Source organism: Streptomyces sp. NPDC111606 (assembly GCF_055656945.1).
Genome location: NZ_JBVKBY010000004.1, coordinates 1 through 115343 on the forward strand (window position 1 = coordinate 1; position 115343 = coordinate 115343).

88 protein-coding genes and 4 pseudogenes (1 of these 92 running past the window's edge) are annotated in these 115343 nt (G+C 69.3%); 39 read left to right on the forward strand and 53 right to left on the reverse strand.

What is annotated here, in order from left to right:
* Positions 1 to 312, forward strand: a 312-nt coding sequence (locus tag ACZ7M7_RS15445; RefSeq protein ID WP_383612302.1) for a DNA-directed RNA polymerase subunit alpha C-terminal domain-containing protein, incomplete at its 5' end; no start/stop codon positions are given.
* Between the two features lie 550 nt (positions 313 to 862).
* Here ACZ7M7_RS15445 and ACZ7M7_RS15450 read toward each other — a convergent pair.
* Entirely contained in the window at positions 863 to 1282 is a 420-nt protein-coding gene (locus tag ACZ7M7_RS15450) for a MarR family winged helix-turn-helix transcriptional regulator (protein WP_472116698.1), read from the reverse strand.
* A gap of 129 nt (positions 1283 to 1411) precedes the next feature.
* On the opposite strand from ACZ7M7_RS15450, the gene ACZ7M7_RS15455 reads away from it, so the two are divergent.
* Entirely contained in the window at positions 1412 to 2395 is a 984-nt protein-coding gene (locus ACZ7M7_RS15455) for an aldo/keto reductase (RefSeq protein WP_472116700.1), read from the forward strand.
* Positions 2396 to 2503: 108 nt separating this feature from the next.
* Here the strand turns inward: ACZ7M7_RS15455 and ACZ7M7_RS15460 are convergent, their stop codons facing one another.
* A complete protein-coding gene (locus ACZ7M7_RS15460) occupies positions 2504 to 2782 on the reverse strand; it encodes a hypothetical protein (protein WP_472116703.1) in 279 nt (92 codons plus the stop codon).
* A gap of 6 nt (positions 2783 to 2788) precedes the next feature.
* Between ACZ7M7_RS15460 and ACZ7M7_RS15465 the strand changes: the two genes are divergently transcribed.
* Complete coding sequence (locus tag ACZ7M7_RS15465) at positions 2789 to 3568, forward strand: MerR family transcriptional regulator (protein WP_472116706.1); 780 nt, start codon at positions 2789 to 2791, stop codon at positions 3566 to 3568.
* A 91-nt stretch (positions 3569 to 3659) separates the two neighbouring features.
* Here ACZ7M7_RS15465 and infA read toward each other — a convergent pair whose 3' ends face one another.
* Together infA and ACZ7M7_RS15475 are read right to left on the reverse strand one after the other, a co-directional pair.
* Positions 3660 to 3884 (reverse strand): translation initiation factor IF-1, encoded by a 225-nt coding sequence (gene infA / locus ACZ7M7_RS15470; protein WP_093909198.1) that lies wholly within the window; start codon positions 3882 to 3884, stop codon positions 3660 to 3662.
* On the reverse strand, positions 3881 to 4672 hold the full coding sequence (locus ACZ7M7_RS15475) for a GNAT family N-acetyltransferase (protein WP_472116709.1): 792 nt from the start codon (positions 4670 to 4672) through the stop codon (positions 3881 to 3883). Before ACZ7M7_RS15475 ends, infA begins: the two co-directional genes overlap by 4 nt.
* Before the next feature lie 252 nt (positions 4673 to 4924).
* Here ACZ7M7_RS15475 and ACZ7M7_RS15480 point away from each other — a divergent pair.
* Positions 4925 to 5512 (forward strand): annotated as a pseudogene (locus tag ACZ7M7_RS15480) (sporulation protein); the annotation flags it as partial.
* Here the strand turns inward: ACZ7M7_RS15480 and ACZ7M7_RS15485 are convergent.
* Positions 5513 to 5995: pseudogene (locus tag ACZ7M7_RS15485) on the reverse strand (DUF7134 domain-containing protein); the annotation flags it as partial.
* Positions 5996 to 6221: 226 nt separating this feature from the next.
* Here ACZ7M7_RS15485 and ACZ7M7_RS15490 point away from each other — a divergent pair.
* The 3 genes from ACZ7M7_RS15490 to ACZ7M7_RS15500 all read left to right on the forward strand — a co-directional run bounded on the left by ACZ7M7_RS15490 (position 6222) and on the right by ACZ7M7_RS15500 (position 9252).
* Positions 6222 to 6593, forward strand: a complete 372-nt coding sequence (locus ACZ7M7_RS15490; RefSeq protein WP_472116712.1) for an ArsR/SmtB family transcription factor — start codon at positions 6222 to 6224, stop codon at positions 6591 to 6593.
* Positions 6590 to 6904, forward strand: coding sequence for a hypothetical protein (locus ACZ7M7_RS15495; RefSeq protein WP_383627914.1), 315 nt, complete (start codon positions 6590 to 6592; stop codon positions 6902 to 6904). The genes ACZ7M7_RS15490 and ACZ7M7_RS15495 overlap by 4 nt, the downstream gene beginning before the upstream one ends.
* Before the next feature lie 215 nt (positions 6905 to 7119).
* Positions 7120 to 9252: an MMPL family transporter gene (locus tag ACZ7M7_RS15500; RefSeq protein WP_472116715.1), complete on the forward strand. Its 2133-nt coding sequence runs from the start codon at positions 7120 to 7122 to the stop codon at positions 9250 to 9252.
* A gap of 30 nt (positions 9253 to 9282) precedes the next feature.
* Here ACZ7M7_RS15500 and ACZ7M7_RS15505 read toward each other — a convergent pair whose 3' ends face one another.
* Positions 9283 to 9483 carry an MbtH family protein gene (locus ACZ7M7_RS15505; RefSeq protein WP_383612263.1) on the reverse strand — a complete coding sequence of 67 codons (201 nt, stop codon included), beginning with the start codon at positions 9481 to 9483 and terminating at the stop codon, positions 9283 to 9285.
* 116 nt (positions 9484 to 9599) lie between these two features.
* Here ACZ7M7_RS15505 and ACZ7M7_RS15510 point away from each other — a divergent pair, with 116 nt between their 5' ends.
* Positions 9600 to 10679, forward strand: a complete 1080-nt coding sequence (locus ACZ7M7_RS15510) for an alpha/beta hydrolase-fold protein (RefSeq protein ID WP_472117977.1) — start codon at positions 9600 to 9602, stop codon at positions 10677 to 10679.
* 9 nt (positions 10680 to 10688) lie between these two features.
* Here the strand turns inward: ACZ7M7_RS15510 and ACZ7M7_RS15515 are convergent, their stop codons facing one another.
* The 8 genes from ACZ7M7_RS15515 to ACZ7M7_RS15550 form a co-directional block, all read right to left on the reverse strand.
* Positions 10689 to 12389, reverse strand: coding sequence for an ABC transporter ATP-binding protein (locus ACZ7M7_RS15515; protein ID WP_472116718.1), 1701 nt, complete (start codon positions 12387 to 12389; stop codon positions 10689 to 10691).
* Positions 12376 to 23349, reverse strand: a complete 10974-nt coding sequence (locus ACZ7M7_RS15520; protein WP_472116721.1) for a non-ribosomal peptide synthetase — start codon at positions 23347 to 23349, stop codon at positions 12376 to 12378. Before ACZ7M7_RS15520 ends, ACZ7M7_RS15515 begins: the two co-directional genes overlap by 14 nt.
* Before the next feature lie 60 nt (positions 23350 to 23409).
* Positions 23410 to 25197, reverse strand: a complete 1788-nt coding sequence (locus ACZ7M7_RS15525) for an ABC transporter ATP-binding protein (RefSeq protein ID WP_472116724.1) — start codon at positions 25195 to 25197, stop codon at positions 23410 to 23412.
* 2 nt (positions 25198 to 25199) lie between these two features.
* A complete protein-coding gene (locus ACZ7M7_RS15530) occupies positions 25200 to 26258 on the reverse strand; it encodes an iron-siderophore ABC transporter substrate-binding protein (protein ID WP_472116727.1) in 1059 nt (352 codons plus the stop codon).
* A 112-nt stretch (positions 26259 to 26370) separates the two neighbouring features.
* Positions 26371 to 27216, reverse strand: coding sequence for an ABC transporter ATP-binding protein (locus ACZ7M7_RS15535; protein ID WP_383627903.1), 846 nt, complete (start codon positions 27214 to 27216; stop codon positions 26371 to 26373).
* A gap of 36 nt (positions 27217 to 27252) precedes the next feature.
* On the reverse strand, positions 27253 to 28299 hold the full coding sequence (locus tag ACZ7M7_RS15540) for a FecCD family ABC transporter permease (RefSeq protein ID WP_383612245.1): 1047 nt from the start codon (positions 28297 to 28299) through the stop codon (positions 27253 to 27255).
* A gap of 74 nt (positions 28300 to 28373) precedes the next feature.
* Positions 28374 to 29432 (reverse strand): FecCD family ABC transporter permease, encoded by a 1059-nt coding sequence (locus tag ACZ7M7_RS15545; RefSeq protein ID WP_470949274.1) that lies wholly within the window; start codon positions 29430 to 29432, stop codon positions 28374 to 28376.
* A 92-nt stretch (positions 29433 to 29524) separates the two neighbouring features.
* On the reverse strand, positions 29525 to 30883 hold the full coding sequence (locus ACZ7M7_RS15550) for a lysine N(6)-hydroxylase/L-ornithine N(5)-oxygenase family protein (RefSeq protein ID WP_472116731.1): 1359 nt from the start codon (positions 30881 to 30883) through the stop codon (positions 29525 to 29527).
* A 249-nt stretch (positions 30884 to 31132) separates the two neighbouring features.
* On the opposite strand from ACZ7M7_RS15550, the gene ACZ7M7_RS15555 reads away from it, so the two are divergent.
* On the forward strand, positions 31133 to 32080 hold the full coding sequence (locus ACZ7M7_RS15555) for a methionyl-tRNA formyltransferase (protein WP_472116734.1): 948 nt from the start codon (positions 31133 to 31135) through the stop codon (positions 32078 to 32080).
* Between the two features lie 129 nt (positions 32081 to 32209).
* Here ACZ7M7_RS15555 and ACZ7M7_RS15560 read toward each other — a convergent pair.
* Positions 32210 to 32707: pseudogene (locus ACZ7M7_RS15560) on the reverse strand (GNAT family N-acetyltransferase); the annotation flags it as partial.
* Between the two features lie 117 nt (positions 32708 to 32824).
* Between ACZ7M7_RS15560 and ACZ7M7_RS15565 the strand changes: the two are divergent.
* The 3 genes from ACZ7M7_RS15565 (at position 32825) to ACZ7M7_RS15575 (ending at position 35441) form a co-directional block, all read left to right on the forward strand.
* The gene (locus ACZ7M7_RS15565) at positions 32825 to 33730 is read left to right on the forward strand and encodes a LysR family transcriptional regulator (protein ID WP_383612233.1); all 906 of its coding nucleotides are present in this window, start codon (positions 32825 to 32827) and stop codon (positions 33728 to 33730) included.
* Positions 33731 to 33813: 83 nt separating this feature from the next.
* Positions 33814 to 34389: a cysteine dioxygenase family protein gene (locus ACZ7M7_RS15570; RefSeq protein WP_383612230.1), complete on the forward strand. Its 576-nt coding sequence runs from the start codon at positions 33814 to 33816 to the stop codon at positions 34387 to 34389.
* Complete coding sequence (locus ACZ7M7_RS15575; RefSeq protein ID WP_472116738.1) at positions 34389 to 35441, forward strand: YeiH family protein; 1053 nt, start codon at positions 34389 to 34391, stop codon at positions 35439 to 35441. The genes ACZ7M7_RS15570 and ACZ7M7_RS15575 overlap by 1 nt, the downstream gene beginning before the upstream one ends.
* Positions 35442 to 35454: 13 nt before the next feature.
* Here the strand turns inward: ACZ7M7_RS15575 and ACZ7M7_RS15580 are convergent, their stop codons facing one another.
* Positions 35455 to 36084 carry a hypothetical protein gene (locus ACZ7M7_RS15580; RefSeq protein WP_383612224.1) on the reverse strand — a complete coding sequence of 210 codons (630 nt, stop codon included), beginning with the start codon at positions 36082 to 36084 and terminating at the stop codon, positions 35455 to 35457.
* Positions 36085 to 36205: 121 nt separating this feature from the next.
* On the opposite strand from ACZ7M7_RS15580, the gene ACZ7M7_RS15585 reads away from it, so the two are divergent.
* Positions 36206 to 36877 (forward strand): alpha/beta hydrolase, encoded by a 672-nt coding sequence (locus ACZ7M7_RS15585; RefSeq protein ID WP_472116741.1) that lies wholly within the window; start codon positions 36206 to 36208, stop codon positions 36875 to 36877.
* Between the two features lie 58 nt (positions 36878 to 36935).
* Here the strand turns inward: ACZ7M7_RS15585 and ACZ7M7_RS15590 are convergent, their stop codons facing one another.
* From ACZ7M7_RS15590 to ACZ7M7_RS15610, 5 genes are all read right to left on the reverse strand, one after another.
* A complete protein-coding gene (locus ACZ7M7_RS15590) occupies positions 36936 to 38399 on the reverse strand; it encodes a glycoside hydrolase family 43 protein (protein WP_472116744.1) in 1464 nt (487 codons plus the stop codon).
* 272 nt (positions 38400 to 38671) lie between these two features.
* Positions 38672 to 38986 carry a DUF3040 domain-containing protein gene (locus tag ACZ7M7_RS15595; RefSeq protein ID WP_472116747.1) on the reverse strand — a complete coding sequence of 105 codons (315 nt, stop codon included), beginning with the start codon at positions 38984 to 38986 and terminating at the stop codon, positions 38672 to 38674.
* Positions 38987 to 39109: 123 nt separating this feature from the next.
* On the reverse strand, positions 39110 to 41359 hold the full coding sequence (gene secD, locus ACZ7M7_RS15600) for a protein translocase subunit SecD (protein WP_472116750.1): 2250 nt from the start codon (positions 41357 to 41359) through the stop codon (positions 39110 to 39112).
* A 591-nt stretch (positions 41360 to 41950) separates the two neighbouring features.
* Positions 41951 to 42616: a response regulator gene (locus ACZ7M7_RS15605; RefSeq protein ID WP_472116753.1), complete on the reverse strand. Its 666-nt coding sequence runs from the start codon at positions 42614 to 42616 to the stop codon at positions 41951 to 41953.
* Complete coding sequence (locus tag ACZ7M7_RS15610; RefSeq protein WP_472116757.1) at positions 42613 to 43566, reverse strand: HAMP domain-containing sensor histidine kinase; 954 nt, start codon at positions 43564 to 43566, stop codon at positions 42613 to 42615. Before ACZ7M7_RS15610 ends, ACZ7M7_RS15605 begins: the two co-directional genes overlap by 4 nt.
* 344 nt (positions 43567 to 43910) lie before the next feature.
* On the opposite strand from ACZ7M7_RS15610, the gene ACZ7M7_RS15615 reads away from it, so the two are divergent.
* From ACZ7M7_RS15615 to ACZ7M7_RS15635, 5 genes are all read left to right on the forward strand, one after another.
* Positions 43911 to 44237: a TraR/DksA C4-type zinc finger protein gene (locus tag ACZ7M7_RS15615; RefSeq protein ID WP_383612210.1), complete on the forward strand. Its 327-nt coding sequence runs from the start codon at positions 43911 to 43913 to the stop codon at positions 44235 to 44237.
* Positions 44238 to 44285: 48 nt separating this feature from the next.
* Entirely contained in the window at positions 44286 to 44660 is a 375-nt protein-coding gene (locus tag ACZ7M7_RS15620; RefSeq protein ID WP_383612207.1) for a TraR/DksA family transcriptional regulator, read from the forward strand.
* Positions 44657 to 45481, forward strand: a complete 825-nt coding sequence (locus tag ACZ7M7_RS15625) for a hypothetical protein (RefSeq protein WP_383627881.1) — start codon at positions 44657 to 44659, stop codon at positions 45479 to 45481. Before ACZ7M7_RS15620 ends, ACZ7M7_RS15625 begins: the two co-directional genes overlap by 4 nt.
* Before the next feature lie 290 nt (positions 45482 to 45771).
* Positions 45772 to 46149: a PadR family transcriptional regulator gene (locus ACZ7M7_RS15630; RefSeq protein ID WP_383612202.1), complete on the forward strand. Its 378-nt coding sequence runs from the start codon at positions 45772 to 45774 to the stop codon at positions 46147 to 46149.
* 14 nt (positions 46150 to 46163) lie between these two features.
* Complete coding sequence (locus ACZ7M7_RS15635; protein WP_472116762.1) at positions 46164 to 46730, forward strand: hypothetical protein; 567 nt, start codon at positions 46164 to 46166, stop codon at positions 46728 to 46730.
* Positions 46731 to 47200: 470 nt separating this feature from the next.
* On the opposite strand, the gene ACZ7M7_RS15640 is transcribed toward ACZ7M7_RS15635, so the two are convergent.
* From ACZ7M7_RS15640 to ACZ7M7_RS15650, 3 genes are all read right to left on the reverse strand, one after another.
* A complete protein-coding gene (locus ACZ7M7_RS15640) occupies positions 47201 to 47986 on the reverse strand; it encodes a TSUP family transporter (RefSeq protein ID WP_472116765.1) in 786 nt (261 codons plus the stop codon).
* Positions 47987 to 48226: 240 nt separating this feature from the next.
* The gene (locus ACZ7M7_RS15645; RefSeq protein WP_472116768.1) at positions 48227 to 48604 is read right to left on the reverse strand and encodes a VOC family protein; all 378 of its coding nucleotides are present in this window, start codon (positions 48602 to 48604) and stop codon (positions 48227 to 48229) included.
* Positions 48601 to 49383 carry an arsenate reductase/protein-tyrosine-phosphatase family protein gene (locus ACZ7M7_RS15650; protein ID WP_472116771.1) on the reverse strand — a complete coding sequence of 261 codons (783 nt, stop codon included), beginning with the start codon at positions 49381 to 49383 and terminating at the stop codon, positions 48601 to 48603. Before ACZ7M7_RS15650 ends, ACZ7M7_RS15645 begins: the two co-directional genes overlap by 4 nt.
* 202 nt (positions 49384 to 49585) lie before the next feature.
* Here ACZ7M7_RS15650 and ACZ7M7_RS15655 point away from each other — a divergent pair, with 202 nt between their 5' ends.
* Positions 49586 to 50197: a TetR/AcrR family transcriptional regulator gene (locus ACZ7M7_RS15655; protein WP_472116774.1), complete on the forward strand. Its 612-nt coding sequence runs from the start codon at positions 49586 to 49588 to the stop codon at positions 50195 to 50197.
* Positions 50194 to 50604 (forward strand): DUF6069 family protein, encoded by a 411-nt coding sequence (locus tag ACZ7M7_RS15660; protein ID WP_472116777.1) that lies wholly within the window; start codon positions 50194 to 50196, stop codon positions 50602 to 50604. The genes ACZ7M7_RS15655 and ACZ7M7_RS15660 overlap by 4 nt, the downstream gene beginning before the upstream one ends.
* A gap of 281 nt (positions 50605 to 50885) precedes the next feature.
* Here ACZ7M7_RS15660 and ACZ7M7_RS15665 read toward each other — a convergent pair whose 3' ends face one another.
* Both ACZ7M7_RS15665 and ACZ7M7_RS15670 read right to left on the reverse strand, forming a co-directional pair.
* Positions 50886 to 52124, reverse strand: a complete 1239-nt coding sequence (locus tag ACZ7M7_RS15665) for a SpoIIE family protein phosphatase (RefSeq protein ID WP_472116780.1) — start codon at positions 52122 to 52124, stop codon at positions 50886 to 50888.
* Between the two features lie 395 nt (positions 52125 to 52519).
* A complete protein-coding gene (locus ACZ7M7_RS15670; protein WP_472116783.1) occupies positions 52520 to 52810 on the reverse strand; it encodes an Atu4866 domain-containing protein in 291 nt (96 codons plus the stop codon).
* 375 nt (positions 52811 to 53185) lie between these two features.
* Here ACZ7M7_RS15670 and ACZ7M7_RS15675 point away from each other — a divergent pair, with 375 nt between their 5' ends.
* The 5 genes from ACZ7M7_RS15675 to ACZ7M7_RS15695 all read left to right on the forward strand — a co-directional run bounded on the left by ACZ7M7_RS15675 (position 53186) and on the right by ACZ7M7_RS15695 (position 59352).
* Complete coding sequence (locus ACZ7M7_RS15675; RefSeq protein ID WP_472116786.1) at positions 53186 to 53941, forward strand: Atu4866 domain-containing protein; 756 nt, start codon at positions 53186 to 53188, stop codon at positions 53939 to 53941.
* 159 nt (positions 53942 to 54100) lie between these two features.
* The gene (locus ACZ7M7_RS15680) at positions 54101 to 55492 is read left to right on the forward strand and encodes an amidohydrolase family protein (RefSeq protein WP_472116789.1); all 1392 of its coding nucleotides are present in this window, start codon (positions 54101 to 54103) and stop codon (positions 55490 to 55492) included.
* 88 nt (positions 55493 to 55580) lie between these two features.
* Positions 55581 to 56453, forward strand: coding sequence for a helix-turn-helix transcriptional regulator (locus ACZ7M7_RS15685; RefSeq protein ID WP_472116792.1), 873 nt, complete (start codon positions 55581 to 55583; stop codon positions 56451 to 56453).
* A 266-nt stretch (positions 56454 to 56719) separates the two neighbouring features.
* Positions 56720 to 57535 carry an SAM-dependent methyltransferase gene (locus ACZ7M7_RS15690; RefSeq protein ID WP_472116795.1) on the forward strand — a complete coding sequence of 272 codons (816 nt, stop codon included), beginning with the start codon at positions 56720 to 56722 and terminating at the stop codon, positions 57533 to 57535.
* Between the two features lie 299 nt (positions 57536 to 57834).
* Positions 57835 to 59352 (forward strand): SpoIIE family protein phosphatase, encoded by a 1518-nt coding sequence (locus tag ACZ7M7_RS15695; RefSeq protein ID WP_472116798.1) that lies wholly within the window; start codon positions 57835 to 57837, stop codon positions 59350 to 59352.
* A 167-nt stretch (positions 59353 to 59519) separates the two neighbouring features.
* On the opposite strand, the gene ACZ7M7_RS15700 is transcribed toward ACZ7M7_RS15695, so the two are convergent.
* The 4 genes from ACZ7M7_RS15700 to ACZ7M7_RS15715 form a co-directional block, all read right to left on the reverse strand.
* Positions 59520 to 60035 (reverse strand): hypothetical protein, encoded by a 516-nt coding sequence (locus ACZ7M7_RS15700; protein ID WP_383612159.1) that lies wholly within the window; start codon positions 60033 to 60035, stop codon positions 59520 to 59522.
* Between the two features lie 195 nt (positions 60036 to 60230).
* Positions 60231 to 61316, reverse strand: coding sequence for a hypothetical protein (locus ACZ7M7_RS15705; protein ID WP_472116801.1), 1086 nt, complete (start codon positions 61314 to 61316; stop codon positions 60231 to 60233).
* 207 nt (positions 61317 to 61523) lie between these two features.
* The gene (locus ACZ7M7_RS15710) at positions 61524 to 62381 is read right to left on the reverse strand and encodes a calcium-binding protein (protein WP_472116804.1); all 858 of its coding nucleotides are present in this window, start codon (positions 62379 to 62381) and stop codon (positions 61524 to 61526) included.
* A gap of 206 nt (positions 62382 to 62587) precedes the next feature.
* A complete protein-coding gene (locus ACZ7M7_RS15715) occupies positions 62588 to 63658 on the reverse strand; it encodes a glycoside hydrolase family 43 protein (protein WP_472116806.1) in 1071 nt (356 codons plus the stop codon).
* 318 nt (positions 63659 to 63976) lie between these two features.
* Here ACZ7M7_RS15715 and ACZ7M7_RS15720 point away from each other — a divergent pair, with 318 nt between their 5' ends.
* Complete coding sequence (locus ACZ7M7_RS15720; protein WP_472116809.1) at positions 63977 to 67252, forward strand: LamG-like jellyroll fold domain-containing protein; 3276 nt, start codon at positions 63977 to 63979, stop codon at positions 67250 to 67252.
* A 66-nt stretch (positions 67253 to 67318) separates the two neighbouring features.
* On the opposite strand, the gene ACZ7M7_RS15725 is transcribed toward ACZ7M7_RS15720, so the two are convergent.
* The 7 genes from ACZ7M7_RS15725 to ACZ7M7_RS15755 form a co-directional block, all read right to left on the reverse strand.
* Positions 67319 to 68821, reverse strand: coding sequence for a glycoside hydrolase family 43 protein (locus tag ACZ7M7_RS15725; protein WP_472116811.1), 1503 nt, complete (start codon positions 68819 to 68821; stop codon positions 67319 to 67321).
* Positions 68822 to 68927: 106 nt separating this feature from the next.
* Positions 68928 to 71288 carry an AbfB domain-containing protein gene (locus tag ACZ7M7_RS15730; RefSeq protein ID WP_472116814.1) on the reverse strand — a complete coding sequence of 787 codons (2361 nt, stop codon included), beginning with the start codon at positions 71286 to 71288 and terminating at the stop codon, positions 68928 to 68930.
* 132 nt (positions 71289 to 71420) lie between these two features.
* Positions 71421 to 72455 carry an ABC transporter permease gene (locus tag ACZ7M7_RS15735; RefSeq protein WP_472116817.1) on the reverse strand — a complete coding sequence of 345 codons (1035 nt, stop codon included), beginning with the start codon at positions 72453 to 72455 and terminating at the stop codon, positions 71421 to 71423.
* Positions 72452 to 73414, reverse strand: a complete 963-nt coding sequence (locus tag ACZ7M7_RS15740) for an ABC transporter permease (protein WP_472116820.1) — start codon at positions 73412 to 73414, stop codon at positions 72452 to 72454. Before ACZ7M7_RS15740 ends, ACZ7M7_RS15735 begins: the two co-directional genes overlap by 4 nt.
* Entirely contained in the window at positions 73407 to 74966 is a 1560-nt protein-coding gene (locus tag ACZ7M7_RS15745) for a sugar ABC transporter ATP-binding protein (RefSeq protein ID WP_472116823.1), read from the reverse strand. The genes ACZ7M7_RS15740 and ACZ7M7_RS15745 overlap by 8 nt, the downstream gene beginning before the upstream one ends.
* 97 nt (positions 74967 to 75063) lie before the next feature.
* Positions 75064 to 76158 carry an ABC transporter substrate-binding protein gene (locus ACZ7M7_RS15750; protein WP_472116826.1) on the reverse strand — a complete coding sequence of 365 codons (1095 nt, stop codon included), beginning with the start codon at positions 76156 to 76158 and terminating at the stop codon, positions 75064 to 75066.
* A 704-nt stretch (positions 76159 to 76862) separates the two neighbouring features.
* Positions 76863 to 77894: a LacI family DNA-binding transcriptional regulator gene (locus ACZ7M7_RS15755; RefSeq protein ID WP_383627840.1), complete on the reverse strand. Its 1032-nt coding sequence runs from the start codon at positions 77892 to 77894 to the stop codon at positions 76863 to 76865.
* 778 nt (positions 77895 to 78672) lie between these two features.
* Between ACZ7M7_RS15755 and ACZ7M7_RS15760 the strand changes: the two genes are divergently transcribed.
* On the forward strand, positions 78673 to 79230 hold the full coding sequence (locus tag ACZ7M7_RS15760) for a DUF3291 domain-containing protein (protein ID WP_472116829.1): 558 nt from the start codon (positions 78673 to 78675) through the stop codon (positions 79228 to 79230).
* A gap of 87 nt (positions 79231 to 79317) precedes the next feature.
* Here ACZ7M7_RS15760 and ACZ7M7_RS15765 read toward each other — a convergent pair whose 3' ends face one another.
* A complete protein-coding gene (locus ACZ7M7_RS15765) occupies positions 79318 to 80490 on the reverse strand; it encodes an epoxide hydrolase family protein (protein WP_472116831.1) in 1173 nt (390 codons plus the stop codon).
* 103 nt (positions 80491 to 80593) lie between these two features.
* Between ACZ7M7_RS15765 and ACZ7M7_RS15770 the strand changes: the two genes are divergently transcribed.
* Together ACZ7M7_RS15770 and uppS are read left to right on the forward strand one after the other, a co-directional pair.
* Positions 80594 to 81169, forward strand: a complete 576-nt coding sequence (locus ACZ7M7_RS15770) for a CGNR zinc finger domain-containing protein (RefSeq protein WP_472116834.1) — start codon at positions 80594 to 80596, stop codon at positions 81167 to 81169.
* A gap of 340 nt (positions 81170 to 81509) precedes the next feature.
* The gene (gene uppS / locus ACZ7M7_RS15775) at positions 81510 to 83279 is read left to right on the forward strand and encodes a polyprenyl diphosphate synthase (RefSeq protein ID WP_472116837.1); all 1770 of its coding nucleotides are present in this window, start codon (positions 81510 to 81512) and stop codon (positions 83277 to 83279) included.
* 33 nt (positions 83280 to 83312) lie between these two features.
* Here uppS and ACZ7M7_RS15780 read toward each other — a convergent pair whose 3' ends face one another.
* Entirely contained in the window at positions 83313 to 83954 is a 642-nt protein-coding gene (locus tag ACZ7M7_RS15780) for a nucleotidyltransferase domain-containing protein (protein ID WP_472117980.1), read from the reverse strand.
* A gap of 54 nt (positions 83955 to 84008) precedes the next feature.
* Entirely contained in the window at positions 84009 to 84728 is a 720-nt protein-coding gene (locus ACZ7M7_RS15785; RefSeq protein ID WP_472116840.1) for a hypothetical protein, read from the reverse strand.
* A gap of 391 nt (positions 84729 to 85119) precedes the next feature.
* Between ACZ7M7_RS15785 and ACZ7M7_RS15790 the strand changes: the two genes are divergently transcribed.
* The 8 genes and pseudogenes from ACZ7M7_RS15790 (at position 85120) to ACZ7M7_RS15825 (ending at position 98725) form a co-directional block, all read left to right on the forward strand.
* Positions 85120 to 87975 carry a carbohydrate-binding protein gene (locus ACZ7M7_RS15790; RefSeq protein ID WP_472116842.1) on the forward strand — a complete coding sequence of 952 codons (2856 nt, stop codon included), beginning with the start codon at positions 85120 to 85122 and terminating at the stop codon, positions 87973 to 87975.
* Positions 87972 to 90122 (forward strand): glycoside hydrolase family 99 protein, encoded by a 2151-nt coding sequence (locus ACZ7M7_RS15795; RefSeq protein ID WP_472116845.1) that lies wholly within the window; start codon positions 87972 to 87974, stop codon positions 90120 to 90122. The genes ACZ7M7_RS15790 and ACZ7M7_RS15795 overlap by 4 nt, the downstream gene beginning before the upstream one ends.
* A 744-nt stretch (positions 90123 to 90866) precedes the next feature.
* Positions 90867 to 92060: pseudogene (locus ACZ7M7_RS15800) on the forward strand (serine hydrolase domain-containing protein).
* 536 nt (positions 92061 to 92596) lie between these two features.
* Entirely contained in the window at positions 92597 to 93400 is an 804-nt protein-coding gene (locus ACZ7M7_RS15805; RefSeq protein WP_472116848.1) for a hypothetical protein, read from the forward strand.
* On the forward strand, positions 93397 to 94416 hold the full coding sequence (locus ACZ7M7_RS15810) for a hypothetical protein (RefSeq protein WP_472116850.1): 1020 nt from the start codon (positions 93397 to 93399) through the stop codon (positions 94414 to 94416). The genes ACZ7M7_RS15805 and ACZ7M7_RS15810 overlap by 4 nt, the downstream gene beginning before the upstream one ends.
* Before the next feature lie 591 nt (positions 94417 to 95007).
* The gene (locus ACZ7M7_RS15815) at positions 95008 to 96348 is read left to right on the forward strand and encodes an MFS transporter (protein WP_470945594.1); all 1341 of its coding nucleotides are present in this window, start codon (positions 95008 to 95010) and stop codon (positions 96346 to 96348) included.
* Positions 96349 to 96546: 198 nt separating this feature from the next.
* Entirely contained in the window at positions 96547 to 98208 is a 1662-nt protein-coding gene (locus tag ACZ7M7_RS15820; protein WP_472116853.1) for an IclR family transcriptional regulator domain-containing protein, read from the forward strand.
* A gap of 184 nt (positions 98209 to 98392) precedes the next feature.
* Positions 98393 to 98725 carry a putative quinol monooxygenase gene (locus ACZ7M7_RS15825; protein WP_383612085.1) on the forward strand — a complete coding sequence of 111 codons (333 nt, stop codon included), beginning with the start codon at positions 98393 to 98395 and terminating at the stop codon, positions 98723 to 98725.
* A 15-nt stretch (positions 98726 to 98740) separates the two neighbouring features.
* On the opposite strand, the gene ACZ7M7_RS15830 is transcribed toward ACZ7M7_RS15825, so the two are convergent.
* From ACZ7M7_RS15830 to ACZ7M7_RS15860, 7 genes are all read right to left on the reverse strand, one after another.
* On the reverse strand, positions 98741 to 99853 hold the full coding sequence (locus ACZ7M7_RS15830; protein WP_472116856.1) for a catalase family protein: 1113 nt from the start codon (positions 99851 to 99853) through the stop codon (positions 98741 to 98743).
* A gap of 153 nt (positions 99854 to 100006) precedes the next feature.
* The gene (locus ACZ7M7_RS15835; protein ID WP_472116858.1) at positions 100007 to 102427 is read right to left on the reverse strand and encodes a SpoIIE family protein phosphatase; all 2421 of its coding nucleotides are present in this window, start codon (positions 102425 to 102427) and stop codon (positions 100007 to 100009) included.
* Positions 102428 to 102806: 379 nt separating this feature from the next.
* Entirely contained in the window at positions 102807 to 104078 is a 1272-nt protein-coding gene (locus ACZ7M7_RS15840; protein WP_472116861.1) for an ABC transporter substrate-binding protein, read from the reverse strand.
* An 11-nt stretch (positions 104079 to 104089) separates the two neighbouring features.
* Positions 104090 to 105199 (reverse strand): branched-chain amino acid ABC transporter permease, encoded by a 1110-nt coding sequence (locus ACZ7M7_RS15845; RefSeq protein ID WP_383612073.1) that lies wholly within the window; start codon positions 105197 to 105199, stop codon positions 104090 to 104092.
* Positions 105196 to 106077: a branched-chain amino acid ABC transporter permease gene (locus ACZ7M7_RS15850; RefSeq protein WP_383612070.1), complete on the reverse strand. Its 882-nt coding sequence runs from the start codon at positions 106075 to 106077 to the stop codon at positions 105196 to 105198. Before ACZ7M7_RS15850 ends, ACZ7M7_RS15845 begins: the two co-directional genes overlap by 4 nt.
* Before the next feature lie 5 nt (positions 106078 to 106082).
* Positions 106083 to 106892 (reverse strand): ABC transporter ATP-binding protein, encoded by an 810-nt coding sequence (locus ACZ7M7_RS15855; RefSeq protein ID WP_451174004.1) that lies wholly within the window; start codon positions 106890 to 106892, stop codon positions 106083 to 106085.
* Positions 106889 to 107647 carry an ABC transporter ATP-binding protein gene (locus tag ACZ7M7_RS15860; protein WP_451174001.1) on the reverse strand — a complete coding sequence of 253 codons (759 nt, stop codon included), beginning with the start codon at positions 107645 to 107647 and terminating at the stop codon, positions 106889 to 106891. The genes ACZ7M7_RS15855 and ACZ7M7_RS15860 overlap by 4 nt, the downstream gene beginning before the upstream one ends.
* Positions 107648 to 107835: 188 nt before the next feature.
* Here ACZ7M7_RS15860 and ACZ7M7_RS15865 point away from each other — a divergent pair, with 188 nt between their 5' ends.
* Both ACZ7M7_RS15865 and ACZ7M7_RS15870 read left to right on the forward strand, forming a co-directional pair.
* Entirely contained in the window at positions 107836 to 109131 is a 1296-nt protein-coding gene (locus ACZ7M7_RS15865) for a PucR family transcriptional regulator (protein WP_451173999.1), read from the forward strand.
* Positions 109128 to 109793, forward strand: coding sequence for a TetR/AcrR family transcriptional regulator (locus ACZ7M7_RS15870; RefSeq protein WP_451173996.1), 666 nt, complete (start codon positions 109128 to 109130; stop codon positions 109791 to 109793). Before ACZ7M7_RS15865 ends, ACZ7M7_RS15870 begins: the two co-directional genes overlap by 4 nt.
* A gap of 165 nt (positions 109794 to 109958) precedes the next feature.
* Here the strand turns inward: ACZ7M7_RS15870 and ACZ7M7_RS15875 are convergent, their stop codons facing one another.
* The 6 genes from ACZ7M7_RS15875 to ACZ7M7_RS15900 all read right to left on the reverse strand — a co-directional run.
* Positions 109959 to 110741: an SDR family oxidoreductase gene (locus tag ACZ7M7_RS15875; protein WP_472116865.1), complete on the reverse strand. Its 783-nt coding sequence runs from the start codon at positions 110739 to 110741 to the stop codon at positions 109959 to 109961.
* A gap of 1 nt (position 110742) precedes the next feature.
* Positions 110743 to 111972, reverse strand: coding sequence for an acyl-CoA dehydrogenase family protein (locus ACZ7M7_RS15880; RefSeq protein ID WP_472116868.1), 1230 nt, complete (start codon positions 111970 to 111972; stop codon positions 110743 to 110745).
* Positions 111959 to 112771, reverse strand: coding sequence for an enoyl-CoA hydratase-related protein (locus ACZ7M7_RS15885; protein WP_472116871.1), 813 nt, complete (start codon positions 112769 to 112771; stop codon positions 111959 to 111961). Before ACZ7M7_RS15885 ends, ACZ7M7_RS15880 begins: the two co-directional genes overlap by 14 nt.
* Positions 112768 to 113586: an SDR family oxidoreductase gene (locus ACZ7M7_RS15890; protein WP_472116874.1), complete on the reverse strand. Its 819-nt coding sequence runs from the start codon at positions 113584 to 113586 to the stop codon at positions 112768 to 112770. Before ACZ7M7_RS15890 ends, ACZ7M7_RS15885 begins: the two co-directional genes overlap by 4 nt.
* Positions 113587 to 113811: 225 nt before the next feature.
* Positions 113812 to 114504, reverse strand: coding sequence for a TetR/AcrR family transcriptional regulator (locus ACZ7M7_RS15895; protein WP_472116877.1), 693 nt, complete (start codon positions 114502 to 114504; stop codon positions 113812 to 113814).
* Between the two features lie 56 nt (positions 114505 to 114560).
* Positions 114561 to 115343: the 3' portion of a class I adenylate-forming enzyme family protein gene (locus ACZ7M7_RS15900; protein ID WP_472116880.1), read on the reverse strand. The gene runs 741 nt beyond the window's last position; the window shows 783 of its 1524 coding nt (coding positions 742-1524); its start codon lies beyond the right edge, outside the window; its stop codon occupies positions 114561 to 114563.

Here is a 115343-nt window from a genome sequence, read left to right on the forward strand (position 1 = left end):
TCCCCGACGGACGCCGCGCTCGCCGCTGATCTGGCGCTGCCGATCGAGGAGCTGGAGCTCACCGTTCGGTCGTACAACTGCCTCAAGCGCGAGGGTGTCCACTCGGTCGGGGAGCTCCTCGCTCGTTCCGAGGCCGACCTGCTCGACATCCGCAACTTCGGTGCGAAGTCGATCGACGAGGTCAAGGCGAAGCTGGCCGGGCTGGGCCTGGCGCTCAAGGACAGCCCGCCCGGATTCGACCCGACCGCCGCTGCCGACGCTTTCGGCGCCGACGACGCGGACGCGGGCTTTGCGGAGACCGAACAGTACTGACCGTGGCGCCAGATCGGTGGGGCCAAGATCTGCAAGACCTTCCCCCACCGACGACCTGGCCCGCACCATCATGTCCATGCCCAGCATGGACACTCATCGCCGACAGCGACCTTCGTCCCGGGGCTGGCCTTCCAGTGTTTGAGGGGCGAGCGCAGGGTGGTGCCCACGCACTGCAGGGGCACCACCTTGGCGGGGTCGAGCGGCTGAGGGACCTTGAGGACTAAGTCCTCGTTGTACAAGTCCTGACCCTTCAGGCACTGCGCGCTCTGACCGCAGGACCCGGACTCGCAGCCCACACCGACCCGGTCGCCGACTCTGCCCCGGACTGGACCAGCGCGACACGCTCACGACGCAGCGAAGATCACATCAGGGCGCGGTGCTGCCGAAGTCCCTGAGAAGGCCCTGGGTGTCGGATTGGCCGGCGGCGCGCAAGAAGCCGCCCCCCAGGCGACCCGGCTGGATGCGTTCAAGCCGCTGATCGACCCGGTGCCGCGGGCAGCCCTGGACGCACCGCGCAACAGCGGCACCCGGTGCGCCGCTGACCTGATCTCTACTCCTCGGTCATCAGCTGCAGCAGGTCGCGCAGGTCGCGGCGCTGGCCTTCGTCAAGGGCGGCGAGCGGGTTGCGGGCGAAGCTCAGACGGCTGCGCAGGTCTTGAGCTGCCGCTTTCCCGGCGTCCGTGGTGGCAAGAAGCTTGATTCGCCGGTCGCTGGGTTCCGACCGGCGTTCAACCAGGCCCCGGTTTTGCAGGCGGTCCACGATGCCGGTGAGGTTGGACGGTTCAGCCCCCAGCCGTTCGGCGACGCGACGCATGGGCAGAGGAGCCTCATCCAGGGCGATCAGTGCCTTCACCTGCTGAGGGGTGAGGCCGTGGTGAGCCGCGGCGGCCTCGTATTCGCGGGCGTAGCGGTCGGTGACCTTCGCGAAAAGGTGGATCACCTCGGAGGTCATGGGGTCGTCTGCCGTCATTGCTCCAGAGTATGAAAAGTCATTCGACGCGACAAGTATTGACCATAATGGTTATGCAGCATAACTTTATGACTGTGCGGCTCCGGCTGTACACCCACCTCCTTCCGCCACAGCAAGGAACCCCCACTCATGAAGCAGCGCACTCTGGGCATCGACGGACCCGCGGTCTCCGCCGTCGGACTCGGCCTGATGGGCATGTCCGAGTTCTACGGAGCCACCGACGACTCCCAGTCCATCGCCACCATCCACCGCGCCCTCGACCTGGGTGTGAACCTCCTGGACACTGCCGACGTCTACGGCGCCGGCCACAACGAAGCCCTGCTGGGCCGTGCCCTGGCGGGCCGACGGCGGGAGGAAGCCGTCGTGGCCACCAAGTTCGGGTCCCGCCTGCACGAGGGCACCTTCACCGTCGACTCCACCCCGCAGTACGCCAAGAAGGCCGTCGATGCCTCCCTCACACGGCTGGGCCTGGCCCACATCGACCTGTACTACCTCCACCGGCGTGATCCCGCCGTTCCGATCGAAGACACCGTCGGCGCCCTGGCCGAACTCGTCGCGGCAGGCAAGATCCGCCACATCGGACTGTCCGAGGTGAACGCGGACACCCTGCGCCGGGCACACGCCGTTCACCCCATCACTGCTCTCCAGAGCGAATACTCCTTGTGGGAACGCGGCCTGGAGACCGAGATCCTCCCGACCACCCGGGAACTCGGGATCACCCTTGTCCCCTACTCACCGGTCGGCCGCGGCTTCCTGACCGGCGCGATCAAGGACACCGCTGCACTCGCCGCAGACGACTACCGCCGCTTCGACCCCCGCTTCCAGGGCGACAACCTGCGCCGCAACCTGCAGCTGGCAGACCAGGTCCGCACCCTCGCGGCAGAGGCCGGCCTCACCCCGACACAACTCGCCCTCGCGTGGCTCCTCCACCAGGGCGACGACATCGTCCCGATTCCCGGCACCAAGCGCATCAGCTATCTGGAGGAGAACACCGCAGCCGCCGACGCCCGTCTCGACGCCGACCACCTCGCCGCCCTGGACGCAGCCCTCCCTCCGGGCGCCGCTGCGGGGCCGCGCTACCCCGACCAGCTCATGGACCGCGTCAACAACTGACTCCTGCCCTCTGATGCGCTCGTGGCAGACGGGCAGGTACGGGGCCACCTGAACCCGCCGCCAAGTGGATGAGCGCGGCCGCAGCGGCCGGTCGGATCCTCAATCCCGTTACCCGTCGGCCGGTGCCTTCAGCAGCCGGTCCAGTTCGTTTCCGGCCTGGTCGTAGCCGGCGTCGGAGATTCGTTGCAGCTCGCGCAGGTCGCCGGCCGAGGTCGCCCGTCGTGTGAGCAGGAATCCGGCGTGCATGGACCCTTCGTCCAACAGCTCGCTCAGCTCTGCGAGGTCGCCGGCTGCGTCGGCGAGGTCGGCCAGGCGGTCCAAAGCGGTTTCGTTGCCCTCGTCGGCCAGCTCGCGCAGAGTCTCCCGATCGATGTTCGTGTTCGCCATGACGCCATGCTGCAACCCTGCCCCAGGGGAAGGGTCAAGTGGGACGATGGCCGGGTGCTCACCATCGGCCAGCTGGCCAGGTACGTCGGAGTGTCGATCAAGACCATCCGCGTCTATCACGACAAGGGGTTGCTCCCTGAGCCTGACCGCGATGCCTCCGGCTACCGGCGGTACGGCGCCAACGACGCCATCGACCTGATCAAGATCCGGACACTCGCCGAGGCCGGCGTTCCCCTGGCGCGTATCCGGGACCTCAGATCAGCGAACGACGAAGAGTTCCAGCAGGCGCTGCGCGAGATCGACGACGAACTCACTGCCCGCATTCGTCGCCTACGGGCAACGCAAGGGCGCCTGCGACGGCTCGCCGCCGGGCGTCTGGCACCGCTGCCGAACGAGGTCGGAGCCCATCTGGAACACCTGGCCCGCTGGGGATTCACCCCACGCTGGGTGGACCTGCAACGCGACCTGTGGATCCTTGTGTTCGCCACCCACCCGGACCGCGCGATCACCCTGTTCCACGACCAAGCCGAGACCCTGGCAGACCCGGCGCTACGGCAGCTCTTCCTGGACTACGACCGCGCGTACGACCTCGATGCCGACGATCCACGCATCGACGACCTCGCCCGCCGGATCGCCGAGGCGACCCGGGAGCGCTACGGACCTGACGAACCGCCCGAGCTGGATGCCACATCCGAGATCCCCGCCCTCATCCAGAGCACGGTCAACGCCTCGTCCCCGGCATGGCAGCGACTCGACACACTCATTCGCGCGCAATGGGATGGGTGACTCGACGTGTACAGACACACAATCTCGGCTGTGGTCGGGAAGCAGCCAGCGCGGGCCACGAACTACAGGGTGAACGTTGCCTGATGCGGTACTAGTTCCGGTACCGGAACACGATCCGGCCGCGCGTCAGGTCGTAGGGCGGGAGCTCCACCAGGACCCGATCCTCCAGCACGATCTTGATGTAGTTCTTGCGGATCTTCCCGCTGATGTGCGCGAGCACCTGGTGGCCGTTCTCGAGCTCCACGGTGAACATGGCGCTGCGCAGGCACTCGACGACCTTGCCCTCGACTTCGATGACGTTCTTGTTCTTCGTCATCGCACCAGCTCCAGGTTGCTGCCCATCGGTCGGGCGCCGATGCCCTCGAACAGCGCCGAGGCTGCTTGGTTGGACTCGTGGACTTCGGTCCAGGCCGCGGCGAACCCGGTGCGGTGCAGCGTCCCCAGTGCGTGGGCCAGGAGCGCCCGCGCGATGCCGCGGCGCTGCTCGCCGGCCCGGACGGCGACCAGCCCGATGCGCGGCCGGTTCACCGTCACCACGCGGATCAGACCCAGGTAGCGGTCCGGCGCCGCGGCCACCGCGTACTTCGACGGGTCGACGATGGTGTCGCCTTCGGGGCGTGGAATCACCTCCGCCGGCATCGACTGCCACCCGACGGTCGCCTCGACTTCGTCACGGATCGCGCGGTCCACGGCCCGCAGCAGACTCTCGTCCGCTTGACCGGCGGGCACGAGCGTCACGCCCGAGGGCGGCAGGACTGCGTCGAGCCCTGTGACCCGCGGGTCGGTCGGCACGACGCACTCCCACTCGCGGCGCCGGATGGTGAACCCGGCCCGCCGCCAGCCGGCCGTCAGCTCGACGTCGGCTTCGTCGACCACCGTGTACAGCGGCGCCGGCAGTTCCGCCAGCATCGCCTCGGCGAGCCGGTCGAAGGTGGCATCGTGCCAGGCGTCGATGCTGACGAACAAGCGTCCGTCGGGCCGGTGCTCCGCATACCCGCGGCCGACCACCAAGTCGTCATCCAGGGCATGCCATTGCCTGTCCGCGACACGCGTGATCATCAGCGCGTTCCCGCTCAGGCCGGTTGTAAAAGGCTTCGTGTTCATCGGAGTCTCCTTCAGGAGTGCCTCGATCTCAGGCGCTCCTGGCGACACCGAACGTCAGCCGCCGGACCGTGACGGGTTGAGGGAGCACCCATGGGTAACTGTGTTCACGGGGCTCACCTCCAAACGACGACTTCACGGTCCACCACGAAGGTAGCAACGGTGCGCCGCCTCGCTCCAATCCTTTTCCATGAGCTCGTGACGCGATCATGATCGCGTTTTCTTGAGGCGTCTTCAGCAGGTGAGGCTGCAAGGGAAGGCCCGGGCACGGAGCTGTACGGGCAGAGCCTGGGCATCGTCTTCGGAATGCGCACGGAGCTGTCGGCGGCCGGCGCGAAGGACAAGGGCGACCTCGACCAGCTGACGGTGGGCCCGCTGCCCGTCCAGGAGGCAATCCTCGAAGCGCTCGGCCAACTCGACTTCGGCTTCAAGCCAGCCGACCTGGAGTACGGCCGTATCGGCAGCACCGGCCAACAGCTGCCCTTCTACCAGGAGATCGAGCTCACCCCGGCACCGCAGTACGCCCATCAGATCAACGAGATCGAGCTGACCTTCCTCGCCGGCCCGGGCGGCATGGAGATCGTCCTGGAGGCAGACAAGCGCGGCGGGCGCCTCTCCGAGGACCACGAAGCGCTCACCCGCTTCACGGTCTCCCACGACAGGGTCGGGCACCAGGACTGGAACGCGATCGTCGACGGCTGGATCCGCCGGCTCGTCGAGCACCGGGCGTCCCACGACTCGCACTCCGCCTACGGCCACGACGGCCACCGTTCCGGCCCCGGCATGGGCACCGCTGTCGCCGCGGGCGCCGCCGGTCTGGCTGTCGGTGCTGTAGGCGGCATGCCGCCGCGTACGCACCACTTCGCCGAGCAGCAGCGGCACCAGCGGCCACAGCATCTCCAGCACGGGGAGCCCCGGGGGGTTCACGACGTCGTTGCCGATCCACAGCGCGACCGCGCCCGAGGTGAGGGAGGCGACGAGGGCGGTCCACAGGGCGCGGCGCCGGTCGCCCTGGACCGCGACCGTGTACAGCGCCACGATCGTCGGCAGGTTCAGCAGCTCGCCGACGTGTCCGTAGAGCGCCCAGCCGGCACAGGCCGCCCCGCTCACCATCGCGACCGGCACCGGCCACCGCCGCCTCCACACCAGCGCGGTGAGGGACACGGCGAGCAGCAGCCAGGTGAACCAGTCCGCCTGGCGGTAGGGCGGTTCGTTCACCGCCGCGTCCGGGCCGGTGAACAGCGCGACCACGGCGACGACCAGCAGATCCGCGGTGCGCTGCGGCAGCGCCCGCAGCCGGGCGGCGAGCTGGTCGAAGGACGTCACCTCTTCACCGTATGAGCGAGGCGGTCGGCGCGCATACGACGACGGGAGTAGCCGCACTCGGACGAGCCGACGGCACGCGCCCAGCCAACCCCGAGCCAACCCTGAGACGTCCCCCATGCCACCCCCATCTGCCCCCGATCCGCCCCCGATATGTGTCAGGAATCTTTGACAGGTACCGGAAGAGGCTGTCAGCCTTTTCTGACAGGTACGACGGAAAGGGGCCGCGATGCCCGAGGTCCCGCCTCCGGCACCGACGGGCGATGAGTTGCTGAAGGTGCTCTCCGCCCTCGCCAATCCGCACCGCATGCGGATCGTCGGGGCGCTGCTGGAGAGCCGGAACTACGTCAGCGCGCTGGCTCGTGAGATCGGGATGAGCCGTCCGCTGCTGCACATGCACCTGCAGCGGCTGGAGGCGGCCGGACTGGTCGTCGGCACGCTCGAACTCGCGGAGGACGGCAAGGCGATGAAGTACTTCGATGTCACGCCGTTCTTCTACCAGTTGACTCCCGGCGTCGTCGCGCGGGGGGCCGCGACGCTCAGCGAGGCCGAGAAAGCCCAGCCGGAGAAGACCGAGGCCGAGAAAGAGGAAGCGAAGTGAATGGGGAACAGGTGACGCTCGCCGACAGCGCCGACACCGTGGGCGCTGTGGTCGGAGCCGTGGGCGCGGCCGGGGTCTTCACCCTGCTGATCGTGATCGTGTGGCAGGCCGCCGCCACTTGGCGGGCCCGGATGCTGGCCGCGCGCGAACAGCAGTACAAGGACCTCGCGGCGAAGTACGCCCAACTCCTGGAGGACACCGTGGAGTTGCAGCGTCGCACCGCCGAGGGACAGCAGCAGACCCTCAACGAGCTGACGCAGACCCGGCTGTCGGTGTCCTCGATGGAGAAGATGATGCGCGAGATCGAATAGCCCTCGGGGCGCACTGAGAGGCGCCGACAAACGCACGTACGGCCGGGAGCGGCAACTCCCGGCCGTACCGAGGAAGAACACACCCCTCGGACACACCCCACCCGTACACCACGGCAGGTCATCACACCTGCAAGCGCCGTGGTGCGGGCCCCGTGCGCCCTGGTACCGGTCGTCAAGCGGACCGGTGGCGCGCTCCCTACCCAAGGAGACTACTCATGCGTGCGCTGCTTCAGCGCGTCGCCCGCGCGCCCGGCGGACGCCGGGGCTGGGGGCAACCCCTCCGGGCGATGCTGGTCCTGGCGGCCTGGCTGATCCTGGTCGTCGCCCTCGGCCCGCTGGCCGGCAAGCTCGGCGATGTCGAGGAATCCGGGCCCAACGCCTTCCTGCCGCGTGGTGCCGAGTCCGCGCAGGTCAACACGGAGCTGGAGAAGTTCCGTACGGACACGGTGATGCCGGCCGTCGTCGTCTACACCGGCGGCAAGGGCACGGAGGCTGCTGCGGCGGCCGATCGGGATGCCCTCTCGCGCTTTGTCCCCACCGGCCGGGCGGTCTCGCAGCCGATCCCGTCCGAGGACGGCGAGGCCGTGATGACGATCGTGCCGCTGGACAGCGAGGACGACATCACGGAGAAGGTCGACGAACTACGTGACGTGGCCGGCGCCAACGCCCCGCCCGGCGTGGCGGTAGCCGTCGGCGGTCCCGCCGGCTCCCTCACCGACTCGGTGGCGGTCTTCGACGACCTCGACACGACGCTGCTGCTGGCCACCGGCCTGGTGGTGGCCGTCCTCCTGCTGCTCACCTACCGCAGCCCGGTCCTGTGGCTGCTGCCCCTCGTGTCAGTGGGCTTCGCGGCCGTCCTCACCCAGGTCACCACCTACCTGCTGGCGAAGCACGCGAGCCTCCCGGTCGACCCGCAGAGCTCAGGCGTGCTCATGGTCCTGGTCTTCGGCGTGGGCACCGACTACGCCCTGCTCCTCATCGCCCGCTACCGCGAGGAACTGCACCGCCACGAGGACCGGTACGAGGCGATGCGGATCGCACTGCGCCGCTCCGGCCCGGCGCTCCTGGCCTCCGCCGCCACCATCGCCGTCGGCCTGTCCTGCCTGGCGTTCGCCGACATCAACTCCTCCCGCTCACTGGGCCTGGTGGGCGCGGTCGGTGTCGTCTGCGGCTTCCTCGCCATGGTCACCGTGCTTCCGGCACTGCTCGTCATCACGGGCCGCTGGGTGTTCTGGCCCTTCGTCCCGCGCCACGGCACGCCCGTCCGGAACCCGCGCACCGTCTGGTCCCGGGTCGGGGCCGCCGTCGCCCTGCGCCCCCGCTGGTCATGGCTGATGTCGGTCGCCGTCACCGGCGTGCTCGCACTGAGCGCGGTGGGCATCAACATGGGCCTGACACAGGCGGAGATGTTCCAGGACAAGCCCGAGTCGGTCGTGGCACAGGAGAAGATCTCGGCACACTACCCCTCGGGCGCCTCCGACCCGGCGGACATCGTCACCCGCACCGACCGCACCGCCGAGGTCAGGGCGGCGGCGGCCTCGGTGGCCGGCGTGGCCCGCGTCGAGAGCGACACCGACCGCACGCCGGACGGCGAACTCACCACGCTGTCGGTGGTCTTGAAGGACGCCCCGGACAGCCAGGCCGCCAAGGACACGATCGACGCCCTGCGCGACGCGGTACACCCGATGAACGCGCTCGTCGGGGGTACGACGGCGGAGGCCCTCGACACCCAGCGGGCCGCCGACCGAGACCTGACGACGGTCGTTCCGATCGTGCTCCTCGTCGTCCTGGGCGTCCTGATCCTCCTGCTGCGAGCCCTGGTCGCCCCGCTCCTGCTCCTGGCCACAGTCGTGCTGTCGTACTTCGCGGCCCTCGGCGCCTCGAACCTCCTCTTCGAGCACGTCCTGGGCTTCGCGGGCGTCGACTGGTCGATCCCGCTGATGGGCTTCGTCTTCCTTGTGGCCCTCGGCATCGACTACAACATCTTCCTCATGCACCGCGTGAAGGAGGAAACCGGGAAGCTGGGCCACGAGCGCGGCGTCCTGGAGGGCCTGACCAGCACCGGAGGCGTCATCACCTCGGCCGGCATTGTGCTGGCCGCGACCTTCGCGATCTTCGCCGGCCTGCCGCTGGTGACGATGGCCCAGATGGGTGTCCTCGTCGGCATCGGCGTCCTCCTGGACACCTTCCTCGTCCGGACCGTCCTGGTGCCGGCCCTCGCCCTCGACCTGGGCCGCTGGTTCTGGTGGCCGGGCAGCCTCTTCCGCACTCTGCCGCGCACCGGACGAGACGCGACCGGAGGTGCTGCCTCTTCCACGACACCGGACGCGGCCCACGAGGCGGTGTGAGCCCCCGCCCCCGACCTTCTGTACTCGGTGCTACGCCGAGAGGGACCGGGGGCGCAGGTCGGTCCAGTGGGCCTCGATGTACTCCAGGCACGCCTCTCGGGTGTTCTCCTGGAAGACGATCGTCCATCCCCCGGGCACATCGGCGAAGGACGGCCAAAGAGAGTGCTGGCCCTCGTCGTTCACAAGGACCAGGAAACGGCCTTCGCTGTCGTCGAAGGGGTTGGTGCTCATGGCGAGTTGCCTCCTCGGAACGTCAACATTAGGTTAGCCTGGCCTAATTGACAGGAGCTTAGCCGTCGCCGCTTCCCTCTCACAAGGAGACGTTCGTGCGCCTCGTCACGGCCGACATGGAGAACGCGTTCGCCGAGTTCGGACTGCCCGGCAAACCCGGCACCGACGCGTTCTGGGCAGCGGTGGGGGCACCCCCGTCGGTACCTGCCGACGGCGGCGGTTGGGTGACCCTGTTCCTGTGGCGCGGGTCTGAGGCGAGCATCGGCTTCGAGAGCTGGTCGGGGCCGGTCCCCCTGCGCCGGTGGGGCGAAACGGACTGCTGGTACGCCGAGGTGAGGATGCCCGCGCGGCTGCGGGTGACCTACCAGTTGCTCGCGGGCGACTCGGCGTACGCCGACCCGTTCAACCCGGTGGGCGCGGGCGGTGACCGGTCCATCGCCGCGACCCCGGACGCCCCCGGCCAGCCGCACTGGCCCGTCGTCGGCGCCGACGACGTCCTGCCCCTCCCCCGCACCCGGATCCGCTGGGCCGGCGAAGGGCTCGGCGGGCGGCGCACCGTACGCGTCCATCCGGCGGGCGGCGGTGGACCGGTGGTCCTGCTGCTCGACGGAGACGACTGGCTGTATCTGCATCCGGCCATGACGGCGTTCGACTCGGCCGTCGCCAGTGGCGAGATACCCCCGGTCACCCTCGTGTTCCTGCCTGCCAAGGACAGGGCTGCCGAGTTCGCGTGCAGGCCCGAACTGTGGGAGGCGGTTCGGGACGAACTGCTGCCGCTGGTGGCGGAGTCCGGCGTACCCGCCGACCCGGACCGGCTGGTGGTCGCCGGGCAGAGCCTCGGCGGACTGAGCGCGATGTACGCGGCGCTGGAGTTCCCGGACCTGGTGTCCCGCGTCGCCTGCCAGTCGGGGTCGTTCTGGTGGACTCCCGACGCCATGGGCCTACCGGACCCGCTGGGCGGCCCGGTCGGCGGCGCCATCGCCGCGCGTCTGCGGGAGCGCCCCGAACTGTCCGGTCTGCGGGTTGCGTTCGACGTCGGGGAACACGAGACACGGATGCTGCCCCACTGCGAACTGACCGAGTCCCTGACGGAACAGGCCGGTGCGACCGTACGGGTCTCGCGATCGGCCTCCGGCCACGACCGAGCGGGCTGGCGACACGCCCTGCTCAGGGATGTCGCCTGGGCCCTTGGTTAGCCGGTCGGGTCACCGGGCCACAGCCCGGCAGTAGTCCGCGTCGGTGGACAGCAGGTTCCGATGCGTGTCCTCAGCCGTGATGACCCCGTCGTCGAGTACGAGGACACGGTCGGCGGCGTCCAGGAGTGCCGGGCTGCTGGTGATCACGACCGTGGTGCGGCCCCGGCGCAGCTTCGCGACGTTGCGCGCGACGAGCTGTTCGGTGACCGCGTCTACGGCGGTCGTCGGGTCGTGCAACACGAGGACGTCGGTGTCGGCGGCCAACGCCCGGGCCAGGGACAGCCGTTGCCTTTGCCCGCCCGAGAGGTTCGCGCCGCGGTCGCGGACGCCGTAGTCGAGTCCGTCGCGGTGGAGTGCGACGACGTCCGTCAGCATGGACGCCTCGACGGCCTCGGGGACCGACCGGCTGGTGCCGGACGGGTCGATGTTGGTGCGGAGCGTGCCCGCGAAGATCTCACCGTCGTACGGGTTCACCAGCAGGTGCGCGCGGACCGCCTCGATCGACAGGTCCGCGAGCTCCTGTCCGCTGACCCGCACCGCACCTTCGTACGCCTCGGGCGGGACATTGACCGCCAAGACCGAAGCGAGATCGGCCGCCGCGCGCGGCTGGTAGGCGGCGATCGCCACGAACTCCCCGGCGGACACCTGGAACTTCAGGTCGCGCAATGTCCCGTATCGGACGCAGTCGAGCTCCAGGTCCCCGCCCGCGGCCGGGCGTTCGGGCCCCGGCGTCGTGACCGGCGGCGCGGTCAGGACCAGCGCCATCCGCTCGGCCGAGGCACGCGCGATCATCACGTACTTCGGCATCTCCGAGAAGAGCCTGAGCGGTTCCATGATGAACTGCGCCAGCCCCACCGCCATGACGAGTTCCCCGATGTTGATCTGCCCGTCGAAGGCCAGCCAGCCCGCCGTCAGGGTCACGGCGCCGGCGAGGACCGCGTTCAGGGCCAGCGCCGTGCCCGCGTACGCGCCGTTCACCTTGGCGACGGTGATCGCCTGGAGTTTCGCCTCGGTGCTGACCTTCCGGTAGGACCGGAACGCCGCGTGGTTGCCGCCGAAGCCGTGCAGCGGACGCAGGCCGGTGATCAGGTCGGCGACCTTGGCACCCGCCCGCGCCACCCGGGCCTGCTGTTCCTGGGTGCTGGAGCCGATCCGCCTGGACAGCACGCTCAGGATCGACATGATCGCGACGGTGCCCACGATCACCAGCAGACCGAGCCGGAGGTCGGCCAGGCCCAGCGCGACCGCCGCGACGGCCACCGCGACCAGCGAACTGATCAGCAGCGGCACCACCTCGATGATGTCGGCGGTCTGGTCGGCGTCCTCGGTGGCGATGGTCAGTACCTCGCCGGACTTGAGGTCGACGTCCCTGGCCACCGGCTGGAGTCCGCAGGCCGCGACCCTCACCCGCCAGCGGTGCGCCTCGGTCGTGTTGGCCTTCTGCAGGACGCGCATCCCGAACCGCCACGACAGCGACACGGTCGTGATGATCACGGCCAGCGCGACGATCGACAGGCCCAGCGAGCCGAGGCTCCGGTCCTGCATCGTGTGCTCGACGATCAGGCCGAGCGCGATCGGGAAGGCCGTCTCGCCCGCCTGGTACAGGCCCATGAGGACGGTGCCCCAGACCATGGCGCCGAGGTTGCGGCGCAGAGCGGTCCGGAGGATGTCGGACCCCGCGCGGGGTCGCTGCGTGTCAGGAGTTGTCATCGAGGTGGCGGGCAATCGCTTCCGGGGTTCGCAGGGTGAACAGGTCTCGGATCGTGATCACTGGACCGTACTCGCGGCGGAGCAGTCCGTTGAGTCGTACCGCCAGCATGGAGTGTCCTCCCAGGGACACGAAGTCGCTCACCGCGCTCACCTCGTCATCGTCCAGGTCCAGTGCCTCGGCGAAGAACTCGCACACCACGGTCTCGGTCTCGGTCTCGGGACCGCGCTCCCCCGCCGTGGTCAGCGCGCCGAGCGGCTTGGCCTCCGGCAACGCCTTCGTGTCAGCCTTCCCGTTCACCGTGAGCGGGATGCTGTCGACCTGGGCGTAGTGCGTCGGGCGCAGGAAGTCCGGCAGTCCGGCGCCCACCTCGGCGGCCACCGCCGCAAGGTCCGCGCCGTCCAGCACGAGGTAGGCCGCCAGCCGGTACGCGCCGTCGACCTGCGGGTCGGGCTGGGCGACCGCCGCGACGAACCGGACCGCCGGGTGCGCAGCGAAGACGGCCTCGACCTCGCCGAGTTCGACCCGGTGCCCCCGGATCTTGACCTGCTGGTCGGTGCGGCCCAGGTACGTCAGGTTGCCGTCCGGCCGCCGGAGCACGAGGTCCCCGGTGCGGTACATGCGCTCGCCGGGTGCGCCGAAGGGGCACGCTACGAAGCGGTGCGCGGTCTGGGCGGGCTGCCCGAGGTAGCCCCGCGCGATGCCGATGCCCGAGACGTACAGCTCGCCGGGGACGCCGTCCGGCAGCGGCCTCAGCCACGGGTCCAGCACGTACACGTCGGTGTTGTCGATGGCCACGCCGACCACCGGGTCCTCGCACTCGAAGGTGCCGACGCCCAGGGTGTTGATGGTGTACTCGGTCGGTCCGTACAGGTTGTAGCCGACCGTCCCCTCGGTCTCGGCGAGCCGCTGCCACAGCGTCGGCGTGACCGCCTCACCACCGAGGAGCACCAGCGGCGGACGCCGATCGGGGCTGTCCAACAGGCCCTCGGCGACGAGCTGCTGAGCGTAGGTCGGCGTCACGTTGATGACGTCGATGCCGTGCTCCAGGCAGTACTCGACCAGGCGGGGCGCGTCGCGGCGCAACTCCTCGTCGCAGATGTGCACTTCATGTCCGTCGGCGAGCCACAGCAGTTCCTCCCACGACATGTCGAACGCGAAAGACACGGTGTGCGCTATCCGGAAGATCCGATGCCCGTGCTCGGCCAGTACCGGTTCGAAGATCCGGCGCTGATGGTTGATCAGCATGTTGGTGAGCCCTGCGTACTCGGTCACCACGCCCTTGGGCTTCCCGGTCGAGCCGGAGGTGTAGATGGTGTACGCGGGGTGCCGCAGCCGGTCGGGGTCGTCCGGCGCGAACGTCACGAACGGCTCGGCAGCCGGTAGGGGACGGTCCAGCTCGAGCAGCTCGCCCGTCAGGCGGGGAGATACGGCACTCACCGTGAGGATCACGTCCGGGCGGGCGTCCTCGACGATCGCCGCGATCCGCTCGTCCGGGTGGTCCAGCTCCAGCGGCACGTAGGCGGCGCCGACGCGCAGGACTGCGAACAGTGCGACGATCCAGTCGAGGGAGCGCGGGATCGCGAGCCCCACGGTCGTCTCGGGGCCGATGCCACGCGCTGCGAGCACACCCGCCACCGCGCGGCTGCGGTCCCGCAGTTCGGCGAAGGTCATGCTCGAGCCGTGGGCTACCAGAGCCACCCGCTGCGGATCACGGTCCGCCGCCTGGTCGAACCGGTCGACCACGGTGTCCGTGCCTACGTCCGTACGCTCGCCCGGCGTCGGCCGCGGCCCCAGCCCTCGCAGCGCCCCGACCGGTCCGGTCGCCCGGGCCAGGTCTTCGAGTACGTGCAGGTAGTCGTCGAGGAGACGCCGGGCGCTCTCGTCGTCCTCGTCGCGGTACTCCAGCTTGACCGTGAGCCGGTCGCCAGGGGTCACGACCCAGGTGTACGGATAGTGGGTGGAGTCATCCGCCTTCACCGAGGTGATGCCGTGCCGGGCGTTCATCTCCGCGAACGCGTCCATGTCCAGGAAGTTCTGGAGCACGAACAGGTTGTCGAACAGCGTGTCGTGCCCGCTGGCCCGCTGGATCTCGCCGAGCCCCATGTGCTCGTGCTCCATCGCCTCGACCCTGGCCGTCTGTACGGCCGACAGGTACTCCCGGACCGTCTCGTCGGGCCTCGCCCGCGTCCACATCGGCACGGTGTTGAGCAGCACGCCGACGATGTCGGACAGCCCCTCGCCCTCCCGGCCGGAGACGGTCACGCCGAACACGGCGTCACCGCGGCCCGTGCGGCCGCCGAGCAGCAGCCCGAACCCGCCGGTCAGCACCGAGTTCAAGGTGACGCCGTGCACCCTGGCGGCCTCCCGAAGCAGCTCCGACTGCTCGGCGGACAGCGTGTGCACGAGCGCGCGCGGCAGGTCGTCCGAGAGGGTAGGCGTCGGTCCGGCGAGCAGTGTCGGGCCGGGGAGGCCGGCCAGCTGATCCGACCAGAAGCGTTCCGATACGGCGGCGTCCTTGGCGTCGAGCGCCCGTGCGTGATCCTCGAAGCTCGGCGTGGCCGGGGTCGGTACCGGCAACTCGCCCGCGAGGACGGCCTGATAGGCGTCGAACAGGTCCCTGAGGACGATCTCGCGGGACCATCCGTCCCACAGCAGCAGGTGGTAGCTCAGCAGCAGGCCGTCGCGGTCGTCGGGGAGCCGTACCACGGTCATCCGGATCAGCGGCGGCTCGCCGGGGTCGAATCCCGTGTCGCGGTCACGGACGCGTAGTGCGTCGACCTCCGCCTCTGTGGACAGGGCGATCGTACGGACCTCGACGCTGCGGCCCGCCGCGAGCGTCTGGACGGGGTTGCCGTCGTCGTCGGTGGTGAAGCCTGCGCCGACGACCGGGTGCCGGGCGATCACGTACGCCATAGCCTTGGCCAGTGCGTCGGTGTCCAGACGCCGGTCGAAGGTGAACCAGCTCTGCGCGACGTAGTGTCCGGCCGAGCCCGCCATCTGGGCCTGGAAGAACAGGCCGCGCTGGAGCGGGGTGACGGGCGCGGTGCGCTCGGCCGTCGCGGAGGCGTGCACGATGCGTTCCAGCGCGCTGTGCCAGTGCTCCGTGATCTCGTCGGGGATGCCCTCGGCGAGGGTGAAGGCCGCGTGCAGGCTGCCGGTGGCCTCGTCGAGCCATGCGTTGACCTCGACGGCGTACGGGCTGCCCTGGTCACCACCGGTGATCTGCAGCGCCTGAGACTCGCTGCCCCGGCCCAGGTAGTTGAACAGTACCTGTGGGTGGGCGGTGAGCAGCGGGGGCGTCTGCGGGTTGAGGTACCGGAGCTGCCCGTAGGCGACATGTGCGCGTTCGTCCGGCTGGCGGTCGGCGAGCTCGCGGGCCGCCGCGACGGGGTCGGTGTGCGCGGTGAGCCGTACGGGCGCGATGGAGGTGAACCAGCCGACGGTGCGGGTGTAGTCGTGGTGGTCGAGGGCCGGGACCCGGCCGTGTCGCTCCAATTCGATCGCGAGGTCGGTGGGCGTCGGCTGGATGCGGGTCAGTGCGGTGCGCAGGGCTCCGCACAGCAACTCGGTGATACCGGTTCCGAGTGCGGCGGGTGCGGTACGGGTGACGCGGTCGCTCACGTCGGGCGGGAGGACGACCGTTGTCTCGCGCAGCCCGTCGACGGCGGGCAGCAACGCGGGCGCCTGGAGCGTGGTGGCCCAGTGCCCGAGGTCGTCGATCGCGTGGGCCGAGTGAAGCGTCAGGGCTTCGGCGTACTCGGCGTAGGACGTGGTGGGCGGCGCCAGGGGCTCCCCGCGCAGGGCCGTGGCCAGGTCGTCCAGGAGGACCAGCCAGGACACCGAGTCGACGGCGAGATGGTGCACGGTGACCACCAGGGTCCGGGTCGACTCCAGCCACGCGAACGCGATGACCTCCCCGGACTCGGGGTCGAGGCGCTCGGCGGCCTCGTTCGCCGCCGTCGTGGCATCGGGCGTGTCCGGCCGTACGACGGTGACGTCGTGGTGGGGTTCGGTGCGCAGGTCCCAGACCCCGTGCTCGACTCGCAGACGGAGCCGGAGGGCCGGGTGCGCGGCGACGACGGCCATCGCCGCGCGCTCGGCGTCGGCGAAGCCGGTGCCCTCCGGGGCCAGAAGTGTCCTGGCCTGGGCGAACCGGGCGAGAGATCCGCCCAGTTCGCGCTGGCGCAGGATGATCGGCGTCGCCATGAGGGGACCGTCCTCGCGACGGGCCTCGGTGGGAGCGGCGGCCTGCGGTGTGCTCGTGGCGAGGTGCTCGGCGAGCGCGCGGGGGGTCCTGAGCAGGAAGACGTCGCGGGGCGCGATCGTCAGGCCGAGCGCCCTGGCCCGGTTGATGACGGTGATGGCGACGATGCTGTCGCCGCCGGCCCTGAAGAAGTCGGTGTCGGCGTCCACCGCGGTGCCGGGCAGGGTTTCGGTGAAGATGCCGACGATTGCTGCGAGCCCGAAGTCACTGCCTCGTCCGTCGGGGGGCGCGGGGCTGTATCGATCAGCGGCTCCGCCGCGGGGCGCGACCAGTCCGGGCGTGGCCGCAGACAACGGCGCTGCGGTGGTGGCACTGTCTTGGGAGCGCATCTCCAATGCCTTGCGGTCGAGCTTCCCGTTGACCGTCAACGGCAGCGCGTCGACCGGCAACACCCGACCGGGCACCATGTGCACCGGCAGCTTCCTGGACAGCAACTCGGTGAAGTCACCCGGTACGCCACCCACGACGTGCGCGACCAGGTGGTCGCCGCTGTCCGCCACGGTGACGGCCACGTCGACCACGCCGGCGAGTTCCCTGACCGCCGACTCCACCTCTCCCAACTCGACTCGGAATCCCTTGAGTTGGACCTGATCGTCGGCGCGTCCGGCGAACTCCAGCTCGCCGTCGAGCGTACGGCGGGCGAGGTCGCCGGTGTGGTACATGCGGGAGCCGTCCCCCGCGAACGGGTTCGCCACGAACCGGCCCGCGGTGAGCCCCGGCCTGCCCAGATAGCCGAGCGACACCTGGTCGCCGGCGACATAGATGGCACCCACCCGCCCCGGCGGCACCGGCCTGAGCCGGTCATCGAGCAGGTAGGTGACCAGGCCGGGAATCGGGCCGCCGATCGGACTGACGTCGTCGCCGAGCTCGAAGTCCTCGTCGGTCAGCACCCGGTGGGTGACGTGGACGGTGGTCTCGGTGATCCCGTACATGTTGACCAGCTCGGGCGAGCCCGTGCCGTGCCGTTCGATCCAGCCGCGCAGTCGCCCGAGCTGCAGCGCCTCGCCGCCGAAGATGATCCGACGCAGGGCGGGCAGCGACTCGTCGGCATGCCGGTCGGCCTCGATGAACTGGTAGAACGCCGACGGAGTCTGGTTGAGGACGGTCACCCCGCGGTCGCGGACCAGCCGGTGGAAGTCGACCGGGGAACGGGTCAGCCCGTACTCCGGCACCAGCAGCTCACCGCCGTACGCGAGAGCGCCCCACAACTCCCAGACCGCGAAGTCGAAGGAGAAGGAGTGGAACTGGACCCATACGTCGTGCGGGCCGAAGTCCATGTCGGGCTGGGTGTTGGCGAGGAGCGTGACCACGCTGGAGTGCGGGACGACGACGCCCTTGGGCCGGCCGGTCGATCCGGAGGTGTAGATCACGTAGGCGGGGTCGTGCCGGCTCACCTCGGGCTCAGCCGCGCGCCCCGTCGGCAGCTCGTCTCCCAGCACGAGCACCTGGGCCTGCGCACCCGCCCTGGCCAGCAGCTTGGTGAAGCGGTCCCGCTGTTCGCGGTCCACGAGGACGACCTGCGGGGCGGCGTCGGCCAGGATGTACTCCAGCCGTTCGTCCGGGTACGCCAGGTCCAGCGGGACGTACGCGCCGCCCGCGCTCACGATGGCGACCAGCGCGACGACCTGCTCGACGGAACGCGGGACGGCGACGGCGACCCGCTTGCCCGGCCCGACGCCCGCCGCGCGCAGGGCCGAGGCCAACTGGTCCTTCGCCGCGGCCAGTTCGCCATACGTCAAGGACCGGGTACCACCGTCGAGACCGCACTGCGTGACCGCGACGGCCGCCGGGTCACGGTGCGCGGCGGCGTCGAAGAGTCCTCCCAGGGTCGTCGGAGTGATCCCCGCGGGAAGCCGGTCGTTCTCGGGGGCCAGGTCGCCGACAAGGGAGTCCGGGCGGGTGAGCAGGCCGGTGAGTGTCGCGGAGAACGTGTGCAGGATCGCCTGGGCGGTCGCCTTCCGCAGGAGCTCACCGTCGTAGATCAGGTTGAAGATCGGACGGCCGTCGACGGTTCGCTCCACCACCAGCGTCAGGGGGTAGTGCGGAGCGCCCTCGTTCACGATGTCGGCGATGATCAGCGAGTCGCCGGGCCGCCGCAAAGCATCCACGTCGGTGGCCACGTCGAACACCACCAGGGTGTCGAACAGGGAGCCGGAGCGAGCCTGCCGGCCGATCCTCGCCAGTGACACGTGCTGGTGCGGCAGTACCGCGCTCTGATGCTCCCGCACCGAGGCGAGAAGGTCGCCCGCCGTGGTCGTACCGGCCCAACCGGCGCGCACGGGAATCGTGTTGATGAACAGACCCACCATGTCCGCGATGCCGGGCACATCGGCGTCCCGCCCGGACACCGTCGAACCGAACACCACGTCCGTGCTGTGCAGGATGCCGCCCAACGTCACCGCCCAGGCGCTGTGCACGGCGACGCTCAGCGGCACGCCGGCCGAGCGGGCGGCGGCGTCGATGTCGTCCTCCGGCTCCACGGCGATGTCGGTGAAGCGGTCGGACGGCGTGTGCCCCTCGGCGACCAGCGAGGGGCCGGGCAGCTCGGCGAGTTGCTCGCGCCAGACGCGGTCGCTCTCGTCGGCGTCCTGTCCGGCGAGCCAGCCGACGTAGTCGGGGAAGCCGCCGACCGGGTGGACGGTGCCCGGCGCGTGGTACTCGGCCAGCAGCGCGCGGAGCATCGGCGGTACCGACCAGCCGTCGGCGATGATGTGGTGCACGGTCTGCACCAGGACGGTGCGGCCGGAGCCGGCGCGTATGAGGGTGTACCGCATCAGCGGGCCGGTGGCCAGGTCGAACCCGGCGCGGCGATCCCGCTCGGCGTACTCGCGTATCTCGGCGTCGGTGATGCCCGGGCGGTCCAGCGTGGTGAAGGGCGCCTCCACACCGCTCTCCAGCACGGAGACGACACGGCCGTCGGCCAGTGCCACGAACCGCGCCGCCAGGTTCGGGTACAGCGTGAGCAAGCGGGTTGCCGCCGCCGCGAACCGGTCGGCGTCCACGTCGCCGTCGAGCGTCAGGAGTTGCTGCTCGACATAGGCGCCCGCGGAGTCGTCATCGAAGACGGAGTGGAAGTACAGGCCCTCCTGCAGCGGGGTCAGCGGCAGGACGTCCCGCAGTGCCGGGCTGTCCAGGTCGTCGACATCGGCCTGGATGAGCGGGACCAGGGCGAAGTCGCTGGGCGAATGGCCGCCCTGTTCGAGCGCGGCCAGAGCCGTCAGGGCCACCCGGAAGTACTCGCCCAGGGTCGCGATGTCCTCGTCGGTGAACAGGCCGTCGGGCCAGGAGATGCTGGTGACCAGTTCGTACTCGCCGGTGGAAGCGGGTGCGGGCTCGGCGATGGCGTTGAACTCCAGGGGACGCGGCAGGCGCATCCTCGGGTCTCGCTTCTCCCCCAACTGTCCTGTGGTGCCCGCGAGTTGCCAGTCGCCCGAGGCGCCGGCGTCGAAGCGGCCCAGGTAGTTGAAGAGCACCTGCGGTGCGGGGGCGTCGAACTCGGTGTGGGTCAGGTAGCGCAGCGCGCCGTACGAGACCCCGTGCTCCGGCACCTCGGCGAGGTTCTCCTTGACCGCCTTGAGCGCGGCGGCCAGGTACTCGGGCGCCGTGAAGTCGGCCGCCGCACCGGGGTCCACGAGCACCGGGAACAGCGTGGTGAACCAGCCCACGGTCCGCGACAACTCGGGCTCGAAGCCGGCGGAGCCCGCCACGAACTGTCCCTCGCGGCCGTGGCCTTCGAGTTCGATGTGCGCGAAGGTCTGCGACTGCCCGAGGTCGCGGCGCCATCGGGCGAGGGCGACGGCGAGCGCGGTCAGCAGGACGTCGTTGACGCCCGCGTGGAACTTCGCGGGGATCTCGCCCAGCAGCCGGGCCGTGACGTCGGGGCCGACCGAGACGGTACGTATTCGCTCGCGTGCGACGGTGTCGGCCGCGGACAGCGCCCGCCTGCTCACCGGCCCGTCCTCTCCTGGCAGGGTACGCCGGTAGTAGGAGCTGTCCGCGTCGAACGCGGCGCGTTCCAGCATCTGCGTCCAACGCCGGAACGACGTGCCCACCGGGGGCAGCTCGATCGGCGTACCCGCCGCGAACTGCCGCCAGGCGGTGGCCAGGTCCTCCATCAGGACTCGCCAGGACACGCCGTCGATCACCACGTGGTGGGCGACCAGGACCAGTTGTCGTGCCATGCGGCGCCAGACGGCCCGCAGCATCACCCCGCCCACCGGGTCCAGCCCGGCGGTGGCGAGCGCGACGCACTCGTCGAGGGGCCGGTCGCTCTCCTGCCACCCGGCGACGGCCTCGTCGGCCTCCGGAATGTCGAAGCTCCAGCGCTCACCGCGCACCAGCTTGGCCCGCAGCATGTCGTGGCGCCGGACCAGGGCGGTGAGAATCTCGTCGAGAGCGTCGACGGTCAGGTCCGCCGGGGTGTTGAGCACCACCGACTGCACGAAGCCATCGATCGCGTCCGTGGTCCGGCCGAGCCACTGCACGATGGGCGAGCCCACGACGGAGCCGGTCGCGACATCACGGCGGTCCACCGTGGAGGTGTCCTCACGGCTCGCCACCGCCGCCAGCGCCCCTACGGTGCTGTTGGTGAAGATCTGCCGTGCCGTGACGTAGAGCCCGGCATCGCGCAGCGCGCTCAGCAGCGAGATCGCCAGGATGCTGTCCCCGCCGAGCTGGAAGAAGTCCTGGTCGACGCCCACCTCCTCGAGCCGCAGCACTGTCGCGACCGCAGCGCACACGGCGCGCTCGTTCTCGGTCGTGGGCTGCGTCAGCGAGCCCGTTCCCACCGTCGGCTCCGGCAATGCGTTCCGGTCGAGCTTGCCGTTCGCGGTGAGCGGGAACTCCGTCATGACGACGATGTGGGCGGGCACCATGTACTCGACCATGTGCTCGGTGGCCCACGCCTTGACCTCGTCGGCTCGCAGGTCCTCGCTCCCGGCGGCCGGGATGACGTATCCCACGAGGTAGGTGCCGCCCGCGGTGTTCTTCTTCGCGACGACGCAGGTGTGCCGTACACCGGGGTGCTCCGCGAGACCGACCTCCACGTCCTCGATCTCCAGCCGCATACCGCGGATCTTGATCTGGTTGTCGGCACGGCCGAGGAAGTCCAGCGACCCGTCCGGGGCGAACCGCGCGAGGTCACCGGTGCGGTACAGCCGGGAGCCGTCGCCGGCGAACGGGTTGGCGACGAAACGGGACGCCGTGAGGCCCGGGGCGCCCACGTACCCACGCCCCAGGAGGAATCCGCCCACATAGAGTTCGCCGCCGACGCCGACCGGGACCGGGCGCAACTCGTCGTCCAGTACGTACAGCTGGGTGTTCGGGTTGGCCTTGCCTATCGACGTCGACAGGCGTTCCGCCGCGCCCCGGTAGATGACGTGCGAGACGCCGATCGTCGTCTCCGCCGGGCCGTAGCCGTGGTACATGGGGATGTCGAGCTTGGTGCGGAACCGCTCGTACAGCTCCGGGGTCAGCACCTCGCCGCCGCACCATACGTGCCGCAGGCTGTCCAGGCGGTCGGAGTCGCCCGCGATCTCCAGCAGCACGTCCAGCATGGACGACACCAGGTACGTGAAGGTGACGCGCTGCTCGGCGATCACGCTCAGCAGATGGTGCGGGTCGCGTTCGCCGCCGGGCCGCAGAACCACCAGCCGGGCGCCGCTCACCAGGGGCAGGAAGATCTCGTTGATGGAGATGTCGAAGGACAACGGCGCCTTGAACAGCGACGCGTCGTCGTGGCCGAAGCCCAGGATCTCGTTGACCTGCCACAGCAGACGCTCGCTGATCGCCTCGTGCCGGATCATCGCGCCCTTGGGCCGCCCGGTCGACCCGGAGGTGAAGATCACGTATGCCAGCGCGGCTCCGAGGACGGCGACCTCGGGTCCCTCGGTGGGACAGGAGCTGAACCTCCAGTCGCCCAAGTCGAGGGCCACGGCCTCCGGTTCGTCCGGGTCGTGCTCCCCCGAGTCGTTGAGTTGCACCACGACCCGGGCGTCCTGGATGACGACGGCCCGGCGCTGGGCGGGCCACTGCGGATCGAGGGGTACGAAGGCGCAGCCCGCCTGGAGGACGCCGAGCAGTCCGATCACCATGTCGGCGGAGCGGCCCAGCGAGATGCCGACGACCTGTTCGGCGCCGAGTCCTCGATCGATCAGGTGGTGGGCCAACTGCCCGGAGAGCTCGGCTGCCTCCCGGTAAGTCAGTGAGCGGTGTTCGTCGACGATGGCGACCGCTTCCGGCCGGGTCCGCGCCTGCTCGCGGAACATCTCCACGATGGTCGGGCGGACCCGCTCGGCCCGGGTGTCGTTCCACTCGGCCAGGGCTGCGAGCCTCGCCGCCACACTGGACGGGCCGATGGTCCCGAGGGGCCGGTCCGGGAATTCGGCCAGGTCGTCCAGCGCGAGCTGTGCCTCGGCGAGTGCTACGTCGTCCGGGACGGCGATGCTCCGACCGTCCGCGCCGACCTCCCAACCTCCCGGCCCGTCCCCTCCGTTGTCGACCCATCCGAGGACTTCGGTGAAGAGCGTGCCGGGGGTGAGGTCGATACCTTCGGGGCCGAGGCCCGTCGCCCAGTACGACAGCCCGATGGCGCACGCCTCGGCAATGGTCCGGTCGGATTGGTCGCCGATTCGCCGGCATACGGCGGCCAGTTGCTCCGGGGACAGCAGGACGTGACGAGCGCTCGGTTCCATCATCGAAGACTCCGCGTTCCTTCCACCGTACGAAAGTCGGCCCAACTCACATCAGGGGGTTGCTCAACTGCCCTCGCGCCAGGCCCGCCACAGTCGTGCGTACCGGCCGCCCAGAGCCACCAGTTCCTCGTGCGTGCCCTGCTCGACCACGCGTCCCGCGTCCAGCACCGCGATACGGTCCGCGGCCATCGCCTGGGTCAGCCGGTGCGCCACGAACAGCGTGGTCCGGCCCGAACACGCGGCCAGCACCGCCCGCTCCAGCTCCGCGGCGCCTTCGCTGCCCGCCTCGGCCGTCGACTCGTCGAGCACCACGACGGGCGAGCGGCCCAACACGAGTCGGGCCAGGGCGATCTGGGCTTCCTTGGTGACGTCAAGACGCTCGCCACCCTCCCCGACCAGGGTGTTCAGCCCGTCGGGCAGCGCGTCGACCCATCCGTGGGCGCCGACCGTGCGCAAGGCGTCCGTCAGCTCGGTGTCGGTCGCGTCCGGTGCGGCCAGCCGCAGGTCGTCGGCGAGCGGGCCGGAGAAGACGTGCGTCTCCTGCGTCAGGATGCTCACCAAGGCGCGCGCCGCTGCCTCGTCCAGACCGGCCAGGTCGGTCGACCCGACGCGCACCGACCCGGACTGCGGGGTGCCGATGCCCGCGATCAGCGCGGCCAGCGTCGTCTTGCCCGCGCCCGTCGCCCCCACCAGGGCGAGCGAACCGCCGGCCGGGATCGTCAGGCTGACATCCCGCAGAACCGGCTCCTCGGCGTCGGGGTAGCGGAACGTCAGCCCCTCCACCGTCACCGGGTACGACCCGGCGCCGGCCGCCGCAACTGCCGTGTCACCCACCAGCCGGTCCTCCGTGGGCTCCTCCAGCACCCCGACCAGGCGGGTCAGGCTCGCGCCCGACTTCTGTGCCTCGTCGAAGGTGAACATGATGGCGCCGAGCGGGACGAACAGCCGATGGAACAGCAGCGGGGCCGCCGACACCTCGCCCAGGGTGGCGGCATCGGTCTCCAACAAGGCGTATCCGACCAGGAGGATCAGGGTGAGCCCGATGAACTCGGCGCGGTTCTCCCGGCCGACGAACCGGCCGAAGAACCGGAACACCTCGATACCGAGATTGCGCACCCGCCACGACTCGCTGGTGACCTTCTCGCGGAAGGCGTCCTCCAAGCGGTACGCGCGGACCGTGTCGATCCCGTTCAGACCGCTGATCAACGCCTGCGCGCGGTCGGCCTGGGCAATCCGCTGCTGCTGGTAGAGCGGGGCGGACCGGGGCAGATACCAGCGCAGGGCCAGCACGTAGGCGGGCAGCGCGCCGGCGCCGGCCAGGCCGAGCCGCCAGTCCAGTCCGAACATGCCCACCGTGGCGATGACGACCAGCACACCCGCCGAGAACACAGTGGGGATGGCCGTACGGATGCCCTTGGAGATGACGGCCACGTCGTCACCGACCCGGGAGAGTACGTCTCCCCGGCCGACCTGCTCGATCCGGGCGCTCGGCATCCCGAGGACGGCCCGGACGGCGCCCTCGCGCAACCGCGCGAGCAGATCCGCCCCCAGCCGCCCGACCAGGTAGGTCGACACCGCGGTGGCCGCCGCGCCGAGCAGTGCGGCGGCCACCATCAACGCCCCGATCGTGACCAGGATCGAACGCTCTTCGCCCTCGACCACCCCGTCGACCACGCGGCCGAGCAGGAGCACAGGGAGCACCTGGAGCGCCGCCCCGGCCACCGTGGTGAGCACGGTGGCGACCGAAAGCCAGGGCACTTCGCGGCAGTGCGCCGCTACCCATCGGGTGGCCTCGCGTCCGGTCGCCGTGCGCAGTGTTGCCGGGGCGACGCGCGTGTCGGTGATGCTCACACCTAGCCGGCCGACTTGACGAGCTCGTCGATCGCGTACGGCATGGAGAGCAGGGTGCCCTGGGAGATGGCCGCCCCGACTGCCGGGCCCTCACTGTCCAGCAGGTAGGACACCTTGCCGTTCTTGACCGCGTCCAGGTTGGTGAACAGCTTGAACTTCTTCAGCGCCTCCGTGTCCGCCTTGTCGTTGATCACGAAGATGCGGTCGACGTCGACCAGGTCGATGCGCTCGGGCGAGAGCTTGGTGTAGAAGCTGCCGTCCGCGACCTTGTCGATCTCGGTCTGGTACTTGAAGCCGATGCCCGACACCAGCCGTCCGCGTACGTCGGTGGAGGTGAACGGTGCCACCGAGTTCTCGTACCAGGACAGTGCGACGGCGGTCTCCTTCCCGAACTCGGGGTGCGCCTTCTTGGCCGCGTCGAGCTGGTCCTGCACGTCCGCGATCATCTTCTCGCCCTCGTCGGCCTTGCCGAGGGCCTTGGAGATCTGCAGCGCGTTGTCCTGCCAGGGCGCGCTGAACGGCTCCTTCTCGGTCTTGGTACGACCGACGGTGGGAGCGATCTTGGAGAGCTTGTCGTAGGCGGCCTGGTCGACCTCGGAGTAGACCGCGATGATCAGGTCGGGGCGCAGGGCGGCGATCTTCTCGTAGTTGGGGCCGGAGTCACCGTTCTTCATGATGACCTCGGGCTTGGTGTCGCCCCACTTGTCCTTCACCCAGGGCCACTGGGTGTTGATGTCGGGGCTCTGGCCTGCCGGGTTCGGGTACTGGTCGGTCATGCCGACCGGCTTGATGCCGAATGCCAGGACGGTCTGGTCGTCCGTGTAGCCGACGGTGACGACCCGCTCGGGAGACTTGGTGACCTTCGTGGATCCGAATGCATGCTCCACGGTGACCGGGAATACGCCGGCGGCTGCAGTCGAGTTGTTGTCGCTCGCATTGTCCGCCGAGTCGGACGAGTCGGAACCACACCCCGCGAGGAGGCCGACGCCGAGAGTCGCCGCGGACAGTACGGCTGCCAGCCGCCGCCAGGGCTTCATACGCGTCGTTCTGGTGAGGAGCATCCGCATTCCCCTTGCTTTCGTGCTTTCCACTGCACCCCCGTCTAAGGGCAGGCAAACCCTAGCGTGAGCAGATGAGGTAAGCCTAGCCTAACTTCTCCAACTTTATCTGGATCTAAGGGAGTTGGACGTGTGTGCGACCGATCGGCACGATGAGCGGCCTGTCGCCCGCCGGGTCCTCGATCACCAGGGCGCGCAGACCGAACGCCTCGTGCAGCAGCTCGGCGGTGATCACGTCGCGTGGGTGCCCCTGCGCCAGAATCGAACCGTCCCTCATCACAATGAGGTTGTCGCTGTAGCGGGTGGCCAGGTTGAGGTCGTGCAGCACCATGACCACGGTGCAACCCGACTCGTGCAGATCGTCCACAAGGTCGAGCACGTCGATCGCGTGCGCCAGGTCGAGGTAGGTGGTCGGCTCGTCGAGCAGCAGCAGGTCGGTTCCCTGTGCCAACGTCATGGAGATCCAGACACGTTGACGCTGACCGCCGGACAGCGAGTCGACGGGGCGGTCGCCCAGGTCGGCCACCCCGGTCATGGCCAGCGCGCGCTCCACGACGTCGGCGTCGTCCGACGACCACTGCCGCAGCCAGCTCTGGTGCGGATGGCGGCCCCTGGCGACCAGGTCGGCCACCGTCAGCCCCTCCGGCGCGACCGGCGCCTGCGGCAGCAGGCCGAGCTTCTTCGCCACGTCCCTGGTCCTGAGCCGGGCGATGTCGTCGCCGTCCAGCACGACCGTCCCATGGGTCGGCTTGAGCAACCGCGACAACGTCCGCAACAGGGTCGACTTCCCACAGCCGTTGGGCCCGATGATCGTGGTGACGACGCCGGACGGGATCGCCACGTCGAGATCCTCGATGACCGTCCGGGCGCCGTACCCGACCGTGATGCCCTTGGCTGCCAGCCGTGCGTCGTCGACGACTTCGGTCCCGGTCTTGGTTGTTGTCTGCTGAGCGCCCACCATGCCCCCTCCGTTCACGCTTCCTGACCTTTGCTCCGGCTATCTGAGGTTGGCCCGCACCAGCAGATAGACAAGGAAGGGGCCGCCGATCGCGGCGGTGACCACGCCGACCGGGAGGCTGATCGGCAGCGCCGTGCGCGCGACCAGGTCCGCGCCGATGAGCAGCAGGGCGCCCGTCACGCCGGACGCCACCATCGGCGGCGTCGGGCACCTCGCCAGTCGCATGGCCACCTGCGGCGCCACCAGCGCGACGAACGGGACCGGGCCCGCCGCGCTCACCGCCACGCCGGCCAGCAGGACCGCGCACAGCAGGAGGACCGCCCGCACCCTCGTGTACCGGACGCCCAGGCCCGCGGCGACGTCGTCCCCGAGATGCAGCGGCTTGAACTGGAAGGACACACAGGCCACGACGACCATGAGGACGAGTGTGCCCCAGATCGCCACCCGCACCTCGTCCCACGACCGGTCGTCCAGCGAGCCGACCAGCCACGCCTGGGCCCGGGCCACGTCTCTGATGTCGGCCGAGACCAGCAGCCAGGTCGTGATCGCCTCCATCACGGCGCTCACCGAGATGCCGATGAGGATGAGCCGGAAGCCGTCGATCCCGCGCCGCCACGCCAGGAAGTACACGAGTAGACCCGTGCCGAGCCCGCCCGCGAGCGCCGCCGCGGACAGGCCCACGGAGTCGACGATCGCCGCGGCGGTCCCGCCCGACACCGTCACCAGGAAGACGGCGACCGCGCTGGCGCCCCCGGTGATCCCCAGGATGTCCGGGCTGGCCAGCGGATTGCGTGCGATGGACTGCGTGATCGCCCCGGACACGCCAAGCGCGATCCCGACGACGAGGCCGGCCAGGGCACGCGGCATCCGCAGGTCCATGATGACGAACTCGTCGACCTGCTCACCCCGGCCGAGAAGCGTGGCGATCACCTGGTCCAGCCCGATGGGGAAGTCCCCAACCCCGATGGACAGGCAGAACACCAGGAAGGTCGCCGCGGCGAGCAGCAGCGTGACGAGGACGATCCAGGGGCGCCAGACGAACGACACGCTTCCGAGACGCACGCCAGGCGTCACCGCAGGCTTCATGGCTGTCCGGTTCGGCTGCACGTCTGCCCCGCTCGGCTTCAAGTCCGGCCCGTTCGCCCTCAAGTCCTTCCCGTTCATGCGTTCTTGAACTTTCCACGCCACACCAGAACCGCGAAGAACGGGGCGCCGAGCAGAGCGACGAGGACACCCGCGTCCAGCTCGCTCGGCCGCACCACCAAGCGGCCCACGATGTCACAGACGAGGAGGATCACGGCTCCGAGCAGACCGGCGTACGGCACCAGCCAGCGGTAGTCCGGCCCGGTCAGATAGCGGGCCACATGGGCCACCATGAGCCCCAGGAACGCGATGGGGCCGCACGCGGCCGTCGCCGCGCCGGCCAGCAGGGTGATGGCCGTGATGCCGATGGTCCGACTCAGCGCGATGTTCACGCCCAGCCCTCGCGCCACGTCGTCCCCCAGGTTGAGCAGGTTGATGGCGGGCAACGTGGTCAGCGCCAGCACCAGCCCGACCACGATGAATCCGGTGACCGGCCAGATGACGTCGAAGCCGACACCGGCCACGGAGCCCGCGTTCCAGAATCGCAGCGCGTTCAGCGACTCCTTGTCGGCCAGCGCGACCGCGGTGGTCATCGCCATGAGGAACACCGCGACCCCTTGCCCGGCCAGCGCGAGCGTCAACGGGTTGCCCGCCCCCCTGCCGATGCTCGCCAGCCCGAACACGACGACACCGGCGGCCGCGGCACCCAGGAAGGCGAACCAGACGTACTGGAAGGGATCATTGAACCCGAACAGGGCGATCACCGACACCACGGCGAACGAGGCGCCGGTGTTCACCCCCAGCAGGCCCGTGTCGGCGATCGGGTTGCGTGTGTATCCCTGGATCAACGCCCCGCCGACGCCCAGGGCGATGCCCGCGACGATCGCGAGCACCGTCCGGGGCACCCGCACGGTCTGCACGATGAGCCTGATCTCGGTGAGCCGCTGGTCGGAGTCCGGCGCCGCGAACAGTCCGTGCCACACCTCGGCAGGACTCAACGCGCGCGCACCGACGGCCAACGACGCCAACCCCGCGATCACGAGGATCAGCAGCAGCGTGCCCAAGCCCACAACCCGTCGCCGACGGGCCGGTGTTGTGCCCCTGAGCGCGGGGCGCTCGACTGCAGTCGTGCCCATTCGACGTACGTTATCCCTTTGGTTCAGGAAGGATCACACCCACAACATGCCCTACATTCGGCCCTGTTGGGGGCTTACGGCAAGTGGGCGTACTAGCGTGCGGCGGTGCTGCCGGTTCCGTCGGCGACCGTCCGGGCCTCGTCGGCTGCTGACTTGAGGCTCCGGTCGAGGAGGGACTCCAGGATCTCGCCGACTCTGATGGCGGTGTTCGACAGCAGCGCCGACGTGATGCCGTGGGTGTGCTCCGTGCCGCCCTGCAGATAGATGCCGCAGCGCAGGTCGGGGTCGGTTGCGATGCGGTAGTCGCGCTCGACGCGGACGCGGCCCTCGTCGTCGCGGAGGCAGCGATCGGCGACCTCGCCGAGGAGGCCGATGGGGTCGGCGGGACTGTAGCCGGTGGCGAAGACCACGACGTCCGCGTCGAGGGGCGTCTCGTCGCCGGTGACGAGGGACGTCACCGTGGCACGGACCTTGGCCGGCGTCTCCTTGACGTCGGTGAGCCTGGAGACGTTGAGGAAGCGGAGCCGCTCGGTGCCGAGGACCTTCTCCTGGTACATCTGCCGGTACAGGTCGTCGATCAGGTCGATGTCCACCACGGAGTAGTTGGTGTTGCCGTGGTAGTCCATCAGCCGGCGTTTGACGTTCTCCGGTGCGGCGAAGTACTCGTCGACCGCCGCCGGGTCGAAGATGCGGTTGGCGAAGCTGCTGTCGTCGGCCGGGCTGTAGCCGTAGCGGGAGAAGACCGCGCAGATCTCGGCCTCGGGGAAGCGGCGGTGCAGGTAGGCGACGTTCTCGGCGGCACTCTGCCCGGCGCCCACGACGACGAACCGGGAAGGCGAGGCGCCTTCCAACTCATCGACTTTCGCCAGTAATTCGGAGTTGTGCCAGACGCGTTCGCCGCGCTCCATGCCCTCCGGCATGAGGGGACGCAGGCCGGTACCGATGACGAGGTTGCGGGCCCGATGGACCAGAAGCCCCTCCCCCGAACGGACCGTCACTTCCAGGTACTCCACGGTTCCGTCACGGACGACTGGCGCGACGCCGACGACCTCATGACCGTAGGAGACCATGTCCTCGACCTTGGCCGCCGCCCACTCGAAGTAGTCGTGGAACTCCACCCGCAGCGGGAACAGGTTCTTGTGGTTGATGAAGTCGACCAGCCGCCCCTTGCTCTTCAGGTAGCAGAGGAAGCTGTAGTCGCTGGCCGGGTTCCGGAGCGTCACCAGGTCCTTGAGGAAGGACACTTGCATGGTCGCGTCGTCGATGAGCATGCCGCGGTGCCAGCCGAAGGAAGGCTGCTGTTCGAAGAAGTGAGCGGTGATCACCTCTTGCCCTGCGGCTTGTGCGTTGTGCTCGCCGAGGGCGATCGCCATGGCGACATTGGACGGTCCGAAGCCGATGCCAATGAGGTCGTGAACCGGTGTTGCGTCACCAGGAAGAACCTGTGACATGTCTCTCCCATCGTGCGGGGCAGTCGCCTGTCAGGCGTGGGGGAAGTACGAAAAGCGGGCACGCTGACGGAGCGGCAAACTGGGAACTTAGGTGAGCCTAAGCTAATCCTGTGAAGCTGTCGATAGGGACGAGGTGAGTATCGGAAGCTTCGACATCGCCTCAAGTGACGTGCCGCATAGGCCCGTTGTGCACTAAGGCAAGCCTTGCTTTACTGACCTTGGTCAGTCCCTGTCTCAAGGAGGAAGCCCATGCGGGTCGTCATGTTCGGCTACCAGACCTGGGGGCATCGCACCCTTCAAGCCCTCCTGGACTCCGAACACGACGTGGTCCTGGTCGTGACGCACCCCAAGAGTGAGCACGCGTACGAGAAGATCTGGAGCGACTCCGTCGCCGACCTCGCAGAGGAGCACGGCGTCCCGGTGGTGATCCGCAACCGCCCGGACGACGACGAGCTGTTCGAGCGCCTCAAGGAGGCCGACGCAGACATCATCGTGGCCAACAACTGGCGGACGTGGATCCCTCCGCGCATCTTCGACCTCCCGCGCAACGGCACCCTGAACGTGCACGACTCGCTGCTGCCGAAGTACGCCGGCTTCTCCCCGCTGATCTGGGCCCTGATCAACGGCGAACCCGAAGTGGGCGTCACCGCACACATGATGAACGACGAACTCGACGCCGGCGACATCGTCCGGCAGGAGGCGGTGCCGGTCGGACCGACGGACACCGCCACCGATCTCTTCCACAAGACCGTGGACCTCATCGCCCCGGTCACGATCGGCGCGCTCGACCTCATCGCCGCCGGGCAGACGGAGTTCACCAAGCAGGACCGGTCCCAGGCCAGCTTCTTCCACAAGCGGTCCATCGAGGACAGCCGAATCGACTGGACCTGGCCGGCGGCGGACCTCCAGCGCCTGATCCGCGCCCAGTCCGAGCCGTACCCGAGCACCTTCACCTTCCACAAGGGCAAGCGACTTGAGGTGCTCGCCGCCGTGGTCTCCGAGGGCCGCTACGGCGGCACGCCCGGCCGCATTTTCTACCGCGAGGGCGACGGCGTGGTGATCGTCACCGGAGCCGACGCCCGCACCGGCCGCAACCAAGGCCTGGCCATCACACGCGTACGCACCGAAGACGGCCGGGAGTTGGGCGCGACCGAGTACTTCACCTCCATGGGCGGGTACCTCACCGGTCACCCCTGAGCACCTGCGTAACGGCACTGCGCCACCCGTTCAGCCTTCAGGTCCCCATAGCGCGCCTGTGCCGACGAAACCACCGCCGCGCGGATCCCAGTCCGCGCGGCGGCGATCGTCCGCCTCGGCACGCTGACGCTAGCCTGAGAGCGTGTAACGGAACATGTGCAGGGTCCAGGACGGCTCGGCGGTCGGCTTCGTCGCGTACTCCACGGCCCCCATGGCTGCGTAGAACGGAGCGGCGTTCGGATCCGAACCGATGATGAACTCGGATCGCCCGAGCTCGCGCGCAGTCCGGATCGCATGCTGCCAGAGAAGCTTGCCGTAACCCTTGCCGATCACGTCGGCGTCAACGAAGAGCTTGTCCAGGAGCAGGTCACCGTCCTCCTCGGTGAAACCGTAGAAGCCGAGACTCCTGCCGTCCTCCTCCAGGACGAAGACCGGGTGGTCCCGGACATAGGCATCCGGAATCGCCCGAGCATCACCCGCCCAGTCAAAGTAGCCCGGTGGGTACCCCCAGTGAGTCGACGATCGCTCCTGGAGTTCTTCCAGCTCGCGAGCCTCGTCAGGTTCGGCGCGTCGGATCCGCCAGCCACCGTTGGTAGACACGGCACGGACCACCCTTCTCGATCGCTTCCTGCTCGATCGCTACCTGAAGCCGTCGTTCCGACCAGATCACGCTTCCACGCCGGCGAGCCACACCCGGAGACGAGGGCAGCAGCGCCGCGCCCTCGCATTCCCTATGATGCAGCGGTGTTCGATTCCCGGTATGTGCGTACCTTTCACGAAGTGGTGAGGACCGGCTCGTACTCGGCTGCTGCCCGCGCTCTCGGCTACACCCAGCCGGCGATCACCCAGCAGATGAAGGCTCTTGAACGGGACGTCGGCATGCCGCTGTTCGTCCGGGTGGGCCGCGGGATACGACTCACCGAGGCGGGCGAGACGCTGTCACGGCACGCCGGCGACATACTCGGTTCATTGTCGGCGGCGCAGGAGCAGATGAACGCCCTCACCCGGCTGCACGCAGGACAGGTCCGTGTCTGCGCCTTCCCCAGCGCCAACTCCACGCTCCTGCCGGAGGCTCTGGCCCGTCTCGCGGCTGCCCACCCGGGCATCCGCATCGATCTACTGGAGAACGAGCCGCCGGAATCCCTTCGCCGCCTGGCGCGGGGCGAGTGCGACATCGCCCTGGCGTTCACCTACCCGGGACTGCACGAGCACGTCCCGGACGATCTGGTCGAGACCCCGCTCCTGGAAGACCAGCTGACCGTACTGCTGCCCAGCCGGCACCGGCTCGCCCGGCGCAGGTTCGTCAAGCTCACCGACCTGGAAGGGGAACGCTGGATAGCCGGATGTCCACGCTGCCGGGCCAACCTGCTGCACGAGTGCGAGGAGGCGGGCTTCGTACCCGACATCGCCTTCACCACGGACGACAACATGGCGGTGCAGAGCCTGGTGGCGGAAGGGCTCGGCGTGGCCATGGTTCCCGCGCTGGTGCTGACCTTCATGCACCGCGCCAAGGTGGCCGGAAGGCCGCTCCAGCCCGCTTCCCGGCGCAAGGTCTCGGCCTACGTCCTGCGGGAGCACCTGCGCATCCCCGCCACGGCGCTGGTTCTCCAAGAACTGAAGGCAGTGGCCGCGAGCAAGACGGGCTGTTGACCGCTCAATTCATAAGCGCTCCTTGGGAGATGCGAAGAAACTGTCGTTGGACGTGATGGCAGGCGCGGTCGGACGCTCTGCGTATGACTTCTGCGTCGACCGCTCCGGGTGCCTTCACCGCGGCCCGCACCACCGACCGTCTCGAAGCCCTGCTCGCCGGGTTACGAGAAGACGTCGGTCGAGGCCTTCCGCCCGACCTGACCGCTCACCTCGTCGGTGAACGCCTCGCACCCCACCTGGGCGCATCCGACCTGCTCACCGAGGAGCAGCGGCAGAGCGATCCGACCCGGTACCGGCAGCACCTGCTGCACGCGGAGCACGACGGGAGCTTCTCCGTCGTCGCGCTCGTCTGGCTGCCCGGCCAGGGAACCTCCGTCCACGACCACGTGTCCTGGTGCACCACGGGGGTGCACCAGGGCCAGGAACGCGAGCGGCGCTACCGGCTCCTCCCGGGAGCGGACGGCGCCGCAAGGCTCGTCGCCACCGCCGACGTGGTGAACATGGAGGGCGAGTTCTGCGGCTTCGCCCCTCCCGGGGACATCCACCGGGTCTGGAACGCCGGCCCCTCCACGGCGATCTCGCTGCACGTCTACGGCGCGGACATCTCCCGCCTGGGCAGCAGCGTCCGCCGGGTCTACCAACTGCCTGCCGACTGCTGATGGCTCTGCTCAGGGAACGTCCTGCGCAACGGAACCGGGTGCGTGAAGCGCCCGCCCTGTACCCGGGACTCATCCTCGCGGCATGCGGCCTCGCCTTCGCCCTCGCCCTCCACCGGCTGCTTCCCGCCGTGCCGATGCTCACCGTCGCCGTGGTGCTCGGAGTCCTTGCCGCGCACCTGCCCCGGCTGCGAAAGGTGGTACGGGGATCCGCCCGCCCCGGACTGGCCTACGCGGGACGGCGGTTGATGCGTGTCGGCATCGTCCTCCTCGGGCTGCAGCTCGGCCTCGACGACGTGGGCCGTCTCGGCTGGGCCACGGTCGCCATGACGCTGGCTGTCGTCATGGCCACGCTGTCCGGCACCTGGTGGCTGGCGCGGCGTCTGGGACTGCCGAGGGACCAGCCCCTGCTCATCGCCGCGGGATACGCGATCTGCGGCGCCTCCGCAATCGGCGCGGTGGGCGAGGCCAGGGGCAGCGACGAACGAGACGCGGCCACCTCGGTGGCCCTGGTCACCCTCTGCGGGACGCTCGCCATCGCCGTACTGCCACTGCTCCAGGGGCCCTTGGGCCTGGGCGACGCCGAGTTCGGGCGCTGGGTCGGCGCGAGCGTGCACGATGTCGGCCAGGTCGTCGCCACGGCGCAGACAGCCGGTGACGCAGCCCTCGGCGAGGCAGTGCTGGTGAAGCTGGTGCGGGTGGCGCTGCTCGCACCGCTCGTCGCCGCCGTCGCGCTCTCCACGCGGCGCCCGAGCCGTGACGTGGTCGGGTCGGGCAAGCCGGGCCGCAAAAGGGCACCGCTGATACCGCTCTTCGTCGTCGGCTTCCTCGCGGCGGTGACTCTGCGCAGCACCGGACTGCTGCCGGCCGAACTCCTGGAGGCCGCTCACACCGGGCAGGAACTCCTGCTTGCCGCAGCCCTGTTCGGACTCGGCAGCGCGGTCGACCTCCCCTCGCTCACACGCACCGGCGCACGAACGGCGCTGCTGGGTCTCTCGGCCTGGCTGGTCGTGGCAGGCCTCTCGTACGCCGGGGTGCTGCTGGTCGCGCGGTGACGCCAGGCCGCCACTACTCCGGGAGGTTGACGGAGAACACCGGACCCTCAGCATTCGGATCCTCCGACCCGTTGTAGCTGACGGTCCCGCCCTCGTCGCCGACGTCGAGGATGAGATGTCCGGTGACGGACTGACCGGGCTTGTACCACGAGTCGACACTCCGCCCGTCGCCGATGCCCTCCAGCGTGGAGGCGCCCTGAGCGGCCGTGTCGGTGTCCTCCCACTCCATCCTGCCGTACGTCATGAACTTCGCCGGAGCGTCGCCCACGTTCTTCAAAGTCAGCGTCAGCTTGACGTACTGACCGTTCTCCGGCTCCTTCGCCATGTCCACCTGCTCAGCAGTCACGTACTCCGCACTGACGACCTTGACGGACATGGTCGACGTCACCTTGTAGTCCTCACCGGACTCGTCCGTCTCGCCGGTGGCGAACTCGCCCGTCTCCCCGACCTCCAGAACGGGGCCGGAACCGGATGAGGACGCAGACTCCGACGCCTCGACGGCCGCTTCTTCGGCCGGTGCCTCGCCCGCCGGCTCCTGGCTTGCGACCGAATCCCCCGAGTCGCTCTCCGACGAACACCCCGCCAACAGAACGGCGGACAGCAGCACTGCCGGCACACAGGCACGGCGAATGTAGGCGCGCATCGCGCATCCCCCCGTGAATCGGTGGCCTCCCCTGGCCACACGGAGCGTCAAGCGTAGCTTTGGAATCGGCCCCTGTGCGAACCCTCTAGGCTGCAGCGAACGCGGCACTTCAGGAGGATGGATGGGCGGCAACGAACGCACGTCCGCGGCCACGCGCAAGAGCGCAGCCGCGCTGCTGGCACGACGCCGCCCTCCCTCGGTTCGCGCAGCCGTGTTGTTCCTGCACGGCGGCAAGGCGCACAGTCGGGCCACGTCGCGCAGGTGGTATCCCTCGCCGGTCCGGATGAGACCCTTCGTGCGGGCTGTCGCCGCGGCTGTGCCGGATGACGATGTCCTGCTGGCAGAGGTGCGCTACAGAGTGTGCGGCTGGAACGGTCACGACGCTGATCCTGTCCGCGACACCCGGCAGGCGCTCAGGGAACTGACCGCGCTGGCCGAAGACGTACCGGTCATCCTGGTCGGCCACTCCATGGGAGGCCGTGCGGCGTTCCGCGCGGCCGACGACCCGCGAGTACGGGCGGTCCTCGCGCTGGCGCCCTGGTGTCCGGAAGGGGAGCCGGTGGCCCACCTGCACGGCAAGGACGTGATCGTGCTCCACGGTGACCGCGACCGAGTCACCGATCCGCGCGCGTCGGCGTCGTTCGTGAGCCGCGCGCGTGCGGCCGGCGCACGGGCCGAGCTGAAGATCATGGCCGGAGGGGGCCACGCCATGCTCCGTCGGAGCGGCCACTGGCACCGCACCGCCGCGTCGACCGTGGCCGGCCTGCTGGCCGACGGAAACGCGACCCGATGACCCGGTCGCGTCCCACCCGCCCGCAGACGGCCCGTTCGTCTCCCCGGTACGTGGACTGTCAGTCGGTGTAGACCTCGGCGCGGTCCACGCTCACGAACGCCGCCGCGGAGGAGGAATTACGTTCCCCGGTGACGCGGACCTGCAATGTGTGCGCGCCGTACGGCAGGCGTGGACTGAGGTACTGAACTGTCTCACCGGTGCGGATCGCTCCGTAGAAGTCGACGCGTTGTTCGGCACCGCCGTCGATGCGGATGGCCGCGATTCCGTTGCCTGTGTCCTTCACGGACAGCAGCGCGATCCTGGTGCCGGTGAAAGTGAACGTCGCGGTGTTGCCGGCCCGATCACTCCAGTGATCGTCGCTCCAGAAGCACTGCGCCGCGCAGCCCGTGCCCGAGTTCCAGGCACCCTGGTAAGTCACTGTGCCGCTGCCACTGGAACGGCCGTCATCGTTGATCCAGTAATTGCCCGACCCGGGGTCGCCGGCGGGCAGGTCCTGTGTGGCGCCCAGGGCGAGCGGGGAGCCGAGGTCCGGGCTGCCGTCGGCACGCCAGCCGATCTTCTGGGCCCGGGTCGTGCGGTTGGTGTAGGTGAAGTCCGACGTGGTCTTCGCGTGGTAGATGATCCAGTCCTCCGTTCCGTCGGGAGAACGGAAGAAGGAGTGGTGACCGGGACCGAACACGCCCCTGGCGTCGTTGCGCGAGAAGACGGGCCCGCTGTGCTGGGTCCAGTTGCCGGGCACCAGAGGGTCGGCGCCATTCGGCAGGGACATCATCCACACCTGGTAGTCGGGCTTGCCGGTGTCGCACGCCGAGTACGTCATCCAGGTGCGACCGTTGCGATACAGGAACTCGGGGCCCTCACGGACCTCGGGGCATCCTCCGGCCCCGTCAAGGGCAATGGCGTTGCCGGAGACGGTGTACGGGTTCGACATCGGCGCGATGTTCAGGCCGTTGTGCTGGTAGGCGTTGATGCCGCTGTAGGCGAGGTAGAGCTTGCCGTTGTGCTGGAGGATCCCCGGGTCGATGGCGAAGTCGTTGGTGTGGTTGGGCGGGGTGAGCTTCGCCTTGAAGTGATACGGCCCCGCCGGGTCGTCGGCCTGCGATTCAAGGACGTACAACCGGTGGTGGTCGTCCACTCCGTCATCGGCCGTGTAGTACATGTACCAGCGGTTGTTGAAGCGGTAGAACTCGGCTGCCCAGATGTGCTGGTTGCGTGAGGCGTCGCTGTCTTTCCACACCGTGATCGGGTCGCCCGCGAGCAATGTGCTCAGCGAGGAGGAACGCCACATCTTGATGCTGTCGCCCTGAGTGGTGGTGAGGTGGTAGGCCCCGTTCGCGTACGTCATGAACGGGTCGGGTCCTGTGTTGAGTGGATTGCGGAAGGTTCCCGCTGCCGCGGCTACCGGCGCCCCGTCCGCCGTACGGTCCGTGGCAGTGGCAGTGGCGGCCTGCGGTACCCAGATCAGGCTGACGAGCAGGGCTAAAAGGGCGGTCACCAAGGGGGTGACAGGACGAGCGCGCATCGGCGACTCCCCACATCTCTCGAAGTGGCTTGGCTTGCGGACAGCGCAACATGAGCTGGCGGCTGTCTATGGCACCACGGTCGTTACATCGATGTAAAGAGCGGTGCGGCCAGAGGTAACGGCTCGTCAGCCGACATACCGCACAGATGGCTTGCGATGACGAGAAAGACTCGGCCGGCGCCCGGGCGGTCAAAGGGGACCGGGGACCGCCCGGACACCGGCCGAGTCGATTGCGCACCGGGACCAGTCCTCTGTTTTGTGGTGCCGGGCCGTCATCGAGTGTGGTCGCTTTCGTGACGGGCCGACGTGGGGGAGAACAGGCCGGGGCGATCCGGGCCATGAGGCGGCACGAGTAGATATGTCGCCATGCCGGCCGTGACCAGGCCCGCCGCGAGGAGCAGACCCTGCGGCAGCGTCACGCCCGTGATCAGCATCGCCACGGAGAGCGTCAGCAGGGCCCAGGCCCGGCCTCGTCGTCGCCGGTCCTCGCGCGGCTGAAGCCCGCTTCTCGGACTGCGGGCGGCATGAGGGCCGCTTGGCCGCGTACGGGTTTCGTCGTGCAGAGGGTCGGTACCGGGGTGGGGCATGACTCCCTCCTTGCGGGAACCGGCAGGTTGGGCTCTACACCACCGTCACACGCAGCCGCGCGGCTTCACCATCGGGCGCAGTACCCATTTCGGAGGGGGCGTACGGACCCCACCGTGCGCAGGTCATGGGTTACGGCCTCGGTGGCCTGCGCGTTTGTGGAGTTCGATGGCGAGGGGTGTGGCGGTGAACATGGAGGAGTAGGTGCCTACGGCGAGGCCGATGAGCAGGGCGAGGGCGAAGTCGGTGAGGGAGTCGCCGCCGAGGACGGCCAGGGCTGTGAGGATGAAGGCGGCTCCCATGCCCGTGTTGATGGTGCGGGGCAGGGTCTGCAGGAGAGCGCGGTTGGCGATGGCTGCGAAGGGTGCCTTGTGGTCGCGTCGGCTCAGGTCCCTGATGCGGTCGAATACGACGACGGAGTCGTTGACCGAGTAACCGATGACGGTGAGCAGCGCGGCGAGGAAGACTCCGTCGATGGGTTTTCCCAGCCAGGCGAAGATGCCGGTGAGGATCACCACGTCGTGGGCGAGGGCAGCCACCGCAGAGGTGCCGAACAGCCAGCGGAAACGTGCCGCGAGGTACAGCAGTTGAGCGCCCAGCGCGACTGCGAGAGCGATCAGAGCACCCTGGCGCAGTTCCTTGCCGAGGCTGGGGCCGATGGCTTCGTCGCGGAGCTTGTCGACGTCACCGGCGAGGGCGCCGATGGTTTGGGTGACGGTGGCCGCTTGCGCGTTCGTCAACTGGTCGGTGCGGACGGTGAGCTGGGTGTCGCCGGATGTCTGGACGACGGCGCGGGGGAACCCGGCGTCGGCCAGGACGGTGCGGGCGCGGTCGGGGTCGACGGGGCTCGCGGTGGTGTATTCGATGAGGCGGCCTCCGGTGAATTCAATGCCGAAGTCAAGGCCGCGTGCGGCGATTCCGGAGGCGGCCAGGACCAGGACGGTGGCGGAGGCGGCCAGCCAGCGCCGGGGGCTGCGCATCAGATGGGGGTTGGTGCGGGTGAGGCGGTCGCGGACCGCACCGGTGTGGGCGATGCCGGTGAGGCGTGGGCGGCGGCGCAGCCAACGCCGGGAGGCGGCGTACTCGGCAAGGGCGCGGGTGATGACCAGGGCGCTGAACATGGAGGCGAGGACGCCGATGCCCAGGGTGACACCGAAGCCGCGCACGGGCCCGGAAGCGAGGAAGAACAGCAGGCCGGCGGCGATGAGGGTGGTGACGTTGGAGTCGGCGATCGCGCTGAAGGCGCCGCGGAATCCCGCGGTCAGGGATGAGCGCGGGCTGGGCCGGTTGCGGGAGGCGTACTCTTCGCGGGCGCGTTCGAAGACGAGGACGTTGGCGTCGACGGCCATGCCGATGGCCAGAACGAACCCGGCGAGACCCGGCAGGGTGAGGGTGGCACCCAGGGCGGCCAGGGCGGCGTAGGAGATCAGGCCGTAGCAGGCCAGCGCCATGGTGGCCAGAGCTCCCATGAGCCGGTAGATCACGATGATGAACAGCGCGGTCAGCGTGGTGCCCGCGGCGGCGGCCCAGGCGCTGGCGGTGATGGCCTGCGCGCCCAGGGTGGGGCCGACGGTGCGCTGTTCGACCGTTTCGACGGGTACGGGCAGAGCACCGCCGTTGATGAGCAGGGCCAGTTCCTTGGCCTCGTCGTCGGTGAAGGATCCGGTGATCTGGGTGGTGCCGCCGCTGATGCCGGAGCCGCATCCGACCGAGGGGTCGACCTGCGGCGAGGAGATGATCTTGTTGTCCAGGACGATGGCGACCCGGCGGGATGGATCCCCTGCAGGGTGGCAGGCGGCCTGGCCGGTCAGGCGGGCCCAGCCGTCGCTGCCGGAACCCTCGAAGTCGACGGCGACCTGCCATCCGGCAGCGCTCTGCTGGTCGAACCGGGCGGCTGCCTCCTTGACGTCCTTGCCGGTCAGCGAGGCTGCTTCAAGACGCAGCAATTGGCCGGACTCGTCGGCCAGAACTTGCTGGCGGGGCCGTTTGGGCAGCGGTTCGGCGGTGTCGTCGGCATTGGTGGCCGTGCCGACGACGCGGTGGAAGGTGAGCTGGGCGGTGCGGCCGAGCAGGTCCGCGGCCTCGGCCGGGTCCTGTACGCCGGGCAGTTCGACGACGATCCGGTTGTCGCCGGAGCGGGCGAGGGTGGGTTCGGCGACGCCGAGCGCGTCGATGCGGCCGCGCAGCACCTCCAGGGTTCGTTCGGTGGCTTCGCTGTCGGCGTCAGCGGTGTCGGTGGGGCGGGTCTCCAGCACGATCTGTGAGCCACCGCGCAGATCGAGTCCGAGGTGGACAGGGACGGTGAGGGCGACGTACAGCGACAGGGCGAGAGCAGCGAGGGCGAGCAGCCCTCGGATGCGTAGGGCGCGGGTCAAAGTGGGCCTCCGGCAGGCGCACCACGGCCAGGACAGTGGCAGCGGTGACGAGGAAGTTGGGAGAGGTTCAGGTGCCTGAGGCCGGAGGTGGTGCCCGCCCTTGGTGACGGCTTGTCAGGTGCGGAGATGCCGGCCGGTTCGCCGTCGGCAGGGACGTGTGTGCGGACCGCGGCGGGCTGTAAGCCCTGCAGTACGAGGCGCGGGTGGTGGTGACCGGCGGTGCAAGACGCTCGTCGGGGATGTCGCGATGGCCTCGGACCAGCGCGTTGCAGACAGCGAAGTGCCCATCGTCTGCGTAGGGTTCGCCCGCGGCGTGTGCAGCTCCATGAGTCAGGGCCGTGCTGTCGGTGAAGTCAGGGGTGCCCTGCGCCGGCGGGCTGACCACCGCAGCGAGGAGGGCCAGGAGGACAGCGATCACCGCGGCTGGGCCGAGGCCGCCCGCGCGGGGGACGGCTTGCAAGGACCGTGCCATGCGCCGCCCCCTTCTTGGTTTGGTGATCCCTCGGTGAACGCGGGGCTGTCGGGTACCTCAAGGTCCCGGCTGGGGAGTGGCAGCCGGAACCTTGAGGCAGTTCAGAAGAGCGAACCGCGTCAGGGCTCGATGAGGCCGGCGCGGATGGCATAGCGGGTGAGTTCCAGACGGTCCCGCAGGCCTAGCTTGTGCAGCAGGTTCGCCCTGTGCCGGTGGACGGTCTTGATGCTGATGAAGAGCATCTCGGCGATCTCCTTCGACGAGTGGCCCTCGGCAACGAGCTTGAGCACTTCCTCTTCCCGGGGCGTCAGCACCTGGTCGGGAGCTTCCTCGCCCTGGCGGACGCGGTCGAGGTAGTTGCGGACGAGGGCGGTGACCGCACCCGGGTAGAGGAAGGGCTCGTCACGCGTGGCCGCCCGGCAGGCGGCGACCAGGTCGCGGTCGGCCACGGACTTCAGCACGTATCCGCTGGCGCCTGCCTTGAGCGCCTGGAAGAAGTACTGCTCGTTGTCGTGCATGGTCAGCATCAGCACGCGCAGGTCCGGCTTCAGCGCGATCAGTTCGCGGGCGGCCTGCAGGCCGGTCATCCGGGGCATGGCGATGTCCAGCACGGCCAGGTCGACCTCGTGGGTGCGGGCCAATGCGATCGCCTCGGCGCCGTCGCCGGCCTCGGCGACGACCTGAAGGTCCGGCTCCTGATCCAGGATGAGCCGCACTCCGCGCCGCACCAGCGCGTGGTCGTCGGCGAGGAGAATCCGGATCACGGGCGTGTCGGTTGGGGTCATGGCTGCTTCCTGGGAACGGGCACGGTCAGCCGGACCTGCGTGCCGGCCGCCGGCTGGGAGGTGACATCCAGCGTGGCCCCGATGAGCAGAGCCCGCTCGCGCATCCCGCGGAGCCCCGCGCCCTCCCGTGAGACTCCTGTCCCTCGGCCGTCGTCCGCAACGGCCAGCACCACCGTGCCGTCGGTGTGGCTCAGGCTCACCTCCACCCGGTCGGCCTCGGCGTGGCGGGCCACGTTCGTCAGGGCCTCCTGAGCGACGCGGTACAGCACCAGTTCGGTTTCCTGATCCAGTTCGGGCAGGCCGACATCGAAGTGGCGCACCACGCGCAGCCCGGTGTGGGTGGCGAACTCGGTGGTCAGCGAGGTGAGGGCGCTGACCAGGCCGAGATCATCCAGTACGCCCGGCCGCAGCCTGCGCACCAGGCGGCGGACCTCGCCCAGGCTCTCCCGGGTGATCTCCTGAGCCTGCTGGAGCTCACCGCGCAAGGGCTCATCAGCGTCGTCCGCTGCCCGTTTCAGCGTCAGCAGGACCGCGGTCATGCTCTGGCCGACCTCGTCGTGGAGTTCCTGGGCGATGCGGCGCCGCTCGGCCTCCTGCGCGAGCAGTGCGCGGGCGCTGCTCGCGGCCCGCTCATGCTCAAGCCTCTCCAGCATGGCGTTGAAGGTGCGGATCAGCTCGGCGGTCTCACCGCGGCCGTGCTCCGGCAGCCGCTGCCCGGGGCGCAGAAGGTCGACGGTGGTCATCAACCGGGTGAGCCGGTCCAGGGGGGCGAGCCCGATGCGCAGCAGGGCCGCGTTGGCGATCAGCATGACAGCCAGGCCGGCTACGAGGATGATCGCCTCGGTCAGCAGCACCGGTACGGAAACCGTGACCGGAGCCCACAGCAGCAGCGCGGTCGCGCCTCCCAGCACCACGGCGTTGAGAGCGAAGATCCGCCAAAACAGGGACACCGGGATGACGCCTTCCTTTTCGTGACACGGCTCTGTCCGTCTTGTCGGTCACCGCGTTCCCCGAGCTTGAGCTGCGGCCACTGCTCCGACCGGCCTGCTGCCAGCCTGCCCCGCCCAGCTGGATCCGTCGATGGGCTCCAATGCCCATTTCCGCACCCCGGCGTGCATACGGCGCGGTGGGGCCGGTCTCTGCCGCAGATGGGTATCGCGCCCGATGGGTTTCACGCGGCGTATCGGCCACGGTGGGGGCATGACCACCAACCGTGATCCCCCGACACCTCGGCTCCCCCAACCGCTTGAGTACGCCATCCGCGCCATCCGCCTTTTCGAGGTAAGGACCCACCATGTCGCTCGATACGCCCCGCACCGCAACCCGTCCCGAGCGTCTGACGGCGCACGAGGCCCGCCAACGCCTGGAGCACGAACGAGGCTCCCGGCTGACGCAGCTACAGGCCATGGACGAGGCCGGGCCTGACGCGACGGAGCAGCTGATGGCCGTACAGAAGGACACGATTGAACGGGTCCTCAAGGAGATCGAGGCTGCCTTTGCCCGTGTCGACGACGGCAGCTACGGAATCTGCCTGGGCTGCTCCGCACCCGTCCCGGTCGAGCGCCTGGAGATCCTGCCCTACACACGGTTCTGCGTCTCCTGCCAGCGCAATGCCGCCTGACCCAACCGCCCACCCAGTCTCCGTCTCCCGCCCTGCCCGAGGGGTGAAGTGGTGAACCAGCAGATCATCAGCGGCCGCGACACGACCCTGTCGGTCGAGGACCTTGCCGCGCTGCGCGAGAACCTGCACGAGCAGCGTCTGTTCCGCCAGGAACAGCTCCAGCAACTGACAGTCCCCGCCACGAGCCGCACCGAGGCGCTGCTCGACCGGCGGGCCGCTTCTCAGCTCGAAGTGCACGTCAAGCTCGCCGCCTCCGCCCGCATGGTGCTCGCCGACGTGGAAGCGGCCCTGACGCGGATGGATCAGGGCAGCTACGGCACCTGCCACCTGTGCCGCAGGCCCATTGCCCCCGAGCGTCTGATGATCGTGCCGCAGGCCCGCTACTGCGCCCGCTGCCAGCAAGTCAGAGAGGCCGGACGATGACGACATCAGCCCGACCCCGTGCCGCGACCGGCCCGAACCGCGCCTGGCCCTTGTACCGACAGCGTTCCGGCATCGCCCTCGACCTCGGAAGTGCCCGAACGCGCGCCTGGGTGTCCGGCCGCCGAACAGTCCTCGACGTGCCCACGGTGACATTGCCCGGCGACGGCACGATCCACCCTGTCCTGCGCGGCACCATCGTCGACACCCCCGCCACCGCCCGGATGCTCGACCGCTTGCTCGGCCACCTCCTGCCTCGCTTCGGCAGTCGCCTGATCGTCCTGACCACGCCCGTCCTGGGTGGAGTCACCTTCCGGAAGGAGGCCCGCACCGCACTGGAGCCCCTAAGGCCACACACCGTGCTGACCGTCCCCTCCGCGCGAGCCGTGGCCACGGCCGCCGGTGCCGATCTGACCCGGCCGCTGCTCGTGGTGGACATCGGCGCCGACATCACCGAGGTCGTCCTGCTGGCCGACGGCACCGTGACCGATGCCCGCCACGCCGTCCTGGGCACCAGCGACCTGGACAGCCTCACCCCGCCCACGCAGATTGCCGACGCGGTCACCGCGATGGTGACCACCATGCTGGAGGAGGACCACACCGCGCAGACGCTCGACGCCCTGCAGCGAGGTGTACTCCTGGCCGGCGGAGGCGCGCTGCGCCCCGACATCACCTACCCCCTCACCGCGCGGCTGCACGCCCCCATCAAGCCCGTCGCCGCCCCGCACACCGCCGCCGTCCGCGGCGCAGCAAGACTCCTCGAGGCCGCGCACACCCACCCGTCGACGACCGGAACCACCGAACTCCCCGGGTTCTCGCACTGACTTCGGGCTACGGCTGTCGCCCTCGCCGGCTGGATCCTCGCCACCACCGTCGCGGCCGGACTCGCACGCTGGCCCGGAGATAAGTCGACAGGACACATCGGGCGAGCTCCGGGTCGGTGCAGGCCGTGCGGCCGCGGACGTGGCCGAGCGGCCCGGCCAAGCTGCCCGGCCGGGCGACCTGTTGTGGACCAAGAGGCCGCCGTCCGCGTTCGCACCTGCGCGTTCGGAGTCATTGCCATGCACTGCAAGTATCTTGCGACGCATGGCAATGCCTGACTATCTTGTACCGCATGACAAAGGGGCGGCCCGCCAACGGTGACCAGCGTCGTAGTCAGATGCTGCGCGGAGTGCTCGATCTGTGCCTGCTGTCACTGATCGCCGAACGGCCGCGCTACGGCTTTGAGTTCGTGACGGCACTCGCCGACAGCGGGCTCGATCTCGTGAGCGAGGGCAGCATCTATCCGTTGCTCGCCCGGATGGAGCGCGAGGGACTCATCTCCTCGTACAGCGCCCCGTCGGCCAGCGGTGGCGCCCCACGTAAGTACTACCGCCTGACCGAAGCGGGACGTACCGAACTGACCAGCGGCCGGGCCGTGTGGCACGCCTTCAGCGGGCGTGTGGGGCGGATCCTGACCGACAACGAACCCACGGGGGGAAGCGCACCATGACGGATCAGCGCACCATGACGAACCAACAGGTACTCGCGGTCTGCCGCAGCAACTGGGAGTACCGGGGCATCGACGACGGATCCGTCCGGGAGATGCTCGACGAGCTCTCCGCTCATCTGGAGGACGCGGTGGCCGCAGGCCGCAGGCCCCAGGATGTCGTGGGCGACGACGTCAAGGAGTTCGCCGCGTCCTGGGCGCGGGCCCGCGCTCCGCTCCCCCGCCGGCTGCTGCGCACGGCCGCGATGGTCTGCTTCGTGATCGGCTGCCTGCTGCTGGCCACGTGTCTGGTCCGGTGGACCACCGAACGGGTCGTGAGCGTTGACGAGATCGCCTTCTGGGCCGTCGTCGCATCGGTCACCGTCGCCTGGGAACTGCGGCGCGGCCGCCTGGGGCTCGGTAAGAGTCTGGCGGTCGCCCTTGTCGCCGGCTTGGGCGCAGTGCTGCTCTCCCAGTGGCTGGTCGGCGACAGGGCGCTGTTCACATTGCCACTGTGGGTGGCTCCGGCACTCCTCCTTCCCGGACTGCCGTACGCCGTCGCCGATGCGCGGAGCAAGAAGAGCAACGCGCCCGGCGTCGACTAGGAGCCGCCCGTCCGATCAGGCGACTGTCCGGCTGTTGTGTCGTTGTCCCAGACATGGCCGCAAGGTGACTTGACGCGACCTGCCCGGTGGGTCCGGGCCATGGAAAACGATCCTGAACGCCACCGGCCGTGGTCGGCCGACGCAGCAGGTGCCATCGACTGGGATATCGCGGTGAACTCCACCATGGTGCCTGCGCATCAGGTGCGCGGCCGATGGGCAGCGCCCGACTGGACGGTGGCGAGGGCGACGGGCACGGGGGGTGTGGGCGTCCTGGCCGGTGACGTACGGGCCGCCAGGGACCGGCGGTGTCGGCGCAGTCGTCCGGTGGAAGGCATGACGGGTGAGTTGAAGCCTGCCCGAACGATGCTGGCCATGCCTGTGCCTGCGCCCGCTATGCCCCGGGGGATGGGCTGGCGAGCCGAAGTTATGGGCAGGGTTTCTCGCCGTCGTAGTTCCCTACTGGCGTGGGCTCAGTTGAGGGTCTGGGCGGCGTACAGGGCGCCGAGGGCTGTGGCGAGGGTGCCGAGTAGAAGCCGTAGGGCTCGTTCAGGCAGTCGGGGTTGGAGGCGGGCCCCGAGGTTACCGCCGATCAGTCCGCCGATGCCGCAGGCGAGGCCCAGCCACCAGTCGGGGGCGACCTCTCCGGAGCTCACGAGTGACAGCAGCGCGTAAGCGGCGGCGCCGACAAGCGAGGTGGCGAAGGTAGCGGCGAGCGCAGCCGGGGCGACGCGTGCGACGGGCAGACCGCTCCCGACGAGGATCGGGCCGAGCAGCGAACCGCCGCCGATGCCATAGATGCCCCCGAGCACGCCGACCGCCAGTGCGAGACCGGTGAGCGTGCGAGGCGCCAACTCTCCGGCGGAGGGCGGCCGGTGATGTGCCGGGGCGAGGGCGCGTAGGCACAGCCACAGACCCAGCGGCAGCAGCAGGGTAGCGATCAGGAGCCGGAAAACCTCCGGGCCCGGCAGGGCGAAGACGCGGATGGCAGCGCCGAGGACGACGCCGGGCAGTGAGCCCAGCACCAAGCGCCGGGCGAGGTCGCCGTGCAGGGCGCCGTCGCGGCGAAAGCGCCACAGGGCACCGGGCCCGGCGACGACGTTGAACAGCAGGTTGGTCGCGCTGACGGCCGGGTTGGGCACGCCGAAGACGCTCAGCTGGATGGGCAGGAGGAACACCGCGCCGGACACGCCGACCGGGGCGGTTACGGTCGCGATCAGCAGGCCGGCGACCAGCCCTCCCAGCACTGTCCAGTCCACCGTCGCCCCCGGCCCTTCGATCGCCTGCCAAGTATTGGCGCCCGAATGGGAAGCGAGACGGCTTGCAACAAGATGTTCATGATCAGCCGAGTGTTGCCGGGCGGGACGAGCAACGCTCGGATGCAGCTGCCGTCCCGGACGCGACGCTGCAAATGATCGGCCGCCCGGGTGCTGAGCAGTTTCGATGCCCGTCGGCCTGCGGGTGGAATCCAGATTGCGGCGAGTGTGAACGCCCTCTTCTCAGTGGGCGGGTTCAAACAGTTCGATCAGGTTGCCGGCGGGGTCGGTGAGCAGGATCTGGCGCCCGCCTGGGCCCGAAACCACATCGCTGCGGAAGGTGAGTCCGGCGCTACGCAGCCGGTCGACCTCGGTGTCGAGGTCGTCGACGATCAGGTGGATGCGATTGCCCCCAGCCCCGAGGTCGCCGGGGGTGGCGCGGGCACCCGAAGTGGTCGGGCCGGACAGCAGCAGCCGTAGCGGACCGCGAATCACGTCGGCGAAGGCGGGGGCGGGGTGGCTGCGGAGGGTGAAGCCCAGGTGGTTGGTGTAGAAGTCGATGGCCGCCTGGACGTCGTCGACGAGGTAGCGGACGCTGGCGAACTGGTCGGGGGTGGTCACGGCTGAACCTCCTGTGGCGTGGGGATGAGCAGCGGCAGCAGATAGCGGATGCGCGTGTCGATCTCTGCTGCTGTGCGAACGAACGCGGGGTAGCCGACCGGGCCGGGGCCACTGGCTGCGGCGGGGTCGGGGATGCTCCAGTGGACCAGCCGTGACTGGTCGCCGAAGTCGGGGCAGACCTCGCGGACCTTGTCGCACAGGCTGATCACGTAGTCGAAGCGCCGGCCGAGCAGGGTGTCCAGGTGCCGCGGACGCTGCCCTGAGATGTCGATTTCGTGCCGCTCACGCAGGACCTGTACGGCGTCGTTATGGATCCGGGTTTTGGGGTGGCTGCCGGCGCTGGTCACCTCCACCTGACCGTCGGTGCGGTGGCGCAGCAGCGCCTCGGCGATCGGTGAGCGAGCACTGTTGCCCGTACAGGCGAACAGGACGGCGGGTCGTCTCGGCGGTGGCTGCGAGAGTCGTGGCGGTGGGGTCGGGGCGAAGCCCAGCGCCGGGTGCAGGGCGGTGCCGGCGCCGGCGAGCGCGTGTGCGCATTGCTGCAGGTCCAGGTGGTAATAGCTGTCGCGGGCGTCGAAGCTGCTGCGGCGGGCGGTGACCAGCCCGCCGCCGCGCAGCAGCCGCAGATGATACGAGACCAGGTTCTGCGGCTGGCCGACCCGCTCCACCAGTTCACGAACCCGGTAGTCGCCCCCGGCCAGCTCGGTCAGCAGCTTCCACCGCAGCGGGTGGGCGGCCAGCTGCACGAACGCCGGGGCGGCAGGTTCCGAGGGCCTCATGCCACCAAAATACATCAATCCCAATTGATGTACCCGACTGTCGGGCGCCTCACCGCTCACTGCCCGAAGACGGAGGCACGCTGCAACGCCGTAGTTGTGGCGTGATGAGGCGCCATCAACAAGCAGCCGAGTGCAGGAGAGGCGATCGGAGTGAGTGCTCACTCATTGACGGAGTGAGCACTCACTCCGTACGCTCGCAGTCATGACGGCACATAAGGAGAACCCAACCACCCGCCGCCGCGCCCCCGCCATGTCGCCGGAGCAGCGCCGCGAAATGATCATCCAGTCCGCGATCCCGCTGATCGCCGAGTACGGCGCCGCGGTGACGACCGCGAAGATCGCCCGCGCCGCGGGCATCGGCGAGGGCACGATCTTCCGGGTCTTCGCCGACAAGGACGAGCTGCTGCAGGCCTGCGTGGCCGAGGCGCTCTCCCCCGAGCACGCGGTCCGCGAACTCGACGCGATCGACCTGTTCCAGCCGCTGCCCGACCGGCTCGCGGAGGCGGCCGAGGCGCTGCAGGCGCACATGTCCAGGATGGGCGCGATCCTCGGCTCGCTGGGGCATCGCGGCGGCAAGCACCCCGGCACGGTGCGCGGCGCGGGCCGCGACGAGTCGACGACCCGTATCCGCGCGGCCCTCGCGGAGCTGCTGGAGCCCGAGAAGGCCGCCCTGCGTCGGCCGCCGGAGCAGATCGCGGCTCTGTTCTTCGGGCTGCTCTTCACCCAGCCGCGTACGGAGGACGAGCCGGACCTGACCCCGCAGGAGCTGGTGGAGGTCTTCCTGCACGGGGCGCTCTCGGGGGGCGCCAAGTGAGCGCGCGGAGAAGGCGCCTGGGGGCTACGGCCTTGGCCGTCCTGGCCCCCGTCCTGGTGTGGCTGGTCGCGGACCCCCTGCTGGGGCACCGGCTGCGGATCTCCGACGGCGAGCAGACGCTCGACATCGGCGCCGTGCCCATTGCGGTCGTCGCGCTGCTCGCGTCACTCTCCGGCTGGGGACTGCTGGCCGCCCTGGAACGGTTCGGGGCGCGGCGCGCCCGCGCCATCTGGACCGGGGTGGCCGGCGCCGTACTGGCCGTGTCCTTCTTGCCGTTCATCGGCGACGGTCTGGACGGCGGTACCCGGGCCTCCCTCGCCCTGATGCACCTGGCGGTGGCGGCGGTGCTGATCCCGGGGCTGGGCGGCACGCCATCCGGTGCGGGAGCCGGTGCCGCCAGGGGGTGACCTCCAGCACCAAAGCCGGAGGGGCCAGGACGAGCAACGGCTACTGTTCGGCGGGCAGTTCACGGCGCAGACATCATTCGTGCTGTCCAACTGCTCAGCCACATCGTGCAGACCCTGCCTTCCACACGTTCCTCCGGTGGCGCGACGCCAACACCCGCCACCCGGGACGTCCTGGTTGCCGAACGTCGTGAACGCGCCCGCTCCGCAGTGAGAATCGAATCGCCTACGGTTTTCTGCCTCCGACGCGCCCGCGCTGCAACACCGTCAGCTCAAGCACAGAGTCATAGGCGGATGACGATGAGGGCGATGTCGTCGGGAGCACCCTTTGCAACGCCGAGGCGGGTCAGCAGTTCGTCGGCGAGCTCGTCAGGGGTGAGGGAACTGACCTGGGCCAGGGCCGTCGTCAGGCGGGTCAGGCTGGCGTCGATGTCCTCGTCGCGGCGCTCGATGAGGCCGTCCGTGTACAGCACGAGGGTGTCCCCCACGTTGTAGGCCAGGCCGGCCTGGGGGCGGGGGACATGGTGCTCACGGGCGCCGAGCGGTGGATCGGTGGCTTGGTCCAGGAGTTCGCAGGTGTCGTCGGAGTGCAGCAGGACGGGTGGCGGGTGCCCGGCGTTGCTGTAGATGATGAGCCTGCTGCGGGTGTCGATCAGTACCTTGACCGCGGTTGCCGCCGTCGCGCCGTCCAGGGAGCGGGCGTACAGACCGAGGACTTCCAGGGCCTGGGCGGGGCTGGGAGTGGTGCGGATGACCGCGCTCAGGGCGCTGCGGAGCATCCCCATGACGGCGGCGGCGTGCAGGCCGTGGCCGACAACGTCTCCGACCGCGGCGGAGTAGCGGTCGGGTGGCAGGTCGACGACGTCGTACCAGTCGCCGCACACGTTCAGTGAGGTGCTCGCCGGCAGGTAGCGGACCGCGATGTTTTCGGTGTGGTGGTCCAGGTCGGGGGCGGAGAGCATGGCTTCCTGCAAGGTGACCGCGACCTGCCGTTCGCGGGCGTGGGCCTGGCGCAGTTCCTCATTCAGGTGGTGCAGTTCGCGGGCCCGAGCGAACAGCTCGGCCGCCATGCCCTTCTCCCGTTCGGTGAAGCCCGCAGTGAGCGCGCGTGCCCGGCGTGACCGGACGAAGACGGTCACGTCTTCTGCCCGTTGAACGATCCACTTCACCCTGCCGTCGGACCCGGCAATCGGGGTGTGGATCTCCGACCACCAGCGCTCTTCGAATTCGCCCGGATGCTGGAGGGCGGGGATGTCGTACCGCTGGAGCACCAAGGTCTCCGGTTTCCCGGTCTCGAGGACCCGGCGCAGTGATGCCTTCAGGTTCAGCTGCGCTTCCTTGGGGGCATGGGGGTTTTCCGGCAGGGCGTCGAAGAAGTACTTCCCGACCAGCTCGCTCCGTGACCGCCCGGTGGCCTGCAGGTAAGCCTGATTGACGTAGCGGATCACCAGGTCCGTGTCCAGCACCAGGTACGGGCTTGGTGTGGCGTCGAAAAACGCCGTGAACTCAATCTCCGATGTCATCCGGCGATCTCCCAAGGCTGCGAGCGCGACCGCCTGCATCTCCAATCTACGAGCGAATCGGCAGCCGGGCCCCCGGCTCAAGACGTCAGCGCACGGGCCGCGACTGCGCCCAATGCCCGGCTCACCTGCCAGAGCTCTGTTCGGGGCCGTCCGGGCCCACTCGCGCAGGAATCGGAACAGTCGCGCCGAACGGTCGGCCGCGATGCACACAGAGTCGCCGCAGTCGGACGCGCAAGCCTCCAGCGTTGTGTCGGACAGCCATCCGGACGGCTCGCCCGCCCGGGAAAAGCCCCCGCAGTCACGAACGCAAGGGAACGAGCCGGTTGCCGACGGTGACCTCGGCTGATCGCGCGACGAGGTCGAAACCAGTACGGCTCCCTGCACGTGGATCTTCGCTACGGTCGAGCTTTCCGCCGAGTGTGCTCGTCGCCCTCGCGATAGAGCACCAGGTGCTCGTGGAAGAGAACGCCGTCACGGACGTCGCCGGTGGCGGTGAAGCCGGTGTCGTCGACGTAATCGATGTGGTTGCCGATGACGGTGTAGCTGCCGGTATAGGCGCTGCGCCGGTTTCCGCGGGCTTCGTCGTAGCGGCCGTCGGGCAGGAGTTCCTGGCGGATGAAGCCGTCCGCGGTCACCCACATGCCGACGTAGGGGTGCGGGTCGGGGGACGTGTCGTTGCTGGTCACGGCTCTACGATCGCCACCGCGGCCGGGGGCAACCAGGCCGCGGTCTCCCCAGGGGAGGGCTTCCTGGGAGTCGCGCACCCAGCATCCCGAACGACGGGGCCCACGGTGCCGTGCGGCGCCGGCGCGACCCGGTTCCAGGCCCCTTTGGCGTGGACGGCGGGACGGATCGTGGGTGTCCGACACCTAGGGACAGGGCGGCCTGGTTCCGGCGCCACCGCGCGACGAACCTGGTGGTCAGGCGGCCACTGCGGCCGCCGGACTCTCACCTCGGACCTGCACCGGCGCCTCGGACTTGCACCGGCGCCTCGGACTTGCACCGACGCTCATGTCGCGCGGCGGGGAAACCGGTGAGGCGATCCCGCTGAGGAGCATGCAATGACCAGCACCGACACCAGCACCGTGCGCTGGAACCCCGAGGCCCTCGAGGAGATCCTGTCGAATGACAAGGGGCGTCCCGTCCTCTTCACCAACGCCCGCATCCTGACGATGGACCCGCTGATCGGGACCATGAGCAGCGCCGACCTCCTGTTCGTCGGCGCCCTGCTCGTGGGGGTCGGCCCAGGCATCATCACCGCGGCGGCGGACGACAACGCCATCGTCGTCGACTGCACCGGCCTGACCATCGCCCCCGCTGTCGTGGACACCGTCGCGCTGGTCGGCGGGCGCGGCCACCGCTCCGAGTACGTCGCGACGCTGACCCCGGGCAACAACCCCGAGTTCCTGGTGGTGCCCGACTCGCTCGCCGCCGACGTGCCGGGCGCGGTGGCCACCCTCATGACCCGGCCCGAGCAGGTCCGCGCACTCGTCGCAGCCGGCCGGCCGGTCCTGTGGTCCGGCACCGACGTTCCGGGGCGGTCCACCGCCCCCGAGGCGGGCATCCCGGCTGCCGCGAACCTGACCGACAGCCCGCGCCTCGGCATCTGGATCGACAGGAACGACTTCCTGCACCAAGAGCTCACCGCCGACGGCCGCTACGACGAGACCCGGGGCGGGCGCCCGCACTCCTACCAGGGCCGGTACTGGATCGACGGCAACCGCATCGACTACCTGGACGACCTCGGCTTCTGGGCCTACGGCGAGTTCCAGGGCGACGAACTGCACCACGCGGGCTACGTCATGAAGCTCGGCTGACCCTCCCGGTCGGCGCGCCTCACTTCCCGCCTGGCGTTCGAGACTTCTCGCCTGGCGTTCGAGCATCTCAGTCTCCCCCTGAAAGCTCCCCTCCCCACCCCCCTCCAGCGCACGGCCCATCCTCACGGCTCTGTCCGCCGTACCGAAAGAAGACCTCTCATGAACGTCAACGACACCACCAGCGCCGCCGTCCTCGAAGAACTCCGGCGTCGGCCGGCCGACCGGCGGCGCATCCTGTTCACCGGCGCGACCATCGTCACCATGGACCCCGACCTCGGCGTCATCAACGGCGGCGACCTCCTCGTCGAGGGCGACACGATCACCGCCGTCGGCCGTCACCTCGACGCGGACGGTGCCGTGGTCGTCGACGCCACCGGCACGATCCTCTCCCCCGGATTCGTCGACACCCACCGGCACGCCTGGCAGGCCCAGTTGCGCCGGATCATGCCGGACGTCGACGACCTCGGCGGCTACGTCATGTCCACCCTGGCCGGATACGCCACCGTCTACCGGCCCCGGGACATGTACATCGGTACCCGGCTGGCCGCCCTGACCGCGATCGACAGCGGCATCACGACGATGCTCGACTTCTCCCACAACTCCCGCACCGGCGAACACTCCGACGCCGCCATCGAAGCCCTCGTCGACACCGGCATCCGCGGCGTACACGCCTCCATGGGACCGCACTTCGGCGAGTGGGACCGGCAGTGGCCCGGCGACCTGACCCGCCTCAAGGACCAGTACTTCAGCAGCACCGACCAGTTGCTCACGCTGCGCCTGGCGACGCTGGCCACCGACGAGATCGCCAGCCCGGTTCTCGCCTACGGTCCCGAACTCGCCCGTGTCGCCGCGAAGTTGGACATCGGTGTGAGCGTGGACGCCGTCTTCGGCACGTCCTCCTCCGAGGCGGTCCTGCGTTGGGCCAAGGACGGCATCCTCAGCCCCGACGTCACCCTCATCCACTCGACTGGACTGACCTCCGAGGCATGGAAGACCATGGGAGGGACCGGTACCACCGTGGCCCTCGCCCCCACCTCCGACGCACAGATCGGCCTCGAGACCGCGATACCGGCCGTCGACGAGGCCCTCGCCGTCGGCATCCGCCCCGGACTGAGCATCGACGTCGAAGTCGCCCTGGCCAGCGACATGTTCACGCAGATGCGGACCCTGCACGCCATCCAGCGGATGCGCGCGGTCCACGCCGCCTACGGCACCGACAGTCATCCCTTGCGCATCACCACCCACGACGTCCTGGACTTCGCCACCCTCCAGGGCGCCCACACCAACGGCCTGGCCGGCGTCACCGGCTCACTCACTCCGGGCAAGAAGGCCGACCTGCTGGTCATCCATGCCGAGGACCTCAACAACATGCCGCTCAACGACCCGATCGGCACGATCGTGCTGGGCTCCGACGCCCGCAACATCAGCGCCGTTCTCATCAACGGCGAGCCCCGCAAGTGGGACGGACACGTCCTCGACGTCGACCTGAACGCCCTGCGCAGCGAGGTGCACGCCTCACGCGCATACGTACTGAACACCCCGGCCGCCTGAACATCCCCGCCGCCCCGGCATTTCCCATCATCATCGTTCTACGGCGACTGCTTGTTCTGGTCGGCCGCAAAACGCCTAGTCTTGCCACATGAGCAGTGGGACGCCTTTGGGTGCTTTCCTCAGAGCCCGCCGAGAAGCCCTCAAGCCACACGATGTCGGTCTTCCCGAACACGGCCGACGCCGGGTGCCGGGACTACGCAGAGAGGAAGTCGCGTTCCTCGCCGGGGTCAGCTCCGATTACTACATCAGGCTGGAACAGGGGCGCGAGAACAGCCCGTCGCCGCAGGTCCTCGATGCCGTGGCACGGGCCCTGAAACTGGGCGCGGAAGCCACCGACCATCTCAACCGCCTCTGCCTCACCGCCTCACAGCGCCCGCGCGACTGGGGTAATACAGATGTCAGCCAGCAGTTGTTGCAGCTGATGGACGGATGGGAGCACACTCCGGCCTTCGTCGTCAGCCCGGCCCTCGACGTCATGGCGGGCAGCTCCCTCGCCACAGCCCTCCACAGCGGGTTCGAGAAGTTCGACAACCTCGCCCGCATGATGTTCGTCGACCCGGCAGGACGCGAGTTCTACCAGGAATGGGAGCGAGCCGCGCACTCCTGCGTCGCCGAAATCAGGGCCGCGTACGGACACGACCCCGAATCGGTCCGCATCGCCGAAGTCGTAGCGGAACTGTCCGCCCAGAGCGTGGAGTTCGCCGAAATCTGGCGGATGCACGACGTGAAGGGCAAGTCCCAGGAGGGCAAGCATCTCAAACACCCCCAGGTCGGAGACTTGCACATCAAGTTCGCGGCTTTCACCGTCAACGGGGCCTCGCACCAGCAACTGGTGGTCTATCAAGCTGAACCGGCCAGCCCGACCGCGGCCGCCTTCGAGACGCTGAGGGCCATGACCACACAGCCGGAGCAGGCCCAGGCAGGGGTGCCCGCTGCGAGTCTCGCCGCCACTGAGCAGTAGCGGCATACAGGAGCAGGTGAGCTCGGTGGCGGCTGGGCCTGCCGCCACCAGGTAGAACGCGGCCTGTTCAGCGGCAGCGTCGTACCGGGCGGGGAGCGGGCGGGCGTCCGCACTGAGGATTCCCTCTCGGGGAGAAGCGGTTCGGCGGCATCACGGCCGCTGCCGAAACACCCGGGAAAGTGTGAACTGCTGCAGATGCACGGGGCGTTCGGACGTAGGTTGTGCCGTGAAACATCCATGTTGCGGTTCAAGAACGGACACGACTAATGACCGACCCTGTGACGACGCCGGAACCGACGAACCACCAGAACATCGATACTTCGGTGCCGCACTCCGCCCGCATCTGGAACTACTGGCTCGGCGGCAAGGACAACTACCCCGTCGACGAGGAAGCAGGCGATGCGTACACCGCAGTCTTCCCCGGCATCGTCACCATCGCCCGCTCCAGCCGGGCCTTCCTGCGCCGTAACATTTCGTATCTGGTCTCCGAGGCGGGCATCCGGCAGTTCCTGGACATAGGCACCGGTCTTCCAACCGCCCAGAACACCCACGAGGTCGCCCAACAACTGGCCCCCGAGGCCCGGATCGTCTACGTCGACAATGATCCGATGGTGCTTGCCCACGCTCGCGCCCTGCTCTACTCCACCCAGGAGGGTGCGACCGCCTACATCGACGCCAACGTGACGGACCCGGACCGCATCCTGGCCGCCGCCTCCGAGACACTGGACTTCGGCCGCCCCACCGCGCTCATCCTCAGCAACATCCTGGGCCATGTCGCCGACTACGACCAGGCCCGCTCCATCGTCACCCGGCTGATGAGTGCCCTGCCCTCGGGCAGCTACCTCTCCATCAACGACGGGTCCCGCGGCATCGACCCGGTCTTCGAGCAGGCCCAGGACGCCTACAACGACAGCGGCGCCGTTCCTTACAATCTGCGCACGGTCGACGAGATCACCACGTTCTTCGACGGCTTGGACCTCATCGCACCTGGTGTCGTCTCGGTGACGCAGTGGCGACCCGAGCCCGGCTTGCCCACCGCGGAGGTCGTTGCCGAACACGGCGGACTCGCCCGGAAGGCGTAGGAGTGAATGACCTGCAGCTCAGAGCTGGGCCCCGCAGCTCCGAGAAGGTCGTACACGTTGGCATGCCTCTGCCCACGTAGACCGGCCGTCCGCCGATCATGCCTGCCTGCCCGCTGGCGAACTGCAGCCCCGCCGACGAGCCCGGCGAGATGCCGTCCAGCCGGCTCACGCTCCTCGCCGACGCTGGTGTGCACGCGTCGGCTGTGGAGGAGGACGATGGGATTGCCGGGTACTGGCGCCAACACCTGTCAGCCTGGCAGGGCGGCAGCCTGATCTGCGGCGGGAAGGAGCCTGAAGGTATGGGCGCGACCGAACCCTTCCGCGACGATCCCGGCACGGCGGGTGTGGTTGCGTCCAGGCCGGGCGGCCTGCTGGATGTGCTGAACGTGGCCGCGGTCCTCCTCAACGCCGAGGGCCGGATCGATCTCTGGAGCCCGCAGGCCGAGATCCTCTTCGGTTACAGCGCCGAGGAGGCACTGGGCCAGTACGCGGGCCGGCTACTGATCGACGAAGAGCACCTCGAGACGGTGCTGGCGCTGTTCGCCCGGGTCATGCAGGGCGGCGAGGCCTGGGCCGGGGTCTTTCCCGTCCGGCACAAGGACGGCAGCACGCGCATGGTGGAGTTCCGCAACATGCGGTTGCAGGACGACCACCGCGAGTACTGGGCGCTGGGCCTGGCCACGGATCAGGCGACGCTACGGCAGGTGGAGCGGAACCTGGCCCTGTCCGCCCAGCTGGTGTCCCAGTCACCGATCGGGCTCGGCATGCTGGACACCGATCTTCGGTATATCTCGGTCAACCCCGCCGAGGAACGGATGAACGGCGTGCCGGCCGCCGAGCACATCGGCCGCCACGTCCACGAGGTGGTGCCCTACCTGGACAAGTCCTTCGAAGGCGCCATGCGGGAAGTCCTCGCGTCCGGGACACCGATTGTTGACCAGTACATCGTCGGCCGCACGGCGGCCGACCCGGACAACGATCACGCCTGGTCGATCTCGTTCTACCGGCTCGAATCCCCCAACGGGAAAGTGCTGGGCGTGGCCACCTCCAGCGTCGATGTCACCGACCGGCACCACGCCGTGGAAGAACAGCGACGTACCGCCCTCACCCTCCAACGCAGCCTGCTGCCCCACCCCCCTCGACAACGACCCGGTGTCGATGTCGCCTTCCGCTATCTCCCCGCCCAGGCCACCATCGAGATCGGCGGCGACTGGTTCGACGTCATCCCCCTGAACGGCGACAAGACCGCCCTCGTCGTCGGCGACGTCATGGGCAGCGGCGTCACAGCCGCTGCCGCCATGGGGCAGCTACGTACCGCCACCAGAACGCTGGCCGACCTCGATCTACCCCCCGATGAGGTCCTCCACCACCTCGACCACATCACGGACGACCTCGAGACCATCGCGACCTGCGTCTACGCCGTCTTCGATCCGCACACCGCGCAGTGCCACGTCTCCCTTGCCGGACACCTGCCGCCCGTGCTCCTCCGCCCGGACGCCACACGTGAGCTGCTCGACCTACCCACCGGAGCGCCCTTGGGCGGCTGCGGCATCTCCTTCGACTCCACCACGATCAGATTCGGGCCCGGGAATCAGCTCGTCCTGTACACCGACGGCCTCATCGAGACCCGCGACCAGCCGATCGACGCACGCCTGGACGCCCTCCTCAACGTCCTCGACGACCCCAACCGCTCCATCGACGCCACCTGCGACCTCCTCCTGCACACCCTGCGTGACGATGACGACCACGACGACGTAGCCCTGCTCATCGCCAGGGCAGGGCCCAGCCCAGCAGGCGAGGCCCGAGGCAAGACATGAAGATGCAGAGACCCTGCGAGAACGCCGTCCTTCGGCATGTGGTGCTCCTCGACGGGCAATGGCTCTAGCTTCATCAAACGCGACGAACAGACCTGCGAGCACTTCCGGCAGCCCCAGGAAGGCTGCCGGAAGAGCAGAGACGAATCGGTGCCGTGCAGGCGCATGCTTCAGCAGCCGCCGCAGTTGTAGTAGAGGACGTCCCAGTGGTTGCCCTCGTCGGCGTAGATGTTGCCCGAGCCGGAACGCCACTGGGGAGCCCCGTCGCCGCGCGGGCCGATGTAGGTGAAGGTGTTCTTGATGTAGTTCCCGAGACAGGCGTACTTGCCGTAGTCGAGCTTGTAGCCGTTCCAGTGCGAGTACGTGCCGGAGGCGTGTCCGGTCTCGGTGCCGCCCGTGATGTTCAGGGCACAGCCGCTGGCACGCTTGAGCGTCTGCGCGCCTTGGGCGGTGGCGAGGTTGAGCTGCTCGAAGGACGTACAGGTGGGGTTGTTGCGGTTGGAGCAGTTCCCGGACGACGACCAGGTGATGCCGACCTGCTGGAACATCGAGGTCGCGGTGGCGTGACTGATCTTGGTGTCGGCGAAGGCATCACCGGCGGTACCGATGACGACGGCACTGGGGGCGATGACGAGCGCGAGAGCGGTCAGGACCGAGCGGAGCTTCAAGGCCTGGGTGACCTTCATGCGGGGACCTTCCTGCGGTGGGCCACGGTTCCTGTGGGGCGGCTGTGCAGGTGGTACAGGAAGAATGGTGCCCGCGGTCTACGCGCGTTGGCCAGAGGACAAAGCGGAACACGTGGCCTCGTGCCACCCACGCCCCGGCCAGGTGAAGCGACACCCCCACGACGTCCCTTTACTCGGCGAGCCTCGCCATCCGCGCTACTCGTGGCGCCGCCAATCACGGCCCCCGTCACGAGAGATCCACAGCCCTTCGCCCTTCACCAGGCTGTACGTCGCTGTCGTCGCGTCCGCGATGCCGTAGAACGTCTTGCCGTGGACGGTGAGCGACGTGAACGTGGTCGGCGTCTTCAGTTCGTGGAAGGCGCTGTTGGTGTGGTCGGCGGCGAGCCAGTAGCGGCCGCCTTCCTCGCCGATGAGCAGTCGCCCGTCGTCAAGAACCTCCAGGACCAACGACTCCGGGCCCCGCTTCAGGACAGTCCACGCAACGCCGGCGTCGAGGACCGTCCGCCAGTGCTCGCCGCTGTCCGTCGTCACCAGCAGACCGCTCACGCTCTCGTCCCGGGTGAGGGACAGCGCCGCGGTGCCACCGCGCGCGACGAGGACGCCACCCGCGTACGGCTTCGGGACCGCCGTGGAGCCCAAGTTGCGGCCGTCGAGCTGCCACCGGATGCGATCGGGGTCCTCGGCCAGTGACTGGTCCAGGCTCCAGATCGTGCCCCGCTCGTCGACGGCGAGACGGACGGCGTCTTCCGGCACTCCGGCCGGGGGCGCCACGGTGCGCGTGGCGGGGCGGTGGATGAGGGTCGGCTCCAGTTCGGCGAGCAGGACGTCGCCGGGGCGGGTGCGCAACGGGGTCTCGGTGATGACGACTTCCTGCCGCTTGCCGCGTACATCGAGGGCGTAGGCTCCTTGGGCTCCTTCACCCGGCGGCACCCGCACGAAGCCGCCGGTCACTCCCTTGTACGCGGCTCGTGTCGCCTCCGCGTCGGCGTGTTCCGCGTGCTGAGCGACCGTAGCGCCGTCCGGGTCGATGATGCGCCAGGCGGACGCAGCCGGCCCTTCGTCGTCCTCGACATTGCCGGCGTAGTAGGTGAGAAGCAGCGAGCCCTCGCCCGCGCGGACCACTCCGGTGGGTGCGCCGGCCATCTCGATGACGTCGGCGGGGCGCGGGTGAGGGTCCTCGATGACGCGCTGGTACTTCGCCTCACGGTCCCCCGAGGACGCGTCGTCAGGTCTCCCCGGTCCGCAGGCGGTCAGCGCCAGCGCCGCACTGACCGCGCACACGAGCCCGACCGTCTGCCTACCGGGTTTCCTCAGCCACGACATTTGCACACCCCCACATCCCGGAGCAGCGACCTCAGCGGGAACCATACGACGCATCGACACCTGGTCAGCGCAGCAAGGTGACGACGGGACGTCGTAGGTGCGGGGTCGTGGCCAACTGATGCCGGATGGACGCGTCACCCGGCCTGCGAGCCGCGGTGTGTCGGATCAGGGGCGTACATCGACGTAGTCACCGGTGGCCTTGGCCGGGCCGGTCGTGGTCGTGCCGGTGAAGTTCCAACGCCAGTAGCCGTCCTTGACCGCCTTGACCGTGGTGCGCAGTGTGCCGGTGCTGCTGGTCTTTACCGCGGCCACCGTGGTGTAGGTACTGCTGTCCTTCGGGCGGAATTGCAGGTGCACGGTCCGGCCCGTGTATCCCGCATACCGATAGGTGTCCCAATTGGCCCGCACGAGCTTGCCGGTGACGGTGATACGAGCGCCCTTCGTCACCGGCTCGGGTGACGCGTTGACCGTGAGCTGCGCGGCACGCTTGAGGCTGAACGACCCCACGCGCGGGGCGAAGACGGATGCTCCGTCGTTGGCGTCGGCCAAGGCGTCGACCGACCATGTTCCCGCGTTGGCGTTGGCCAGGTCCACCGGATCGTCGCTGCCTGGAGCCGGGTGGGCGTTGACGGTGAACACCGTCGTGCAGGCCGTCGCGCTCTCGCAGAACGCGTCGGTGGTGTAGAAGCCGCCGTGCGGTCCTTTCAGATCCACGTCTACGAAGGACAGGCCGGAGTCGTCCGATCCGCCGACCGTGACCGGGAAAGCCACGTCGTGCGTGATACCCACGATGACGTCCCGTCCGGAGTTGACTGTGGCACTGCTGACCACGGGTTCGCCGGCCGCCGCATCGGCCGGGGCGCCAACACCGGCCAGCAGAACGACGGCAGCCCCCAGCACGACGCCTCGGCTCGCCCCGCGACCGACGGGCCTGCCCTGCGGGGCACTTGCGCCGGCGGTGGGCGCTGCGATGTCGTCCCCGCCGCTCGGTCTGTCGCCGAGCGGTGCGGCGTAGCGGCTCATGAACCCTCCCACGGGTGACAGGCCCTGCCGCCAACCACCGGAAGGGGAACGGCGGTTGGCAGAGGGCTCCAGTGACGGAAGTCCGTCACTCCCCTACGACTGCCGAACCGGCCGGATCGTTGCCCCCGGAGGTGGAGGGACCTTGTGCGACCTGGAGGGACGGTACGGCCATCGGCACGGAGGCTCTGGGCATGAGCCGGCTTCGCCTACTCGAAGAACTTGAGGCTCCAGCCGGTGTTCGTGTTCGCACCGGGGACGTTGGCGCGGCTGTAGGTGGTGTTGCCCCACCAGCAGAACGTGCCGGTGTACCAGTACCGGTTCTCCCACGCGTACGGCGTCCCCTTCGGGACCGCGTGGAACATCAGGGGGAATCTCGGGCCGGCGGGTGGGCTCGTGCCGATGTCGCCGTCGAGCAGGACGAAGCTGTGGTGGCCGGGGCCGTTGACGTTCAGGGTCGGGTCCCAGCCGGGCATCATCGTGGCGCGGTTGGAGCCGAAGAGACAGCCGTTGGACTTGTACCAGTCCCACACGTACGTCGGGTCGCCCCCGGCGCGCAGTCGCAGGTCGGCCAGGCAGTACTGCTCGCTCCAGCTGCCGTTGGCGGAGTACACGATGTGCGGTTGACCGTTGGGGTCCTTGATGGCCTCGGGAGCCTCGTTGATGAACGGGTCGCCGACCACCCGCTCCCAGCTCTCCCGAGGCTGGGAGATGATGTGGCGCGCGCCCGTCGGAGTGGTGGGGCTGCTCATGCGGGCGATGTAGAGGTTCTGCTCGACGTTGGTGTCGCCGGCCCAACCGGACCACACGAACCAGCGCTGCCCATTGAAGGTGAACAGCGTTCCGTCGATGGCCCACTTGCCATCCGGCAGGGCCAGTTCGGTCTCGGCCGAGTATCCGCTGTCCGGGGCGGCTGAGCTGATGACGTACATGCGGTGGGCCGGTCCGCGGCCCGCCGTGAAGTAGATGTAGTAGCGGCCGCCGTCCCGCACGATCTCTGGAGCCCAGACCTCACCGAGGTTGCGGGCGTCGGTCCAGACCTGCCGGGCGGGCGCCGTCGCCAGGGCGTCCGTCGACGGGGCCTGCCGCACCACAATGCCGCCACCGGCCGACTGCACCGAGACGTAGGTGCCACCGACCCGGAGCACGCTCGGGTCCGCAGCCCGCAGACTCGTCTGGCCTGCCTGCGCCGGATCGGCAGACGTCAGGGACAGCACGGCAGCGAGAACGCCGGACAGCAGCAGGGCCACGGCGCCGGTGATGCGACGAGGAAGTTTCATGGTCACCTCGGCGTCTCGCTTTCCATCGATGGAACAGCTCTCCAGCAGCATCGTTACGAGTCGCGGGCATGTCAATGCCACAGAGGGCCGAGTGCAGCAAGTCGCCTGCCGCAGAAGCCTGGTGAGCGTGACCGACAGAGTGGTGCGCGAGGTCTGGACAGCAGTCGAGGGCCGTGTTGTCATTTCGGCTGTCGCAGGATTTCCAACGTTGAAAGAGCCGCCCGACCGCGTCCGTAACAGCCTTCCGTCCTTCAGGTGCGGCCTGGTCTTTCCACATGACCGGCCCCGGTCCGCGGCCTCTGTGCGAGGAAAGGTTCGATGACAAGACAACACATCCGCCCACGGATCAGACTGTGGGCGCTGCTGGCTACGGCCGCTCTCGTTGTGCCCCCGAGCGGTCTGGCCGCCACCGCGTCGGCAGTTGAGCCGACCGGCAGCGCCTCAGTGGTCGCCACCGAAGCAGCCGACGTCGAGGTGCACGGCCTGAAGGGCGAGTACTTCAGCATGTCGGCCCCCGGCGCACGGGACTTCGCCGAACTCGGTGGCACGCTGCTCGACCCGCAAGTCAACTTCTCGGGCCTGACCAGCACCTTCCAGGAGCTCACCGGCAAGACGGAGCACACGACCGCCCGTTGGACGGGCCAGATCGAGGCGCCCGCCACCGGCGACTACACCTTCTACGCCATCGGCGACAACGGCTTCCGCCTCTACATCGACGGCGAGCCGGTCATCGACCACTGGGAGCCGGACTGGGACAAGGAGCAGACCAGCTCCGCGATCCGGCTCACCGCGGGCGAGAAGCACGACTTCCGCCTGGAGATGTTCCAGGACCTCGGCGGCTCCAACATGTTCCTGCGCTGGGCCGGCCCGGGCCTGTCCAAGCAGCTCGTGCCGATGTCGGCGTTCACTCCGCCCGAGGGCTTCGAGGTCTACCCGGTGGAGCTGTCCGTGGCCGCGGACGGACGCCGTCTGCGGGCCCGGTTCGAGGGCAGGGTCGGTGATCTCCGCGCGGTCAAGGACCACTTGAAGGTCGAGGCCGACACCACGGCCATGCCTTTGAAGTCGGTCACCGTCGCTCCTGGGGACCGCAACTCCCTGCTGGTGACGCTCGCCGAACCCATCCAGAAGAACCAGCAGGTGCGGGTCACCTACGACGGCGCCGGCGGCCTTACGTCCGGCGGTGAGACCGTGCCGAAGGTCATCCGCTACGCCGACAACGCCTCCACCCACCGGCTCACCACCAAGTGGGGCGACAAGGTCGACGAGAAGAAGCCGCTGCCGGAGTACCCGCGTCCGCAGCAGGTGCGCTCCAAGTGGAAGAACCTCAACGGTCCTTGGCAGTTCAGCGGTGCCGAGGCGGGCGAGCAGCCGGTGTTCGGCAAGGACCTCGACGAGAAGATCGTCGTGCCGTACCCGGTGGAGTCGCAGCTCTCCGGGCTGGAGCGGCACGAGGACCACATGTTCTACCGCAAGCTGGTGAACGTCCCCAAGGACTGGAAGGTCGGCAAGGACGGCAAGGGCAACCGGCTGAAGCTCAACTTCGGCGCCGTGGACTACCAGGCCCGCGTCTTCGTCAACGGCACGAAGGTCGCCGAACACACCGGCGGCTACGACGCCTTCAGCGCCGACGTCACGGACGCGCTGAAGGGCACCGGGCCGCAGGAGGTCGTGGTCGCGGTCACCGACACCGGGGGCGCCGACCAGCCGATGGGCAAGCAGTCCACCAACCCGGGCGGCATCTTCTACACCCAGTCGTCGGGCATCTGGCAGACCGTCTGGATGGAGCCGGTCGCGGGCGCCGCGATCGATAACGTTGTCTCGACACCCGACATCGACACGAGCAGCCTCGCGGTGACGGTGGAGTCGGGCAAGGCGTCCGCCGGGGCCCGGGTCGAGGCGGTAGCGCGCGACAAGCGCGGCAAGGTCGTCGGCAAGGTCAGCGGGCCGGCCAACAAGCAACTGCGGCTGCCGGTGGCGAACCAGCACCTGTGGAGCCCGGACGACCCCTACCTCTACGACCTCGACGTCAAGCTCACCGACGGCAGGTCGAGCGACCAGGTCGGCAGCTACTTCGGCATGCGCGAGATAGGCATCGAGAAGGTCGGCGGCTTCCAGAAGCTGGTTCTCAACGGCAAGCCGGTCTTCTCCCTCGCCACTCTCGACCAGGGCTTCTGGCCCGACGGCCTGTACACCGCGCCCAGCGACGAGGCCCTCGCGTTCGATCTGAAGGCCCACAAGGAACTCGGCTTCAACGCCGTGCGCAAGCACATCAAGGTGGAGCCCGCGCGCTGGTTCTACCACGCCGACCGGCTCGGCCTGCTGGTCTGGCAGGACTTCGTCTCCGGGAACATCACCAACGAGACCGGGCGTCGCGCCTTCGTCGACCAGGGCCGGGACATGATGCGGGAGCACCACAACGCGCCCTCCGTGATCGGCTGGATCGTCTTCAACGAGGGCTGGGGCGAGTGGGACCGCACCGAGACCGGCAAGATCGCCGAGGCCGTGAAGGAAGCCGACCCCTCCCGTGTCGTCAACGCCCACAGTGGTGTCAACTGCTGTAATTCCAAGGGTGATTCGGGCAAGGGCGAGATCATCGACCACCACGACTACAACAACGAGGACCCGCCGTTCCCCGACGAAAAGCGGGCCGCGATGGACGGTGAGCACGGTGGCTTCACCCTGCGCACCCCCGGGCACATGTGGCCGGGCGCCCCGACGGTGATCTACAGCGGTGTCGCCGACAAGGAGGCGCTGACCCGCAAGTACGTCGAGAACACCGAGAAGTTCTATCTCGACCAGGCCGGCGCCGAGCTGTCCGGTTCGGTCTACACCCAGATCTCCGACCTGGAGAACGAGCTCAACGGCCTGTACACATACGACCGTCGGGAGATCAAGGTCGACCCGGTCAGGGTCCGCGAGGTCAACCGCGCGGTCATCGCCGCCGGTGCCGCCGCGGGCGAACGGCAGACGCTCAAGGGCGGCGGGTCCTGGGCCCTCGACGAGGGCAGCGGGAACACGGCGAAGGACTCCGGTCCGAACGCCAAGGGCCTGACGCTCAGCGAGGGCACCACCTGGACGCCCGGTGTCAGCGGCAGCGCGCTGAAGTTCGACGGTCAGGGCCAGTACGCCGAGACCGCCGGGCCTGTGCTCGACACCACCGGAAGCTACTCCGTGTCCGCGTGGGTCCGGCTGGACGAGCTCCCCGGCAACTACGCCACCGCGGTCAGCCAGGACACCCGGCGTCAGGCCAGCCCGTTCTACCTCCAGTACGGGCAGGGCGCGTTCGCCTTCAGCACACCGGGCGAGAGCCGTGCCCGCCTGGTCACCACCGCGGAGAAGGGCCGCTGGTACCACCTGGTCGGCGTCCGCGACAGCGCCGACAACACGATCAAGCTGTACGTCGACGGAAAGCCGGCGGCGAGCGCCACCGGCGGAGCGGCCTACCCCAGCACCGGTTCCCTGGCCGTCGGCCGCGCCCAGTGGGGCGGCAACGACACCGACTTCTGGAACGGCGCGGTCGACGAGGTCCACGCCTACGACAAGGCGCTCACCGCCGAGGAGGTGAGCGCGCTCCACACGGACGAGAAGCCGTAGCGGAAGCGGGCGACGAAAGGGCCCCGGCGGGACACCACTCCCCCGCCGGGGCCCGTTCGCGTCAGGTCACCGCGCGGGTGAGACCGCCACGTTGTCGAAGGAGGCCGCGGTGCCGAAGACGCGGACGCCGGTGGCGCCGCTGCCGTACGTGCTGTCGGTGACGGAGATCTTCGGCGTCGTCATGTCGTCGACGTACACCTTGATCGAGGCGCCGACGGCAGTGACCCGCAGCCGGTGCGTGGAACCCGGGGCGATCGCCAACTCGTGGCTCCCGAGCGGCGTCCAGCCGCCGTCAGCCCGGCCGAGCACCACCTTGCCGCCGGCGCCGATGCCCGCGTAGTACCCGGAGTAGCTGTCCGGGCCGACCCCCGGCCCGGTCACTCTGAAGGTCACTCCGGCGTCGCCACCGCGCCCCTGAGGCATCACGTCGGCGTCGTAGGTGAGGTCGGCGAAGTTCGTGTCGAGAAGTGCCTTGCCGCCGGCGGATGAGCCCGTCCGGTACCGGCCGCCACCGGCCGACCAGGTACCGCCGTAGGTTTTCCAGCCCAGCGCGTTGCCGTCGGCGAAGTTGTCCCGCACCCGCATCTCGACGCGGCGGATGGTCCCGTCGGTGTTGAAGTGCAGCCGGTCGTATGCGAGTTGACGGTGGTTGCCGTCGGTCTCGCCGAGCGGACGGCGGTGGTAGACGATGTACCAGATGTCGGTGCCCGGTACGTTGACGACCGAGTTGTGGCCGGAGCCGCGGGCGACGGCGGGATCCTGGGCGAGGACCTTGTCGATCTTCCGGAAGGGACCGGTGGGTGACTCGGACATGGCGTACGAGACCGAGTAGTCCGGGCCGGTCCAGCCTCCCTCGGACCACATGAAGTAGTACTTGCCGTTCCGTTTGAACATGAAGGAGCCTTCGGTGTAGTTCTCCGGGGTGATCTCCTTGTAGGTGGTGTTGTCGTCGAAGGTGCCGAGGCTCGTCATGTCCGGGTTGAGCTTGACGACGTTGGCGTGGTGCCAGCCGCCGTAGTACATGTACGCCTGGCCGTCGTCGTCGATGAAGACGTCCTGGTCGATGGGCTGAGCACCGTTGTGGAACCGGGAGATGAGCGGTTTGCCGAGGGCGTCCTTGTAGGGGCCCTCGGGACGGTCGGCGACGGCCACGCCGATGCCGCCGAGCTGGGAGTCGTTCTGGATGTCGTTGGCGGCGAAGTAGAGGTAGTACTTGCCGTTGCGCTCCACCGGTGCCGGCGCCCACAGCGCGTACTCGGCCCAGGAGATGTCCGGCGTGGACAGCACCTTCGGGTGTTTGGTCCAGTGGACGAGGTCGGTGGAGGAGAAGGCGTCCAGGTAGGTCTGTTCGGCGTAGACCTTCGAGGTCGTGGGGAAGACCCAGTACCGGTCGCCGTACCGGACGGTGTCGGGGTCGGCGTACCAGCCGTCGACGAAGGGGTTGCCGGACTCGGCGGTGGTGTGGTCGGGTGCGGCGGCGGCCGGGGTCGGCGACAGCGCGACCAGCAGGCCGCCTGCCAGCAGCACGGCGCAGGTCTTGGCCGGCAGGCCGGTCGTTCGAAGGGTCATGGGGGGCTCCAGGTGAGGCCGGAGGGAGACGATCGGGGTACGGCCGGGGCGGCGGCGCATCCCATGACGCGCCGCCGCCCGTACGGCTCCGTTCACCGCGCCCCGGTCACGGGGCCCACGGGGACTCGACGGCCCACGTGGTGTCCGCCGTGAAGAGGGCGGGGTTGTCCCAGGCGTGGGTGCCGCCCGGGGTGCCGAGCCACAACTCGGCGTTGTAGTGGCGCAGGTACTGCTCCGGGTAGTTGTAGGCGGACAGGCGCACGCCCCCGTTCGCGCCCGGGACGGGGCAGAAGGTTGCGTCGGCCCGGAACAGATCGCCGCTGCCGGACTCCTTGTACACGCGGTACTCGCGGTGGCGCAGGTACTCACCGGGGTAGTTGCGCGACTCGAAGCTGTAGCAGGAGCCGTTGGCGAGGCCGGGGGTGATCTTCCAGGTGGCGTCGTTCTTCAGCAGGGCGTCGCTGCCGCTGCCCACGACCTCCGTGAAGGCCGCTCCGTCCTTGTGGCGCACGTACCGGTCGGTGTGGCCGGGTGTCGTCACGCGCAGGGACTTGTACTGGTTGGCGGGCAGGGTGCTGGGGGCCGTCGATCCGCGGGAGGCGTCGATGAGGGCGCGGTTGGCGGCGCGCACCCGGGCTTCGTCGACCTTGACCACCTGACGGTCGTAGGTGAGCAGGCCGTTGGCCTCGTTCTCCACGTCGGTGATCTCTGTGTAGACCGAGGCGGACAGGCCGCGGGGCATGCGTACCTCGCGGATGGCGTCGATGAGGCCCACGAAGCGGTTGTTGAGGTGGGCGAGGTCGGGCTGGTCCTCGTAGCTGAAGCCGCCGCCGGGGTACCACTCGTGGCCGGCGACCTTGAAGCCGAGTCCGCCGAATTCGCCGAGGACGGCGGCGCGGGTGGCGCTGGGCACGGTGGTGCCGGGGCCCACATAGACGTGGTGGTCGACGACGTCGCCGTTGCCGCCGTCGACGGCGCCGCAGCAGTTGACACCGCTCATGTTGTCGACGAGGCGGGAGGGGTCGTAGGCCTTGACCTCGTCGGCGATGCGGGCCTGGTCGTACTGACCCCAGCCCTCGTTCTGGTTGACCCACATGACCAGGGACGGTGAGCTGCGGTGCTGGTCGATGATGCGGTCGTACTCGGCCTCCCACTGGGTGCGGGCGGCGGCGTCGGGGGTGTGTTCCATGGACGGCATGTCCTGCCAGACCAGCAGTCCGAGCCGGTCGGCCCAGTAGAACCAGCGCTGCGGCTCGACCTTGATGTGCTTGCGGACCATGTTGAAGCCGAGGTCCTTGTGCTTCTGGAGGTCGTGGCGCAGGGCGGCGTCGGTGGGCGCGGTGTAGATGCCGTCAGGCCAGTAGCCCTGGTCGAGGGTGCCGGTCTGGAAGACGAACCTGCCGTTGAGGACGGGGCGCAGAACGCCGTCGACCCGGGCGATGCCGATGGAGCGCATGCCGGTGTAGCTTCCGACGGAGTCGACGGCCGTGGTTCCGGAGAGCAGGTCGGCCTTCACGTCGTAGAGGAAGGGGTCCTCGGGCGTCCACAGGCGCGGGTTCGGGACTGGCACGGTGAATTCGGTGCCGACCGGGCCGGTGACGGTGCCGACCGTGGTGCCGCCGGTGGAGACGGTGACGCGGGCCTGATGGCCGTTTGTTCCGGCGCCTCGGACGGTGACCTTGAGGCGGTTGTTCGCCAGGTCCGGCACCATGTCTAGGCGGGTGATGCGCGCGGGGGCCGTGGGTTCGAGCCAGACGGTCTGCCAGATGCCGGAGGCGGCGGTGTAGAAGATGCCGCCGCCGGGGTGTGGGGCGACGTCGCGGATCCGCTGCTTGCCCACCGCCTGGCCGCCCGTCTCGGTGGGGTCCCAGACGGAGACGACGATCGTGTTGGTGCCGCCGTTGAGGAGGTCGGTGACGTCGTAGGAGAAGGCGTCGAAGCCGCCACTGTGGGTGGCGCCGGCCTGGCGGCCGTTGACCCAGACGGTCGTACGCCAGTCGCTGGCTCCGAAGTTGAGCTGGACGCGGCGGCCGTTCCAGTTCGACGGGACGGTGAAGGTGCGCTTGTACCAGAGCTTGTCGCTCTGGGTGATCCTGCGCTGGATTCCGGAGAGGGCGGACTCGGCGGCGAACGGGACCCGGATCTGCTCGGTGAAGGAGGCCGGCTGGCCGGCGTCCGCCGAGGTGACGGCGAAGTCCCAGATGCCGTTGAGATTGGCCCAGTCGGGGCGGGTCAGCTGGGGGCGGGGGTATTCGGGGAGCGGGATGTCGGTGGGGACCTGGTTCGTCCACGGGGTGGTCATGGGTGAGGGCTTGGGGGTCCAGGCCCTCGGTGCGGCGCCGGCGCTGCCGGCGGCTGTGAGGACCGTGCCGCCGAGCAGGGCCAACGCGGCGAGCGCGGTGGTGGCCCGTCGTCCTCTGCGTCTCAGCCAGGGGAACGGTGAACGGCGTACGGATACTCGACGCATCGTGGCTCCTTGATGAGTGGGGTGGGAGACGTGCGTGTGCGAGAAGCGGCCGCGCGGTGGCCGGGGTCGGCCGCCTGGAACCGGACGCGGCAGCCGGGGCGGAAGAGGGGCCCGACTGCCGCGTCCGGGGCTTTACATGAGCTGCCGTCTGCGGCCCAGCCAGGTCTGGGCGATGACGACGACGGCGAGGAAGGCGCCGCTGACGACCTGTTGGTAGGAGGAGTCCAGGGAGCCGATCTGGTTGATGACGTTCTGGATGACCTTCAGCAACAGGACACCGACCAGGGAACCGCTGACGTAGCCGAGGCCGCCGGTCAGGAGGGTCCCGCCGATCACCACGGCGGAGATGGCCTCCAATTCCATGCCGTTGCCGAGGATGGTGACCCCGGAGGCGAGCCAGGCGGCGTTGAGCGCGCCGGCCAGACCGGCGAGGAGGCCCGACAGGGTGTAGACGAGGATCTTGGTGCGTGCCACGGGGGCGCCCATCAGGGCCGCCGCGTCCTCGTTGCCGCCGACCGCGTACACGTGCTGTCCGAAGCGGGTGCGGCGCAGCACGACGGCGCCCGCGCCGAACAGGGCCAGGGTGATCCACACCGGGTTGCCGAGGCCCAGGGTGGTGCCCTGGCCCAGTTCGGCGAGGAACGAGCCCTTGCCGATCAGGAAGGTGTCCGCGCCCTCGTCGGTGATGGCGAGCAGCAGGCCGCGCGCGCCGAGCATGGCGGCGAGCGTGACGATGAACGGGGCGAGGCGGGAGCGGGCGACCAGCAGACCGTTGACGACACCGATCAGCCCGCACACCGTCAGCGGCAGCAGCAGGGCCACCAGGGTGCCGTGGCGTGAGCCCCAGGCCGCCAGGACGCCGCCGAGGGCGAACAGCGAGCCGACGGACAGATCGATGCCCCCGGTGATGATCACGAAGGTCATGCCGAGGGCGACGATCGCCAGGAAGGCCGAACTGGTCGCCATGTTGCCGATGTTGTCGCCGGTGGCGAAGGCGTCGAAGGAGAACGACGCCACCAGGGAGACGAGCACCAGCACGGCCAGCGCGCCGTGCTGCTGGATCAGGGCGCTCAGCCGTTCGGAGCGGGCGGAGCCGACCGGTTCGGTCTCCCCCGTCGGCTCGTTGCTCGCGGTGGTCACGGGCGCGTCCGCTTTCGTGACGGTCATCGCTTCCCCCGTCCCCGTGCCGCGTAGACCGCGGCGACGATCACTATGGCCTGGGCGATCTGGGTCCAGGAGGGCGGCAGATCGTGCTTGATGAGGGTGGCGGTGAGCAGTTGGATGAGGACGGCTCCGGCCACGGTGCCGGCGATGTTGACCCGGCCGCCGGTCAGTGGGGTGCCGCCGACGACGACCGCCGTGATCGCCGAGAGCTCCATCAGGTTGCCGAGCGAGGTCGGGTCGCTGGCCTGGAGGCGGGCGGTCGCCAGCACGCCTGCCACGGCGGCGAGCAGCGCGCACACGACGTACACGATGATCAGTACGCGACGCACCGGCAGACCGGCGAGCTGCGCGGCGGGCCGGCTGTCGCCGATGGCGAGGAGTTGGCGTCCGAAGGTGGTGCGGCGCACCACGAAGGCCACCAGCAGGGCGAGGACGGCGGCGATCAGGATCAGGTAGGGGATGCCGAGGATGTCGCCGGAACCCAGGGAGGCCAGGGAGGGGTTGCGCAGGTCCTCCAGCTGGGGCAGCAGCACCAGGGCGAGGCCCCGGCCGCCGACCATGAGCGCCAGGGTCGCCACGATGGGCTGTACGCCGACGAGCGCGACCAGCGCGCCGTTGGCCAGCCCGACCCCGGCGGCGAACAGCGCGACCACGAGCAGCGCGGGCAGGAGTCCGTAGCCGAGGTAGAGCGCGGTGACGGAGGCCGCCAGCGCCATCACGGCACCGACCGACAGGTCGACGCCCTCCGTGCCGATGACCAGGGCCATGCCGAGGGCGACGATGATGACCGGGGCGACCTGGACGGCCTGGGTGCGGAAGTTCTCCGCGGAGAGGAAGTGCGGGGTGATGACGGTGTTGACGACGAGCAGCGCCGCCACGCCGGCGTAGACGCCGTAGGTCTGGAGCCACTGGAGTACGCGGGCCTTGTCCAGGGGGGCGGTGCGGAGGGTGGCCTCAGCCATCGGTCGCCACCTCCTTGGCCAGGTGCTCCACCGCGGCGTCACCGGCGATGGTGCGCATCAGCTTGTCCTCGGTGACGTCATCCCCGGTCAGTTCGCCGACGACGGCACCGTCCTTCAGTACGACCACGCGGTCGGACCCTTCGATCAGTTCCTCCAGGTCGGAGGAGATGAGCAGAACGCCCAGGCCGTCGGCGGCCAGTTCGTCCACGAGTTTCTGCACCTCGGCCTTGGCGCCGACGTCGATGCCGCGCGTGGGCTCGTCGAGCAGCAGCACCTTGGGGTTCATGGCGAGCCAGCGGGCGAGCAGTACCTTCTGCTGGTTGCCGCCGGACAGCTCGCCGACCTTCTGGTGTGGTGAAGAGGCCTTGATGCGCAGCCGCTTGATGAACGTGTCGACGACGCTGTCGACGCGGGCCTCGGAGACGAGACCGAAGCGGGACAGGCGGGGCAGGACGGCGAGGGCGATGTTCTCCCGGACCGACAGTCCGGGGACGATGCCCTCGCTCTTGCGGTCCTCGGGCAGCAGGCTGACGCCCGCCCGGATTGCGGCCGGCGCCGAACCGCCGCGCAGCGGGACACCGGCCACCGTGACCCGGCCCGAACGGACGGGCAGGGCACCGGAGATGGCTTTCGCGGTCTCGGTGCGTCCGGAGCCGAGCAGTCCTCCCAGACCGACGACCTCGCCGGGCCGGATACTCAGGGACACTCCGTGCAGTTTGTGCGGCACCGTCAGTTCCGCGGCGTCGAGCACCGGTTCGGTGTCGGCGGCCTGGTGGTCGCCGGCGAACTTGGTGAGGCCTTCCTCGCGGACCTCGCCCAGGTCGCGGCCGAGCATCGTGGACACCAGGGCGAGGCGGTCGAGGTCGGCCAGCCGGCCGTGGTGGACGCGTCGGCCGTCGCGGAGCACGGTGACCGTGCTGCACACCGCGTAGAGCTCGTCCAGACGGTGGCTGACGTAGACGACGGCGATGCCCTCGTCGCGCAGCCGCCGAATGACCGAGAACAGGGTCTCGACCTCGCGCGGTTCGAGGGACGAGGTCGGCTCGTCCATGATGACGATGCGGGCGTCGGTGGCCACTGCGCGAGCCAGGGCCACCATCTGCTGGGCGCCGACCCCGAGGGTGCGCAGCGGCCGGCGGACGTCCACGCGGACGCCGTAGCCGCGCAGGATCTCCTCGGCCTCCCGGTTCATGCGTGCGATGTCCAGTACGCCGAAGCGGTTGCGCGGTTCGCGGCCGAGGAAGAGGTTGCGGGCCACGCTGAGCAGCGGGATCAGGTTGACCTCTTGGTAGATGGTCGAGATGCCCGCCTTCTGAGCCTCCAGAGGGGTGGCGAAGGAAACCTTGCGGCCCTGGAAGGTGATCTCGCCGGCGTCGGGGCGGTACACGCCGGTGAGGAGCTTGATGAGGGTCGACTTGCCGGCGCCGTTCTCGCCGATCAGGGCGTGGACCTCGCCGGCGTGCAGGGTGAGGTCCACGTCGTCCAGGGCCCGGACGCCGGGGAAGGTCTTGCTCAGTCCGCGGACGGCGAGGACTTCGGCGGGGGGTGCCACCTGTGCCTCCAGGAAGAAAAGGGGTGGAGAAGGTCGTGAAGGAGGTTGTGCGGGACAGGCGTTGGGGCCCGGACGACGAGCCCGGGCCCCTGCTGGATCAGTACGCCTTGGCGATCTCCGTCTTCGCGTTGTCCGCGTCGTAGGCGCTGTCCTGGATGATGACGTCCTGCGGGACTTCCTCGCCCTTGGTGAAGCTGTCCAGGGTCTGGAACGCCAGCGGGCCGAAGCGGGGGTTGGACTCGATGACGCCGCTGATCCAGCCGTCCACGATGCCCTGGACGGCGTTGCGGGTGCCGTCGACGGTCACGATCTTGACGTCGCCGGCCTTCTTGCCGGCGCCCTTGAGCGCGGCCACCGCGCCGAGGCCCATCTCGTCGTTCTCGGCGTAGATGCCCTTGATGCCGGGCTTCGACTGGATGAGCTGCTCGGTGACCTGCTGGCCCTTCTCGCGGGCGAAGTCACCGGTCTGCTCGAACACGACCTTCAACTCCGGTGCCTTCTCGGCGATCCGGTCCTTGAAGCCCTTGGTGCGCTCGGTGGTGACGTTGTTCCCGGCCGAACCGAGGAGGATGGCGACTTCGCCCTCGCCGCCGGTGGCCTCGATCATCTGGTCGGCGGCCCGCTTGCCCTGCTCGACGAAGTCCGAGGCGATGAAGGAGACATAGTCCTTGCAGGCGGTGGCGTTGATCTTCCGGTCGATGGTGACGATGGGGACCTTCTTGGCGGCGGCGGCCTGGAGGACCGGGTCCCAGCCGTCGGAGTTGAGCGGGGCGATCACCAGCAGATCGGCGCCCTTGGCGAGCAGGTCCTGGACGTCGCTGATCTGCTTGGAGAACTGTGACTGGGCGTTGGCGGTGAGCAACTTGACGCCCCGCTTCTTCGCCTCGTCCTTGATGGACTGGGTCTCGGCGATGCGGAACGGGTTGGCCTCCTTCTCCGACTGGGAGAAGCCCACGGTCGCGTTCTTCAGATCCAGCTTCTCGGCGCCGTAGGCGTCGATGGCGCAGGACTTGCTGCCCGGCTTCGGCGTGACGACCTTCTGTTCGGCGCCCGCGGCCGCCGGGGACTCGGTGCCCTTCGACGCGTCGTCCTCCGACTTCGCGCAAGCACCGGCGGTCAAGGCCACCGCGGCGGCCAGGGCCACGACCCCGGGGCGGGCAAGGAGACGAGGGCGGTGAGTGGTGCGCTGCATGGTGACCCCGATCCGGGCGACGCTGAAAGGGAACTGGGGAGCTGACGCATGAGCAGAAACGGCACATCTCCCCCGGCGGGCAACGTTGTCGGGCCCGCTGCATGAGGTTTTTACATCGTTGGAAGGAGGCTGTAAACCCCCTGTGCGCACACCTGTGTGCATCGTGAGGATGGGGGGGCACGTGGGAAGCGCTTGCCGGACGGGCGTCCTCGCAGCTGGCATCAACTCCCGTACGGCCTCGGGACGTAGGGCGGCCAGGCTCTTTGCCACTGCAGGCAGGGATGTGACGCCCGCGGGACCGGCCGCCGGTGCGCCGAAGGATCACGAGCCTCTGAACGGCGGTGCCGACACCGGCGTATCGCCAGGGCCGTCGGCCTCGATGGGGTGCTGCACAGGGACCCCGCGGTGTGCTGGGCCGACACGGCGGAAGCGCGGGCGAACCGGCGAAAAGTGGGGGGCGCCCGAACTCGCGTGACGCGGCATGGGAACTCCCATGACGGCGGCACGGCCGATCGGGGCGCGGGCCGGGGCGTCGGCCCGAACTCGCCTGACGCGGCACGGGAACCCCATGACGGCGGCACGGCCGATCGGGGCGCGGGCCGGGGCGTCGCAGATGGCGGCGGTCGGCCCCACACTGTCAGGACCCCACCACCTTTTCGGTCGACCAACTGACGGGGTTCGCTACGTACTTGACTACGGGCGAGTCAGGCTTGGGGCCCGTCCTTCGCCGCCCCGCGTCCGACGGTGCTCTCCCGCTCGACCAGGCGGTAGTCCGCCCAGACGCGGCGGGGTTCGGGAGCGTCACCGCCCAGGTGGGCGAGCACCGACTCCACGGCAAGTCGGCCGATGGCCTCCTTGTCGGGCGACACCGAGGTGAGCGTCACCGCACCGAAGTGCCCCTCGACGACGTCGTCGAAGCCGACGACCGCGATGTCCTCGGGGACGCGCAGTCCGCGTTCATGCAGGACGCGCATCGCGCCGATGGCCATCGGGTCGTTGTACGCGAAAATCGCGTCGGGACGCCGGCCGGAGTCGAGGATGCGGGTCATGGCCGCCGCGCCGTCCGCGTGGCCCCAGCCGTCGGTGGCGGCGACAAGCCCGTCGTCGGCGGGTAGTCCAGCTGCGGTGAGTTCCTCGCGCCAGCCGCGTACGCGCAGTTGTGCGGGCTCGCTGCGGCCGCGCCGGTCGCCGATGAACGCCACCTCCCGGCGTCCGAGGCCGACCAGGTGCCGGACGGCGGCCCGGGCCGCGGCGACGTTGTCGATGGCGATGTGGTCGTACGGCAGGTCGTAGTCACGCTCGCCGAGCAGCACCAGCGGGACGTTCTCCGCTCGGTCGCGCAGGTCTTCGGTCTCCAACTCGATGGGGCTGAGGATGAGTCCGTCGATGACGCGTGCGCGGAAGCCCTGGCTGACCAGGAGTTCTTGTTCACGGCGTCCCCCGGTGTGGTCCAGGAGAACGATGTAGTCGTGGGCGGCGGCGGCATCGATGACGGCGGCGGCGAGTTCGGCGAAGTAGGGGTTGCCGAGTTCGGGAAGGGCGAGGGCGATCATGCCCGTGCGGCCTTTGCGCAGGTGCCGGGCGGCCAGATTGGGCCGGTAGCCGAGCGCGTCGATGGACCGTTGGACGCGTTCGCGCATGGCGGGGGTGACGTGCTGGTAGTTGTTCACCACGTTGGAGACGGTCTTGATGGAGACCCCCGCGTGGGCGGCGACGTCCTTGAGGCTGACCCGCACGGCATTCCCTTTCGAAGCGGCCCGACTCGGGTGGTCGGTGCGGGTACGGTGTGGTCACCGTGAGCCTGGCGCCGAGTCCCAGTGCTTGACTTTTACAACGTTATACATCCGACCTCTTCGCGCTGACAAGGCGTTGGACGAGCGCCCCCTGTGAGCACCGTACCTGCGCGTTCGGCGGGCCGAATCCCGGTCTGGAGGCGCTTGTCCTAGTGGTCGGCGCCGAAAACTCTTCAGGGTTGTTCACGCTGCCGGTGCGACAGAAGATTTCTCGTGGTGATCGGCGGTGTGCCGGTCGAGCCTGGCCGGCAGATCGTCCAGGTCGGAGGTGGTCTACCGCCACTGGAACGCCTGTGCCGTGGCGTTGTAGCAGTCTTCGAAGGCTCGGAGCCCGCCCCCGACCTCGGCGAGGTCGGTGAAGCCGTTGGGCGAGAGGGCCTTGCGCTGGACGGCAGAGGAGTAGATCTCGACTTGGTGAGCCAGGAGGCGTGCACGGGGGTGTGGATCATGACCTGCCGCAGCCTGCCCCGCCCGTCACCCCCAGCCCCCGAAATGACCGGTGCAAGAGGCCACTTGGACAGGGAAAACGCAACTTCGACATGGCCCGCACAGGCAGCTACCTTCACCTGGTCCTCGGCGATCGCCCATGGTCGCGCAGGAGTTCCCTCAGGCTGAGCCACCCGCGACGGGATGAGTTGGTCATGCCCCACGAACCCCCGCCCCCCGTGCGTAAGCCACCGAACCGGGTCCACCCCCGGCAGCCCCAACCAGGGAGAGACGCATGCCCCATCTTGCTCTGTACACGTTCGGCGTCCTGAAGTCACCTCTCGCCGATCCCGCACCCCTCACGCGCGAGTTCTACGACATTGGTGAGGCCGTCTACCGGAAGATCAGCCAGCACCCCGGATACCTCGCGCGTGCGGAACCGGCAGATGGTGACCGGGGCATGCTCTTCGAGGCGGACTGGGGTGCATGGGGAGAGTTCGCCGTACCGACCTGGTACGGCAAGGGCCGTACGGTGGAAACCACCGCCCTGGCCGCGACACTCTCACTCTGGACCGACCTGCGCCCCGCCCTCGACGCCGTCTACACCGGTCTGCACCGTGAGGCGCTGAACAGGCGTTACGACTGGTTCGAGAGGACAGGACACCCGAACTACGTGTGCTGGTGGGTCTCCGACGGCGCGATACCCACCTGGCAGAACGGGGTTTCCAGGCTGGAGCACCTCCACGACCACGGCTCCGAACCGCACGCTTTCACCTTTCACCACTCATTCGCCCCGGACGGAACTCCGACCAGGCTCAAAGGCAGCGGGGCGACGAGCGACCAGGTTCGCTGACAAGGAAGTTTCCTACGCTGCCCATCCAAAAGACAACGCCTTGAGCCGGATCAGGCGGTGATCGAGTGCCGGGTCGCCGAGATGCGTTCATCGATTAGCGGCCAACACTGCCGCCAAGCCGTCTTGCAGATCTTTGACGAAATACTCGGGAACCTCCAGCGACGGGAAATGCCCTCCGCTCTCGGGCGACCCCCATCGGACGATTTGCCGGTACCGCTCCTGCGCCCAGGGGCGCGGACACTTCTCGACGTCGCCGGGATACATAGTGATTGCTGACGGGACGTCGACCCGAAGTTCAGGGTCCAGCGAGTTGTGGCTTTCGTAGTAAATGCGGGCCGCTGACGCGCCGGTCCGCGTCAGCCAATACAGGGTGACGTCGTCAAGAACCCTGTCTATGGAAATCGTCTCGAACGGGCTGTCCTGGGTGTCTGACCACTCGGCGAACTTGTCAAGGATCCAGGCAAGCAGCCCGACCGGGGAGTCGACGAGCGAGTAGCCGATGGTCTGCGGTCGGGTCGCCTGCTGCTTCGCGTACGCCGCGCGGTGGCGCCAGAAATCGCGGGTCTCCTCGGTCCACTTGCGCTCTACCGCCGTCAGCCCGTCCGTTGTCAACCCGGGCGGTCCCTCCGCGAACGTTGTGTGGATGCCGAGAACCTGTGCCGGGAACCTGCCGCCGAGAACCGTGGTGATATTTCCTCCCCAGTCGCCGCCGTGGGCTGTGAACTGGCTGTATCCGAGCCTTCCCATCAGTTCCACCCATGCGGCCGCGATCTTTTCAGTTCCCCACCCGGTGGTGGCCGGCTTGTCGCTGTAACCAAAGCCCGGCAGCGATGGGACCACGACGTGAAACGCCGGCGCGTCTGCATCTTTCGGATCTGCCAGCTCGTCCACTACATCGATGAACCGAGCAATGCTGTCCGGCCAGCCGTGCGTCATGATCAGAGGAGTGGCATCTGCGCGCGCGGATCGGCGGTGCAGGAAGTGGATTCCCAGATCATCAATGGTCGTGCGGAACTGGCCGATCCGGTTGAGGCGCGCTTCGAACGACCGCCAGTTGTACCCGGTGCGCCAGTAGTTCACGACATCGACGAGGTCGGCGAGCGGAACGCCCTGATCCCATCGGCGAGGGCCGGGCGCGGCGCGATGGACCGTCTCGGCCTCCGGCAGTCGCGCCGCGGCCAGTCGCGCGCGCAGATCGTCGAGGTCGGCGTCAGTTGCGTGGGCTTCAAATGCTTGCACGTCGCTGGTTGGACGGGGCATGAGACCTCCTGGCCGTCGCGGAACCGGCCGCGATCTGTCGCGAACCGTCTAAGCCGGTTCTAGCAGTCCTCCGAGCCACGCCGCAACCGGCTAAGGTGGTTCCATGCGTGCTGGATTCCCTGACTTCCGCCTAGGTACTGTGCTGGCGACCAGTTTCACGGGGACCCTGTCGGAGCGTTATGGCGACGCTGTGGAGCGCATTCCCGTGCCGCAGCGACTCATCGACTGGCTGGCAGTGAACGGTCTCGCCGTGGACTCCTGCACCGCTGCCCAGCTCGACCTCGCCCGAGAACTGAGGGAGTCGATTCACGCCGCCGCGACAGCGGCCGCGATCCAGGACATTCTCCCTGCGTCCGCGGTCCAAGTCATCAATGACTGCAGCACTCAGGGTCGGGCCGCAGCGATCCTGACGCCCGAGGGTGAGCGCCGATGGCGGCTCAGCTCCGCTTCCTGCGTGGAAGATGCCCTCAGCGTGATCGCCGCCGACGCCGTCAGCATCATCGCAGGCGAACGAGACGGCAAATTGGCCTTGTGTGCATCACCAACCTGCCAAGCCGCCTTCTTCGACACCAGCCAAAGCCGCACGCGCAAATGGTGCGACATGAACACGTGCGGGAATCGCCAGAAGAAAGCGCGCTTCAATGCCAACCGGCGCAAGAACCCCAGATCAGCGAACTGATCGTTACCTCGGTACATCCAAGTGGGCCCCACGCCTGCGAGTACGTCTACGTTTCAGTTGGCGTCGTTTGCCGCTGCCGCACCCATGAGGATGCCGGCCTTCCACCGGCGGACCCGCAGTGCCCTGGCGGGGGCCGCCGGTGGACGCGCCTCAGTACCGGCACCGCGTCACCCACTCCGCACGGCGGATCTTTGACCTGCCGAAACGGCCTGTCGCCCCCGCGGAACCTCGCAGGAGTGCTTTCGTTGTGCGCGGTATGTCCCCCACCAACCCCGCATCAGCGGAACACCCAACCACCGCCGCGCGGCCCGTGTATCGCTCCCTGTCGCGGCGGGCGGTGATGAGTCATGATCCATCGCTGCAGGCGGCCTATCGGCTGTGCCGGCGACAGACCAAGGACCAGGACCCGGCACAGTACGCGCTGATCCAGCTGGTCCCCGCGGCCCTGCGCCCGGCGTGCTGGGCGCTGTGGGCAGCAGCCAACGCCATCGACGACTTGGCCGACGACCGAACGGCCACCGCCGTTGAGCGGGCCGCCCTGGTCGAGGAGTGGATCACCGCACTGGACCACGAACTGCACGACGGAACAAGCACGGACCCGATCCGTCACGCCCTGGTGGACACCGCCCTGCGCTGGCGCCTGGACCTGACCCGGCTGCGCGGGGCGATGCTCCTGGTCCGCGACGACGCCCACGGCCGGCACTTTCCCGACTGGCCTGCGTGGCGAGCCTGGGCACGTGACAACTTGCTGCCGTGGTTCGACCTCCTCCGTGACCTGTTCGACCGGGCCGGCGTGCCCGTGGCCCTGCGCATGGACAACCAGGAGGTCTACGAGGAGTTCCTGGACGGCCTGCGGCTCACCGACACCCTCACCGACCTGTCCGCCGACCTCGCCCAGCACGACCTCCTCCTGCCCGACGAAGTTCTCGACCAACACCCCGGTGCCGCGGACGATCTGATGCGCCGGCGCTGGAGCCCCGCTGTCGCCGAGATGATCAGCCACCTGACCGGCCTGGCCCACCAATGGGTGAACCAGCCCTTGCTCACCCGTGGAATGCACCCCGCTCCCGCCACCATCTGCCACACGATGGCCGGCCTGCTGCGCGCCCAGCTCGACGCCGTCACCAGCGCCGGCCCCACCGTCCTGCACACCCCGCCCCGGCCCTCGCTCCTCACCAGCGCCCGCATCCTCGCCCCCGCCCAGGCCCGCGCAGCCCTGGCCTGGAGCCTGACCCCGGTGACCGTGCCACCCCCGAACGGTGCCGTGCAGCGAAGACCGCCCGGCCCTCACCGAGGTGTCCCACGATCAACATTCCGAACCCCGCCATCGCACGGCAGCGGCGAGCGGCCCACTCAGATCCCGGCCGGGCAGATGCCCACCCACGTTGCCGTGATCATGGACGGCAACGGCCGCTGGGCCCAGCAACGCGGTCTCCCCCGGCACGAAGGCCATCGCGCCGGCGCCACCGCCGTACGCGAGACGGTCTACGGCGCCCTGGAAATCGGCCTGCGCCACCTGACCCTCTACGCCCTCTCCACCGAGAACTGGAAACGCGACGCAGACGAGATCCACGCGATCCTCGACCTCCTCCACAGCGAGGTGAGCGCCGACCCGTTCCAGGACCTCGACGTCCGCCTGCGCTGGCACGGCGGCGCCGACCGCCTGCCGACCGACCTGGTCGATCTCCTGCGGCTTCGCGAGCGCACCACCCGCACCCGCACCGCTCTGACCCTGACCATGTGCATCAACTACGGCGGCCGCGACGAAATCACCCGTACCGCCGCCGCGCTGGCCCGCTCGACAGCCAGGGGTCAGCTCGACCCCGACCTCATCAGCGAGAAGGACTTCGCACAGCACCTGCCCCACCCCGACATGCCCGACGTCGACCTGCTCTGGCGCACCGGCAACGAACAGCGCACGTCCAACTTCCTGCCCTGGCACACCACCTACGCCGAGCTCTACTTCACTCCGAACCTTTGGCCCGACACCGACCGGCGCGATCTGTGGCACGCCGTCACGGAATACAGCCGCCGCCAGCGCCGCCACGGCGCAACACCGCACCAGCCCGAGCGTGCCTCCCACGCCGACGACGACCCGCGCGACGGCTAGTGGCGAGGTGCCCGGCCCAGGCCAGGGCCTGCGTCACCGTTGTGCCAGTTTCTCCAGCCAGGGATGTCCGGGGTGCACGCGGGTCAGCCATCCGGTGAGACGGTCGCGCCGCGCCTGGCTCAGCAGCGGCAGGGCTCCGTCGAAGTCCGCCTGATCATTAGGTCGTGAAGCCTTCGCTTTGAACAACAGCACCAGTTCCGGCACCAGATAGGGGATGCCTTCCGCAGTCCGTTCGATGACCGCGTCGTACGGCAGCCGCAGGCTCTCGTCCCTGCGGCAGATCCATGTCCCGCCGTCGTGCGGTTCGCGGAAGACGTCGAACAGGAACTGACCGCTCGCCGGATCCCGCAGCCAGGTCTGGTGCGTGGCCGCGAGCACCTCAGGTCCTGCACTCGCCCAGACCCGTCCCGAGCCCACCGCGTCAAACACGTACTCGGGGAAGCGGTCCCGAATCTCCGTGAACCCCGCCGAGGGCACCGCGATCTCCAGATCACCGTGCGGCCGAGACTGCCGTCCGCGGAACATATCCAGCGCCCATCCTGCGGCGACACACCAGGGCGCCCTGACCCCGGCCAACCGCTCCGCGACCTGTTCCGGCCGCCAGGCATCCTCCCACCTTGCGGCAAGTTCGTCCGCATGAAGGACAGCCCCGCCCGGCGGCACAGAGTCGGTCATCGGTACAACGTACTGCGTCAACCGGTAGTGCACAGAAGGGCGCCTCAGGCTCGGCTAGACCAGCACACCGAGCTCCTCGTGCCCGATCCCCGGCGCGCTGAGCGCGAGCCACCCGTGCCCGCACACCCGGGTTCCGGCGCCGATCTCCGCAGGGTCGACGGAGAGCGCACCGCAGGCCTCCGCGGCTCCTGCGGTCCCCTCGACGTCGGGCTCGTCCCCGTCGAAATCCTCGCCATCGGCGCCTGGTTCCTCCCAGGGCAAGGGCGCGCCGATCCACTCCGGATCACTCTCGGCCGCGTACCGCCGACGGATCAGTCCCTGCTCGGCAACCACCCAGACGTCCGAGCCGCCGGCGCCGTCCATGAAGAACATCTGGGCCCGGCCGCAACGCGCGCTGAGGCGTTCCACGGTCCCCATCCAGTCGTCCCAGTCCACCCCCACGACGCTGTCGAGATTCCCGAACACGAGCCGCCACCCGTCCAGTTCGGGGGTGATGAACACGGGCATCGCTCCGCGCCTGTGCCGCATGTCCTCCACGTCGGCGCCTTCCGACAAGGTGCAGGGGAAGCGGTCATGCAGCCCCAACACCTCGAAGACACCCTCGTATGCGTCCGCAGGCACTGCGTACCACCAGCCCCGGGGATCGACCGGTGACGCCTCTTCGCCCGCACCGGCCAGGTCGGCACGCCGCTCGAGGACCCGCTTGTCGCGAGCGTTGAGGCGGTCCATGAGTCCGGTGTCGAGGAGGGCGCGCAGGCGGGTGTCGTGGGTCATGGGGCGAGCCTAAAGGAGCAGTTCCGAGGCGCTCAGAGCGGTCACAGAGCTGATGCGCCATCTTCAAGAGCATCGCCACGCTCCCCTTGGCCACGCCCCTCGGGCGCGCCGGCATCCGCCGAACCGGCACCCTGGCGCCGGAGCCCACCGAGAGCGGCGAATCAGTTCCACTCAGCATTTTGACAGGGCCTTGACATATTCAGCGTCGGCCATCAGCATGCAAAATGCAATCAGAGTGCCGCAATTCCCTTTGCCTACAGCGCAATTCGCGTACAGCGCTCACACGCGGTGGTCCGACAGGTCCGTAGTCGTGCCCCGCACCACCATGCGGCAAGCGCGGCCGGCGCGCGCCTTGCCTGACATCTCTCACCGTCAGGAAGGACAACCCCCCATGCTTTGGCGCCCTCGCGCGGGGCTGAGAACGCTCACCGCGCTCGCGCTCCTCCTGGCCGGCGTCGCCACGGCGGCTCCCACGGCCAGCACCGCCTCCGCCGCCCCGGCGGATCTTCCGCCCGGCGACTACCAACAGGTTCAACTCGCCACCGGCGCCGCCGAGATGGGCGAACCCATGTCGCTGGCCGTACTGCCCGACCGGTCGGCCCTGCACACCGCCCGCGACGGCACGATCCGCCTCACGGACGCCGCGGGCAACACGAAGCAGGCCGGGAAGCTGGACGTCTACACGCACGACGAGGAGGGGCTGCAAGGGATCGCCGCCGATCCTGCCTTCGCCTCCAACCGGTACGTGTATGTCTACTACTCCCCCAAGCTGAACACCCCGGCGGGCGATGCCCCCACGACCGGTACGGCCGCCGACTTCGAGCCCTGGAAGGGCCACCTCAACCTGTCGCGGTTCACGCTGCGCACCGACGGCACCCTGGACATGGCCAGTGAGAAGGTCGTCCTGGAAGTGCCCAACGACCGCGGCCAGTGCTGTCACGTCGGCGGCGACATCGACTTCGACGCAGCCGGGAACCTCTATCTGACGACCGGCGACGACACCAACCCGTTCGACTCGTCCGGGTACGCGCCGATCGACGAACGCACCAACCGCAACCCCCAGTTCGACGCCCAGCGCAGCTCCGGCAACACCAACGACCTGCGGGGCAAGGTGCTGAGGATCAAGCCGACCGCAGCCGGCGGGTTCACCATCCCCTCGGGCAACCTCTTCGCACCGGGCACCACCGGCACCAGACCCGAGATCTACGCCATGGGCTTCCGCAACCCGTTCCGGATGTCCGTCGACCGTCCCACCGGCACCGTCTACCTCGGCGACTACGGCCCCGACGCCGGCGGCACCGACCCCAACCGGGGACCGGGCGGCCAGGTCGAGTTCAACCGCATCACCTCGCCCGGCAACTACGGCTGGCCGTACTGCACCGGCACCAACACCACCGGCGAGACGTACAACGAGTACACCTTCCCGAGCGGCCCCTCCGCCGCCAAGTACAACTGCGCGGGCGGGCCCGCCAACAACTCCTTCCGCAACACCGGGCAGGCCCAGCTGCCCCCTGCCAGGCCGAGCTGGATCAAGTACGGCCTGGACGGCTCACCGCCCGAGTTCGGCGGCGGCTCGGAGTCCCCGATGGGCGGCGAGGTCTACCGCTACGACCCCAACTCGACCTCCACCGTGAAGTTCCCGCAGTCCCTCGACGGCCGCTATTTCGCCGCCGAGTACGGGCGTCAGTGGATCAAGGCCATCGAGGTCAAGAGCGACGGGTCCTACGGCACGATCGAAGACGTCCCCTGGAACGGCACCCAGGTGATGGACACCGACTTCGGCCCCGACGGCGCGCTGTACGTCCTGGACTACGGCACCGGCAGCAACAACTCGGCCCTGTACCGCATCGAGTACATCGCGGGCAGCAACCGCAACCCGGTCGCCCGGGCGTCCGCCGACCGCACCTCCGGCGCCCTGCCGCTGACCGTGCGGTTCTCCTCCCAGGGCAGCTCCGACCCCGAGGGCGGGACGCTGACGTACTCCTGGAACTTCGGCGACGGCACCACGTCCACGCAGGCCAACCCCAGCCACACGTACACCGGCGCGGGCACCTATCGGCCCACGCTCACCGTCCGTGACCCGGAGGGCCTGACCGGCACCGCGAGTCTGGTGGTCACCGCGGGCAACACCGCGCCGACCGTGACGCTGCAACAGCCCCTGGACGGGCAGCCGTTCGCCTTCGGCGACACCGTGCCGTTCAAGGTGCAGGTCAGCGACCCCGAGGACGGCTCCGTCGACTGCTCCAAGGTGAAGGTCACCTATCTTCTCGGCCATGACAGCCACACCCACGCCATCACCTCCACCAACGGTTGCGAGGGCAACCTCACCGTGCCCGCGGACGGCGAACACGACAGCGCCGCCAATCTGTACGGTGTCTTCGACGCCGAGTACACCGACGCCGGCGGCCTGACCACGCACTCCGTGCGCACCCTGCAACCGCGTCATCGGCAGGGCGAGCACTTCGGCGCCCAGTCCGGCATCCAGATCGCCAATCACGCCACGGCCGAGGGCGGCAGGACGGTCGGCTTCACCGATGACGGCGACTGGATCTCGTTCAAGCCGTACGTCCTCGCAGGCGCCACGAAGTTCACCGCCCGGGTGGCATCCGGCGGCGCGGGCGGCACTCTGCAGGTGCGTGCCGGTTCCGCCACCGGAACGCTGCTCGGCACCGCGTCCGTGCCGGTGACCGGCGGTTGGGACACCTTCACCGACGTGACCGCCAACCTGTCCGGCGCGCCCGCCGGCACCACCGAGCTGTTCCTGGTGTTCCGCGGTCCCACCGGGCAGGGCAATCTGTTCGACGTCGACGCCTTCACCCTCGGCTCCGGTACCACCACGACGACGCCGTGGGAGGCGGAGTCGTACAGTTCGGCCTCCGGTGTGCAGTCGGCCGCGCACGGTCCGGCCAGCGGTGGTCTGACGCTGGGGTACATCGACAACGGCGACTGGGCCGGGTACGCCTCCGTGTCCACCGCCGGCGCGGCCTCCGTCTCCGCCCGCGTCTCCTCGGCCGGGGCCGGCGGCACCCTCCAGTTCCGCTCCGGCTCGCAGACCGGTCCGCTGCTGGGCTCCGTGACCGTGCCGGTCACCGGCAGCTGGGACACCTTCACCACCGTCGGCACCACACTCAACGGCGCTGGATCGGGCCCGCTGTTCCTCACCTTCACCGGCGGCTCCGGGTCCCTGTTCGACGTCGACACCTTCACGCTCAACTCGTCCGCCTCCGCGGCGCGAAAGGGGCGATGACCATGACCATCCTGATGCGGCGGCTGCGCCGCGGCACCGCGGCCCTCGCGCTGGGCCTGCTCGGCGCCCTGATCACCCCGGCCGGCACCGCGCACGCGGCCGCCTTCGAGGTCCTGGTGTTCTCCAAGACGGCCGGCTTCCGGCACGACGCGATCCCGGCCGGCATCGAGGCCCTGCGCACGCTCGGCGGGCAGAACGACTTCACCGTCACGGCCACCGAGGACGCCGGGGCGTTCACCGCGTTGAATCTCGCGAGCTACGAGGCCGTGGTGTTCCTCAATACGACCGGCGATGTCCTCAACTCCGCGCAGCAGAACGCCTTGCAGTCCTACGTCGACTCCGGCGGCGGCTACGTCGGCGTGCACGCGGCGGCCGACACCGAGTACGACTGGCCCTACTACGGACAGCTCGTCGGCGCCCGGTTCCAGAGCCACCCGGCGATCCAGCAGGCCACGATCCGCAACGAGGACCGGACCCACCCGGCCACCGCCCACCTGGGCGCGACCTGGACCCGCACCGACGAGTGGTACAACTACCGCGCCAACCCCCGCCCCAACGTGCGCGTCCTCCAGACACTGGACGAAAGCACCTACAGCGGCGGCTCGATGGGCGCCGACCACCCCATCACCTGGTGCCACAGCCAGGGCACGGGCCGATCCTTCTACACCGGGCTCGGCCACACCATCGAGTCCTACGCCGACCCCGCCTTCCGTTCACTGTTGCTGGGCGGGGTGCGGTACGCCGCCGGGCAGGCGACGGCCAACTGCTCGGCGCCGGCCGGCAACGGACCGATCGAGGCCGAGTCGTACAGCTCCGGCTCCGGTGTGCAGGTGGCCGCGCACGCCCCGGCCAGCGGCGGACAGACGCTCGGCTACATCGAGAACGGGGACTGGGCGGGCTACTCCCACGTCACCACCGCGGGGGCGAAGACCTTCACGGCGAAGGTGTCCTCGGCGGGCACGGGCGGCACCATCGAGATCCGGTCCGGCTCTGCCGGCGGCACCCTGCTCGGTTCGGTCACGGTACCGGTCACGGGAGGCTGGGAAACCTTCACGACCGTCACCACGAACCTGGCCGGTTCCGCGTCCGGCCCGGTCTTCCTGCGCTTCACCGGAGGCGGCGGAGCCCTGTTCGACATCGACACCTTCATCCTCGGCGCCGAACCCACCGCCGGGACCCTGTCCCACGACGTCCACCTGTTCTACTACCCCTGGTACGGGAGCCCGGCGGTGAACGGCGGCTGGCGGCACTGGCAGCAGGGTGGGCACACCCCACCCGACGGCGTCGGCGCCGACCTCTACCCGGCACTCGGCCCGTACGACTCCGGTGACTTCGACGGCGCAGTCGACCAGCACATGAAGTGGGTCGCCCGGTCGGGCGCCGGCGTGATAGTCCTCAGCTGGTGGGGCCGGGGCAGCTACGAGGACCGGCTCGCGCGCGGCGTACTCGACGCGGCCCAGGAGCAGGGCATCCAGGTGGCCTGGCACCTGGAGCCGTACTCGGGCCGCACCGGGGCGTCGACGGCCGCCGACATCGAGTACATCAACAGCACGTACGGCAGCCACCCCGCCTTCCACCGCTCGGCGGACCACGGAGGAAAGGGCGCGTTCTACGTCTTCCAGAGCCTCGACATCACCGACTGGACGGCACTGGACCAGGTCACCGACACGAGCATCGTCCTCGCCCAGACCACGGACACCACCAAGATCGCGCACTTCTCCGGTATGTACACCTACGACGGCATCGCGGGCGCCACGGCTCCCGGTTGGAAGCAGGCCGGCGACTACGCCCGCGCCCAAGGCATGATCTGGGCCCCGTCCGTCGCGCCGGGCTACATCGACGACCGGGCGGTGCCGGGCAACGCAACCCCCACCGTGGCGCGCGCCGATGGCGCGGCCTATGACCGGCAGTGGTCCAACGCCCTGGATCCGGCGATCGGCGGGTCGCCGACCTGGGTGTCGGTCACCTCCTTCAACGAGTGGCACGAAGGGAGCTCCATCGAGCCGGCCGACTCCACCCCGCCGGCCGGCCACGGCTACCAGACGTACAGCGGCGCATACGGGCAGACGGGAGAGGCGGCACAGACGGCGTACCTGGATCGCACCGCCTACTGGGTCGGCCGCTTCCAGGGGGCGGCCGCCGACTGAGGCCGCACCGGCGAGATGCCCGGTCGCAGCCGTCGGCTCGACCGGGCATTCGGTGCATGGCCCGGCCACTTCGCTCGCTCTCCACCTCCAACTCGATGCCGGTGGAACGGGACCCGAGTACTCCCCTCGGGTCGTTATCGGCTGCCACCATGAGCGGATGGGGAGACGGGGGTGGAGTGCCGCCTTGTATGCGGCCGGTGCCATCGGCTTGGGGCTGGTCGTACTGCTGCTCACAGCGGTTCTGCTGGCCAAAGAGACCAGGACGGGCAGTACCCGATGCCGGTGGTGTGGCGTCTGACGTCGCGGGACGACGGCCACGGCCAGAGGTTCCTGGCTGGTGCATCGACCTCTGACGAGGCACGGCGGCAGGCAGCCGAACTCGCCGACACTTTCCTTGGGTTGCCCCAGCGGGGGCTGGTTGTCAGTCCGCTGCGCAACAAGGAGTGACAGCCCGGTCGCCGCGTCCATCTCCGGGGAGACTCAGGGCAGGCCCTGAGGTCGGTGGGTGTGATCCCCGATGCCCGGTGCTGTGCGGCGCGGGTTGACTGGTGAGCAGGGAAGGCGGGGCGTGCGACGGCATGGCCTGCCGCGTTCAAAAGCGCCGAGCGTTGACGGACAGGGGGAACACGAGTGGCAGACAGCACGTGGTTATCGAAGTTGTCGAAAAGGAGCGTCCCTGAAGGGCCCGGCTCGGAAGGGTACGGTCCCGAACGCGGTCCGGATCGCCGCTCCGCGCGGCGTCGATTGGCCGTACTCGTGCTGGCGGGGGCACTCGTGGCCGGCGCCGGCAGCCCTGCCGTGGCCGGGCCGGGTTCCGCCGACCGACCATCCGGTGCCCGTAAGGCACATGCCCCAACACAGGCGGCGCTGGACGCGATCACGGCGGCGGGGACACCCGGCGCGCTCGCCCAGGTCACCGATGCCCGGGGGCGGTGATTCGGGGAGTCGGGTGAGGCGGACGTCGAAACGGGAGAGCCGCGCCGGCCGGTCGACCGGTTCCGGGTCGGCAGTCTCACCAAGACCTTCACTGCCACGGTGCTGCTGCGGCTCGACGCCGAGGGGGCCCTCTCGCTCGACGACAGCGTCGAGCACTGGCTGCCGGGGGTGGTCCGAGGCAACGGCAACGACGGCCGGACCATCACGGTCCGCCACCTTCTCAACCACACCAGCGGCATCTTCAACTACAACCGCGACGCCGGCTTTCTCGCCAAGTTCACCGGTAAGCCGTTCCTCACCCACCGGTACGACGGGGTCACCCCCGAAGAGCTCGTGGGGATCGGCCTCTCCCACGCCCCCGTGTTCCCTCCGGGCGAGGGCTGGGAGTACTCCGACACCAATTACATCCTGGCCGGCATGGTCATCGAGCAGGCGACTGGAAACAGTTACGCCTCCCAGGTCCAGCAGCAGATCATCAAGCCGCTGAAACTCCGCGCCACCACTGTGCCCGGCACGTCGGCGCGTGTACCCGGCCCGCACGCCCGCCACTATTCCAAGCTCTACGAGGACGACCCGGACGCGGCCATCCACGACGTCACCGAATTCAACCCGTCGGTGGCCGGAGCGGCGGGCCAGATCATCTCGACGACCTCCGACCTCAACCGGTTCTTCGGAGCGCTGTTGCGAGGAGAACTGCTTCCCGCCGAGCAGATGGAGGAGATGCTGACGGGCGTCCCCATCGATGGCGAGGAGGAACCACCCGGGCGACCGAGCACGGGCGAGACAGCGATAGCCACCGCCACGTACGGTCTCGGCATCCGCTCCGACAGGCTGTCCTGCGGAGTGACCGTCTGGGGCCACGGCGGCCAGGTCCCCGGCTCCCTGTCCCGGGCGGCTGCGACCCGCGACGGTGAGCACGTGCTCACGGTGAACAGGAACGGTGACTGGGGGGAAGAGGCCTTGGAGCACGCGGTGCTGGAAGCGGAGTTCTGCGACGGCTGAGGTTGAAGGGTGCTGCAGGACATCGCCTCATGAACACCGGTTGGCGGCTGCTGTCACGGCTTGGGCGAAGTCGATACCTGACAGAGTCAGGCGGTCCCATGATGAGTGAGCCGCCTGGGCACGGCCCACGGCCGCTGGCCGGGCATCCCCGGGAGCGATGACATCGGGGGCGCGCTATGACGGCATTACTCGGGGTCCGCATCGGTGGGCTGTTCCTCGCGGGAGCTCTGGTGGTGGGGACGGCGACAGCCTGTGCGGGCGGTTCGGATGGCGATTCGTCCGGGGCCGGCGGTGCCACGAGCTCGTCGGGTGGAGGCTCGAACGGCGGTCGCGGTGGTACGTCCGGCGATCAGAGTAGTGCGACCGGTGGTTCGGGGGAGAGTACGCCCACCTGGCGGCCGACGGATTCCAGCGGTAGCGGATCCGGTGGGACCGGGACCGGGACCGGCGGATCGAGCGGTTCAGGGGGGACCAACGGGTCCGGCACGTCGGGAGGTCCGGGCAGCGTCGGTGGGAAGGACGCAGGTGGGAACGACGTGGGCGGCAGCAACGGCGACGGGGACAACGGCGGTGGCGGCCGGGACGACGAGGGCGGGGACAACGGCGGTGGCGGCGGACACATCGAAGGTCCCGGCTGGCTCCCGCCCGGCCCGCACTCGCCCAACACCGAGAACGCGCCTGACCCGGAGAGCGTCTACGACGTCCTGCGCACGCCTGCGAGGTGCAAGGAGGCCCTCGACAGCATCTCGCGGCAAGAACTCGACACTGATTGGCAGGTGCTGCGCGGGCTGGCCAACGCCTGTCTGGCCATCGAGGGGCGGGGTGGTAGCTGGCGACAGGCCGCGCAGGACTACTCCGCTGTCGCGAACCGGGTCAACACCTGCAAGAGTCGCGCGGCCCATCGCGTGCTGGCCGGGCTGCTGGACTTCCACCGGCTCTACCCCTCGGCCACCGTCGAGCTCGCCGGCGCCCCGGGCGGCACGCAGGCCTGCGAGTACGTGATCAGCTCCGTGGACGTGGGCGGCGATGGCGAGGCCACGCCCGGCGACACGATCTGGATCGAGGTCCGCGGCACCTACTTCGACCACTCGGAGCTGCTGCGGGACGGGAGCGTGCACATCGGCGGCGTGCGGCTGGAGGGACCGCCGAACCATCTGTCGGAATCGGGCGATCAGTTGGTGTTGGCCGCCGTCGTCCCGGCCCTCGGGGGCAAGTACGGGCAGGCGGTGGACGTGCGCGTCCACTACAACACGACCGACGCGATCAAGGAGGCCGCCTTCACCGTCATGGACCCCGGCACGCCCGGCGGCGCCACCGGTTCCGCGTCGGCGAGCCCGTGACCGCCTCCACCCCGACGCGCCGCCTGCGTACGGTACTGAACCGAGCGCGCACCCGACTCCGCCGCTCGCCTGGCACGCCTGAACCGACGCCCACACCGGCGCCCGAGCCGGACCCCACGCCCACACCGGCGCCCCCCAGCCCGCCGACCACTCCCCCACCGGCCCCGCCACCCACGCCTGAGCCCCGGAACTGGCTGGAACTCCTCGGCACCGTCGGCTCGTTCCTCTCCCTCTTCACCGCCGTCCTGTTCTACTTCGGCTGGGCGAGCACCGACGCCGAAACGCAAGCGCTCGGACTGCGGGACACGCTCTTCCGGTTCTCCACGGCCGACTATCTGCTACGCAGCGTGGACGCGCTCTACCTCCCCGTCCTCGTGGCTGCCGCCGTCGCGACGGCGTCGACGGCGTTCCATCAGCGGGTGCAGCGTGAGCCGGCGCGAGCCGCGCGGGTGCTGCGAAGGCTGCGGCACGCGTGGCTGCCGGCCCTGCTCCTCGTGCCCCTGTCCTACGTCGCGCCGGGCGTGCTGGGGCTGGTTCTCCCGCTGGCGATACTGGCGGGCGTGCTGCTCAGTGCATACGCGCGCACCCGCCCGGAACCGGAAGGAGCCGCCGCCCTGCCACGAACCGCGCGTATCTGGGCGCCCGCCCTGCTGGTGGCCGTGGTCGCGCTGTTCTGGGCGGTGTACGCGTACGCCGGGATAGTCGGCCGGGGCCGGGCCGAGAAGACAGCCGCCACCGTGGCCGACGGCTTTCCCGCAGTCGTGGTGTTCAGCGAGCAGGACCTGCTGATCCGCGGGGGCGGCAGTTGTGTCGCCGTCGTCGACGAGAAGGGCAGCCCCTATCGCTACCGGTACGCGGGACTGCGGCTGTTCCATGTCTCCGGCGACCGGCTGTTCCTCGTACCGAGGTACTGGGCACCCTGGGACGGCACGCTGTACGTGCTGAGGGAGCAGGACGAGGCCGTGCGAGTGGAGTACGTCAGCGGGAGCAAGTACCGCGCCTCCGAGTGCCCGTAGAAGATTGGTGGCGGGCGACTGCAGATCTGCCAGGGCGTGGCACCGCTCAGCCATGGCGAGGGCGGCTCAGGGTGTTTGCTTACGGGATCGGGCCGCCCGTAGGCGGACGGTCCCGCGGGCTCGCCGCGACGGCACCATGAGTGACGGGTGGGCTGTGAAACCCGCGTCGGGCGCGATGAACTCATGCCCACGGTCTCTTTCTCCCCTCACTGCGCCCCTTCCCTCTGCGCCTCCTCACTGCACCCCTCCCACTGCGTCTCCTCCCGCTGAGCCACTCACAGCCGTCGCACGCGCAAATCGCAACTCGGTGCGGCCTCCGCTCTCGGCTCCCTCTGCCTGAAGCTCACCGCATCCTGCACATCCAGTCGGCTGCACCCCGGAACGGTTGACAGGCCCCCGAGCCAACCGCAGACTCCTCCGCACCAAAACTGAACCAAATTTCACCAGGCGGGCAACTCGTCGCACACAGCCGCGACGGTGAGCCCTTCTCCGGCCCCACCGAGCCGCAGGCCGCAGCGGTCCGCCCGCACCTGAGCCGAGACACGCCCCCGCCTCGCTCATCACGAAGATGTGACAGAAAGTGAGCAACCAGTGGCACCTCCCGCGTCCCCGCCGACCCGCTCGTTCAAAGCCGTGGCCCCGGTCATCGCGCTGTGCTGGCTCGCCGTCTTCTTCGACGGCATGGACGTCAATATCTACGGCGCGGTCATGCCGCACCTCCTCGATGACCCGGACCTCGGCTTCTCCCCCTCGACGGCGGGCACGGTGGGCAGTTGGACCACCTTCGGCATGCTGATCGGCGCTCTCGCGACCGGCACGCTCACCGACTGGCTGGGCCGCAAGCCCCTGGTCACGGGCAGCATCCTGCTGTTCTCCCTGGGATCGGCACTGTGCGCGGTCGCGCCCGACGCCACGGTGTTCGGCGCAGGTCGCTTCATATCGGGTCTGGGGCTGGGCGGCCTGATGCCCATCGGGCTGGCCCTCGTGGCGGAGTTCGCTCCGCCGGGGCGGGCGGCGCTGGCCACCGGCGTGATGATGACCTCGTACCACGCGGGCGGCATGGCCGCCACGGGCATCGGCCTGGTCGTTGCCCCTGACCACGGTTGGCGCTGGGTCTTCTGGGCGGGCGCGCTCCCCGCCGTCATCGCACTGCCGCTGGTGATGAAGTGGCTGCCCGAGTCCCCTGGTGTGCTCTTCGCGAAGGGCCGCTCGGAGCAGGCGTACGCCGTCGCCGACCGGTACGGACTGGAGCGACCGGGTGCCGCCGAGGTGCCTCTTGCCGGAGCCAAGGGACGGATGGCCGCGATCGGCGCCCTCTTCGCCCCCGGCACCCGCCTTGCGACGCCGCTGCTGTGGATCGCGTCCTTCGCCGGCCTGCTGCTGGTCTACGGCGTCTCCACCTGGCTGCCCGAACTGATGCGTGCCTCCGGCTACTCGCTCTCCTCCTCCATCACGTTCCTCATGGTGATCAACGCCGGCGGTATCGTCGGGATGCTGATCGCGGGCCGTACGGCGGACCGCTTCGGACCGGTCAAGGTCTCGGCGATCTGGTTCCTCCTCACCGCAGCGGGTGCGTTCCTGCTGCGCGCCCAACTGCCGCTGAGCGTTGCCTACGTGGTCGTCTTCATCACCGGTGTGTGGCTCTTCAGCGCGCAGGTGATGGTCTACGCCTCCACGGCACGGTTGTACGCGCCGGGTGAGCGTGCCACCGGTCTCGGCTGGGTCACCGGAGTGGGCCGCACCGGCGCCGTCGTCGGCCCCTGGCTCGGCGGCATGGTGATCGCGGGTGGCAACGCGGAGCTCGGCTTCACCACCTTCGCCGTGGCCGCCGTGCTCGCCGCGGTCGCGATCTCGCTGGTCCCGCTGGCTCGGCGGGGCAGGCCGGACACGGCAGCCAACCGCGAACCGGCACTGGCGGGTTCCGCGGACTGACCCGGTGCCGCACGGCCCCGGGCCGGTGCGGCCACCGCCGGCGGACGAACCCGGGGTCCTGCGGCACACCCGCCGAGGGACTCGGAGGCTCATCAGCCCGGCCCGGCCCACCCGTTGGCCGGGCCGTTAGGGTCGCTGCCATCAGCCCCGACCCGCCGTCAGCCCCGTCCCCATCCGCCATCGACCCACGGAGCGCCCATGACCAGCCTCATCAGCTCACCCTCCGCCCCGGTGGCACCGGCCGAGGCCATCACCCCGCTGGTCCGCGGGGTCGTCGTGCTGCGGACGCTGACCGAGGCAGGCGGCACGCTGAGCCTTCGCGACCTCTCGTACTCCACCGGGTTGGCCCGGTCCACAGTGGACCGGATCGCGGCAACGCTGGCCCACATGGGGTACGTACGGCTCGACGGCCGTGACGTGACGGTCCTGCCCGGCGTGATGGAACTGGGCAACGCCTATCTCGACGCCGTACGCATCCCCGAGGTCCTCGGCCCGCACGTGCGCGAACTCGCCGACCAGCTCGACGAGTCGGTGTCACTGACCGTTCCGGACGGCACCGGCCTGCGGATGATCCACCAGGTCAAACACCGCCGGGCGAGAATCTTCAGCTTCGGCATCGGAGACCTGCTGCCGGTGGAACGGGCCGCGCCCGGGGCGCTGATGGCAGCCGACTGGTCCCCCGACACCTGGGCCGAGTGGTACGAGGAACCGGCCCTGCCGACGATCCACGGATTCCCGGCCCAACCTCCCGGGGGCGATCCGCGGGCACTCTTCTCCCCGGACGTCTGCGCCGAGGCCGCGCGGCATGGCTGGGCCGAGGACGACCAGCGGATCGCCGGGGGTCTGCTCGCCCTCGGCATCGCCGTACGCGACCCGCGTGGGCGCCGGGTCTGCGGCGTCAGCGTGGTCAGCCACACCAGTCGGCACACCATGGCCTCTCTGCGTGACGCCGCCCTGCCCGGGCTCCGGCGAACGGTGGCGCGGATGGAGGAGGCCCTGCGCCGCATCCCCGTCCCCACGTCGGAACCGCCGGTCGGGACGGCGACCTGGACCGGTACGTCGAAGCAGGTCATCGGGCGCGAGTTCGTCGAGTCGCTGGCCCGCGGCCTCGCTGCGATCACGGCCTTCGGCTCGGGCCACGAGTCCCTGTCGACCACCGGCGTGGCCGAGGCGACGGGTTTGCCCCGGGCCACGGCCCGGCGCGTACTGATCACGCTGGAACACCTCGGGTACGTTGTCGCCGAGGACCGCCGGTACCGACTCGCCCCGCGTGTCCTGGAACTCGGTTTCCCACCGATGTCCCGGACCTCGCTCGCCCAGCTCACCGAGCCCCACATCGGCGCCCTGGCAGCCCGGGTACAGGATTCCGCCTCCATGGCGGTGCTGGAGGGAAGCGACATCCGGTACACCGCTCGCGTCCCCGCGTACCGCGTCATGAGTGTCAACATCACCGTGGGCACCCGGTTTCCCTCCTACGCCACCTCGATGGGACGCGTGCTCCTCGCCGGACTGCCGCCTGCCGAGCGCCGGGATGTCCTGGACCGCGTCGGCCCGTTGGAGCGACTGACGGGCCGTACGATCACCGATCGCGGGCGGCTGGAGGAGTTGCTGGACCAGGTGGCCGAGCAGGGTTACGCGCTGAACGAAGGCGAACTGGACGAAGGACTGCGCTCGATCGCCGTCCCGGTGCACGACCGCGACCGGAAGGTGGTGGCGGCCGTCAACGTGGCGATGCACAACAGCCGCCGCACCCCGGAAGAGTGCATCGCCGAACTCCTCCCCCAACTCCGTGCCGCGGCAGCCCGCATCGAGACGGAGTTCGCGACGGCGACGCGCTTCGTGAAGATCCCGGTGATCTGATCACCGACCGCGGGGGCAGCCCAACGTTGTGCTGCTTCAGGCACTTCCCTGGCGCGGGTGAACTGCCCATGCGCGGCTGACGTCGTACGATCCTGTCGCCACGCATCCGCACGCGCGCCGGCCTGAGACATCTCCTGCCGGACCGCAACCGAGACGACATACGTCCGAGGAGACACGAAGGCTGATGATCTTCATCACCGCCAAGTTCCGAGTCCGTCCCGAGCATGCCGATCGGTGGCCGGACATCACCGCCGACTTCACCGAAGCCACGCGCCGGGAGCCCGGCTGCCTCTGGTTCGACTGGTCGCGAAGCGTGACGGACCCCACTGAGTACGTCCTGGTCGAGGCCTTCCGCGATGACGAAGCCGGGGCGGCTCACGTGCAGTCGGCGCACTTCAGGGCCGCGCAGCAGACGCTGCCGCCCCATCTGACCGAGACACCCCGCATCGTGAACGCGAACATTCCGCAGGACGACTGGTCGCTGCTGGGCGAGATGGCGGTTCCCGAGCAGGGGTAGGGCCCGCCAGCCGGCTCAGCCGAGCAGTTGCGCGCTGCTGACCGGTTCACGCCGCTGTTGTCCATTGATGCGGTGCCGCTCGATGGACGAGCGCCGGTACACCTCCTGCCGCACCCGCTGGATCTCGCCGATGGGCCGGTGCTCCTCTCGGGAGCGCCACGGTGTGATCGACGTGGCGTCGGCGGCCGCCACGTTGTCCTCCCCGCCGATGTCCTGACGCGGGAGGTCCACACGGGCGACGGTCACCCAGGGGGACAACTCTTCGGGCCACTTCACGGAGGTGTTGTCCACCGGCATGCGCGTCAGATCGGTGTTGAGCTGCACCTGGAGCTCGAAGGAATGGTCGCGCTCCGCGGCCTCGGCAACCAGCGTGCGGCGGAACGCCTCGTTGTCCGCGCGCACGTCCACGATCTGGTGCGTGAGGGCGGCCAGGGACTCGGCCAGCGGCACGGTGCGGATCTTGGCGATGTGGTCGCCGTACCGGAAGGCCCCCATGCTGTTGTAGGTGTACGACAGCAGGTTCCTGCGCGGGACGGTGGTGAACGAGAGCATGGCGAACAGTTCGTCCCACAGCCAGCCGTCGGGATCGGTGAGCGTGCCCCGGCGGGTCAGGAACTCCGCCATCCAGGTCTTGCGGCGGGCGGGGTTCGCCAGGCCTTCGGGCAGTTCCGCGAACAGCTCCTCGATGACCATGTAGTCGTAGGCGGTGTTCGCGAAGAAGACGTCATTGTTGATCAGGTTGAGGTCGAAGGTACCGGTGTCCGGTTCATCGGTCAGGAGTGACCGGCCGGGGACCCCGAACAGCTTGATGCCCATCCCGCACGCCGCGCCCAGCTGGTGGTCGGGACGCTGGTGGCCCAGACCGTTGGAGTAGCGGACGACGGCGTCGTACACGGTGGGCCGGGCGAAGACGCCCTGCCCGTGGGAGCCCTGGTTGTCACCGACCGTGACGGTGGCCTTGAGGAGGCCGTACGTCTTTCCGTGAGCGGTGCGGACGGCGCGGCCGACGGTCTCGCGCTCGACCGAGGCACCGGTGCGCTGCGCCACCTGTGCGACGACTGCGTCCAACTCCGCTTGATAGGACGGGCGTTCGGCGGGGCGGTAATCCTCATAGCGGACGGGATCCATGGTGCTGCCTCCCTGTGACGATGCCGTTGATTCCCAAAACCTAGCCAGCAATTAAATTGTGCACAACATAACTTGCTGTGATGAATCACACGTCGATGAGGGAAACCGTGTCCGGGGCACCGCACCCGCCCGGATCCGAGCGGTGGTGAAGGGTCAGGCCGGCGTGCCGGTCAGTGGTTGTTCGGTCCACACGGTTTTGCCTTCGCGGGTGTAGCGGGTGCCCCACCGTTCGGTCATCTGGGCCACCAGGAACAGCCCGCGCCCGCCCTCGTCGGTCGTACGGGCGCGGCGCAGGTGTGGTGAGGTGTGGCTGGTGTCGCTGACCTCGCACACCAGGCTCCGTTCACGGATCAGCCGTAGTGTCGCGGGACCGTCGGCGTAGCGGTAGACGTTGGTGACCAGTTCGCTGGCGATCAACTCGGTGGTGAACGCCAGGTGCTCCAGACCCCATTCGGTCAGTTTGGCCGAGGTCAATGCCCTGGCCCGAGCGGCACTGGCAGGCTCCGGGGGTAGATGCCAGGAGGCGACATTCTCCGGCGGCAGCATGCGGGTGCGAGCGATCAGCAATACGACGTCGTCACTGGGGAGCGAGGGGACCAGCGCGTCGACCACTGCTTGGCATGTCCGTTCCAGCGTGTCGGCAGGGCGGGTGAGCGCTGCACACAGCTTCGTCAGGCCGACGTCGGCATCGATGTGGCGTTCACCGATGATTCCGTTGGTGTACAGGCACAGCAGACTTCCCTCGGCCAGTTCGATGTCCCGGGCCTCGAACGGCAGGCCGCCCAGGCCGAGCGGTGGGCCGGCGGGCAGGTCGAGCAGAGCCACCTGCCCGTCCGGAGCGGTCACCACCGGCGGTGGATGACCGGCGCGGGCCACGGAGCAGCGTCCGGAGACCGGGTCGTACACGGCGTACAGACACGTGGCTCCGACGACCTGCTCACCCACGGGCCGTTCGCCGACTGCTTCCTGTTCGGCCGCCACCAGGTTGACCAGGTCGTCGAGGCGGGAGAGGACCTCGTCCGGTTCCAGGTCGAGGCTGGCGAGCGTATGGACCGCGGTGCGCAGCCGGCCCATGGTGGCGGCAGCATGGATGCCGCGCCCCACCACGTCGCCGACGACGAGGGCGACCCGGGCCCCGGACAGGGGAATGACGTCGAACCAGTCGCCGCCAAGGCCTGGGCCCGCGCTGGCCGGCAGGTACCGCAGGGCCACCTCGAAAGCCGACTGATCCGGAATCGCCCGGGGCAGAAGGCTGCTCTGCAACGCGAACGCGGTCTGCTGATGCTGCGTGAAGCGCCGGGCGTTGTCGATGGCGACGGCGGCGCGCGAGGCGAGTTCCTGAGCAAGGGTGAGATCGTCCGCCTCGAAGGCATCGGGGCGGCGCGAACGCCACAGGGTCATGACGCCGAGCACCAGGCCACGCGCGGCAAGAGGCACCACGATCAAGGAGTGGGTGCCCGGATCGGGAGCATGGGCCCCCTGATGGCCCACCGCCGAGAACCAGTCGGGCGGGAGAACCGGCTCCAGGACAGGTCGTCCCTCGGCCAGGCATCCGGCCTGAGGTGTGTCGGGCCCGAACTCCACGGGCTCGCCGTGAGGGTGGGGCGGGCCGGGCTGCTGGGCACCGACGCTGCAGGCCCCCAGTCGCACCAGAGGCCCTGCCAGGGCGCGCGTCGGTTCCTCACCGCGAGTCACCGGCTCAAGCAGGTCCACCGACGCATGGTCGGCGAGGTGAGGCACCATCACCTCGGCGAGTTCCCGGGCGGTCTCGGCCACGTCGAGAGTGGTTCCGATACGACTGCCGACCTGGTCGAGGAGCGCGAGCCGACGCTGTGCCCGATGACGTTCGGTGATGTCCTCGATCAACTCGGCCACACCCAGGATACGACCGGAGGGCTCCTCCATCCGAAAGGACGAGACCAACGCGACCCGCTCTCGTGCCGGATCCCGCTCCAGGCGAACGAACTGCTCGGAGTAGACCAGGGGTCTTCCGGTCTCCATCACCTGGCGCACCCGGTCCACAGCCTTGCGTGCGTCGTCAGGGAGGAGCATCCGCCCGGTGGGCAGCCCCCGAAAGTCGTCTGCCGGGACGCCGGTGAAGCGTTCGATGGCCCGGTTGACCCGGAGAATCCTCAGGTCGGGGCCGTGGATGACCAGACCGATCGGGCACTGGCGGTACAACCCGTCGAGAACCGCGCGGTCCCCTTGCCATTCCAGGACGTCAACCGCGGGTGCCCCCGCAAGAAACCACTCACGGTCCCGGCCATCGCGTGACAGCTCCTGGGCCCTGAGCCCCAGCCCCACGAGCCGCCCGTCGCGGTGCCGCAAGGTGAGGACGCCGAACCAGCCGCCGGCACTTCTGCAGGTCACCGCGGCCTCGGTGGCAGCCGGTAGATCACGGGGATCGACCAGAACCTCGAGTGCCGGGCGACCGATCACGGCTGTGTCCGGATGGCCGAGCAGTTCCTGAGCCCGCCGGTTCCATCCGACGACGACCCCCCGGTCGTCGAGCACCGCCAAGGCGGCGAGATGCAGGCCGAACGGATCGTCGTGGCCTTCGCTGAGCTCCGTCATCCGCTTCTCCACCGCTGGACACCACCGTGTACACGGTCACCGATGGTCTGCCGCGGGTCCTGACCGCGGCCGGTGACCGGCATGACGGCGTCCGTGGCGGTGGCTCGGCGTTCCCGAATGCACGTTGACCTGCTGACCATGTAAGCCTATTGAATCCCGGCGGAGGATGCGGCTTGTCCGCGGCGTGGCGCGGCGTGGCGGGCGCGAGGGACTACGGCAAGCAGGTTGACATGGATGTACGCGCTGCCGGCGCGTTCGCGGATGTGCCGTTTCTCCAGGTCCAGCAGCCTGCCAATGGCACGGAAGGACCAATGCGTCGCGGCCACCGGCCGACACCCTTTCAGAGGTCAGGGCATCGACCGGGGCCGCCCCCGCCGGCTCACTTCGCCAGCGGGCCGAACTCCTTGCGGGTGTCCACCGGCTCGCCGAACAGCTGCCACCGCTCGCCCTTGAACCGCATCAGCTGCATCGTCTCGATCGGGAAGGCGTCATCGGGCCCGGTGGTGAGGGTGACACCAGGCAGCAGCATGTCCACCTTGACGTCCTTGAGGTTGCGCACCGCGTCCCGCATCCCCTCCCTGGTCGGACACTTCATCGCGTCCAGAGCCTTGTGCAAGCTGGAGGCGGCGGCCCAGCCGTAGGCGTTGAACTGGTTGGCCGGGTCGGAGTCGGGTGCGTACTTGCGCAGCGCCTCCTGGTACGTCTTCATCTCCGCGTCGTCGGCCCACTGCGGGTCGGCGGGGTCCTTGAAGTAGGTCGCCGAGACCACTCCCTGGACGTTCTTGAACCCGACGGGCTTGAGCACGGTGGCTGACGAGGACACGTTGTTCACGATGTGCAGCGGGTTCCACTTGGTGTTCTTGGCATCGGCGGCGAGGGCCTGGCTGCCGAACTTCGGCGTGGTGACGTTGAGCAGCACATCCGCCTTGGACCGCGCGAGGCTTGTCATCTGCGCGGAGACGGAGGGGTCGGTGACCTCGTAGCTCTCCTCGGCGACCACCTTGATGCCGCTGCCTGCGAGGGCCGCCTCGAACCCGCCGAGCAGGTCCTTGCCGAAGTCGTCGTTCTGATAGAGGACGGCGACCTTCGCCTTCGGCTTCTCCTCCTTGAGGTATTTGGCGTACACCCGTGCTTCGGCGATGTAGTTGGGCTGCCAGCCGGTGGTCCACGGGTGGTCGCCGTCCGTACCCCAGACGGAGGCGCCGGTGGCGACGAAGGGCTGCGGCACGTTCCGCTTGTTGAGGTAGTCCCACACGGCGGCCGTGGACGGGGTGCCCAGGGTCTGGAAGACGGCGAAGACCTTCTCCTGCTCGACGAGTCTGCGGGCTTCCTCGACCGCCTTGGGCGGCTGGTAGCCGTCGTCGCGGACGGTGAACTCCACGGTGCGGCCGTCTATGCCGCCCTTGTCGTTGACGTGCTTGAAGTAGGCGCTCACGCCCTTGCTGATCGTGCCGTAGGCGGAGGCCGGTCCCGACAGGGGGTAGATGCCGCCCAGCTTGATGGTCTTGTCGGTGATGCCGGTGGTCTGCTGGCCCTGGCAGGCGCCGTCGGCGGCGGCGTCCTTGTCGTCCTGCCCGCGCTGGCTGTTGCAGGCGGTGGCGAGGAGCAGGGCGGCGGACGCGGCCGCGGCCGCGCGCAGAGTGGTCGTCATGCGCATGTGATTCATTCCTTTTCCATGCGGGGCGGTGCGCCCACGGGTTGGGCATCGACAGGTGCGGGCTCCGCCGGGGTGGCAGGCGCGGAGGGTTCGGCGTCGGGTTCGCGGTCGCCGGGGACAGGGGTGGTGGTGCGGGTGAGGCGACCGGCGGCGCCCCGGACACGGCCCGCCAGACCGGCGAGTCCCGTAGGCGCCACGAACATCACCGCGATGATCAGCAGGCCGAACACCACGCCGGGCGCCGCCTCGCTGATGTCCTGGGCCACGCTCGGCACGTACATCACGAAGGCCGCGCCCAGCAGCGGTCCGTACAGTGAGGCGAGCCCTCCGACCACCAGGCCGGCCAGCAGCGTGATGGAGAGCACGAAGCTGAACGAGTCGGGCGAGACGAAGCCGATCACCCAGGTGTAGACGCATCCGGAGACACCCGCGAACATCGCGCTCCACGCGAAGGCAAGGGTCTTGTGCAGCGACAGCCGTACGCCCATGACCTCCGCGGCGCTCTCGTTGTCCCGCACCGCGAGCAGTGCCCGACCGACCCGGGACCGCAGCAGGTTGCGGGCGAGCAGCAGAGCCACCGCGGTGACGGCGAGGACGACGAAGTACGTCCACTGGTCCTCGGCCAGCCCGCTCCACGCGGGTGGTTGCAGCTTGTCCACGGTCAGGCCCATGGAGCCGCCCGTCACCGGTTCGAGCCGCTTGAGCAGCGGTGGCAGGAACACCGCGAAGGCGAGCGTGACCAGGGCCAGGTACAGCCCGCGCAGCCGCAGGGCGGGCACGCCGAAGCCGAGGCCGAGGAGGAAGCATCCGACGGCCGCGACCGGCAGCGTGGCCAAGTGGCCGGTGTCGTAGCGGTCGAGCATGACCGCTGCCGTGTAGGCCCCTGCCGCGAAGAACGCGCCGTGTCCGAGGGAGATCTGCCCGCCGAATCCGACGAGCAGGTTCAGGCCGGCCAGCGCCACGGCGTACAGCAGCACCATGGTCAGCTGGAAGACCTGGAAGGGGGCGAAGTAGAACGGTGCGCCGACGGCGACGCCCACGGCAAGCAGCACGGTGAGCGCGGCCCGCAGGCGCCGGGCGCGGTCGGTGCCGAGTGGTGCGGCGATCGTGCTCATGCGCGCTCCACCGCCGCCCGCCCGAAGAGGCCCTGGGGTCGCACCAGCAGCACGCCCAGGATGATCAGCAGGGGTACGCCCACCTTCAGATCGGCACCGATCACGTCCACGTACGCCCCGGCCAGGGTCTCGGCCACGCCCACGACCAGGCCGCCGACGACCGCTCCGACCGGGCTGTCGAAGCCCCCGAGGGTGGCCGCGGCGAACGCGTAGATCAGTACCCCGCCCATCATGTTGGGCTCGAGGAACAGCAGCGGGGCGACGAGCACGCCGGACACCGCGCCGACTGTCGCGGCCAGCCCCCAGCCGAGCATCAGCACCCGGCCCACTCTGATGCCCGACAGGCGGGCGGAGGCGGGGTTGCAGGCGACCGCCCGCATCACCAGGCCGGCGGAGGTGTGCTGGAACAGCAGGTACAGCAGGCCCATCACGACGGCCACCACCCCGATGATGCCGAGGCTCGACCAGTCCACGCGCACCCCGGCCAGGTCGATCCCGCCGTCGGGGAACGGCTGCGGGAAGTCCTTCACGGTGAACGACCAGATCAGACCGGCCATCGCGTTGACGAAGATGAACAGGCCGACCGTGACGATGACCATCGTCAGCTCGGGCGCGTTCTGCACCGGGCGGATGACGATCCGTTCGACCAGCATGCCGCCGGCGAAGGACACCGCCAGGGTCACCGGCAGCGCCAGCCAGAACGACATCCCCGACGCCACGAGTTGCCACGCCACGTACGTGGAGATCATGGCGAGCTCACCCTGCGCGAAGTTGACGATTCCGGTGAACCGGTGGATCAGCACCAGGGCCAGCGCCAGGCTGGCGTAGACGGCACCGGAGCCGACCCCTTCCACCACTTGCTGAAGCAGTTCGGTCACGGCGCTCACCCGCCCTGTCCGGAGCGGACGGAGACCCCGAGGTACACCTCGGCGACCTGCCCGTCCTCGCGGATCTCCCTGGACGGTCCGGACAGCACCAGGCGGCCGGCCTCCAGTACGTGCGCCCGGTGCGCCACATCCAGCGCGAGTTGGGCGTTCTGTTCGACGACGACCACAGTGGTGCGTTCCTCCTCGTTGACGGCACGGACGATCTCGAACAGCTCGCGAGTGACCAGCGGTGCGAGCCCCAGCGACGGCTCGTCCAGGAGCAGCAGCGAGGGCCGCAGCATCAGCGCCCTGCCGATGGCGAGCATCTGCTGTTCGCCGCCGCTGAGGCTCCCGGCGGTTTGGCGGGACCGCTGGCGCAGCTTGGGGAAGTAGCCGTAGATGCGCTCCATGTCGGCCGCCACGCCTGCGCGCTCGGCGCGGCCCCGCTTCCATCGGCCGACGCGGACGTGGGCGCCGATGCGCAGGTTCTCCTCCACGGTCAGGTCGTTGAAGGTGCCCCGGCCCTCGGGTACATGGGCCACGCCGAGACGTGCGGTCTGCTCGGGCGAGCGGCCCAGCAGCTCCGTACCGTTCAACGTCACGGAGCCGCGTCCGCGGACCATGCCGCACAGGGCCCGCAGAGTGGTTGTCTTGCCCGCGCCGTTGGGCCCGAGGACGGCGCACACCTCGCCACGTGCGACGGAGAAGTCGAGCCCCTGGAGCACGCGGGCCTGGCCGTATCCGGCATGCAGTCCGGCGACCTTCAGGAAGTCCGGCTCCCCGTTCGCCTGTCCGGCCTCGGTGCTGTCGGCGGTGGATTCCGTCATGCCGCCACCCCCAGGTACGCCTCGATGACCGCAGGGTCACGCTGGATCTCCTCCGGCGAGCCCTCGGCGATCTTGCGCCCGAAGTCGAGACACACGACCTTGTCGCACAGGCCCATCACGAACCCCATGTGGTGTTCGACGACCACGAGCGTCAGGTCGAAGTCCTCGCGCACCGACCGGACCAGATCCGCGAATTGGTCGACTTCGCCGTGGCTGAGCCCGTTGACGGGTTCGTCGAGCAACAGCAGCCGGGGCCGTACCGCGAGCGCCCGGGCGAGTTCGACGCGTTTGAGTGTGCCGAACGGCAGCCCGGAGGCGGGGTGGTCGGCGACATCGGCCAGACCGAGACGCCGTAGCAAGTCGTCTGCCTGGTCACGTAGTTCCCTCTCCTCCCGCCGGACGCGGGGCAGCCGGAACGCCGCGGCGAGGTGTCCCGTACGCCCCCGGCTGTGGGCGCCGACCATGACGTTCTCCCGGACCGTGAGCCGTGGGAACAGACCCAGGTTCTGGAAGGTGCGGGCAATGCCGCGCCCGGCCACGGAGTGCGGTGGGAGGGCGAGCAGGTCCTCGTCCTCGAATCGGACCGTTCCCGCATCGGGGGTGCAGCGCCTGGTGAGGCAGTTGAACAAGGTGGTCTTGCCGGCTCCGTTCGGTCCGATGAGCCCCACGGCGGTGCCCGGCTCGACGGTGAACGCGACACCGTCGAGTGCCGTGATCCCGCCGAAGCGCACGCTGATACCGTCGACCGCGAGCATGAGTGACGCCCCTTCCGAGGTGCTGGGGGGTGGGCGAGCGTCACAGTAAGTGAGCACCTTCCGAGCGCACATTGGGTGCGAGCACCCAACTTCGCGGCCATCGACTTGTGCGCCACGCCCAATGCCCCCGGAAACTCGCCCGCCGAGCCTGTTGACGGAACACGAGGAGGCCAGCGACGATCGGCGCCATGCCTCGCGGACCCGCCCTGGGCGCCCCCGCACTCTCCGAACCCCTCAGCCGGGAGCGGCACCGGATCCTGCACACCGTCCACGACCGGCTCGAGGACGTGACGAGGACCGCGGTCGCGGTGATGCGCACGGAGATCCCGTCGTACGCGCTGCAGGACGAGCGGTTCTTCGACGACGTTCGGGACCAGGTCCTCACGCACTACCGGATGCAGCTGGCGGCGCTGGCCGGCGACCAGGACATCGCCCCCGAAGACCTGGTCTTCAGCCGCGCGGCAGCCATGCGCAGAGCACGCGCGGGGTTCGCCCTCGAGGACTGGATCAGTGCCTTCCGGGTCGGCCGGCAGGTGTTGTGGGACGAACTGCTGGACTGCGCGGGCACCTCCGCCGAGGCGCAGCAGGCCGCGCTGTCCCTCGTCACACCGCTGATGCGGTACGTCGACTACGCCAGCACTCATGCCGCGCAGGCCTATGTCGAGTACCAGCAGCATGTGGTCGCCGACGCGGACCGGGAGCGCCGGGATCTCCTGGACCAGCTCCTGGCCGGCGCGGCACCGACGCGCGGTCCGCTGCTCGCCGCGGCGCAGGCGTACGGCATCGGACCGCACTCGCCGATGATGGCGGTCGTGGCGGTGTGCGTCGGCGACACCCGCACCGGCGACCTCACCTCGGCCGAGCAGGGCTACGCGACCAGCGCGTCCATCGGCGTGGCCGGTCCTTGGGCCGGCCGGACCCTGGTCGTCGTACGCCACGGCGAGGTGGTGGCCGTGCCCGTGGTCCGCACCGGCATGGACGCGGAGGACATCTGCGCCCACTTCGAGGCGGTGCAGCAACGGCTCGCGCGAGAGGGAACCATGCTGTCCATGGGCATCAGCACGGTCGCCCAGGGCGCCGGCGAACTGCCGCGCGCCTACGAGGAGGCACGGGCCGCTCTCGACCTCGTGCCGAGCGGGGGCGGGGTGGCGGCACTGCCGCGGCTGTCCCCGTTCGACTACCTGGCGCTGCGCGCCGACGACCTCGCCCGGCAACTGGTCGATCCCCGCGTGCGTGCGCTGCTGGAGGAGGACCGCAGACGTGGCGACACGCTGGCGGCCACCATACGGGCCTTCGCGGAGGCCGACCTCAACCTGCGGCTGGCCGCCGACCGGCTGCGGGTGCACCACAACACGGCGCACTACCGGTTGCGCCGGATCGAGGAACGCACCGGGCGCAATCCGCGCCGGATCGCCGACCTCCTGGAACTGCTGGTCGCCCTCGCCATCCGCGACGGCGCCGGGGAAGGTGGGGAATGCAGGTGAGCGGCATCGTGGAGGCTGCCGGGACCGAGGCGCTACGTCAGCCGGCGGACGGGCAGGAGGGAATGGACCGGCCGGAGGCAGCCACCGGGCAGCACCGAACGGTCCGCGGTGCGCTTCTTGACGCCGCGCTGGAGGTGTTCACCGAACGCGGTTTCGCCGACGCCGGTCTCGCCGAGATCGCGGCGCGCTCCGGCATCCCGGTGGGCAGCCTCTTCCAGCACTACGGCGGAAAGCGGGGGCTTTACCTGGCCCTTTGGGAGGAGTTCCGGGAGGAACAGGAGCGCCGGACCGCGGCCACGCTGACCGCCGAGCGGGGCCGTGGCGTGGACGACCCCCTCGCCCTCTTCGTGGCGGGAGCCAGGGCGTACCTGGAGGGTGCCTGGGACAACCGGCGGCTCGGCAGACTCATCGCCGGGGACGACGGCCCCGCGGGCTTCGACGCCCTGCGCCGCCAGTGGGACCGCGCGTGGGTACGACGCAACGCCCGGCTCCTGGAGGTCGACGAGAAGCGGCGCGCCGGCCGGGTGCGGGTGAGAGTGCTCACCACCGTGATCGGCGGTGCGGCACGCGAGCTGGCCGAGTGCGGGGACGAGACGGAGGCCCTGGAGATCGTGGACGAGGTGTGCGGCATCCTGATCCATCTGACGGCACCGCCCGGCTGAAACGCCCGGCGCGTGCCGGGGCGACAGGAACCCGGCCGCAGCCCGACGACCACCGACTCCTGGACAGCGGGCACCGGCTGCTGAGCCAGGGCAACATCGGCCACTCGACGCCGGGGCGGTGAGCCTCAGCTCACCGCCCCGGCGTCGAGTCCGCCGCTGTCCGCGCTAGACACCGATGCCGGTGCCTTGCCTGAACGACCGTGCGTCACCGAGGAGTTGACCCCCGTCGATCACCATGGTCTCGCCGGTGATCCAACTCGCGGCGTCCGAGACGAGGAAGGCGACCGCGGAGGCGATGTCGGCAGGCTCCCCTATGCGGCCCAGCGCCACCGAGGCGGACACCTCCTGCTCGTGCTCCTTCCACAGGGCCTCGGCCAGCTTCGTGCGCACCACACCCGGTGCCACCGCGTTGACGCGGACCTTCGGCGAGAGCTCCAGGGCCAGTTGCCTGGTGAGATGGATCAGTGCGGCCTTCGACGCGTTGTACAACCCGATGTTCGCCTCGGAGGCCATGCCGCCCACCGACGCGGTGTTGACGACCGCCCCGCCGTGCTCGCCCATCCAGGCCCGCGTGGCCAGTCCCGTCCACAAGACGGGCGCCCACAGGTTCACGTCGAAGGTCTTCGCGAACCGACCGTAGTCCTGGTCGATGACCGGTCCGAAGGCCGGGTTGGTTCCCGCGTTGTTGACGAGGATGTCCAGGCTGCCGAAGCGCTCGAGCGTCAGATCCACACAGCGCTGGGCCGCCTCTTCGTCGACCGCATGCGCTCCGACGCCGACCGCTGAGCCCTTGACCTGGGCAGCGGCGGCGTCCGCCGCCTCCTGGGACCGGGAGGTGAGGACGACGTTCGCGCCGGCCGTGGCGATGGCCTGGGCGATCGCCAGCCCGATACCGCGCGAGGCCCCGGTGACGACGGCGGTACGACCGGTGAGGTCGAGTCCTGCCATCTCAGTTCGCCGCCGTCGTCGCGGCGTCGCGGTACTGCCGCAGCTCCTGCTTGGCGATGGCCCGCTTGTGAACCTCGTCGGGACCGTCCGCCAGCCGCAACGTCCGCAGACTCGCGTACATCATCGCCAAGGGGAAGTCGTCGGTCACTCCCGCTCCCCCGTGCACCTGAATCGCGCGGTCGACGATCTTCAACGCGATATTGGGGGCGGCCACCTTGATGGCCGCGATCTCGGTGCGCGCCTCCTTGTTCCCGACCGTGTCCATGAGATGCGCTGCCTTGAACGTGAGCAGGCGGATCATCTCGATGTCGATACGCGCTTCCGCGATCCAGTCCTGGATGTTGGACCGTTCGGCAACCGGGCTGCCGAAGGTCACCCGTGACTGTGCGCGCCGGCACATCAGTTCCAGCGCCCGCTCGGCCGCGCCGATGGCACGCATGCAGTGGTGTATGCGGCCGGGCCCGAGCCGGGCCTGGCTGATCGCGAAACCCTCACCCTCGCCCTTGAGGACGTCCTTGCCCGGCACTCGGACATTCTCGAAGATGATCTCCGCATGGCCCTCGCGATCCGCGTACCCGAACACCGGGAGGTTGCGGACCACAGTGACCCCGGGGGCATCGATCGGGACGACCATCATCGACTGCTGGCGATGCGGGGCCGCCGTGGGGTCGGTCTTGCCCATCACGATGAGCACCTTGCAGTTCTTGTGCATCGCGTTCGAGGCGAACCACTTGCGGCCGTTGAGCACGTACTCGTCACCGTCGCGCTCCATCCGCAGCTCGATGTTGGTGGCGTCGGAGCTGGCGACACGCGGCTCGGTCATCGCGAAGGCCGACGCCATCGTTCCGTCGAGCAGGGGCTTGAGGTACTTCTCCTTGTGCTCGTCGCTGCCGAACAGCGTGAGCACCTCCATGTTGCCGGTGTCGGGCGCGTTGCAGTTGCACGCCTCGGAGGCGATGTGGCTGCGGCCCATGATCTCCGCCAGCGGCGCGTACTCGAGGTTGGTCAGACCGGGGCCCCAGTCCGGGTGCGGGTGGAACAGATTCCACAGTCCGCGCCTGCGCGCCTCGGCCTTGAGCTCCTCGAGGATCGGCGGGTGGAAGTGCGGGTCACCCGACGCGTGCATCTGCTCGTGGTACACCGCCTCGGCGGGGTAGACGCGTGCATCCATGAACGCGAGCAGATCCGCCCGGTACTTCTTGGCGCGGTCCGACATCTCAAACAGGGACATCCGAACTCCTGACGGGTAGGGAGGGAAAGTTGGGCGGGCGCTTGTCCAGATGGCTGGCCACGCCTTCGACGACGTCGGACCCGCGGAAGGCCTGGAGCATGAGGCCTTCCGCCCGGCTCACGGAATCGGCGTAGGTGCCGTCGGCGTCGTCGCTCAGTTGGCTCTTGATGACGGCCATGGATGCCGGGGAGCAGCGCCTCGCGAGATCGGCGGCGTACGCGACAGCGGCATCCACCACGTCAGCGGTGGGGACCAGGTGGTCGAGGAGTCCGACACGGAATGCCTCCTCGGCATCCACCATGCGGCTCGACAGCAACAGGTCCGCTGCCCTGCTGTGCCCCACCAGCCGGGGCAACAGCCAGGAGATCCCGTACTCGGCGATCAGCCCGCGTTGCGCGAACGCCGTGGTGAACCGGGCCGAGGGCGAGCCGAAGCGGATGTCGCAGTAGAGCGCCTCCACCATGCCCAGGCCGGCGGCCACCCCGTTGATCGCTCCGATCAGCGGTTTGCGCAGGGTCCGCGGAATGTCCCGCGGACGGCGCCGTGCCCTGTCCGCCTCGGCGACCTCGCCGGCCGCCTGCAGCAGTTGCAGGTCGGCTCCGGCGCAGAATCCGCGTCCCGCGCCGGTGACCACGACGGCACGTACGTCCGGGTCGTCCTCGGCGGCGTCGAGCAGCGCGAAATAGCGGTCCTCGAGTTCGTCGGTCCAGGCGTTCAGCTTGGCGGGCCGGTTGAAGGTGAGCACCAGCACCGGCCCTCGGTGTTCGGCGAGGACGAGCTCGCCCGGCGCGCCGGTCATCCTTGCGCCAGCAGGGCGCTCTGGTACCGACGCATTCCACGCAGCCACCGGTCGTAGTCCGAGCCCTTGTGCCGGTACATCTCAAGTACCTCTTCGTGCGGCAGGACCAGGAAGCGCTCGTCCTCGATGGCGGCCAGGACGGCGTCGGCCACTTCGGCCGGCTCCAGGACGTCACCGGCGGAGGTGACGGCCCGCGTCGCGGCTCTTCCCAGCGCGTCCCCGGAGTCCTCCCCGGAGGACAGCAGCTTGGTGTTCACCCCCATGGGGCACAGGCAGCTGACGCGGACCCCGCGATCGCCGTAGGTGACACTCAGCCATTCGGCGAAGGCGACGGCCGCGTGCTTGGTCACGGCGTACGTGGCGGAGCCGATCTGGGTGAGCAGTCCGGCCGCCGAGGCGGTGCTGACGAAGTAGCCCTCACCGCGCTCGAGCCACTGAGGTACCAGCAGCCTTGCCGCACGGATGTGGGCTCGCAGGTTCACGTCGATGGAGTGGTCCCAGTCGTGTTCGCTCGCGTCGAGGCCGGGCGCGCCGGCGATGCCCGCGTTCGCGAAGTAGAGGTCGACCGGGCCGAAGGTGCTGTCCGCCAGGTCGACCAACTGCTGGATCTGCTCGGTGTCCGACACGTCAGCGCCGGCGCTGACGGTGCTTCCCGGATGGTCGGCGTTGACCCGCTCCGACACCGCCCGCGCGCTGTCCGCGTCGAGGTCCGCGACGACCACCCGGGCGCCCGCGCGAGCGAGCCGTGCGACCAGCGCACCGCCAATGCCTGCGCCACCACCGGTGACGACGGCGACTCTTTGTGCAACGTTCACAGCGAACCCTCTCGGTGGCTGGGCGTGCGAGGCCGGGGCACGGCCCGGAGATCGTGAGCCGTGCTCTGCCGAAATGTATAGTTGAATCCGACGTCAAGTTCAATAGCAGGATGCGGAGCGCCGCATGAGGAAGAACCATCCGACCGGCCCCTGCAAGGGAGGCGGGAAAAGAAGAAGCACCCGGCGGTGCCGGGTGCTTCTGAGGCAGGTGGTCCAGCCGCCGGATCAGCGGCGGTCGGGGAAGCGGAGGGCGTTCGCCCAGAGCCGGGTGACCGTGGACACGAGCTCCTCGAAGTCCGACGGCGTACCTTCTTCCTGCCGTCCGCCGAGCACGAAGGCGTTGTAGGCCATGACGCTGACCATGCCGGACAGTGCACGGGAAGCCATCATCGGATCGACCTCACGGTCTGCGACACCGCGCGCCTGCAGGTCGGCGATGCCGCGGGCATTGCGGCGGATGAACGCGTCGCCACGCCGGCTTCGGAACTCACGGAACTCCGGCTCCACTTGGGCGACCTGCTCGAGCAGGCCCATCAGCTTCGCGTTCCGTTTGTATGCCTCGAGGTACGCCCGATTGCTCGCCTCGAGTACCGCGTAGGGATCGTCGGTGTCCTGCACCCGGCGCATGCCGGGGTGCATCATGTCCTCCTGTGCCTCCAGGAGGACGGCGGCGAGCACTTCTTCCTTGTTGGCGAAGTAGGTGTAGAAGGATCCCGCCGCGCACTGAGCTTCTTTGGTGATGTCGGTCAGCCGGGTGTCGAGGTAGCCGTCCCGCTCGAACACCTTCCGTGCAGCTTTCACCAGTGCGGCCCGTGTCCGGGCTCCGCGCTTCGTCGCAGGCGGCTCGCGAAGGTGCGAGAGGGGCGCCATGGGGGGCGCCTCGTCGCCGTCGATCTCCTCGGGAGCAGTGGTGTCCATCCCGGAAACTGTACTTGAATCCGACACCATGCTCACAATCCGTAAGGTGGGGACGCTCAGTGGCGGTCGGCGGCAACGTCGACGCTCGGTGTGTCACGGGCCAGAGCGGTCCGGTCGATGGACCGCTTGTGAATCTTCCCGGTCGGGCCCTTGGGTAGCGCGTCGACGAACCGGACGATGCGGGGGATCTTGTACGCGGACAGCCTCTCCCTCGCCCAGTTCGACACCTCGGCGGCACCGAGCTCGGAACCGGGCCGGGCTGCGATGAGCGCGGCCACCTCCTCGCCGTAGTGCTCGTCGGGAACGCCGATCACGGCCGCCTCGACGATGTCCGGATGCTCGTAGAGAACTTCCTCGACCTCGCCGGGGTACACGTTGTAACCGCCGCGGATGATCAGGTCCTTGAGACGGTCGACGATGCGCAGGTCCCCGTCCGTGTCGGTTTCACCGAGGTCGCCCGTCCGGAACCAGCCGTCGGACGAGAGGGCCGCGGCGGTGTCCGCGGGGCGGTTCCAGTAGCCGCGCATCACCGTGGGCCCCTTGATGTGCACCTCGCCGACGCCGCCCGGCGGGCACTCGTCGCCGTCGTCGTCCCGCACCTGAACCTGCATCCGCGGCACCGCCCTGCCGGTGTACCCCGTCTTGCCGCCGCGGTCGAGGTCGTTGAAGGTGCCGAACGCAGTGGTCTCGGTGAGCCCATAGCCTTCGAGGATCGTGCAGCCGAAGCGGGCCTCGAAGGCCCGGGCGATCTCTCCGGGAAGCGACGCGCCGCCGGAGACGGCGACGCGGAGCCCGGCGAAGTCCGCCGGGTTCGCGTCACCCGCCGCGTGCAGCAGCGC

Excerpts from the sequence above, each read along its gene's own strand:
- ACZ7M7_RS15545 (WP_470949274.1), bottom strand. The coding sequence starts at position 29,432 with ATGGGCACGACTGCAGTCGAGCGCCCCGCGCTCAGGGGCACAACACCG.
- ACZ7M7_RS15680 (WP_472116789.1), top strand. The coding sequence starts at position 54,101 with ATGAACGTCAACGACACCACCAGCGCCGCCGTCCTCGAAGAACTCCGG.
- ACZ7M7_RS15675 (WP_472116786.1), top strand. The coding sequence starts at position 53,186 with ATGACCAGCACCGACACCAGCACCGTGCGCTGGAACCCCGAGGCCCTC.
- ACZ7M7_RS15630 (WP_383612202.1), top strand. The coding sequence starts at position 45,772 with ATGACAAAGGGGCGGCCCGCCAACGGTGACCAGCGTCGTAGTCAGATG.
- ACZ7M7_RS15730 (WP_472116814.1), bottom strand. The coding sequence starts at position 71,288 with ATGCGTCGAGTATCCGTACGCCGTTCACCGTTCCCCTGGCTGAGACGC.
- ACZ7M7_RS15840 (WP_472116861.1), bottom strand. The coding sequence starts at position 104,078 with ATGACGACCACTCTGCGCGCGGCCGCGGCCGCGTCCGCCGCCCTGCTC.
- ACZ7M7_RS15780 (WP_472117980.1), bottom strand. The coding sequence starts at position 83,954 with ATGACCGACTCTGTGCCGCCGGGCGGGGCTGTCCTTCATGCGGACGAA.
- ACZ7M7_RS15710 (WP_472116804.1), bottom strand. The coding sequence starts at position 62,381 with ATGAGCCGCTACGCCGCACCGCTCGGCGACAGACCGAGCGGCGGGGAC.
- ACZ7M7_RS15750 (WP_472116826.1), bottom strand. The coding sequence starts at position 76,158 with ATGCAGCGCACCACTCACCGCCCTCGTCTCCTTGCCCGCCCCGGGGTC.
- ACZ7M7_RS15665 (WP_472116780.1), bottom strand. The coding sequence starts at position 52,124 with ATGACATCGGAGATTGAGTTCACGGCGTTTTTCGACGCCACACCAAGC.
- ACZ7M7_RS15765 (WP_472116831.1), bottom strand. The coding sequence starts at position 80,490 with ATGCCCCGTCCAACCAGCGACGTGCAAGCATTTGAAGCCCACGCAACT.
- ACZ7M7_RS15655 (WP_472116774.1), top strand. The coding sequence starts at position 49,586 with ATGACGGCACATAAGGAGAACCCAACCACCCGCCGCCGCGCCCCCGCC.
- ACZ7M7_RS15650 (WP_472116771.1), bottom strand. The coding sequence starts at position 49,383 with ATGAGGCCCTCGGAACCTGCCGCCCCGGCGTTCGTGCAGCTGGCCGCC.
- ACZ7M7_RS15590 (WP_472116744.1), bottom strand. The coding sequence starts at position 38,399 with ATGCGCGCTCGTCCTGTCACCCCCTTGGTGACCGCCCTTTTAGCCCTG.
- ACZ7M7_RS15530 (WP_472116727.1), bottom strand. The coding sequence starts at position 26,258 with ATGCTCCTCACCAGAACGACGCGTATGAAGCCCTGGCGGCGGCTGGCA.
- ACZ7M7_RS15735 (WP_472116817.1), bottom strand. The coding sequence starts at position 72,455 with ATGACCGTCACGAAAGCGGACGCGCCCGTGACCACCGCGAGCAACGAG.
- ACZ7M7_RS15465 (WP_472116706.1), top strand. The coding sequence starts at position 2,789 with ATGCTGCAACCCTGCCCCAGGGGAAGGGTCAAGTGGGACGATGGCCGG.
- infA (WP_093909198.1), bottom strand. The coding sequence starts at position 3,884 with ATGACGAAGAACAAGAACGTCATCGAAGTCGAGGGCAAGGTCGTCGAG.
- ACZ7M7_RS15785 (WP_472116840.1), bottom strand. The coding sequence starts at position 84,728 with ATGACCCACGACACCCGCCTGCGCGCCCTCCTCGACACCGGACTCATG.
- ACZ7M7_RS15825 (WP_383612085.1), top strand. The coding sequence starts at position 98,393 with ATGATCTTCATCACCGCCAAGTTCCGAGTCCGTCCCGAGCATGCCGAT.
- ACZ7M7_RS15725 (WP_472116811.1), bottom strand. The coding sequence starts at position 68,821 with ATGACCCTTCGAACGACCGGCCTGCCGGCCAAGACCTGCGCCGTGCTG.
- ACZ7M7_RS15845 (WP_383612073.1), bottom strand. The coding sequence starts at position 105,199 with ATGAGCACGATCGCCGCACCACTCGGCACCGACCGCGCCCGGCGCCTG.
- ACZ7M7_RS15595 (WP_472116747.1), bottom strand. The coding sequence starts at position 38,986 with ATGCCCCACCCCGGTACCGACCCTCTGCACGACGAAACCCGTACGCGG.
- ACZ7M7_RS15605 (WP_472116753.1), bottom strand. The coding sequence starts at position 42,616 with ATGACCCCAACCGACACGCCCGTGATCCGGATTCTCCTCGCCGACGAC.
- ACZ7M7_RS15570 (WP_383612230.1), top strand. The coding sequence starts at position 33,814 with ATGACTTCTGCGTCGACCGCTCCGGGTGCCTTCACCGCGGCCCGCACC.
- ACZ7M7_RS15695 (WP_472116798.1), top strand. The coding sequence starts at position 57,835 with ATGGGCGCGACCGAACCCTTCCGCGACGATCCCGGCACGGCGGGTGTG.
- ACZ7M7_RS15555 (WP_472116734.1), top strand. The coding sequence starts at position 31,133 with ATGCGGGTCGTCATGTTCGGCTACCAGACCTGGGGGCATCGCACCCTT.
- ACZ7M7_RS15455 (WP_472116700.1), top strand. The coding sequence starts at position 1,412 with ATGAAGCAGCGCACTCTGGGCATCGACGGACCCGCGGTCTCCGCCGTC.
- ACZ7M7_RS15865 (WP_451173999.1), top strand. The coding sequence starts at position 107,836 with ATGCCTCGCGGACCCGCCCTGGGCGCCCCCGCACTCTCCGAACCCCTC.
- ACZ7M7_RS15515 (WP_472116718.1), bottom strand. The coding sequence starts at position 12,389 with ATGACAACTCCTGACACGCAGCGACCCCGCGCGGGGTCCGACATCCTC.
- ACZ7M7_RS15795 (WP_472116845.1), top strand. The coding sequence starts at position 87,972 with ATGACCATGACCATCCTGATGCGGCGGCTGCGCCGCGGCACCGCGGCC.
- ACZ7M7_RS15895 (WP_472116877.1), bottom strand. The coding sequence starts at position 114,504 with ATGGACACCACTGCTCCCGAGGAGATCGACGGCGACGAGGCGCCCCCC.
- ACZ7M7_RS15830 (WP_472116856.1), bottom strand. The coding sequence starts at position 99,853 with ATGGATCCCGTCCGCTATGAGGATTACCGCCCCGCCGAACGCCCGTCC.
- ACZ7M7_RS15820 (WP_472116853.1), top strand. The coding sequence starts at position 96,547 with ATGACCAGCCTCATCAGCTCACCCTCCGCCCCGGTGGCACCGGCCGAG.
- ACZ7M7_RS15490 (WP_472116712.1), top strand. The coding sequence starts at position 6,222 with ATGCCCGAGGTCCCGCCTCCGGCACCGACGGGCGATGAGTTGCTGAAG.
- ACZ7M7_RS15790 (WP_472116842.1), top strand. The coding sequence starts at position 85,120 with ATGCTTTGGCGCCCTCGCGCGGGGCTGAGAACGCTCACCGCGCTCGCG.
- ACZ7M7_RS15880 (WP_472116868.1), bottom strand. The coding sequence starts at position 111,972 with ATGTCCCTGTTTGAGATGTCGGACCGCGCCAAGAAGTACCGGGCGGAT.
- ACZ7M7_RS15500 (WP_472116715.1), top strand. The coding sequence starts at position 7,120 with ATGCGTGCGCTGCTTCAGCGCGTCGCCCGCGCGCCCGGCGGACGCCGG.
- ACZ7M7_RS15690 (WP_472116795.1), top strand. The coding sequence starts at position 56,720 with ATGACCGACCCTGTGACGACGCCGGAACCGACGAACCACCAGAACATC.
- ACZ7M7_RS15505 (WP_383612263.1), bottom strand. The coding sequence starts at position 9,483 with ATGAGCACCAACCCCTTCGACGACAGCGAAGGCCGTTTCCTGGTCCTT.
- ACZ7M7_RS15855 (WP_451174004.1), bottom strand. The coding sequence starts at position 106,892 with ATGACGGAATCCACCGCCGACAGCACCGAGGCCGGACAGGCGAACGGG.
- ACZ7M7_RS15450 (WP_472116698.1), bottom strand. The coding sequence starts at position 1,282 with ATGACGGCAGACGACCCCATGACCTCCGAGGTGATCCACCTTTTCGCG.
- ACZ7M7_RS15760 (WP_472116829.1), top strand. The coding sequence starts at position 78,673 with ATGCCCCATCTTGCTCTGTACACGTTCGGCGTCCTGAAGTCACCTCTC.
- ACZ7M7_RS15635 (WP_472116762.1), top strand. The coding sequence starts at position 46,164 with ATGACGAACCAACAGGTACTCGCGGTCTGCCGCAGCAACTGGGAGTAC.
- ACZ7M7_RS15885 (WP_472116871.1), bottom strand. The coding sequence starts at position 112,771 with ATGACCGGCGCGCCGGGCGAGCTCGTCCTCGCCGAACACCGAGGGCCG.
- ACZ7M7_RS15720 (WP_472116809.1), top strand. The coding sequence starts at position 63,977 with ATGACAAGACAACACATCCGCCCACGGATCAGACTGTGGGCGCTGCTG.
- ACZ7M7_RS15625 (WP_383627881.1), top strand. The coding sequence starts at position 44,657 with ATGACGACATCAGCCCGACCCCGTGCCGCGACCGGCCCGAACCGCGCC.
- ACZ7M7_RS15475 (WP_472116709.1), bottom strand. The coding sequence starts at position 4,672 with ATGAACACGAAGCCTTTTACAACCGGCCTGAGCGGGAACGCGCTGATG.
- ACZ7M7_RS15715 (WP_472116806.1), bottom strand. The coding sequence starts at position 63,658 with ATGAAACTTCCTCGTCGCATCACCGGCGCCGTGGCCCTGCTGCTGTCC.
- ACZ7M7_RS15535 (WP_383627903.1), bottom strand. The coding sequence starts at position 27,216 with ATGGTGGGCGCTCAGCAGACAACAACCAAGACCGGGACCGAAGTCGTC.
- uppS (WP_472116837.1), top strand. The coding sequence starts at position 81,510 with ATGAGTCATGATCCATCGCTGCAGGCGGCCTATCGGCTGTGCCGGCGA.
- ACZ7M7_RS15685 (WP_472116792.1), top strand. The coding sequence starts at position 55,581 with ATGAGCAGTGGGACGCCTTTGGGTGCTTTCCTCAGAGCCCGCCGAGAA.
- ACZ7M7_RS15510 (WP_472117977.1), top strand. The coding sequence starts at position 9,600 with ATGGAGAACGCGTTCGCCGAGTTCGGACTGCCCGGCAAACCCGGCACC.
- ACZ7M7_RS15835 (WP_472116858.1), bottom strand. The coding sequence starts at position 102,427 with ATGACGGAGCTCAGCGAAGGCCACGACGATCCGTTCGGCCTGCATCTC.
- ACZ7M7_RS15700 (WP_383612159.1), bottom strand. The coding sequence starts at position 60,035 with ATGAAGGTCACCCAGGCCTTGAAGCTCCGCTCGGTCCTGACCGCTCTC.
- ACZ7M7_RS15615 (WP_383612210.1), top strand. The coding sequence starts at position 43,911 with ATGTCGCTCGATACGCCCCGCACCGCAACCCGTCCCGAGCGTCTGACG.
- ACZ7M7_RS15585 (WP_472116741.1), top strand. The coding sequence starts at position 36,206 with ATGGGCGGCAACGAACGCACGTCCGCGGCCACGCGCAAGAGCGCAGCC.
- ACZ7M7_RS15540 (WP_383612245.1), bottom strand. The coding sequence starts at position 28,299 with ATGAAGCCTGCGGTGACGCCTGGCGTGCGTCTCGGAAGCGTGTCGTTC.
- ACZ7M7_RS15460 (WP_472116703.1), bottom strand. The coding sequence starts at position 2,782 with ATGGCGAACACGAACATCGATCGGGAGACTCTGCGCGAGCTGGCCGAC.
- ACZ7M7_RS15550 (WP_472116731.1), bottom strand. The coding sequence starts at position 30,883 with ATGTCACAGGTTCTTCCTGGTGACGCAACACCGGTTCACGACCTCATT.
- ACZ7M7_RS15740 (WP_472116820.1), bottom strand. The coding sequence starts at position 73,414 with ATGGCTGAGGCCACCCTCCGCACCGCCCCCCTGGACAAGGCCCGCGTA.
- ACZ7M7_RS15770 (WP_472116834.1), top strand. The coding sequence starts at position 80,594 with ATGCGTGCTGGATTCCCTGACTTCCGCCTAGGTACTGTGCTGGCGACC.
- ACZ7M7_RS15580 (WP_383612224.1), bottom strand. The coding sequence starts at position 36,084 with ATGCGCGCCTACATTCGCCGTGCCTGTGTGCCGGCAGTGCTGCTGTCC.
- ACZ7M7_RS15875 (WP_472116865.1), bottom strand. The coding sequence starts at position 110,741 with ATGGCAGGACTCGACCTCACCGGTCGTACCGCCGTCGTCACCGGGGCC.
- ACZ7M7_RS15575 (WP_472116738.1), top strand. The coding sequence starts at position 34,389 with ATGGCTCTGCTCAGGGAACGTCCTGCGCAACGGAACCGGGTGCGTGAA.
- ACZ7M7_RS15860 (WP_451174001.1), bottom strand. The coding sequence starts at position 107,647 with ATGCTCGCGGTCGACGGTATCAGCGTGCGCTTCGGCGGGATCACGGCA.
- ACZ7M7_RS15520 (WP_472116721.1), bottom strand. The coding sequence starts at position 23,349 with ATGATGGAACCGAGCGCTCGTCACGTCCTGCTGTCCCCGGAGCAACTG.